Source organism: Streptomyces sp. NBC_01013, assembly GCF_045162765.1.
Taxonomy (GTDB): domain Bacteria; phylum Actinomycetota; class Actinomycetes; order Streptomycetales; family Streptomycetaceae; genus Streptomyces.
In genome coordinates, this window is record NZ_CP108687.1 from 2,520,294 (window position 1) to 2,635,636 (window position 115,343).

Here is a 115,343-nt window from a genome sequence, read left to right on the forward strand (position 1 = left end):
GACAGATCGGCGAGCAGCCCCGCCGAGGTGACGTCCCGGGCACGGGGCGGGCCGACGAGTCCGCCCAGCGGCAGCCGCCCGATACCGGCCCACCGCAGCCGGCCGTCGCCGTCTATGTAGCTGCGGGCCCGGCCGTGATTGTCGGGGTGGAGGCAGTAGGGGATGTCCAGAGCCCCCTGCCTGAAGGCGAGTTCGAAGGCGTGCCCAATGTCGGAGGACAGCTCGAGTACACCCTCGATCAGGGCTCTGGCCTCCAGGTATGTCTGCGAGTCGGCGTCGGCGGGGGCCGGCTCGCCGAGCCGCGCCGTCCTCGCGGTCCTGGCCGCCGACTCCAGTGCGGCTACGTTCTCCGCGACGGTCGGGATCCGACGGGATTCCGCCACCGTCTTCACGATGAGCCTCTCCGAACCGGAGTCGACCGCCAGGCGCGTCGCCTGGTCGAGCAGCAGATAGGCGCCTTCGTCCGTGGTCGGGTAGACGCCCATGTAGGCGTAGATGACCACGTGCCAGTTGGCCGTCGGAAGCAATTCCTCGCAGAGCCGCCGCAGCGCCGCGACCGCTTCCCGGTCCTGCTCCGGGTGGGTCTGCTGGGCATAACTGAGTGACACGCTGCGTATTCCGTGCTGGCAGAAGAAAAGGGCTTCGAGCACACTGATCGCCACCAGTTGGCTCGGTGGACACAATTGCCCGAGCATGCAGCCGCCGAACGTCTCCAGATGCGGTTCCATTCCCGATTCCCGCAGCTGTGCGAAATCCTCGGTGCAGCGGACCCAGTTCCGTACGGACTCGTCCAGCGGGGTGCGTCCGTAGGGGAGGCAGTAGGAGACGGGGCCGCCCTCGGTGGCGTTGATCAGCGTCCTGCGCAGCGCGGCGAAGATGTCCCCGGGGACGGCCGATCCGTGCCGGACCTGGACCGGGAACGCCTCGTCCCTGATCCCCGCGAGAACCTGCCCGGTCACGGCCGGGTCGTAGCTGACGATGGGGTAGCCGTTGAGCCCGGCCCCGGCGCGCAAGGCGCTCTCCACCGAGGCGAGTTCGCCGACCCTCGTATAGCTGTCGAGAGTGACGGTGCCGACCGTCGCGGCGTCGGCGGCGCGGGTGGCGGCCAGCCCGGCGCGCATGGTGGCGGGGTCGCTGAACCCCATGCGGGGCTGCACCACCAGATCACCGGCACGGCTTCTCGCTCGGACGAAGGCTCCGAAGTCAACCGGGCGCGCCCCCTCGGCCGTCCGCCGGAGCGGGTGCGCGCCCGGTCTCACGCGTCAACCTCGGTGCGCTCCAGGGAGCGGGGGGCGGTGGAGAGGGTGCCGACGAACCGGCTGAACTCACGTGCGGCGGTGGAGGCGTCGTCGAAGACGGCATCGAACCCGGCGGAGATCAGCTCACCGATCGCCGCGTCGCTCTGATGCCCGGCGACGCCGAGCTTCCCGCCGATGACCACCGGAGTCGAGGCCAGCTCACCGCAGGCGCGCAGCGCTTCGATGACGCGCAGCCCGTCCTGGTGCCCGTGCCCGTTGACACTGCTGATCACCACGAGGTCGGGGGCCGTCTCGCGGCAGGCTTCCACGAGGATCCGGTCCGGTACGCAGGGGCCCAGGTTGATCACCTCGTAGCCCAGCTCCTCGATGAGGAGCTGGAGGAAGACGAGGTTCCAGGTGTGCGAGTCGGAGGCCACGGTCGTGACGACGACCGTGCCGCGCCGGGCGCCCGCCGGGCTCACGGTGCCCGTGGCGCCGCGCATGAGGCCGGTGCTCATACGTTTTCTCCCTCAGCGGTGTTCGTGGACGGATCACCCAGGGGCGCGTAGGAACGGCTGTGCTCGATCCGGGAGACGGACAGCACCCTGTCCCCCCGCACGATCACCTCGGTGGGGGCCGGACGGCCGAGGAACATCAGCAGGCTGGCGGTCGGCCCGTAAGCCCCTGCGTTGGGGATCGTCACGAGGTCACCGGGCGCGAGCGCGGGCAGGTCGATCTCCCGGCCGAGGATGTCGCCGGGAGTGCACAACGGGCCGACCAGGCTGGCCGATTCGACGCACTCCCCCGATTCGGTCCCGACGGCGACGGGCAGGAGCCGGCCGAGTCCCGACATACCGCCGAAGGTGTTGATGCCCGCGTCGAGGATCACGAACTTGCGGCCACGGCTGACCTTGACGTTGCTGACCGAGGCGACGAGCGTGCCGCTCGCCCCGACGAGGTAGCGGCCCGACTCGCAGGCGAGCTCGGGGCCCTCGGTGCGCCACTGCGGGAAGTGGGTGTCCAGTGCGGCCGCGAGTTCACCGCGCAGCTTGGGGTACGTGCCGCGGCTGCCGGGCACGGCGTACGGCACGGTGAAGCCGCCGCCGATGTCGAGGAAGCGCAGGGGAAGGTCCAGTTCGCGCTGGAGGCGGGCGGCCAGCTCGATGGTGTGCTGGAACTCGCCGACGAGGCTCTCCTCGTCCTTGGCGTTGCTCAGTGGGAAGAAGTGCATCCCGGTGATGCGGACGCCCGCGATCGTCCGCAGTTCGGGGACGACGTCGGTCAGGGTCTCGCTGTCGAAGCCGAACTGCGAGGGGGTGCCGGTCATCCGGATGCTGCTGGTGGCACTGGCCGACGCGCTGTTGACGCGCAGCAGGCAGTCGGCGGTCACACCGTTCGCCAGGGCGGCATCGGCCACATGGCGGACGTCGGAGACCGAGTCGGTGGAGAAGACGCGGACACCCAGGCGGATCGCCTCGTCCAGCTCGCCCGGGGTCTTGCCGGGGCCGGTGTAGAGGCAGTCCTCGCCGCGGAAGCCGGCGGCGAGGGCGGCCTCCAGCTCGCCGGTGGAGCTGATCTCGGGCCGGCAGTGGCGGCCTTCGCCCTCACGCAGGGCCCGGACCAGTCCCGGGTGGGGGTTGGCCTTGAGGGCGTAGAAGAGGGTGAACTCCTCGGGCAGGGCGTCGAACAGCTGCTGCCGTGCCGCGTCGAGCTCGTCGAGGTCGTACACGTACAGCGGTGTGCCGAAGCGTTCGGCCAGTGCCTGGTAGCGGCTCATCGCCCTTCCCCGTCGATCATCTCGGTCAGTACCTGCCGGGCGTTCTTCCCGTGCAGGCTCAGCGGTAGTTCGTCCAGGACCCGGCACAGGGCGGGTACCTTGGCCGACTCCAGGCGCTCGGCCAGTTCCTTCAGGACGGTGTGGGGGGCCAGTTCCGTCTCGGCGAAGATCACCAGGTCGCGGGTGTCGGTGGGGGGCAGCGCCGTGGCGGTGCGCACCCCGGGGATGTCCATGGCGGCGGCTTCGATCTCCACCGTGCTCATCCGGATGCCCTTGCGCTTGAACATGTCGTCGCGACGGCCCTCGAAGTAGAGGTAGCCGTCCTCGTCGAGCCGTCCGTAGTCGCCGGTGTGGAGCCGCAGTGCCCCGGTGTCGGGGTCGCGGCGGAAGGTGCGCGCCGAGAGTTCGGGGCGGCGCCAGTAGCCGGGCATGACGTGCGGTCCCACGGCGACGATCTCGCCTGTCTCGCCGGTCGGGAGGGACCGGCCCTCCGCGTCGAGGATGAGGACGGTGGTACCGGGCAGGGGCAGACCCACCGACTGAGGGCGCTCGTACTCCTGGTCCGGCGGCATGATGGTGACGCGCTTGCATTCGGTCTGGCCGAACTGGCGGACCACCTGGACACCGGGGAACGCCTCGCGCAGGGCGGCGACCGCGTGGTCGGGCAGCGCGGCACCGGTGTTGGTGAACATCCGTACCGGGGGCGGGTTCTGGGTGTCACGCCGGGCGAGGGTGCCGATCATCGTGGCCAGCGACGGCACGATGGGGACCACGGTGGCCCCGGTCTCACGCATCCGCCGCAGCAGTACGAGGTCGGACTCGCCGCCGTCCAGGACCAGTTGGGAGCGCCCCAGGCAGGCGAGCAGCACCTTGTAGAGGCCGTAGTCCCAGGAGATCGGGAAGCGGCAGAAGACGACGTCGTCCGGCCGGTACGCCAGCACTTCCTGGATGGCGCGTGAGGCGAAGGTGACCTGGGCGTGGGGGCACACGACCGCTTTGGGCGCGGCGGTGCTGCCGGAGGTGTAGACGAGGAACGCGGTGTCGTCGGCGCTGATGTCGAGGGGCGGGGGCGCCGGGCGCCCGGCGGCCTCCTCGACGTGGGGCCAGATCGTCCGGAGGTCGTGCACGGGGAGTGCTGTGGCACGTCCGAGGATCTCGGTGCTGGCCCCGTCGCCGATGACCAGGGAGGGTTCGGCATCCTCGATGACGGACCGGAGGTGGTACTCCTTCATCGCGGGGTTGAGCGGCACCAGGATCACACCGAGGCGCGACGCCCCGTAGACCATGGCCACCAGCTCGCGCCGGCTGGGGAGCTGCACGACCAGCCGGTCACCGCGGGCCGCACCCTGTTCACCGAGCCATGCGGCGAAACCGTGGCTGAGTTCGGCCATCCGCCGGTATGTCACCTCGCCGGCGGAGTCGTGCAGGCACTGTCCGTCCGGGGTGTCCGCGGTCGCGTCGTCGAGCAGGGAATGGACCGTCCCGCCGCTCCCGTGCGCCGTCGGCGCGTAAGTGGTGTTCGGATTCTCCACGGTTCCAACGTCGCTTTCGGGTGTGGGTGGGCGGGCGCCGGCGCCGTCACGCGACGGGGAGCCGGACGCTTCGGAAATGTGCGGAGGCCCCGGAGCGGCCGGGGCACGGGCCCGGAGGGGAGTGGGTCCGTGCCCCGGCTTCCGGGGGGGGTGGTCGATGCCCGAGAGCGTTCGCCCGCCAGGAAATGCGGGACAGCTCTCAGTCGGCGACGCTCAGCGCCCCGACCGGGCAGACGTTGACGGACTCCAGGACTTCGTCGCGCAGCGTCTCGTCAGGCGTCTGGATCAGCAGCACCACCTTGCCGTCGTCCTCGTTCTGGTCGAAGACGGCGGGCGAGGTGATCACGCAGGACCCCGCCGCGACACAACGCTCTTTGTCGACGATCACACGCATGGAATTCTCCTTTACCAGGTCACCGGCAGCTCGTGGACGCCGTCGATGAGGGCGTTGGCCTTGAAGGGCAGTTCGTCCAGGGCCGCGTCGAGACGCAGTCCGGGGATGCGCCGCAGCAGGGTCGTGAAGACGACCTCCAGCTGCATGCGGACGAGCATCTGGCCCGCGCACTGGTGGCGGCCGAAGCCGAACGCCACGTTGTGGCGCGCCTCGCGGCGGGTCAGGTCCAGGGTGTTGGGGTCCTTGAAGACCGCCGGGTCGTGGTTGGAGGCGGAGAGCGAGCAGATGACGCCCTCGCCCTTGCGGATCAGCTGCCCGCCGATCTCGGCGTCCTCCAGCGCGACGCGGACGGTGCCGTGGTCGGAGATGCTGGAGTAGCGGGAGAGCTCGTCGACGGCCTGTCCCGAGAGCTCGGGGTGCTCGCGGAGCCAGTCGGCCTGCTCGGGGTGCTGGAGGAGGACGAGGGTACCCATGGTGATGCCGTTGACGGTGCTCTCGTGGCCGGCGGCGATCATCGCCCGGACCAGGGCGCTGATGTCGGACGGCTCCAGTTCCTTCTTCTGGTCGTTGCGCTGGAGCAGGCTGCTGATCAGGTCGTCGCCGGGGTTCTTCTGCCGCTCGGCGATCAGCTCGTAGAGCAGCACCTCGACCTCGGCGTTGGCCGAGGCGTGCTCCTCGGCGCTGCCCTGGGTGACGAGGAGGGTGACCCAGCGGTGGAACAGGTCACGCGACTCGTGCGGAACGCCGGTGAGCTCGCACATACCGATGGAGGGGACGGGCATGGACAGCATGGAGACCAGGTCCACCGGGCCGCCCTGGGCCAGCATCGCGTCGATGCACTCGTCGACGATCTCCTGGGTACGCGGCCGCATCGCCTCGACGCGCTTCACGCTGAGCTCCGGCATCAGCATCATGCGGTGAGCGGTGTGCTCCGGCGGGTCCATGTGCAGCAGGGCGGGCTTGACCTTGCCGAGCAGTTCCATGGGGAAGTGGAACTGGAGCGGATAGCCGGGGTCGGCCATGTTGGAGCTGAACCGCGGGTCGACCAGCATCTGCCGGACGTCCTCGTACCGGGTGAGGAGCCAGGCCTCGCGGCCGTTGAACTTGAGCTTGACCCGGGAGACCGGCTCGGTCTCCCGCAGCTCCGCGTACTGCGGGGCGGGGTCGAGGGGGCAGCCGGTGCGCTCCAGGGGGAACGGGCGGGGCTGGGCGTGCGGGCATGCGTCGACGAGATCGGACATGGTTCCTTCTCCAGAGGTCTCTGCGCTCGGTGGGTTACGGCCTCTCCCGCGACGGGGAGTCACTCCCTGTCGCGGGAGAGGCCGTGAGGGGTCGCGCTGTCAGCCGCGGGCCTTCTCGATGGAGGCGCGCACGGCCGCGGCGGTGCGGGCGATGTTCTCGCTGAGCGGCAGGGCGCGCAGATCGGCGGAGAGGACCTCCACCGACGGGGTGAGGTCGACGCCCTTGGCGTCCAGCGTGTGCAGCAGCGCAGTGATGTCGAAGTCGCCCTCGCCGGGCAGCAGACGCCCGCTGAGGACCTCGTTCATGACGTCGGGGGACGGGGTGCGCGGGGCGTCCGCGAACTCGACGGCCGCGATCTGCGCACCCGTGAGCTGGTCGACAGCGCCGAGGCCCGTCGGGTCGCGGAAGAGGTGCCACATGTCGATGAGCAGACCGGCGTTCGGGCGGTCAGCGGCCACGATGATGTCGGAGGCGACCTGGTAGGTGAAGCCGGGCATCACGGCCATGGCTTCGAGGGAGATGTTCAGTCCGCGCGCGGCGGCACGGTCGCACATCGCGCCGAAGCGCTCGGTGAGGACCTCCGTGGGAGGCATCTCCACGCCGGGCGGGTAGACGGCACACGACTTGACGGCGGGAATGCCGGCCAGCACGGCCAGCTCGAAGAGGCGGGTCTCCGACTCCAGGGCAGGGCCGCTCTCCTCCGGACCGGCGTTCCAGCCGAAGTGGACCTCCAGCTCGTGCAGCCGGACCCCGTACTCGGAGAGCAGGCCGCGCAGCTTGTCCGCCGAGTGGTCGGCCAGGAAGGACTCCAGCTCCTCGACGGCCATGCCCATCGAGACACAGTTGTTCTCGGCCAGCGCCGCCAGCCGCTCCTCCAGCGTGTACCGCACCGGCTCCTGCCAGACCGACCCGGTCAGCTGCAGATAGGCGAATCCCAGGTCGGTCCTGGTCAGAAGGGTCATGGTGTACCTCTCGCTCGAAAGTCCGCGGCCGGTCCTGGTGCCGGTGGCAGGACGCGGCGCCGGCCTGGGCGCGTCCGTGGAAACTGCTCGGGTCCGGGGCAACCGGGCCGCGCTCAGGCGGCGAGGCTCCGGGGGACGGGCCGCAGCGCCGTCCGCGGGTCGACGGCCACCACGTCGAAGTTCCTGGTGGTGACGGGGACCCGGCCGAAGAGGCTGTCCGGACCCGCGACGTACAGCTTGCCGACGCCGTGCCGGCGCAGGGATTCGACGACGGCAGGCCATCGAACCGGGCGGACGAAGCCGTCCAGCAGCATGGTGCGGACCTGGTCGCCGGTGGTCAGCAGGGTGCCGTCCTGGTCGGCGACGACCGGGATCCGGGGGTCGTGGAAGGTCAGCGGGGCGAAGAGTTCCTCCTCGGCCCGCTGACGCAGGGGGGCGAAGACGCTCGCGTGCATGGGCGGGCGCATCGTGTACAGGGGCAGACCCCCGACCGAACGCAGCCGCTTGCCGAGCCACTCCAGCACGGTCGCGCGCAGCGACACCATGTAGAAGTCCTCGTCGACGTGGCAGGAGATCTCGTACCACTCGCCGCGCTCGTCGAGTTCGGCGAGCACCCGGTCCAGTTCGGGGCGCGGGACGCGGGTGAAGGAATGGGTGACGACGTCGTGGTGGTTCTCGGCGAACCAGGACTCCAGGAGCCTGGCCCAGCCGGCGGTCAGGCGGACGGCGTCGGCGAAGTCCAGGACGCCGGTGTGGGCCGCCGCGGTCTTTCCGCCGAAGCTGGGTCCGACGCAGAGCGCGGGTTCCGGGTCGAACCGGTCCTGCGCCCAGGTGGCGAGGGCGAGGCAGTTGACGAGGAACGCGACCTGCGCGTACTCGCTGTAGTCGCCGTCGGTCTCGCGGTAGCGGTCGACGAGCGAGTAGCCGAGTGCGTGGTCGGCCTCGGCGACGAGCCGGCGGGCCACCGGGTTGACCAGCATGAACTTGGCCGAGTCCTGGAAGCGCGTGGGGCTCATGCCGGGGAAGACCAGCGCACCTCCGGTACGGAAGTCGTCTCTCATGGGTGTCCTGCCCTTCAGCACGTCGTCCCGGCGCGCTCAGCCCGTCGGGCGCTTCGTTTCCGAACCGGTCGGGCTCCAGGCTGAGGTCTGCCCGCCGCCGCCAAAACCCCTAAGGTTCGCGGGTCCCAATTCCGTTGACGCCCCTCGGCCGTGAAGGCGCGGCGGCCCACCGTACGGACGGCGTAAAGGGACTTCGCTTCCACCCGCCGATGCCCCGTAGAGCCCCTAAGGGTCCCGTGTCCGCGCCGGCCGGGCCGGTGATCGGGCCGGGGCCCGTCCGCAGGTGGTGCGGGGGTTCGGGCTGTCCCGCCAGGGATGACGGGTCGGCCCTTTAGGGGGGTGCCGGACAACTTAGGGGAGGGCACGAGGACCGCGCCGGGTCTTCAATGAGGGACGGTTATCCGGATTCCGGCGCCGGTGCAGCAAGCCACCGCGCACCGTCGAGCCAAGGATGGGTGGGACCATGACAGCGATTCAGGACGCCCCGTCGAACAGTGGTGGCGGCAGCTCTGCGCCGCCCGGGCCTGATCTGCGCTCGCTGGTGGCCCAGGTGGCGGAGCTGAAGAGCGCGGCGCGCGAGGGGATGGGCCCGCGGTCCACCGAACAACAGCACGCCCGGGGCAAGTTGACTGCTCCGGAGCGACTGGAGCTGCTCTTCGACGCGGGTACGTTCCAGGAGGTCGAGTCGCTGCGGCGGCACCGGTCCACCGGCTTCGGCCTGGAGGACCGGCGCCCGAGCGGGGACGGGGTGATCACCGGATGGGGCCAGGTGCACGGTCGCACGGTGTTCGCGTACGCGCACGACTTCCGGGTCTTCGGCGGCTCGCTGGGCGAGGCGCATGCGCAGAAGATCCACAAGGTGATGGATCTGGCGATCTCGTCCGGCGCCCCGCTGGTGGGGCTGAGCGACGGGGCCGGGGCCCGGATCCAGGAGGGTGTGACGGCGCTCGCCGGGTACGGCGGGATCTTCCGCCGCAACGTGCGGGCGTCCGGTGTGATCCCGCAGATCAGTGTGATCCTCGGACCGTGTGCGGGCGGTGCCACCTACTCGCCGGCACTGACCGACTTCGTCTTCATGGTGCGGGACATCTCGCAGATGTACATCACCGGGCCGGACGTGGTCCAGGCCGTCACCAACGAGCGCGTGACGCACGAAGAGCTCGGTGGCGCGGAGGTCCACGGGACGGTCTCCGGCGCGGCCGGTTTCGTGTACGACAACGAGGCGGAGTGTCTGGAGGAGGTCAGGCACCTGCTCTCGCTGCTGCCTGCGAACAACCGCGAACTACCACCCGAGGAACCGACCGACGACCCTGCGGACCGGCGGTGCGAGAGTCTGCTGAGCCTGGTGCCGCACCACGCCAACCAGTCGTACGACATGCGCGCGGTGATCCGGGAGATCGTCGACGACGAGGACTTCTTCGAGGTCCACGCGCAATGGGCCACCAACATCATCTGCGCGCTGGCCCGGCTGGACGGTCACACGGTCGGCATCGTGGCGAACCAGCCCGCCTCCCAGGCCGGAGTGCTGGACATCCACGCCTCGGAGAAGGCGGCGCGGTTCGTCCAGACGTGCGACGCGTTCAGCATCCCCCTGGTCACGCTGGTCGACGTACCGGGCTTCCTGCCCGGCACCGACCAGGAGCACCAGGGCATCATCCGGCACGGCGCCAAGCTGCTCTATGCCTACTGCGACGCGACCGTTCCCCGCGTCCAGGTCATCCTGCGCAAGGCGTACGGCGGTGCGTACATCGTGATGGACTCGCGTTCCATCGGGGCCGACCTGTCCTTCGCCTGGCCGACCAACGAGATCGCGGTAATGGGCGCCGAGGGCGCGGCGAACATCGTCTTCCGCCGCGAGATCGCCGCCGCACCCGATCCCGCTGCTGCCCGTGAACAGCGGATCAAGGAGTACCAGCAGGAGCTGATGCATCCGTACTACGCGGCCGAGCGCGGTCTCGTCGACGACGTGATCGACCCGGCCGAGACCCGCTCGGTCCTGGTGCGTTCCCTCGCGATGCTGCGGACCAAGGACGCACAGGTCCCGGCCCGCAAGCACGGCAACCCCCCGACCTGAGTCCCGAGGAGTGACGAGCCCATGACCTCTGCCCCCTACGCCCCGGCCACCGCATCCGCCGGTCCGGACCGCACCGGTCCGGCGCTGCGTTTCCTCGGCGGCGTGCCGTCCGCCGAGGAGATCGCCGCCGTGACCGCCGCCCTGCTGAGCCTGCGCCACGCCCCGGCGGCCGGCTCGGACGCACGTCCCTGCTCCGCCCCCCGGTGGAGCGCACCCCTTCACTACCGCCCTCCCGGCAGCTGGGCGGCCCGGTGAGGCACCCCGGCAGCGGCGCGGACGAGCCCGGCGCCGTACCGGACCTGGACCGACAGCGACAGCGACAGCGACAGCGACAGCGACAGAAGGATGTAGAGCACTGATGACGGACGACTCACGGGAGACCGGGCCCTGGATCCGGCGTTTCCACCCGGCGCCCGATGCCCCCGCCCGCCTGGTCTGCTTCCCGCACGCGGGCGGATCGGCCACCTACTACTTCCCGGTGTCACGGGCGCTGTCCCCCGCGATCGACGTTTTCGCGATCCAGTACCCGGGCCGCCAGGACCGCAGGAACGAACCCCGCGTGGAGGACATCGAGGATTTGGCCGACCTCGTCGTCGAGGAGCTGCGCCCCTGGGGGGACGTCCCCCTGACCCTGTTCGGCCACAGCATGGGGGCCACGCTCGCTTTCGAGGTGGCCCGGAGGCTGGAGGCTGCGGGAACACCGCCGGCCACGCTCTTCGTCTCCGGCCGGCGGGCACCCTCCCGGGTGCGCGAGGAGACCGTGCACCTGGCGGACGACGACCGCCTCATCGCCGACATCACCCAGCTCAGCGGGACGGATTCCGCGGTGCTGGCCGATCCGGAGATCCTGCGCATGATCCTCCCGGCGGTCCGCAGCGACTACAAGGCCGCGGAGACGTACCGCTACCGGCCGGGACCGCTGCTCGGTATGGACATCGTGGCGCTCGCCGGGGACAACGACCAGCAGGTGACCGTCGACGAGGCGGCATCGTGGGGCGAACACACCACGGCGTCGTTCGAGCTGAAGGTGTTCCCCGGTGGCCACTTCTTCCTCGACTCCCACGTGACCACGATCCTCGGCCTGATCCGCGCCCGCATGAGCGCACTGACCGTGAAGTCGTGAGCGGCCGGCAGCGCCGGGCCGGCCGGCCCGCGCGCACGGCCGCACACAGGTGAGTCCCGAGCGGGGCGCCGGGACCGGCGCCCCGCTCATGAAGCACGCCTGCCCTGGAGTCAACTCCGGGGCAGGCGTGCTTCATGAGCCCGTCCATGCACGCGCCAATGCATTCCGGACAGAGTTGAACTTCTCTCACCAGAATCTAGACGACCGTACTAGACTAACGTCTATCGCGGCATCGGGCAGCCTGCCCTCATGAGCCGATGTGCGAGGCAATGACCCGGCCGGCACCCGTAGACGGACCGGCCTGAAAGACATCGCACCCCCCACCCCGCGTACACGGTCACGCCTCCTCCTCATGGTTGGCCGTCACCAACCGGCTATCGACAACGGAGGCCAGAGTGCCGGTACGACCAGAGCACGGCGTCACCTCACGCGTCACCGAGGACGGATACCTCGAATTCCTCACCGCGCCGGACGGCACCAGCTACCGGTGCAGCCCCGTCGCCGCCGCCATGTGGATCGCTTTGCGCCAGCACAACGGCCAACTCGCCCCGGCGGCCGAGATGCTGGCCGAGCTGTGGTGTACGGACCCCGAGAACACCCGTACCGATATGGACATCTGGGTGAGCGAGCTCCGGGACGCCGGCCTGGTCCGCGACGAGCCCTGAGCGGGCCGCGGCGCGACACCCGCCCGCTCCCGGGTACCCGGCCGGCCCGCCCCCTTCAGGCGGCCGGGCCCGAACCGACGGCGGCACCCTGGTGCAGCACCAGAATGGCCCGCATCGCCTCGGCCAGATCGCGCCCGGAGGGCGCGGTCTCCGGCGAGAACAGCCACAGCGACATCACCCCGTTGAGCAACGCGGCGTAGAACTGGCCGAGGGTGACCGCCATCTGTTCGTCGACCTCGCTCTCGTTCACGCCGTGGAAGAGCGCCACCAGCGCCGACCAGCCGAACGGCTGCGCCCTGGCGAGCCCCTGGCGCATCTGCGGCAGGTTCTCCGCGTGCACGGCGACCTCCACACTCAGCGCCCAGAGGGGTTTGCGCTCCGGAAAGATCTCGACGATACGGTTCCAGACCATCTCGAAGCGCTCGATCGTCGACTCCGCAGATTCGAGGTCGGCCCCGATCGCGGTGTCCGGCCCGAACTCGTCCGCCCACTCCTGCATCGCCTGGACGTAGGCCTGCACCAACAGGGCGTCCTTGGAACCGTAGTGGTAACCGATGGACGCCAGAGCGGTTCCGGACGCCGCCACGATGTCCCGCGCGCTCGTACGGGCGAACCCCTTCTCCAGCAGACAGCGCTTCGCGCCTTCCAGGAGATCTTCACGGTGACCCACAGCACCACCCTTGACTCGAAGCTGTCGGGGCATCTTAGACCGACCGAACTTCCGTGGAACTGCGAAGCGTTGCCCCGACCGCGGAGGCAACAGCGCCGCGCCGGGCGTGCAACTTGTGGCCACTAGAGGATACGCCGAGCGTGCGCCACACTCAGAGGCGTGTGGCGTACGCACACGCGTTCCATATACGCCACACGTGTTCCATCAGGGCATTTCCCAATGCCGGGACAAGTCAATCTTTAGCGTGGGCCTCGGGGGACAGAGTGGAATTTGCTGAAAGAGAGCCAGAAGTCCAGATACTGCGCACCGCGCTCGGCGAGTGCCGGAGCGGTGCGACCCGCATCGTCCTCATCGAGGGCGCTGCGGGATGCGGCAAGAGTGAGCTCATCGACACTCTCACCGAATGGACCGGAACGGGCGAGGACCTGATCCTGCGGGCGTTCGGCTCGCCGACCGAACGGGAACTGCCGCTCGGCCTGATGCGACAGCTGACCGGAGACGCTCCGGCGGGGGCGCTCCCCGAGGTCTCCACCGCGGCGGACGGCCAGCCGCAGGTCAGCGCGATGCGGGAGTTCCAGGCGGCGCTGGAGCGGCTGAGCGCCGCCATGCCCGTCGTCATCTCCATCGACGACGTGCACCACGCGGACAGCGCGTCCCTGCGCTACCTCCAGCACATCGTCCGGCACTGTCGCTCCACCAGGATGCTCCTCGTGCTCACGACGCCCCTGCACCAGGACGGCCAGGACGCCTCCTTCGGTACGGAGTTGCTGCGCAGCCGCAACGTGCGGCGCATCCGGCTACGGCGACTGAGCCCCGAGGGATGCCGACGCGTCGCGGCCGGCTCCCACGGCCCCACTCCTCGCGAGGCGCTCTCGGGCGAACTGCACGCGATCAGCGGGGGCAACCCGTTGCTGCTGCGCGCCCTCCTGGAGGAGTACCGCTCGGCGCCGACCGGCACCGACACCTTCCGGCCCGAGCAGGGCGGGCTGTTCGGGCAGGCCGTCCTGACCTGCCTGCGGCACAACGGCCCGCACATGCTGGACCTCGGGGCGGCACTCGCCGTGCTGGGCGACGCGTACACGCCGGAGCGCGCCGGCAGGCTCCTGGGCGTGCCGGCGTTCGCCGCGGCGCAGTCGGTCGCCTCGCTCTCCGCCTCCGGGATCCTCAACGGTCACCGCTTCCCGCACCCGCACACCGAACGGGCGGTCCTGGACCAGGTGCCGGCGGACGTGCTGGCCGGTCTGCACCTGCGCACCGCCGAACTCCTGCACCTGGAGAACGAATCCGTCACCCGGGTCGCCAGACATCTGCTCGCCGCCGGGCACATGGGCGGATCGCTCGACGCCGCTCCCTGGGCCGTGGACGTACTGCGGGAGGCCGCCGAGGACCTGCTGACGCGCAGCGACCCCGCCCGGGCCACGGAAGCACTCGAACTCGCCCACGAACTGAGCCATGACGAGCAGCAGCGGGCCGACATCAAGACCCGGCTCGCGGCCGTCACCTGGCGGGTCAATCCGGGACGGGCGGAGAAGCACCTGTCCGTCCCGCTCGCGGTGCTGCGCTCCGGCCGGCTGGCCGTCGAGCGCCTGGCACCGCTGGCCGGCCTCCTCACCTCCCAGGGCCGGATCGCCGAGGCCGCCGAAGTGATGTCCATGATCCTCCGGGAGACCATGGCGAGCGGCGCCGGCAGTCACGAGGGCCCCGGCCACGGAGCCCGCCCGGACGAGGCTCCGGGCGCGCCCGGCATCCGGATCGAGAATCCGCGGGGACCCGGCGAGGGAAGACCCTCGCCCGGCACCGAGAGCAGCGCGGAGGCCACCGTCGCCGAACGCTTCCTGCGCACGACCGTCCTCACCGACGAGACGCTGGAACCGGTCATGCGCGCCCTCCGGTCCCTCTCCTACTTCGGCCACCCCGAACGGGCGGCCGCCTGCTGCCGGGAGCTGATCGCCGAAGCCGAGCGGCAGAACGCTCCCGCCTGGCAGGCCCTGTTCTCCTCGGCGCTCGCGGCGGTGCTTCTGCGGCTGAGCGATCTGCACGCCGCCGAGGAGTACGCGCGCCGGGCACTGGACTGCCTGCCCGAGCAGAGCAGCAGCGCGTTCATCGGGAGCCCGACAGCCACCCTGATCCGGGCGCGCACCCTCATGGGCGACCACGCGGCGGTGGCCCGCCAGCTCCACCAGCCCGTCTCGGACACCCTGTTCAAGAGCACCCACGGCCTGGCCTACCTGCGCGCCCGGGGGCTGTACCTCCTGGCGACACATCAACTCCAGGCCGCGCTGGGCGACTTCCTGGAAGCGGGCCGGCTCGCCAAGAGCTGGGGCGTGGACCGCCCGGCCATGCTGCCGTGGCGCACGGACGCGGCCGACGTGCTGTTCCGGCTCGGTGAGACGCAGCGGGCCAAGGCGCTCGTGGAGCAGCAGTTCGCCGACCCGGACGCGCGCAGACCGTGGGTACGCGGCATCAGCTTGCGTCTACGCGCGGTGACCTCGGACCCGCGCCAGCAACTCGCCCTGCTCAATCAGTCGGTCGACGAGCTGAGCCGCTCCGGCGACCGGGTGGAGCTGGCCCGTTCGCTCGCCGCCCTGGGCCGTTCCCTGCGGGCCGTCTCCGAGCCCGCCCGTGCGGACGCGGTGCTCCGCAGGGCCTGGAACCTGGCCCGGGAGTGCGGCGCCGAGTCGCTGTGCGAGGAGATCTCCCCGGAGCTCGGTCCGGAGGACCGGATGCACCGGCCCAGCGTCCCGGAGGAATGCCGCTCGGATCTCGACACCAAGCTGAGCGACTCCGAGCGCCGGGTTGCCACCCTCGCGGCGAGCGGTTACACCAACCGTGAGGTCTCGCTGAAGCTGCACATCACCGTCAGCACGGTCGAGCAGCACCTCACGCGCGTCTACCGCAAACTCAACATCACGCGTCGGCAGGACCTTCCGGTGGACCTCCACCTCACGGTCGCCACGGCCGAAGCGGTCTGACGAGCCAGGTGCATCCCGAGAGAAGGACTGACCCCGTGACCCACGGAAAGCTGCTCGCGGTCAGTGACCTGCACATCGCGCATCCGGAGAACCGGCGCATCACGGAGTCGCTCCGGCCGGAGTCCGACGAGGACTGGCTGCTCGTCGCCGGGGACGTCGGCGAGAAGTTCGAGGACATCGCCTGGGCGATGAAGCTCCTCTCGGAGCGCTTCTCCCAGGTCGTCTGGGCCCCCGGCAACCACGAGCTGTGGACCCATCCCGCCGATCCTGTCGCTCTGCGTGGCGTGGCCCGCTATGAGGCCCTGGTCGAACTGTGCCGGGGCCTCGGCGTGTTGACCCCTGAGGATCCGTACGCGGTCTGGCGCGGCGGGGAGGCGCCGGTCACCGTCGCCCCCCTGTTCGTCCTGTACGACTACTCCTTCCGCGCACCGGGGACCCACACCAAGGAGGAGTCCCTTCGCGTGGCGCACGAATCGGGGGTGGTGTGCACCGACGAGTACCTGCTCCACCCCGACCCGTACCCCTCGCGGGACGCCTGGTGCCGGGCCAGGGCCGCCCTCACCGAGGAACGGCTCACGGCCGTCGACCCCCGGTACGGCACGGTCCTGGTCGGCCACTATCCGCTGGTGCGGGACCCCACCCGGATCCTCACCCACCCCGAGTTCGCCCAGTGGTGCGGAACGGAGCTGACCGCCGACTGGCACCGGCGCTTCCGGGCGGTGGCCGCCGTCTACGGCCACCTCCACATCCCCCGGGTCACCTGGCACGACGGTGTGCGCTTCGAGGAGGTGTCGATCGGATACCCGCGGGAGTGGCGTGCCCGCCCGCCCCGCCCGCCGCTGCGGCAGATCCTGCCCCGCCACGAACCGGAGCCCCCCGCGTGATCGACATCCTGCTGCCCCCCGAGGTGGCCGCCGTGAGTGTGCTGGGCGATCTGTCACCCACGGATGGCCACGGACTCTTTCCGGCGGAGGCGGAAGCGATCGCCCGCTCGGTGGAGGGCCGCCGCGCCGAGTTCACCACGGTCCGGATGTGCGCACGGCGCGCCATGGACAAGCTCGGTCTGCCGCCGGCCCCACTGGTGCCGGGGAAGCGGGGCGCGATCGACTGGCCGGACGGCGTGACCGGCAGCATGACCCACTGCCTCGGTTTCCGCGCGGCGGCGGTCGCCCGGACCGGGGTCGCCGTGTCACTGGGCATCGACGCGGAGCGGAATCTGCCCCTGCCCGACGGCATCCTCGACGTCGTCTCCCTGCCGCGCGAGAGGGCCGCCCTCACTGCACTCGCCCGGCGCCGCCCGGATGTCCACTGGGACCGGCTGCTGTTCAGCGCCAAGGAATCGGTGTTCAAGACCTGGTATCCGCTGACCCGGCGCGAGCTCGACTTCACCGAGGCGGAGCTCGACTTCGACCCGGAAGCGGGCACGTTCTCGGCACGGCTGCTGGTGCCCGGGCCCGAGGTGGCGGGGCAGCGTCACGGCACGTTCTCGGGGCGCTGGACCGTCAGCCGCGGCTTCGCCCTGACCGCGATCGCGCTGCCGGGGTGAAGTGAACGACCGGCCCGCCGCCGGTCCGACCCCCGCCCGTCCGCCCCGGCCGGTCCGATCCCGGCCGGGGCGGACCGCCGAAATCCTCGGGAAACCCCTTCCCTTCATGCGGCATGCCCAAACGGTGGCACAATCCGAACGCAAGTAAAGGGACAGTAAACGAAGTGCATTAATTGAGTAAATACTGTTGGGTGGACAACCCCCTCGGTTACGCTCGTGATCGACCAAGCCTGCTCGGCTTTTTCCTGCAGGAAATTCCGGGCCAGGCGTTTCCCCCCTGACTCAGCACCACCGAAGCGACCCCCTCGAACCCCCCTTGTGTTAATTTTCTCCAACCTTTCCGACGCCCGCCGTATCCCCTCTCTCCACTGCATGGCCGTACCCTCGGATCACTCGTGAGCGAATTCACGCTCCATTTCTCTTCACGACATCCAGATACCCTAGAGTTGACGCCCAATTACCTGCGGGCAAAAGGGGGAGCAGCGAATGCCGGCAGCCAGAGGGTCCCGCTCGGTCGGGGAATGCACGCCACTGGACCACAGCGCTTCGACGCAGGGATTCAGCGGGGAGGCGGCCCGGCTCGAGCACGAGGCCGTCGCCGAGAGTCTGAGCCTGAGTCCTGAGCAGTCGATCGGCGCGGAACGGGTGCTGCGCCTCCTGGGGCTGATCCGGTCAGGTGCGTCCGACGGCGAACTCATCGCGTCGGTGGACGCCGAGGAGACCGGGGCACAGCTGGCCCGGGCGCTCGGAGCGCGGCTGCGCGACCGTCGTAAGGACCGCTCCCCGGACCACGAGGAGAACCGGCCGGACGCGGCGGGCCCGCCCTCCTCGGCCCCTCCACCTGCGGACGACCACTCCGGCATCACGGCCTTGCACGCGCTGATCAGCGAGATGAGCGCCCGCTGCCAGGAGGAGATCCTCCTCGTCCTGCCGAGTGGCGCCCGCCCCTGCCAGTCCTTCCCGGCCGCCCGGACCATTGCGCTGGATCTGCTCGACCGCGGGGTGCGGGCCCGGCTGATCTACCAGCACGCCATACGCGGCGACCTGGTGACCCGAGCCCTGGTGCGGGAGTTGACGCAGCGCGGCGCCGAGGTCAGGACCAGCGCCGAGCTGATCGATCCGCTCGTCGCCTTCGACCGTGAGGTCCTCGTCCTGCTCCACTCCCCCGGCCACTCCCGGGGAGCCGGCGTGACGACGGCGGCCGCCGTGCGGGATCCGGCGATGGTGGCGTTCGCCTGCGCCGCATTCGAGAATCTGTGGAACTCCGCAAGCCCACTCATTCCCGATGCGAAGGAAACTCCGCACACCATCGATACCCTGAAGAAGTCGATAGTGCGCCTTATGGCGATGGGACACAAGGACGAAATGGTGGCTCGACGGCTCGGTATATCGGTCCGTACCTGCCGTCGCCACATTGCTGAAATCATGGATGACCAGGGAGCCATCAGCCGCTTCCAGGCCGGCGTTCACCTGACCCGGGCGGGCCTGGTCGACGATCCCTTTCCACCGCCCCAGACTTCCGTAACGTGCAGAGAACCCGATCCCCCCGGATAACTCCGTAAACGCGGACGGCGACCCGTTTTCTGCATACCCGCCCGGAACATCACCCACGTGACGAACCGGACCGTCGCACACGTATCGAATACGGGCCGAAATACCGCTGCGCACCGCTCATCGGCCGCCGCTCCCCATGGTGACGTCGGCTCCCGGGACCACTCCGAGGTCCCGGGAGCCGACGCCGGGCAGGGCCGCACGGACGCCGACGGGCCCGGTGACCAACGGAACGTGTCCGTCGGCACCGGGCCCGTGGGAGTCGGTGCGGTGGGTCCTACTTGGTCCACTCCGACCAGCTCATGTTCCAGCCGTTGAGGCCGTTGTCCGGCTGGATCGTGCTGTCGTGGGAGTTCTTGACGATCACGACGTCGCCGATCAGCGAGCTGTTGAAGAACCAGGCCGCCGGGGTGCTCGGGTCACCGGCACCGCGCGCGTCCTGCAGTCCGACGCAGCCGTGACTGGTGTTCGTGGTGCCGAAGATGCCCGAGCCGCCCCAGTAGTTGCCGTGGATGAAGGTGCCCGACGTGGACAGGCGCATCGCGTGCGGCACGTCCTTGATGTCGTACTCACCGCCGAAGCCGACGGTGTCTCCGTTCATCCGGGTCACCCGGAGCTTCTCGCTGATGACCATCTGGCCGTTGTACGTGGTGGTGGCCGGGGCGCCCGCCGAGATCGGAACGTCCTTGATCTGCTTGCCGTCGCGGACGACCTTCATCCGGTGCGAGTCCGCGTCGACGGTGCTGACCTGCCGGCGTCCGACGGTGAAGGACACGGTCTTGGCCTGCTTGCCGTAGACCCCCGGGCGTCCCTCGACGCCGTCGAGGTTGAGCTTCACGGTCACCTTGGTGCCCGCGGCCCAGTAGTCCTCGGGGCGGAAGTCCAGACGGTCGTTGCCGAACCAGTGGCCCTCGATCTCGACGGCGGGATCGGCCGTCACCTCGATGGCCTTCTCGACGGACTCCGGGTCGGTGATGCCCCGGGTGAAGTGGATCGAGACCGGCATGCCGACACCGACCGTGGACCCGTCCTCCGGGGTGTACTGCCCGATGAAGGTGTTCTGCGGGACCAGCGTGGTGAAGGTGGTGTCCTTCGCCGACTCACGGCCCTTCGTGTCCTTGGCGACCGCGTGGACCTTGTACTTGGTCGCCGAGGCGAGGTGCCGGTCAGGCTCCCAGCTCGTGCCGTCGGCCGCGATCTTCCCCGCGACCTCCGCCCCCTTGCTGTCGGAGACCTTGACCGAGGCGAGCTTTCCCTGCTCGGCCGAGATCTTCAGTGCCCCGTTCGTGGCGACGGAGTCGGCCCCGTCCTTCGGCACGATGTTCACGACGGCCTGCGAGGCGCTGGTGTCCGCGGCACCCGCCCCGCCGGTCTTGCCGCCCTTGCCCCCGTCGTCGGTGTCTCCCCCGCCGCATGCCGTCACCAGCAGCAGCAACGCACCCAGCACCAGAGCCAGCAGCCCGGTGGCCCCACGCCCCCGCCTCCTGCTGTCCGCCCCGGCCGATGTCCCCGATATCGGCTGCCCGTTCAAAGTGGTCGTCTCCCCTCACACGGCCTGGCCCCGCCAAGGCCCCGGGAGCCCGAAGACTCCCACCCCCGCGCGCTGCACATGCGCGCTCAGCGAAAGATAATCACACCGCCTGCGGGTAGATCGCCCCACGATTGTCACCGTTCAGTCCCAACTCGTACCAGGAGTTCGCCAAGGTCGCGGGCGGTGCGGTCGCCCTCGACCGGGCATGCGGACGGCGCGGCCCCAGGGAGTGCCGCGCCGTCAATGAGGGACCGGGCTACGCCCCGGGGGTCAGCGGAGCGCGGAACCCGCCTTCCACTGCTTCCAGTCCAAGTTCCAGCCGCCCAGGCCGTTGTCCGGAGCGACCTTCTTGTCCTTGGAGTTGACGACCTCGACGACATCCCCGATCAGCGTCCGGTCGAAGAACCAGCCGGCCGGGGTGGAGCCGCTGCCGCCCTGTACGTCACGCAGCCCGATGCACCCGTGGCTGACGTTGGTCGAGCCGAAGATGTCCTCGTCGGACCAGTAGTTGCCGTGCAGGAAGGTGCCGGACTCGGTGAGCCGGATGGCGTGCGGGACGTCCTTGATGTCGTACTCACCGCCGAAGCCGACGGTCCGCCCGTCCATCCGCGTCACTTCGTGCATCTCGCTGACGACCATCCTGCCGTTGTACGTGGTCGTCGTCGGGGAGCCCGCGGTGATCGGGACGGTGGAGACGAGCTGCCCGTCGCGGCGCACCTCCATCGTGTGCGCGGCCGAGTCCACCCGGGACACCTGCTCCCGGCCGATGGTGAACCGGACGGTCTTGCGCTGGCTGCCGTACACCCCCGGCGCCCCCTCCACATCGCGCAGCCCCACCTCGACGGTCACTTCGGTGCCCGGCTGCCAGTAGGCGGCGGGGCGGAAGTCCAGGCGTTTGTCGCCGAACCAGTGCCCCGCGATCCCGACCGCCGGGTCGGCGGTCACCCGGATGGCCCGCTGCACGGCCGCGCGGCGGGTCACCGGACGGTTGAACTGGAAGGAGACGATCATGCCGGTGCCGACCGTCGACCGGTTCTCCGGTTTGAAGTACCCGATGAAGCGGTGTTCGGGGACCGCCGTCGTAAAGGTGGTGTGGCGGGCCGACCGGTGCCCCGCACCGTCCACGGCCACCGCGTCGACGCTGTACTTGGCGGCGAGCCCGAGCCGGGCGGCCACCCCCTGCGGGGACCAGGAGCGCCCGTCCTCGGCGATCAGGCCCCGCACCTTCTGCTCCTGGGCGTCCTCGATCCGGGTCACCTCGACGCTCTCCAGCCGCCCGTCGGGGACCTTCACCTCGACCCGGCTGTCCGGCGCGACGTCCTCGGCCCCGTCCCGCGGGGTGATCCGGATGGCTTCCTGCGGCGAGCGGGGTTTCCCGCCGATGATCGAATCCGTACCCGAGCAGCCGGTCAGAACCGCCAGTACGGCCAGTACGGCGAGCAGTCCCGACCGGGCCGTCACGGTCGCCGGGCTCGCCCCTGCCTTCTTCGCTACGTGGTTCACGTCCCCCCAACGACGCGGGCGGTCCGGGGGAAACGTGAGTGCGGGCCCCGTCGTGGGCAGAACAGAGGGGACGACCCCACTCGGGGAGCCGCGGCCGGGACGCCGCGCACTCCCTCACGGTGCCGGTCCCCACGAGCCGCGGGAGGCGAGCAGGTGTCGAGCGCAGCCGAGCAGGAGGCAGTGCCGAGGACGGGTACCGGCCCGCCCGGGCCGGCGGTGGAGCGGGCGCCCGCGACCGGATCCGGGCGGGCCGTCGAGCCCGCCCTGTCGCCGCCCGCCGTGTGGCCCGGGGCGCCGACGCCCCTGGGAGCCCGCTTCAGAGTGGGCCCCGACGGGGTCGCGGGGACCAACTTCGCCCTCTGGGCCGGCGGGGCGGAGGCCGTCGAGCTCTGCCTCTTCGACGAGGACGGCACCGAGAGCCGCCTCCCCCTGACCGAGCTGACCCACGAGATCTGGCACGGCTTCGTGCCCGGCGTGCGGCCCGGCCACCGCTACGGCTACCGGGTCCACGGCCGCTGGGACCCGTGGACGGGCGCCCGGTGGAACGCGGCGAAACTACTGCTCGATCCGTACGCCCGGGCGGTGGACGGCGATTTCACCCTTCCGGCGGAGGTGTACGGCCATGTGAGGGACTGGCCCGAGCAGCAGGTAGCGGACACCGTGCGCGACGAACGGGACTCCGCTCCGCACGTCCCCAAGGGGGTGGTGGTCCACGATGACGACGACTGGGCCGAGGACCGGCGGCCCAAGACGCCGTGGGCCGACTCCGTCATCTACGAGCTGCACGTCCGCGGCTTCACCGCGCGCCACCCCGGCATCCCCGAGGAGCTGCGGGGCACCTACGCCGGTCTCGCGCACCCGGCGGCCATCGGTCATCTGCGGCGCCTGGGGGTGACGGCTGTGGAGCTGCTGCCGGTGCACCAGTTCGCCCACGAGGACCATCTCCTGCGGCGCGGGCTGCGCAACTACTGGGGCTACAACTCGATCGGCTACTTCGCCCCGCACGCCGGATACTCCGCGAGCGGCACGGCGGGAGAGCAGGTCGGCGAGTTCAAGCGGATGGTCCGCGCCCTGCACGACGCCGGGATCGAGGTGATCCTCGACGTCGTCTACAACCACACGGCCGAGGCGGGCGAACTGGGCCCGATGCTGTCGCTGCGCGGCATCGACAACCGCGGCTACTACCGGCTCCAGTCCGACGCGCGCAGATACGCGGACTACACGGGGTGCGGCAACACCCTGCACGTCGTACAGCCGAACGTGCTGCGGCTGATCACCGACTCACTGCGGTACTGGGTGACGGAGATGGGCGTCGACGGTTTCCGCTTCGACCTGGCGGCGGCACTGGCCCGCTCGATGCACGACGTCGACATGCTGTCGCCGTTCCTCGCGGTGATCGCCCAGGACCCGGTGCTGCGCCGGGTGAAACTGATCGCCGAGCCGTGGGACGTCGGCAACGGCGGCTACCAGGTGGGAGCCTTCCCACCGCTGTGGACCGAGTGGAACGACCGGTACCGGGACGCCGTGCGCGATTTCTGGCGTGGCGCCCTCCCCGACGTACGCGATCTCGGATACCGGCTGACGGGGTCGAGCGACCTGTACGCGTGGGGCGGCCGGCGGCCGTACGCCTCGGTCAACTTCGTCACCGCGCACGACGGTTTCACCCTGCGCGACCTGGTGAGCTACGAGCACAAGCACAACGAGGCCAACGGCGAGGGCAACCGGGACGGAACATCGGACAACCGCTCCTGGAACTGCGGGGCCGAGGGGGAGACCGACGACGACGACGTCAACGCGCTGCGCCGCCGCCAGTTGCGCAACCTCCTCACCACGCTGCTGCTGTCGACCGGGGTGCCGATGCTCGTCGCGGGCGACGAGATGGGCCGCACCCAGGGCGGCAACAACAACGCCTACTGCCAGGACAACGAGATCGGCTGGGTGGACTGGTCGCTGCTGGAGCAGCCGCAGTGGCGGGAACTGACCGAGCTGACGGCCCGGGTGCTCGCGCTGCGCCACACCCATCCGGTGCTGCGCCGCCGGGCGTTCTTCGCCGGCCGGGCCCAGGCCCCGGACGGGCTCCGGGACCTGGCGTGGTTCACCCGGCAGGGGGCGGAGATGACGGAGGAGGACTGGTACGCACCGGCCGCCACGGTCGGGCTCTACCTTTCCGGCCGTGACATCCCCGGCCGTGACGCCCGGGGCGAACAGGTCACGGACGACAGCTTCCTGGCGGTCCTGCACGCCGGGCACCGGCCCGCCGACTTCCTGCTGCCGGGGCCACCGTGGGCGGACGCGTACGAGCTGGTCCTGGACACCTCGCGGGAGGACCAGTCCGCCGCGCCCGGCACGGTCCACCGGGGCGGTACGGTCTTCACGGTGCCGGCGAGGGCGGTGCTGCTGCTACGGGTGAGGTCGTAACGGGGAGGTCAGCCGAGGATGCCGCGCTCGTAGGCGACCGCGACGGCCTCGGCGCGGTCCTTGGCGCCCAGTTTGGCGAAGACATGGGTGAGATGGGTCTTCACGGTCGCCTCGCTGATGAACAGCTCCGCGGCGATCTCGCGGTTCGACGTCCCCCGGGCGACGAGTCCGACGACCTCGCGCTCGCGCGCGGACAGCGCCTCGTGGCCGGGCGCGACGGGGGTGCGCACCCGTGAGATCAGCCGGGAGGCGACGGCGGGCGAGAGGACCGTGCGGCCGTCGGCGGCGGCGCGGACGGCGGTGAACAGCTCGTCGCGCGGCGCGTCCTTGAGCAGATAGCCGGTGGCGCCCGCCTCGATGGCGGGCAGGGTGTCGGAGTCGGTGTCGTACGTGGTGAGGACCAGGACCTTGGAACGTACGCCGCGTCTGGTCAGTTCGGTGATCGCCGCGACTCCGCCGCCGCCCGGCATCCGCAGGTCCATGAGGACGACGTCGGGGTCGAGCCGGACGGCCATGCCGACGCCCTCGACTCCGTCGGCCGCTTCACCGAGCACCCGGAAATCCGTCGACGACTCGAACATGCCGCGCAGCCCGTCCCGTACGACGGGGTGGTCGTCGACGACGATCAGCGTGATGACGCGTGCGGATTCCCGGTCCATGGCGCTCCACCGTACTGTGCCGGCGCGGGCGGTGCCTCAGTCGTGCCTGACCATCGGCACGCGGGCGCAGACTGCGGTGCCGAGGCCCGGGCCGGTCTCCACCTCGACCGTGCCCGCGATGCGTTCGGCCCGGGCCCGCATGCCGCCGAGCCCGAATCCGCCGGCGCCGCGGTACGACGGCAGCGCGGCCGGGTCGAAGCCGCGGCCGTCGTCACGTACGTCCAGCGATATCTCGTCGCCCATGTACGACAGGGTGATGCCGGCCCGGGACGCCCCGGCGTGGCGCGCCGCGTTGGCGAGGGCCTCCTCTGCGATGCGCAGCAGCGTGGCTCCGACCTCGTCGTGCAGGGGCTCGGCGGTGCCGGTGACGGTGAACTCCGCCCGCACGCCGCTTTGTTCGGCCCATCTCGTGACCGTCTTGTGCAGGGCGCCGGGCAGGTCGTCGTGCTCCAGTGCGGACGGAACGAGATCGTGCACCGAGCGGCGCGCCTCGCCGAGGCTGTGCCGGGCGAGGGCTGCGGCCCGGGCGAGGTGCTCGCCGGCGAGCACGGGATCGCTCTCCCTCGTGGAGGTCACGACCTGGAGCTGGGCGATGATGCCGGTGAGTCCCTGGGCGATGGTGTCGTGGATCTCGGCGGCCAGCCGGCGCCGCTCGTCGGCCACCCCCGCCTCGCGTGCCTGCACGAGGAGTTGGGCGTGCAGGCCGGCGTTCTCCGCGAGGGCCTGTTCGAGGCGGGCGTTGGCCGATTCGAGTGCGGTGATGGTCTCGGTCCGGGTACGCGCCTGCTCCGCCTCCCGGTTGCCGATCTGGGCGAAGACCATGGTGAGACTCACGTGCACGGCCAGCACGATGGCGAAGACGACCCAGTTCATGAGGGTGGTCGGCGGCAGGCCGCTGCCGGACTGCGACCCCGCCATGATGAGGGCGGTGGCCAGCAGCCCGGCCCGCATGCCCCGTGGCGGAAGCACCCGCCCGGCGTCGAAGTAGCCGAGCACCGCGTAGATCGAGAAGAACGGGTTGCACCAGGTCAGCCCGAAGGCCAGCAGGGTGCGGGCGGCGAAGTAGCCCACCGCGACCCGCGCTCGCCGGTCCGCCGGGGTGCGGCTCCACCAGAGCTGCAGGAGGAAGGCGGCGGGGAGCAGCGCCGCGGCGGCGTACACATCCGCGCGGGACATGATGAGCCCGCTGGTCACGGCCGAGACCACGGTGGCCAGACCGAGCAGTCCGTACGGTCCGTGCCGGAAGAACCGCTCCCACCACTGCTCGGCCGTCGCCACACCGCTCATGGCCGCCGTCTCCCCCGGGTTCATGGGGGAAGTCTCCCCCGTACCGGCTACTCCCACCGGAAGGTACGGATCGCGGCGGCCGCGGCCAGTACCGTCCACAGCGCCACCACCCCGAGATGGACCCAGCTCGGCCAGGCCCCGGTGGCCGCGCGGTCCAGCGCCTGGGAGGCCGCGCCGAACGGCGTGACCTGGACGATGCGGCGCAGGGTGTCGGGCATGGTCTGCACCGGCACCCAGACACCTGCCGTGAACATCGTCACGAAGAAGACGACCGAGCCGAGGGCGGCCGCGATCTTGGTGGTGCGCGAGAGTGCGCAGACCAGCGCCCCCAGCCCCAGCACGCAGGTGACGGCCAGCAGCAGCGAGAGCAGATAGCCGAACGGCTGCCCGGGCAGCCGCACTCCGAAGGCGATCCGGCCGACGGCCATCACGAGGAGGGTGGAGCCGAGTGCGGCGGCCCCGTGCAGGGTGATCTGCGCGCCGAGCAGGGCGGCGGGACGTACGGGGGTGGTGGACATCCGGCGCAGGATGCCCCGTTCGCGGTAGCCGGTGAGGACGGGCGGCATCGCCTGGAGGCCGGCCATGATCATGGCGAGCAGTACGGACACGGGTACGTACAGGTCGATGACGCGACGGCCGCCGAGCGCGTCGTCGTGCTCCCGGAAGGACGGGATCAGGCCGAGGACCGTCATGAGGAGCGTGGGGAAGGCGAGGATCCAGAACAGGCTGCCGGGTTCGCGGAGAAAGAGCCGGGCCTCGGACCTCAGGACCGCGAGCGAGGCGCGCGAGGAGGCGGTGCGGGGCGCGGGGACGGGGTTCGCCGTGGTCATCTCAGGCTGCCTGTCCTGTCAGGCCGCGCTCGTCCGCGGCGCCGGGGTGCTCGGTCAGGTCGAGGAAGGCGTCGTCGAGTGTGGCTTCGCAGACGCGGAGCTGGTGCGCGGTGACGCGGAGCCGGGCCAGGAGCGAGATGACGGCGTTGACGGTCTCGTCGGTGCCGTTGATGACGATCCGTCCGTTCCGGTTCTCGTACGAGGCGGTGCCGGGCAGCCCGGCCAGTTCACCGTCGGGGAGCGGCTCGGACGGGGTGAAGGAGATGGCGGTGGAGCTGCCTGCCCGGGCGATCAGCCCGGACGGGGTGTCGAGGGCGGCGAGCCTGCCCCTGTCGATCACGGCGACGCGGTCGCAGAGGCGTTGGGCCTCCTCCATGAAGTGGGTGACCAGCAGGACCGTGACCCCGCCTGCGCGTATCTCTTCGATCAGTTGCCAGGTGTCGCGCCGCGCGCGTGGGTCCAGTCCGGTGGTCAGCTCGTCGAGGACCACGACCCGGGGGCTGCCGACGAGCGCCAGCGCGATGGACAGGCGTTGCTTCTGACCGCCGGAGAGCCTGGCGAACCGGGTGGTGAGCCGGGTGTGCAGCCCGAGGCGTTCGGCGAGGGGACGCCAGTCGGCCGGGTGCGGGTAGAAGGCGCTGTACAGCTCCAGCGCCTCGCCCACGGTGATCTTCGGCTGCAGTTCGCTCTCCTGGAGCTGCGCGCCGAGCAGGAGCGTCACACGGCCGTGGTCGGCGACGGGGTCGAGCCCGGCGACCCGGACCGTGCCGGCGTCGGGGACGCGGAGGCCCTCGACGCATTCGACGGTGGTGGTCTTGCCCGCACCGTTGGGGCCGAGAATCCCGAAGATCTCCCCCTCGTCCACGGAGAAGCTCACCCCGTCGACCACGGGGCGGCCCGCGTAGGTCTTGCGCACCCCGTTCACTTCGATGATTGCCATGCCTGTGAGCATCGCGGTGGCAGGGCTTCTCGCGGCATCCGTCAACGCGCTCGAACCGGCATCCGCCGATCGGTTGATGCCGGGGTACGACCCCGCCCGGCCCGGCCTCCCCGAGCAAGGAAAACCGGATGAGCGATGTCAGTGGTGAAACGTAGGCTCGCCCCTGATGCCCAAAGAACATGCAGAGCCCAAGGACCGGTCCGCCGCGCAGACCCTGCTGCGTCTGTGGCCGTATGTGAAGCCGGTACGGAACCGTCTGGCCGGTGCCGCACTGATCGCGATCGTCGCCTCGTGTCTCGGGCTGGTGATCCCCCTCGTACTGAAGTGGATCGTCGACGGACCGGTGGCCCACCAGGACCCGGGCGGGGTCTGGCTCGGGGCGCTGTTCCTGCTGCTGCTGGGCATCGCGGAGGCGGTGCTGTTCGGCGTACGGCGATGGCTGGTGGCGCGGCCGCTGGCCGGTGTCGAGGCGTCGATGCGGGCCGACCTCTACCGGCATCTGCAGCGTCTTCCGGTGGCCTTCCACGACCGGTGGTCCTCGGGTCAGCTGCTTTCGCGCGGCACCACGGACCTGATGCTGCTGCGGATGTTCCTGGCCTTCCCCCTGACCTTCCTGCTCGTCAACGCCACCACCATCCTGGTCGGATTCGTGATCCTGCTGCTCCAGGAGTGGACGCTCGGCCTGGTGCTGCTCGCCCCTGTCGTGCCCCTGGTGATCATCTGCTCGGTCTTCGAGACGAAGTACTCGGTGGTGGCGCGCACGGCCCAGGACCAGGTGGGGGATCTGACGACGGTGGTCGAGGAGAGCGTGCTCGGCATCCGCATCATCAAGGGTTTCGGGCGGCACCGCAGTCAGGCCGACGCCTTCCGGGCGCTCTCCCAGCGGCTGCGCACCACGGAGCTCGGCAAGGCGCGGCTGCTCGCGGGCATCTGGGCACTCATCACGACGATTCCCGAACTCGCGATCGGGGCGGCGCTGGTGCTCGGCACGATCGAGGTCGCGGACGGGGGCCTCTCGGCGGGCACCCTGGTCGCGTTCCTCTCCACGGCTCTGGCGCTGCGGTGGCCGGTCGAGTCGATCGGTTTCCTGGTGGCGATGAGCCAGGAGTCGGCGACGGCGACGGAGCGGTTCTTCGAGGTGATGGACGTGGCGGAGGAGCAGGAGACCGCCGCGCCCGGGAGCGCCGCCCCTGACACGCCCGCCGAGGCCGGCGGGATGGTGTTCGAGGGCGTGGGGTTCAGGTACCCGGACGCGGAGGAGGATTCCGTGCCCGTCCTGGAGCGGATCGATCTGCGGATCCGGCCCGGCGAGACGATGGCCCTGGTGGGCGCCACGGGTTCCGGCAAGACGACGCTCACCGCGCTCGTCCCCCGGCTGCATGACGCCACGTCGGGCCGGATCACGCTGGACGGCGAGGACATCACGGCCATGCCGCGTGAGCGGCTGCGGGAGCTGGTGTCGGTGGCGTTCGAGGAGCCGACGCTGTTCTCGGCGAGCGTCGGGGAAAACGTGCTGATGGGCGCGGGCGGCGCGGGCGGAGAGGAGTTGCTGCGGGCCCTGTCGGTCGCCCAGGCCGACTTCGTCCACGATCTGCCGCACGGCATCGACACCCAGGTCGGCGAGCAGGGTCTCAGTCTCTCCGGCGGCCAGCGCCAGCGTCTCGCACTGGCCAGGGCCGTCGTCGGCCGGCCGCGCTTCCTGGTGCTCGACGACCCGCTCTCCGCCCTGGACGTGCACACGGAGACGCTGGTCGAGGCTGCGCTGCGGCGCGTGCTGGAGGAGACGACGGCGATCGTGGTCGCGCACCGCCCCTCCACCGTGATGCTCGCCGACCGGGTGGCCCTGCTGTCGGAGGGCCGGATCAGCGCGGTCGGTACGCACCAGGAACTGCTGCGCAGCAACGCCGAGTACGCCTGGCTGATGTCCGGGGCCGGCGTATCGGGCGGCGGGGAACCCGCTGACGTGCCCCCGCCGGCCATGACGGCCGATGACCTTACGGGCGTGCACGCCCCTGCCGAGGAGAGCAGCACCCGATGACGAGCACCACGACCGGGCGTCCCACCGAGCCGGGCGACAGCGACAGGGCCGGGGACGGCCGTCCCGGGGCCCCGGAACCAGCGAACAGCGGGCCGCCCGAGCGCGCCGGGGACCCCTTCGACCGCGACGACCTGCCCACCCCGCGCGGCGCCACGCGAGCGCTGCTCGTCTCGCTGCTGCGGCCGCTGCGGGGCCGGGTCGTGGTCGCCGCGCTGTTCCTGCTGATCCAGCAGGTGGCGGTCCAGGCCGGGCCGTTGCTCGTGGCGTACGCCATCGACAGCGGGGTGCCCGCGTTCCGGGACGAGGACTACGGGCCGCTGATCGCGGTGGCGCTCGGCTACGCGCTCTGCTCGGCCGGCGCGGGCGCCATGCAGTACGCCTTCATCCGGGCCTCGGCGCGGGTCAACCAGGACGTGCTGCTCGATCTGCGCGGCCGGATCTTCCGCCATGCGCAGGCGCTGAGCGTGGACTTCCACGAGCGGTACACCTCGGGGCGGCTGATCTCCCGTTCCACCACTGACGTGGAGTCGCTGCGGGAACTGCTCAGCGAGGGCCTGCAGGAGCTGATCGGTGTCGTCCTCTCCTTCGTCTCCATCTCCCTGATGCTGCTCTGGCTGGACTTCGGCACGGGCGCCGTCGCCGTGCTGTCCTTCGTGCCGCTGTACCTGCTGGTGCGGCTCTACCAGCAGCGGGCCGCGGTGATCTTCGCGTCACGGTCGACGGCCATCGCCGCGGTCATCGTGAAGTTCGCCGAGACGATGAACGGGATCCGTCCCGTCCAGGCCTTCCGCCGCGAGCCCGTCAACGACGGGGTCTTCCGTGAGCTCAACCACGAGCACCGGCGCACGAACGGCGACGCGATGCTGGAGAACGCGCGTTACGTTGTCGGGTCCCGGCTGGTGGCCAACACCGCCGTGGCCGGAATCGTGCTGTGGGGTGCCTACCGCGTGGCTTCCGGAAGCCTGGCGCTGGGCGTGCTGGCCGCGGTGGTCCTGTATCTGCGACGGCTCTACGACCCGATCGACCGGCTCAGCATGTTCCTCAACTCCTATCAGTCGGCCGCGGCGTCGCTGGAGAAGATCGCGGGCCTGCTGGCCCAGACGCCGACGGTCCCCGAGGCTCCGGAGCCTCGGAAGCTGCCGGCTGCGGAGGACGAACACCCGGGCCGTGAGGTGGTCTTCGAATCGGTGCGTTTTGCCTACCGCACCGGCGGCGAGGTGCTGCCGCGTTTCGATCTGACCGTTCCGGCGGGTCAGACGGTGGCCGTGGTCGGTTCGACGGGGGCGGGCAAGTCGACGCTGGCCAAGCTGCTGGCCCGCTTCTACGACCCGACCGAGGGCCGGGTCCTGCTGGACGGCGTCGACCTGCGCGACCTCGCCGTTCCCGAGCTCCGGCGCGGGGTCGTCATGGTGACGCAGGAGGCCTTCCTGTTCTCCGGCACGGTCGCGGAGAACATCGCGATCGGCAGCCCGGACGCGACCCGCGAGGAGATCGAGCAGGCCGCCAAGGCGATCGGCGCCCATGACTTCATCGCCGGTCTGCCCGACGGGTACGACACGGACGTACGCAAGCGGGGCGGGCGGATCTCCGCCGGTCAGCGCCAGTTGGTCGCGTTCGCCCGGGCCTTGCTCGCCAATCCCGCGGTCCTGATCCTCGACGAGGCGACGAGCTCTCTGGACATCCCGGGCGAGCGGGCGGTGCAGCGGGCGATGGACACCGTGCTGCACGGCCGCACCGCGGTGGTCATCGCTCACCGGCTGTCGACGGTGGAGATCGCGGACCGGGTCCTGGTGATGGAGCACGGCCGCATCGTGGAGGACGGAGCCCCGGACGAGCTCATCGGTGGCACGGGCCGGTTCGCCGGCCTGCACCGCGCCTGGCGGGAGAGCCTGGTCTGAGGGGCCGCCGGCGCCCGGCCGCGGCCTCCGGCCGGGCGCCTTCGCGATGACCCGCACGGCCGCCGACGGGGCGTGCGAGGGCGCGGAACGCGCCACAGTGCGAATCCGTCTCGACAGGTGGGACCTTCCCACTTCCCCCTCGTCCGTTCGAACACGCCGCCTCCGGGCTCAACCTCAACGCCCTCTGCGCTTTCGGGCTTCCGGGACTCCCGGTGACATCTCGGTGATGATCGGCGAAACGTCCGCTTAACGAACATGACCATTCCGGCAACGGACGAATTCCGGCCAACTTGTTGACGCGGTCCTGACAGCCGCCTCCTTCAGCTGACACTCTTCACCCCGTTCTGCGCACTGCTTGCTCTGCCCGGACGGCTCACCCAGCCGCCGGTACCCCCCTCGCAGAAGGAGTCCGCGTGAGATCCACGCTCAGCCGTCGTACCACCGCGACCGGCGCTCTGATAGCCGCAGCAGCCCTCCTCGCCGTAGGAGTCCAGACCGGAACAGCCACCGCCACACCGGGCGGTGCCGCACAGGCCGCCCCCTCGGCCTCGCAGGCCGATCCCGGCGCGCTGCCCAAGCAGCTCTCGCCCTCGCAGCGGGCCGAACTGATCCGCGAGGCCACCGCGAGCAGGGCGGCCACAGCCAAGGACCTCGGTCTCGGCTCGCAGGAGAAGCTCGTCGTCAAGGACGTCATCCAGGACAACGACGGCACCACGCACACGCGTTACGAGCGCACCTTCGACGGACTCCCCGTGCTCGGCGGCGACCTGGTCGTCCAGGAGTCGAAGGCCGGCGCGACCAAGAGCGTCACCAAGGCGTCCAAGGCCACCTCGGCTCAGCTCAAGGCCGTCGACATGACCGCGGACGTGGCCCCGGCGGCTGCCGAGAAGCAGGCCGTCGGCCTGGCCAAGGCGGACGGCTCCTCGAAGACCGCGGCCGACACCGCACCCCGCAAGGTCGTCTGGATGGCCTCGGGCACGCCGCAGCTCGCCTACGAGACCGTGGTCGGCGGACTGCAGGACGACGGCACCCCGAACGCCCTCCACGTCATCACCGATGCCACCTCCGGCGCGAAGCTCTACGAGTGGCAGGCCATCGAGAACGGCGTCGGCAACACGGAGTACAGCGGCCAGGTCACGCTGGGCACCTCGGGGTCGTACAACCTGACCGACACCACCCGCGGCAACCACAAGACGTACAACCTGAACCACGGTACGTCCGGCACGGGCACCCTCTTCTCCGGCTCCGACGACGTCTGGGGCAACGGCCTCGCCTCGAACGCGGAGACCGCGGCGGCGGACGCCCACTACGGTGCGGCCGAGACCTGGGACTACTACAAGAACGTCCACGGCCGGACCGGCATCAAGGGCGACGGCGTCGGCGCGTACTCCCGCGTCCACTACGGCAACAACTACGTCAACGCCTTCTGGGACGACAGCTGCTTCTGCATGACGTACGGCGACGGCAGCGGCAACGCCTCACCGCTGACCGCACTGGACGTGGCCGCGCACGAGATGACGCACGGCGTCACCTCGAACACCGCGGACCTGAACTACAGCGGTGAGTCCGGTGGCCTCAACGAGGCGACCAGTGACATCTTCGCCAGCGCCGTCGAGTTCTACGCCAACAACGCCACCGACAAGGGCGACTACCTCATCGGCGAGAAGATCGACATCAACGGCGACGGCACCCCGCTGCGCTACCAGGACAAGCCGAGCAAGGACGGCGCGTCCAAGGACGCCTGGTACTCCGGCATCGGAAACGTCGACGTGCACTACTCGTCGGGCCCGGCCAACCACTTCTTCTACCTCCTCTCGGAGGGAAGCGGCGCCAAGACCATCAACGGCGTCTCCTACGACTCCCCGACCTCCGACGGCCTGCCGGTGACCGGCATCGGCCGCGACAAGGCCGCGCTGATCTGGTTCAAGGCGCTCACCACCAAGTTCACCTCCACGACCAACTACGCGGCCGCCCGTACGGGCACGCTCGCCGCGGCCGGTGAGCTGTACGGCACGACCAGCGCCGAGTACGCCGCCGTCGCCAACGCCTGGGCCGGCATCAACGTCGGTACCCGTCCCGGTGGCGGCACCGACCCCGGCGGCAAGGTCTTCCAGAACACCACCGTCGTCTCCATCCCGGACGCCGGCTCGGCCGTCACCAGCTCGGTCAGCGTCACCGGCGTCACCGGCAACGCGCCCAGCACCCTCAAGGTCGGGGTGGACATCACCCACACCTGGCGTGGTGACCTGGTCATCGACCTCGTCGCGCCGGACGGAACGGCCTACCGCCTGAAGAACTCCTCGTCGAGCGACTCCGCGGACAACGTCCAGACGACGTACACCGTCAACGCCTCCTCCGAGGTGGCGAACGGCACCTGGAAGCTGAAGGTCCAGGACGTCTACTCGGGCGACACCGGCAAGATCAACAGCGTCAAGCTGACCTTCTGAACCGGAAGCACCGCATGACCCGCACCACCTGCACCTGACGCACAGCCGCCCGGAAGGAGATCCCTCCTCCGGGCGGCTGTGCGCTGTCAGTTCGGGTTGTCCGCGTGGGTCAGGGTCTCCCAGGCGACGAACAGGTTGTTGGACCCGGCGGGGCGCTGCTGCTCGGTGAGGGCCTGGGTGTTGGTCATCGCGATGCCCATCCGGTTGTGCAGCGCGTTGAAGCCGACCTCCGTGACCGGCCCGAGCTTGTCCTTGAGCGATCCGCCGCACAGCGACGACGGCACGGCCGTGCCCAGCTGGTACTTGGCGTGCAGACCGAGGGCATGGCGCAGGCGGTCGGCGATCTCCGGGTAGAGGTCCTGCCCCTGGATCCGGCTCGTCTCGGCGATGTGCGAGATGGCGGAGAGCCCGTAACCGGTATGGGTCAGGTCGCGGCAGGTCTCCTGCGAGAGACCGTCCATGAAGGTCGACTGCCCCTGCCAGTAGTTGATGATCTTGTCGCGGGTGTCCAGACCGCTACCCGGCGCGACCTTCGGCAGGGAACCGTCCGCGGTCACGTAGATGTACGCGGGGACACGTCCACGGAATTTCGTCACGGCCTTGTCGTACGAGGTGCGGTCCTCCAGGAAGACCGAGATGCCGATCGCGGCCTCGGTCATGCTGAGTTCCCAGTTGCCGTTGCTGTTAGAGCCGTTGATGACCTTCGGCAGGTAGACGTCGCGCAGCATGGTGGCGAACCGGCCCGCGTTCGGCCAGCTGCCGTAGGTGTACTTGATGATCTCGGCGGCCCGCGGCCAGGAGGAGCCGGCCCAGCCGGTCTGGAGGGGGGCGTTGCTGTTGGTGTGGTCCTGGATCACGGCCGACCAGGCGTCCATGATCTCGACGGCTTTGGCGGCGTAGCGGCCGTCCTGGGTGATGTACCAGGCCAGCGAGAGCGTGTAGGCGGCTATCGCGTCCTCACGCTCGTCGGTACAGCCGTAGTTGGGGTTGGAGTACGAGCCGCACTCCACGACGGCGCGGGGTTTGGCCGTCCGGCTCAGCGAGGCGTACGCGCTCGCCATCATCCGGTCGTACGCGCCCTTCCAGGGCTGCGCCCCGGCCTGCACCTTGGCGCGCACGAAGTCGAGCTGGGGGCGGCTCACGAGGACGCCGGGGTGGGTGAAGGCCGCGGGGGCAGCGGCCGGCACGGCCCGGCCGGCCGCGGCCGGGGCCATGGAGATGCCGGTGATCAGTGCCGCGAGGGCGGTGGCGAGGCCGAAGCCGCGCCCGATGGTTCCGGTGCGCATGTGGGGGTGCCTTCCGGTGCGGAGGAGGCCCACAACTCGACTTCCTGCACACCGAGTTCACATCCATGAACGTCGGGTCGAGTTGTGAACGCTGCAGTGAGTGAGGAACCTAAAGGCATCGCATGGACACGTCAAGGTGTGCGTTCAGAAGACGAAGGACCCGCACCTGGGCAGCCGAAGGGCCCGGCACCCCGGGACGGTTTCCCGGGTGCCGGGCCCTCGGTGGCACGGACCGTCAGCGCATCAGCACGCCCGCGCCCTCACCCGTCGCCTCCGTCGGCTGTGCCACCAGGCCGAGTTCGGCGCCGGTGGCCATCAACCGGTGGGCCGGAAGCACCCGCACGGTGTAGCCGTAGGGCCCGGTCCGGTCGAGGGCGAGCGGACCGTCGTAAAGCCAGCGGCCCTCCAGGTCCTGGCCGCCCGCCGGCTTCAGCGGAAAGACCTGGGCGTCCGAGATCGCGTCCGCGGAGTCGACACGGCCGGCCACCGCCTGCACCTCGACGTCGTCCGGCCCCAGCGCCCCGAGGGTGATCCGGACCCGCAGCGCCAGGGTGGAGCCCAGTTCGGCCGAGCCGCCGGCCTCGGTGGGCGTCACGGCCTCGACGTGGTCGACGGCCACCCGTGGCCAGGCCGCCCGGACCCTGGCCTTCCAGCCGGCCAGCTCCCGTGCCGCGGCGGGGTCCATGGATCGCCGGGCCTGGGCTGCGGGGGCGTACAGCCGCTCCACGTACTCACGGACCATCCGGTCGGCGAGCACCTTGGGGCCCAGTGTGCCCAGAGTGCTGCGGACCATCTCGATCCAGCGCCCGGGGAGCCCCTCGTCGCTCCGGTCGTAGAAGCGGGGCGCGATCCGGTCCTCGATCAGCTCGTAGAGGGCGCCCGCCTCCAGATCGTCGCGCCGGTCCTCGTCCAGCGCGGAGCCGTCGGCGGTGGGAATGGCCCAGCCGAAGTCCGGCTCGAACCACTCGTCCCACCAGCCGTCGAGAACGGACAGGTTGAGACAGCCGTTGAGCGCCGCCTTCATCCCGCTCGTACCGCACGCCTCCAGCGGGCGCAGCGGGTTGTTCAGCCAGACGTCGCAGCCCGGGTAGAGCTTCTGGGCCATCGCCATCCCGTAGTCGGGCAGGAAGACGATGCGGTGGCGCACCCTGGCGTCGTCGGCGAACCGGACCAGCTCCTGGACCAGGCGTTTCCCGCTGTCGTCGGCGGGGTGCGCCTTGCCCGCCACGACGATCTGGACCGGGCGCTCGGGATGCAGGAGCAGCCCCCGCAGCCGGTCCCGGTCGCGCAGCATCAGCGTGAGGCGTTTGTACGAGGGCACCCTGCGGGCGAAGCCGATCGTCAGCACGCCGGGGTCCAGCACGCCGTCGATCCAGCCGAGTTCGGCGGGGTCCGCACCCCGGGTGCGCCAGGAGTCGTGCAACCGCCGGCGCACCTCGGTGACCAGTTGTTCGCGCAGGGTGCGGCGCAGGTCCCAGAGCTGCCGGTCGGGGATCTGCGCGACGGAGTCCCATCGGCCCGGGGTCCCACCGGAGCCGGTGCGCAGCCGGTAGACCTCGGGCGCGACCCAGGTGGGTGCGTGGACCCCGTTGGTCACGGAGGTGATCGGCACCTCGGGCGGGTCGAAGCCCGGCCAGAGACCGGCGAACATCTCCCGGCTGACGGCGCCGTGCAGGGTGGAGACGCCGTTGGCCCGCTGGGCCAGCCGCAGCCCCATGACCGCCATGTTGAAGACGCCCGGATCGCCGCCGGCGTACGTCTCCGTGCCCAGGTGCAGGATGCGGTCGGCCGGTACGCCGGGCAGTTCGCCGTCGTCGCCGAAGTGGCGCGCGACCAGCTCGCGGTCGAACCGGTCGATGCCGGCCGGAACCGGTGTGTGGGTCGTGAAGACGGTGCCGGCACGGACGGACTCGACCGCGGAGTCGAAGTCGAGGCCCGTTCCGGAGAGCTCGCGGATGCGTTCGAGCCCGAGGAAGCCGGCGTGGCCCTCGTTGGTGTGGAAGACCTCGGGGTCCGGATGACCGGTGAGCCGGCAGTAGGTCCGCACCGCACGCACGCCGCCGATGCCCAGCAGTATCTCCTGGAGCAGCCGGTGTTCGCTGCCGCCGCCGTAGAGCCGGTCGGTGACCTCGCGTTCGACGGGGGCGTTGTCCTCGACGTCGGAGTCGAGCATCAGCAGCGGCACCCGGCCCACCTGGGCCTGCCAGATCTGGGCGTGCAGCGAGCGGCCGCCGGGGAGGGCCAGGACGACCTGGCTGGGCGTCCCGTCGGCCTCGCGCACCAGCGTGAGGGGGAGTTCGTTCGGGTCGAGGACGGGATAGCGCTCCTGTTGCCAGCCGTCGCGCGAGAGGCTCTGGCGGAAGTAGCCGTGGCGGTAGAGCAGACCGACGCCGACGAGGGGCACGCCCAGGTCACTGGCGGCCTTCAGATGGTCTCCGGCGAGGATGCCGAGTCCGCCGGAGTACTGCGGGAGGGCCGCCGTCACTCCGAACTCGGGCGAGAAGTAGGCGATGGCGGCGGGGAGCCCGTCGGCCCGGGCGCGTTGCTCCTGATACCACCTCGGGCCCTCCAGGTACTCCCGGAGGTCGGCGGACACCTCGGTCAGCCGGTGCAGGAACTGCTCCTCCCTGGCCAGCTCGGCCAGGCGTCCGGCGGACACGCTGCCGAGCAGGCGTACGGGGTCGCACTCCGCCGTCCGGCCGGCCACCGGGTCGACGGCCTGGAAGAGCTCTCGGGTCTCGGTGTGCCAGGACCAGCGCAGGTTGCGCGCGAGGTCGCTGAGCGGTTGAAGGGAGTCGGGGAGGACGGGACGCACGGTGAATCGACGAATGGCCTTCACGTATTCCACCTTTACAGGGGACGTACGAATCCGAGGGGACGCACCGCTGTGTGCGCCGCTCCGTCACCCTTGACGTTAGCGGTGCGCGGCATCCCGCAGCCACGGCGCGCGACCGGGTCGAGGTGTGCGACCCCGGGTGGTCCGGCCGCCCCGTCGTCGGCATCCCGCACGTCCGTCCCGCACCACGCGCAGATCCTGACACATCCGTCACAGGCGTTATGGCCGATTCCCTCACCTCGTGCGGCCTTGTGGGCCTTCGCGCCACAGGGAAAGCTGCCCTGTGGCGCCCGTACCGCCCCGCGTACGTCGGTTCCGCGCAATCCCGCGTGCGCGCGGCGGAGCCCGGCGCATTCGGACCGTCACGGATACGCCCGAGTAGTTAACACACCGCCGGATTGGCCTACCGAGATCCGTGGGAAGGCTTCTCCGGGGTACCCGGAACGCATGCATTCGGATGAGCGCCGAAGGCAACCCGTAACCGGCCCGTGCACGATTCATCCCCTGTCCACCGGCGACCCCCACGTGGTTCGTATGCAATCGGTACGGACGCCGTACGCATTCGGTCCACACCGTCCACCGCACCACACACCTCATCCATTCGAGTGCCATTCGAGTGAACGCGGACAGGAGCGGCCATGCCCACACCCCATCAGTCATCGACAGAGCAGCTAGAAAGGACCGAACCCCACCATCGCGGCGCGCGCATTCAGCCCTCCGCGCCCCCTTCGCGCCCTGTCGAGTCCGAGCTCCAGTCCCCAGGTGATTTCATGATCGGTCGCATTCCCGTCCTCGACGTCCGTCCCCTCGTCGACTGCGGAAGAAGGCCCGCCAAGGCCGTCGTCGGTGAAACCTTCCAGGTCACCGCGACCGTCTTCCGCGAGGGCCATGACGCGGTCGCGGCCGACGTCGTGCTGCGGGATCCGAGCGGACGCCCCGGCCCCTGGACGCCGATGCGCGAGCTCGCTCCGGGCACCGACCGCTGGGGCGCCGAGGTGACTCCGGACGCGGAGGGCCGGTGGACGTACACGGTCGAGGCCTGGAGCGACGCGGTCGCCACCTGGCGGCACGCGGCGAAGATCAAGATTCCGGCGGGCATCGACACCGCGCTCGTCCTGGCAGAGGGCGCCGAGCTGTACGAGCGGGCGGCCGAGGGCGTACCGAAGCGCGACGGGCGCGAGGCGGTGCTGGCCGCGGTCGACGCCCTGCGCGACACGTCCCGGCCGGCCGCCGCCAGGCTGGCCGCGGCACTCACCCCCGAGGCGCACGACGCTCTGGCCCGTCACCCCCTGCGCGAGCTGGTCACCGCCTCGCGCCCGCACCCGCTCGTCGTCGAGCGCCGACGCGCGCTGTTCGGCTCCTGGTACGAGCTCTTCCCCCGCTCCGAGGGGGCCAGGGTCGAACCGGCCAAGGCGCCCCGCAAGGGCCGTACGGCCAAGACCGCCGCGGCCCCGAGGCCGCCCCGGATCATCAGCGGCACGTTCCGCACGGCGGCCGAACGGCTGCCCGCGGTCGCAGCCATGGGGTTCGACGTCGTCTACCTCCCGCCCATTCACCCCATCGGCACCACCCATCGCAAGGGCCCCAACAACTCCCTCTCCCCCGCCGCGCACGACGTGGGCGTGCCGTGGGCGATCGGCTCCGCCGAGGGTGGCCATGACGCGGTGCACCCGGATCTCGGCACCCTGGAGGACTTCGACCACTTCGTCGAGACGGCCCGGACCCTGCGCATGGAGATCGCCCTGGACTTCGCGCTCCAGTGCTCGCCCGACCATCCGTGGGTGGAGAAGCACCCCGAGTGGTTCCACCACCGGGCGGACGGCAGCATCGCCTATGCGGAGAATCCTCCGAAGAAGTACCAGGACATCTATCCGATCGCGTTCGACAAGGATCTCCGTGGCCTCGTCACGGAGACCGTGCGCATCCTGCGTTTCTGGATGGATCACGGAGTGCGGATCTTCCGGGTCGACAATCCGCACACCAAGCCGGTGATCTTCTGGGAGAAGGTGATCGCCGAGATCAATCGCACCGATCCCGACGTGATCTTCCTGGCCGAGGCATTCACCCGCCCCGCGATGATGCACACGCTCGCCACCGTCGGATTCCAGCAGTCGTACACCTACTTCACGTGGCGCAACACCCGGCAGGAAATCACGGAGTACGTGACCGAGCTGTCCGGCGAATCAGCCTCCGTCATGAGGCCCAATTTCTTCGTGAACACCCCCGATATCCTTCCCGGTTATCTCCAGGAGGGCGGCAGGCCGGCCTTCGAGGCGCGGGCGGTGCTCGCGGCGACCCTCTCCCCGTCCTGGGGGGTGTACGCGGGGTACGAACTGTGCGAGAACACCCCGGTCCGCAACGGCAGTGAGGAGTACCTCGACTCGGAGAAGTACGAGATCCGGCCCAGGGACTGGGAAGCCGCCGAGCGCGAGGGCCGGTCACTGGCTCCGCTCATCACCACACTGAACCGGATCAGGCGCCGCCATCCGGCGCTGCAGCAGCTGCGTGACGTGCACTTCCACTCGTCCGACAACGACGCCCTGATCGTGTACAGCAAGCGCTCCGGTTCGAACATCGTTCTGACGGTCGTCAACCTCGACCCGCACCACACCCAGGAGGCGACCGTCTCGTTGGACATGCCGCAACTCGGCCTCGACCGGCACGAGAGCGTGCCGGTGCGCGACGAGCTCACCGGCCATTCCTATCACTGGGGCAGGACCTTCTATGTGCGTCTGGAACCGGGCGTGACGCCCGCGCACATCGCGGTCCTGCGACCGTCCCCGCCGACCGGAGGGTCACCCACACCATGATCGTCAACGAGCCCGTCCACGACACCTTCGAGGACACCCCGGCCAAGGACCGCGATCCCGACTGGTTCAAGCGTGCCGTCTTCTACGAGGTCCTTGTCCGGTCCTTCCAGGACTCCAACGGCGACGGCATCGGAGACCTGAAGGGGATCACAGCCAAGCTGGACTACCTGCAGTGGCTGGGCGTCGACTGCCTCTGGCTGCCGCCGTTCTTCAAGTCGCCGCTGCGCGACGGTGGTTACGACGTCTCCGACTACACCGCCGTGCTGCCGGAGTTCGGGGACCTCGCCGACTTCGTCGAGTTCGTCGACGCCGCGCACCAGCGCGGCATGCGCGTGATCATCGACTTCGTCATGAACCACACCAGCGACCAGCACGACTGGTTCCAGCAGTCCCGCACCGACCCCGACGGTCCGTACGGCGACTACTACGTCTGGGCCGACGACGACAAGCAGTTCCAGGACGCCCGGATCATCTTCGTCGACACGGAGACGTCCAACTGGACCTTCGACCCGGTGCGCAAGCAGTACTACTGGCACCGGTTCTTCTCGCACCAGCCCGACCTGAACTACGAGAACCCGGCGGTGCAGGAGGAAATCATCTCCGCGCTCCGCTTCTGGCTGGACCTCGGCATCGACGGCTTCCGCGTCGACGCCGTGCCCTACCTCTACCAGCGCGAGGGCACCAACTGCGAGAACCTCCCGGAGACCCACGGCTTCCTCAAGCGGGTCCGCAAGGAGATCGACGCCAACTACCCCGACACCGTGCTGCTCGCCGAGGCCAACCAGTGGCCCGAGGACGTCGTCGACTACTTCGGCGACTACCAGGCCGGCGGCGACGAGTGCCACATGGCGTTCCACTTCCCGGTGATGCCCCGGATCTTCATGGCCGTCCGGCGCGAGAGCCGCTACCCGGTCTCGGAAATCCTGGCCAAGACACCGGCGATCCCCAAGAACTGCCAGTGGGGCATCTTCCTGCGCAACCACGACGAGCTGACGCTCGAAATGGTCACGGACGAAGAACGCGACTACATGTACGCGGAGTACGCCAAGGATCCCCGGATGCGGGCCAACATCGGCATCCGCCGCCGGCTGGCGCCCCTCCTGGACAACGACCGCAACCAGATCGAGCTGTTCACCGCTCTGCTGCTGTCCCTGCCCGGCTCCCCGATCCTCTACTACGGGGACGAGATCGGGATGGGCGACAACATCTGGCTGGGCGACCGGGATGCCGTACGCACCCCCATGCAGTGGACGCCCGACCGCAACGCGGGCTTCTCCTCCAGCGATCCGGGGCGGCTGTACCTCCCCACGATCATGGATCCGGTCTACGGCTACCAGGTCACCAACGTCGAGGCGTCGATGGCCTCGCCCTCCTCGCTCCTGCACTGGACGCGACGGATGATCGAAATCCGCAAGCAGAACCCGGCCTTCGGCCTCGGCTCGTACAACGAACTGCCGTCCTCCAACCCCGCCGTGCTCGCCTTCACCCGTGAGCACGGGGACGACCTCGTGCTGTGCGTGCACAACTTCTCGCGGTTCGCTCAGCCGACGGAGCTCGATCTGAGGTCCTTCAACGGGCGTCATCCGGTGGAGCTGATCGGTGGGGTGCGCTTCCCCGCCGTCGGTCAGTGGCCCTACCTGCTGACTCTCGCGGGACACGGCTTCTACTGGTTCCGGCTGCGAAAGGACGCACCCCCGAGCTGAGACCGGGTGGCCCGTGCGGGGCGGTTTCCGCCGCCCCGCACGGGGCACTCTTCCTCCCATATCGAGCACTTCCAGAACCTTCCTGGACGCTCCTGGCGTTTCGATCACCCCGAGTCGAGTCCGTACGGACCATCCTGACCCGACACGTCCCGCACAGCCGGACAGCCAAAGCCGCAATCCGGGACACTCTTCGCATCCTGTGGTGTGCCCGGGGAAAGGACGCGATGCCATGTCGGAGGCTGCATCCGCTCAGGTCACCCTGGCGAACAGCACAGCCCTGCTCCCGTCTCTCGGACCGCTGCTGCATGAATGGCTGCCCCGGCAGCGGTGGTTCGCGGGCAAGGGGCGGCCCATCACCGCCTTCTCGCTCGTCTCGGCGACCGAGATACTGCCGGTCGACCCAGCGACCGCCGATGCGGGCCCGGGGCTCCTGCACCTTCTGGTGAGAGCCCACCAGCCCACCATGCCGGCCCAGCCGCCCCCGGACTGCTACCAGTTGCTCCTCGGGGTGCGGCCCACGCTGCCCCCGCTCCTGGCTCCCGCGCTCATCGGCCACGTGACGGACGGACCGCTGGCCGGCCGCACCGTCTACGACGGGCTGCACGACCCGCGCGTCGCCTCGCTGCTGCTGGAGCGGCTGCGCACACCCGGCGGTCTCGGTGCCCTGCGCTTCGGCCGGGGGGCGGAACCGATCCCCGCCGGGCTGACTCCCCGGGTGCTGGACACCGAGCAGTCCAACTCCTCGCTCGTGTACGGCAACTCCTACATCCTGAAGATCTTCCGCCGGGTCTTCCCGGGCACCAATCCGGATCTGGAACTGCCGCTCGCGCTCTCCCGCGAGGGGTGCGGACGCGTCCCCGCGCCGGTCGCGTGGTTCGAGGCGGCCGCGGAGGAACACCTGACGCTCGGTGTGCTCCAGCCGTTCCTGCGGGGCGCCCAGGACGGCTGGCAGCTGGCGCTGCGCGCACTGGCGGCGGGGCACGACTTCACGCGGGAGGCCCACGCCCTGGGCCGGGCCACCGCCGAGGTGCACACCGCGCTCGCCGCCGCGCTGCCCACCCCGCCCCTGCGTCGCTCCCAGACCGACGAGCTGGCCGCCGCCATGGTGCAGCGGCTGGAGGCGGCCGCCCACGCGGTGCCCGCGCTGGTGCCCTACGTCCCCGGACTGCGCGCCGCCTTCGACGCCGTGGCGGCCCTCGGCCACCGGGGTCATGCCTGGGCCGCGCAGCGGGTGCACGGCGATCTCCACCTCGGCCAGACTCTGCGCGGCACCGACGGTTTCTGGTCACTGATCGACTTCGAGGGCGAACCGGCCCGCCCCCTTCCGGAGCGCCGCAGCCCGCAGCCACCGGTCCGCGACGTCGCCGGCATGCTCCGCTCCTTCGACTACGCGGCCCGCTCACACCGGCCCTGGAACGCCGCATGGGCCGCGCGCTGCCGGACCGCCTACTGCGACGGCTACGCCCGGGCGGCCGGCGTCGACCCCCGCGACGAGCCGGAGCTGCTGCGCGCCCACGAGACCGACAAGGCGGTCTACGAGGTGCTGTACGAGGCCCGGCACCGGCCCGACTGGCTGCCGGTCCCGATGGCCGCGATCCACCGCCTGGCGGCCGACGCCGACTGAAGCGGCACGCTCACCGGGCCCGCCGGGTCCCCTTTCCGCCCGCCCCATCCCACTCACACCCTTCGAGGAGGCTGTCCCTGTGACCGCCCGCAAGCCGTCCCGCAACGCGCCCGATCCCTCCCAGCCCCCCATCGAGGCCACCCTCTCCGCGGCCCCCGCCGAGCTCGCGGACGCCGCCGGCCCGGCCACCGGGACCCTCGCACCGGTGGAGACGAGCGCACCGCCCGCCGAGCCCAAGGCCGCACCGGCCAAGCGGGCGAAGCGGGCCGCCCCGCCGCGCCCCCGCCGCGCGGGCGGGCAGGGGGTCCGCCCGGCCGGGGCCCTCGATGACGGGGACCGGGCGCGGCTCCTGTCAGGTGAGCACCACGCCCCGCACGACCTGCTCGGCGCGCACCAGAACCGCGGGGGGATCACCTTCCGGGTGCTGCGCCCCTTCGCCCGCTCGGTCACCGTGCTCGCCAAGGGGCTGCGGGCCCAGCTGATCGACGACGGCGACGGGTTCTTCTCCGGGCTCCTGCCGATGCCCGCGGTCCCCGACTACCGGCTCCTGGTGGCCTACGACGACAACGAGATCGAGATCCACGATCCGTACCGCTTCCTGCCGGCGCTCGGCGATCTCGATCTGCATCTGATCGGCGAGGGCCGGCACGAGGAGCTGTGGACGGCGCTCGGAGCCCGGACGATGGAACACCAGGGCGTCACCGGCACCCGGTTCACGGTGTGGGCGCCCAACGCCCGCGGGGTACGGGTCAGCGGGGACTTCAACTACTGGGACGGCACCGGGTTCCCGATGCGCTCGCTCGGCTCCAGCGGGGTGTGGGAGCTGTTCCTGCCGGCGATCGGCGAGGGCGCGCTGTACAAGTTCGACATCTGCCGCCCGGACGGCTCGCACACGCTGCGCGCCGATCCGATGGCCCGCCATGCCGAGGTCCCGCCGTCCAACGCCTCGGTCGTGACGGCCTCGCACCACGTCTGGCAGGACCAGGAGTGGATGGCCCACCGCGGGGACGTGCCCGTGCACGAGGCGCCGCTCTCGGTCTACGAGGTGCACCTGCCGTCCTGGCGCCCCGGTCTCACCTATCGCCAGCTGGCGGAGCAACTCCCCGCATACGTACGTGATCTGGGTTTCACGCACGTGGAGCTGATGCCGGTCTCCGAGCACCCCTTCGGCGGCTCGTGGGGCTATCAGGTCACCGGCTTCTACGCCCCGACGTCCCGGATGGGCTCACCCGACGAGTTCCGCTTCCTCATCGACGCACTGCACGGGGCGGGGATCGGCGTCATCGTGGACTGGGTGCCCGCGCACTTCCCGCGCGACGAATGGGCGCTCGCCGAGTTCGACGGCCGCCCGCTCTACGAGCACTCCGACCCGCAGCGGGCCGCGCACCCGGACTGGGGCACCCTCGAATTCGACTACGGCCGCACCGAGGTGCGCAACTTCCTCGTGTCCAACGCCACTTACTGGTGCGAGGAGTTCCACATCGACGGACTGCGGGTCGACGCGGTCGCCTCGATGCTCTATCTCGACTACTCGCGCGAGGACGGCGAGTGGTCCGCGAACGAACACGGCGGCCGGGAGAACCTGGACGCCGTGGCCTTCCTCCAGGAGATGAACGCCACCGTCTACCGGCGCAACCCCGGCGTCGTGACGATCGCCGAGGAGTCCACCGCCTGGGACGGCGTCACCCGCGCCACCCATCACGTCGGCCCGGGAGGGTTCGGCGGTCTCGGCTTCGGGCTGAAGTGGAACATGGGCTGGATGCACGACTCGCTCGAGTACGTGTCGAAGGAGCCGGTGCACCGCAAGTACCACCACAACGAGATGACCTTCTCGATGGTGTACGCGTACAGCGAGAACTACGTCCTGCCGATCTCGCACGACGAGGTCGTGCACGGCAAGCGGTCGCTGGTCAGCAAGATGCCCGGCGACTGGTGGCAGCAGCGCGCCAACCATCGCGCCTATCTCGGCTTCATGTGGTCCCACCCCGGCAAACAACTCCTCTTCATGGGGCAGGAGTTCGCCCAGGGAGCGGAGTGGTCCGAGGGGCACGGCCCGGACTGGTGGCTGCTCGACCCGTCGTACGCGGCGGAGAGCGACCACCGCGGCGTACGGACCCTGGTCAGCGATCTGAACAAGGTCTACGGGGCGACGCCCGCTCTCTGGCAGCGTGACACCGTCCCCGAGGGCTTCAGCTGGATCGAAGGGGGCGCCGCGGAGGACAACGCCTTCGCGTTCGTACGGTACGACGCGGACGGATCGCCGCTGATCGCCGTCTGCCACTTCTCCCCGGTGGTGCGGCACGACTACCGCATCGGTGTGCCGGACGGAGCTCAGGCGTGGGTGGAGGTCCTGAACACGGACGCGCTGCAGTACGGCGGCAGCGACGTGCGCAACGAGGAGCCGCTGAAGCCCGAGGCGGTGGCCGCGCACGGCAGGGACACCAGCATCACGCTGACGCTCCCGCCGCTGGCGACGGTGTGGCTGCGGCCGGCCTGAGCGGGCGGCGTCGGACCGGGCCGGCGGGGCGGAACGCGCCCCCGCCGGCCGCGCCGCGGTGAAACGGCTTTGCGCTCCGTGAGACCGGCGTGGATGCTGGTTCGACGGAGGTGGGGAAGATGACCGACGTCGTGCTGAGGCTGTCGGCCCGCGATCTGGTGCACGCGGACCTGGCCTCGTGCGGATGGTCCGGGTCCGCCCAGCATCTGGCCAACGTGGCGCGGCAGTTGGAGCGCGTCCGGGCCGGCGAGGTCGACTACCTCGCGGTCTGCCCGCCGACCGGCATCCCCGTGGCGAAGGGCGGCGTCGACTACCGGGCCAAGGAGGGCGCCGGCACCCTGTGGCAGCTGGCGGTCCACCCCGCGTTGCAGTCGTGCGGAATCGGCACGTTCCTCGTCCGAGCCGCGGAACGGCGGATCTTGAACCGCGGGCTGCGCCACGCCGAACTGGCCGTGGAGGAGAGCAACCCGCGGGCACGTGCGCTGTACGAACGACTGGGTTACACCGCGTACGAGCAGCAGCCGGACTCGTGGGACGAGCAGGGCCCCGACGGGTCGTCGCGCCGGTACGAGACGGTGTGCACGCTGATGCGGAAGGAGCTCTCCTAAGGGCCGCCCCTCCCGCCGGCGCGGTGTGCGGCCGCCTCAGACCGCCGCCGGGAGCACGTCCTCCAGTTCCTGGAGCAGTCGGCGCTTGGGGCGGGCGCCCACCATCGACTTCACCGGTTCGCCGTCCTGGAAGACCATCAGGGTCGGCATCGACAGCACCGCGTAGCGGGCGGTGATCTCCGGGTTGTGGTCCACGTCGATCTGCACCACCTTGAGCCGGCCGGTCTCCTCCTGGGCGATCGCACTGAGCACCGGTGCCAGCTGGCGGCAGGGGCCGCACCAGTCGGCGGTGAATTCGACCAGGACCGGCAGACCGGCTGCCAGGACCTCCGCGTCGAACGTCGTGTCGGTGATCTCGGCGACACCTTCTGCGTGGATCATCTCTCGTCCTCCCAGTTCCGGCCGACCGGCAATCGAGGGGCGGTCGGCCCCAGTTCACATCGTGGTTCGGGGCCGCCCGGCAGCTCGGCGGACGCCTCGAGTTCGGCGCGGGCCAGCTGGGCGCCCACTTCCGTGCGGACCGACTGCAGCTGGCCGATGAGCGCGTCCAGCTCGCCGAGCTTGCGCCGGTAGACGGCCAGCGAGGCCGGGCAGGAGTCGCCCGCCGGATGGCCGGCGCGCAGGCACTCGACGAAGGGGCGGGTCTCCTCCAGGTCGAATCCGAAGTCCTGAAGGGTCCGGATCTGCTGGATCAGCCGCAGGTCGCCCTCGTCGTAGGTGCGGTAGCCGTTCTCCGCGCGGCGTGCCGGCAACAGGCCCCGTGACTCGTAGTACCGCAGCGTCCGTGTCGTCGTCCCGGCGCGTTCGGCCAGTTCCCCGATTCGCATGTCCCCGACGGTAATCCTTGACGTCGGCGTCAAGGCAAGGGCGTCGGGAACCTTCGGGAAGTAGAGCGGCCGAAGCCATTGACGACCGGTCCGGGTGCAACTAAATAACCTGAGAGCGCTCTCATCGACAACCTTCCCGGCACCGCCCCCCACCGGAGGTTCCTTTGCGTACGAGCCGCATCACCCCCCACAGACGCACCACCGTCCTCCCCGCCCTCATGGCCTTCGCCCTGGCCCTGGCCGGGGCGCTGACCGTCGTCGGCTCCGGGCCCGCCCGCGGCGACGTACCGGTCACGCCCGGCTGGAACCTGCAGTGGAGCGATGACTTCAACGGCGCGAACCGCAATCTGCCGTCCTCCGCGAACTGGCAGATCGACACGGGTCACGGCTACTCCGGCGGCCCGGGCAACTGGGGCACCGGAGAGATCCAGAACTACACCGCCAGTCCCGACAACGTCAGCCTCGACGGCAGCGGCAACCTCCGCATCACCCCGCTCCGCGACAGCGCGGGCAACTGGACCTCGGGCCGCATCGAGACCAAGCGGTCCGACTTCAAGGCCCCGGCCGGCGGCACCCTGCGCATCGAGGGCCGCGTACAGATGCCGAACGTCACCGGCAACGCGGCCCTCGGCTACTGGCCGGCCTTCTGGGCGCTCGGCTCCCCCTACCGGGGCAACTACTGGAACTGGCCGGGCATCGGAGAGTTCGACATCATGGAGAACGTCAACGGGATCAACTCCGTCTGGGGCGTCCTGCACTGCGGGGTCAACCCCGGCGGCCCCTGCAACGAGACCACCGGCCTCGGCAACAGCCGCACCTGCCCGGGGGCGAGCTGCCAGTCCGCGTTCCACACCTACGGCTTCGAGTGGGACCGCGCCGTCACCCCGAACGCCCTGCGCTGGTACGTCGACGGCCAGCTGTTCCACAGCGTTACCCAGAACCAGCTGGACGCCGCGACGTGGGCGAACATGACGGACCACGCCGGGTACTTCCTCCTGCTGAACCTCGCGATCGGCGGCGCGTTCCCCAACGCGCTCGGAGGCTCCACCCCGACCGCCGAGACCGTCCCGGGCCGGCCCATGCTGGTCGACTACGTCGGCGTCTGGACCAAGGGCGGCGGCGGAACGACCGAGCCGCCCACCGACCCGCCCACGGACCCGCCGTCCGGCTCCTCGACGCTCGCCCTGCGCAGCGGCGGGGGCCTCGGGGCCACCCAGTCCGCCGCCTCGTCGGTGACGGTCGCCTCGGCCGGGGGCGGCAACTACGACGGCGCCCCGCACAGTCCGCAGGCCTTCACGGCCACCGGCATCACCCGGGCGTACGACGGCGGCTCGACCCAGTTCGACGTCTTCGCCGACTCGGGCACCACCGTCGCCAACGGCCAGCAGGTGCGGGTGAGTTACGACCGGACGGGCGACGGGACCTGGGACCGCACGGAGACGTACCAGTACTTCGCGACCGACCCGGTCAACGGGTACGAGCACTACACGCAGGCCAAGGGGCTCAAGTCATCCACCGGGAGCCACGGCAACCTGGTCAACGGCACGGTGAAGGTCGAGATCTGGAATGCCATCGGCAACGGCGCGAGCACGGTGGGCGTCGGCAACCAGTCCGTCCTGCACATCCCCTACGGCTGAGGCGCACAAGCCGCCGGACGTGGACGGCCCCGCACACACGGATGCGGCCGGTACGGGAGCCCCTCCCGTACCGGCCGCATCGCCGTGCCGTGTCAGACCTTCGCGAGCGAGGGCTGCTCCTCGCCGCCGTCCCTGGCCTCGGGGACGTGCGGTTCGGCGGGGCCCTCGTCCGTGATCATGCTCTCGTCGAACGGGAGCGATCCGGACAGGACCTGGCCCACCCGCTCCTTGTCGATCTCCTTGGTCCAGGTGCCGACGAGAACCGTGGCCACCGCGTTGCCCGCGAAGTTCGTGAGGGCGCGGGCCTCGCTCATGAAGCGGTCGATGCCGACGATCAGGCCGACACCGTCCACCAGCTCGGGGCGGTGCGACTGGAGACCGCCCGCGAGGGTGGCCAGTCCGGCGCCGGTGACGCCCGCCGCGCCCTTGGACGCGATCACCATGAAGACCAGCAGCGAGATCTGCTCGCCAATGCTCAGCGGGTCACCCGTCGCGTTGGCGATGAAGAGCGAGGCCATCGTGAGGTAGATCGCGGTGCCGTCGAGGTTGAAGGAGTAGCCGGTCGGCACGGTGATGCCGACGACGGGCTTGCTGACGCCCATGTGCTCCATCTTCGCGATCAGCCGCGGCAGGGCCGACTCGGAGGAGGAGGTGGAGAGGATGAGCAGGAACTCCCGGCCCAGGTACTTCAGCAGGGAGAAGATGTTGACCCCGGCCACCAGGCGCAGGATCGTGCCCAGGATCACGAACACGAAGAGCGCGCAGGTGATGTAGAAGCCGATCATGATGACCGCGAGGGATTTCAGCGCGTCCACGCCGGTCTCGCCGACCACCGCCGCCATCGCGCCGAACGCGCCGACCGGGGCCATCCACATGATCATGGCGAGGACGCGGAAGACGAGACGCTGGATGTGGCCGATGCCGCGCAGGACCGGCTCGCCGGCCGAGCCGAGCGCCTGGAGTGCGAAGCCCGCGAGCAGCGCGATCAGCAGGGTCTGCAGGACCTCGCCCTCGGTGAAGGCCGACACCATGGTCGTGGGGATAATGCCGAGCAGGAAGTCCGCAGTCGACTCGCTGGCACCCGAGGCCTGCTTCTCACCGGCGGCGCGGACCGCCTCGGTGAGGTGGAGGCTGGAGCCGGGCTCCAGGATGTTGCCGACGACCAGGCCGATGGCCAGGGCCACGGTCGACATCACCAGGAAGTAGCCGAGGGCCAGGCCGCCGACGGCGCCGACCTTGGCGGCCTTGCGTACGGAACCGACCCCCAGCACGATCGTGCAGAAGATGATCGGCGAGATCATCATCTTGATGAGATTGACGAAGCCGGTCCCGATCGGCTTGAGCTCGACAGCGGCGTCCGGCGCGACGAGGCCGACCAGGATGCCGAGCCCCACCGCCGCGATCACGGCGAGATACAGATATTTCGTACGGTCCCGCTTGGCGGCGGCCACTCCCACGGGGGTCTCCTCGGCTCGTTCTTGTCCCTCCCCCGTCCCTGGGGGCCCCGGTGACTATCCCGTCCCCTGTGACGCCGGTCACCCTTACGTGCATTTCGTTCATATGTTTTCGGCCAAGGCCTGTCCGGCGGGTCAAGGACCCCGCCCGCGACCTGCCGGACAGGCCCCAGGGCAGACTGGAGCCATGTCCCTCCGCCTCCCCCGCACCCGCCCGCGCAGCCTCGCGGGTCAGCTCTTCGCCATGCAGGTGGTGCTGGTCGCGGCCGTGGTGGCGGGGTGCGCCTTCTTCGCGTACGTCTCCGGCAGCAGTCAGGCCAAGGAGACCGCGACCCGGCAGGTACGGACGGCCGCGCTGGCGATCGCCGGCTCGCCGTCGGTACGGGAGGCGATCCGCACCCCGGACCCGTCGGCCGTGCTCCAGCCGTACGCGGAGCAGGTCCGCAAGGACACCGGGATCGCCTTCGTCACCATCATGGATCCGCACCGGGTCCGCTGGACGCACCCGAACGCCGAGCGGATCGGCGAGGTCTTCCTCGGGCACACCGCCCGCGCCCTGCGCGGCGAGACCTTCTCGGAGACGTACACCGGCACGCTCGGCCCCTCGATACGGGTCGTCACGCCGGTCCGGGACGGCGGCAGGATCGTCGGCCTCGTCAGTGCGGGCATCACGGTCGAGCGGGTGTCCTCGCAGGTACGGGCCCAGCTGGGCGCGCTGGGGCTCGCGGCGGGCGCGGCGCTCGCACTCGGCGGCCTCGGCACGTACGTGATCAACGCGCGGCTGCGGCGGCACACCCACGGGATGAACGCCGCCGAGCTGAGCCGGCTGCACGACTACCACGAGGCCACCCTGCACGCGGTGCGCGAGGGCCTGCTGATGCTCGACGGGCAGCGCAGGATCGCGCTGATCAACGACGCCGGCCGCGAGCTCCTGGGACTGGCGCCAGGAACGGTCGGACGCCGGGTCGCGGAACTCGATCTGCCCGCACCGCTGACCGGGGCCCTGCTCGCCTCCGAGGAGCGGGTCGACGAGGTGCACCTGACGGCGGACCGGGTGATCGTGGTGAACACCCGCCCGGTGGTGGGCGGGGAGCGGCGCGGCACCGTCATCACCCTGCGCGACCACACGGAACTTCAGGCGCTGTCCGGCGAGCTGGACTCCGAGCGGGGGTTCACCCAGGCCCTGCGCTCGCAGGCGCACGAGGCGGCGAACCGGCTGCACACGGTGGTCTCGCTGATCGAGCTGGGCCGGGAGCAGGAGGCGGTCGGCTTCGCCACGGCCGAACTGGAGCTGGCCCAGACCCTCACCGACCGGGTCGTCGGGGCGGTCGCCGAACCGGTGCTGGCGGCGCTGCTGCTCGGCAAGGCCGCGCAGGCGAACGAGCGCGGGGTGGAGCTGGTGCTGGCGGACGACAGCCTGATCGACGACGGCGCCCTGCCCGCGACCCTGCCGCACCGCGACCTGGTGACCATCCTCGGCAATCTGATCGACAACGCGGTGGACGCGGCGTCGGAGGCGGTCGCCCCCGGCGCGGCCGGCGGCGTCCCGGTCCAGCGCACGGGCCCGCACCCGGCCCGGGCCCGGGTCACGGTCACCGCACTCGCCGGGGAGGGGGAGCTCCTGCTGCGCGTCGCCGACAACGGTGCGGGCGTCGGACCTGCCGACGCCGCCGAGGTGTTCCGCAGCGGCTGGTCGACGCACGGAGCGGGCCGCGGGCTGGGCCTGGCGCTCGTCCGGCAGGCCGCACATCGCAACGGCGGGGCCGTGGTGCTGGAGCAGGGACCGGACGGCGGCGCGGAGTTCACGGTACGACTGCCGCTGCCGCGGGACAGCGGCGCACGGAAGGAGACGACGCTGTGACCCCCGGCCCTGTGACCCCCGAGATCCAGGTGCTGGTCGTCGAGGACGACCCCGTCGCCGCCGACGCCCATCAGCTGTACGTGGACCGCGTCCCGGGATTCGCCGTGGCGGCGGTCGCGCACACCCGGGCCGAGGCCGTGCGGGCGCTGGACCGGGTCCGGGTCGACCTCCTGCTCCTCGACCTGTACCTGCCCGACGGGCATGGTCTGCAACTCCTGCGTTCGCTGCGCGCGGCCGGACACGGGGCCGACGTGATCGCGGTGACCTCGGCCCGCGATCTGGCCGTGGTCCGCGAGGGGGTCTCGCTCGGCGTCGTCCAGTACGTGCTGAAGCCCTTCACGTTCGCCACCCTGCGCGACCGGCTCGTCCGCTACGCCGAGTTCCGTTCCACGGCCGGCGAGGCGAGCGGCCAGGACGAGGTGGACCGCGCGCTGGCCACCCTGCGCACCCCCCAGCCCACTCGACTGCCCAAGGGCCTCAGCAGCCCCACCCTGGAGGCGGTGACCCGCGTGCTGCGGGCGGCCCCGGACGGCGTGACGGCGGCGGCGACCGGCCTGGAGCTGGGCATCTCCCGCATCACGGCGCGCCGCTATCTGGAACACCTGGTGACGGTGGGCCGCGCCGTCCGCAGTCCGCAGTACGGACAGATCGGGCGCCCGGAGCTGCACTACCGGTGGCTGGCGGAGGCGCGGTGAACGGGGCCGCGGCGCCCCCGGGAGGGGCCGCCGGGTCGCCTGGACGTTCCTACGAGCCGTGGTCCGGTGTGAACACACCGTAGTCAGACCGCCTCTGACCTCCTACGGTGGGGCCGTGCATCCCACCCCGCCTTTCAACGCCCCCGCCGCGCGCAGACTGCGCGAGGCCCTGGGGATGGCCCCCGGCCATGTCGCCTACGGTCTCGGCGCCCAGTACGGGCTGCGGATCACCGCCGAGACGGTGGCGGCCTGGGAGCGCGGGCTCGCCCACCCGACGGAGTATGAACTCACGGCGCTGGCGGGCGTGTTGTGGTGCGCCCCGGGCGAACTCCTCACCGCGGCCCGCACCCTGCGCGAGCACCGGGTGGCCCGGGAGCTGACCCCGGAGGAGCTGGCGGGACAGCTCGGGATGTCGGCGTCCGCGTATCTGCGGATGGAGGAGACGGGCCGGTGGCGGGGCAACGAGCGCCAGTCCTCCGCACTCAGCGAGGCGCTGGCGCTCGGGGCGGCCGCGTTCGTGACGGTGTCCGGACGGGACGAGGACCTGGCGGAGCTGCTGCGCAGCGCGGTGACGACCCGCTGGCAGGCGTACGTCCGTCCGTTGGCGAAGCTGGCACCGCTGGACCGCCCGCTGATCCAGGGCGCGCTGGAGCGGCTGCACTCCGACTACCAGGCGCTGATGGTCTCCACGCTCAGCTGGAACAGCACGGGCACGGACCGGGAGGGCTCCAACGGGGACGCCGGCCGGGCGTTCCTCGCGGGGATCGTGGACCGGTTCTGGGAGACGGCGGAGGCCTGAGGCCGACCGGACCCGTCAGACGCGGCTCCAGCCTGGCCCCACTGCCCCGGGGCGCGAGCGCGACCGGTGCCGGAGGACCGCGAAGCAAGGACGAGCCGGCCGTGGAACAGCGAGCGGCCCCGGCCCTCCACGTGGGACTGCCGGGGCCGTTGGCCTGCCCACCGCGCCGGTACCGGGTCAGAAGACCGATTCGGCCTCGTGCATCCGGTCCAGGGGCACCGTCTTGAGCTGGGTGACCGCGTGGGCCAGGGGCACCATCTCGATGTCGTTGCCGCGCAGGGCCGTCATCCGCCCGAAGTCGCCCCGGTGCGCCGCTTCCACCGCGTGCCAGCCGAAGCGGGTGGCGAGGACCCGGTCGTAAGCGGTCGGCGTGCCGCCGCGCTGGACGTGGCCGAGGATGACCGGGCGGGCCTCCTTGCCCAGCCGGGTCTCCAGCTCGACCGCGAGGCGGTTGCCGATGCCCTGGAAGCGCTCGTGGCCGAACTGGTCGATCGCGCCCTTGGCGTACGGCATGGAGCCCTCGGCCGGGTGCGCGCCCTCGGCGACGCAGATGACCGCGAACTTCTTGCCGCGCGCGAAGCGCTCCTCGACCATCTTGACCAGGTCCTCGACCTGGAACCTCCGCTCGGGCAGACAGATGCCGTGCGCACCGCCGGCCATGCCGGACTCCAGCGCGATCCAGCCCGCGTGGCGGCCCATCACCTCGACGACCATGACGCGCTGGTGGGACTCGGCGGTGGTCTTCAGCCGGTCTATGGCCTCGGTGGCGACGCCCACCGCGGTGTCGAAGCCGAAGGTGCGGTCGGTGGCCGAGATGTCGTTGTCGATGGTCTTCGGGACACCGACGACGGGCATTCCGGCGTCGGACAGCATCCGGGCGGCCGTGAGGGTGCCCTCGCCGCCGATCGGGATCAGCGCGTCCATGCCGTAACGGCGGCTCAGTTCGGCGCAGTTCTCCGCGGCTTCGCGCAGCCGGTCGCGCTCCAGGCGGGCGGAGCCGAGGATGGTGCCGCCGCGGGCGAGGATGCCGCTGACCGCGTTGAGGTCGAGGGGGCGGAAGTGCCCGTCGAGGAGGCCCTTGAAGCCGTCCTCGAACCCGATGACCTCGTCGCCGTGCCCCACTACGGCACGGTGCACGACTGAGCGGATCACTGCGTTCAGGCCTGGGCAGTCGCCGCCTGCGGTGAGAACTCCGATGCGCATCCTGCTGTATCTCCTGTCCGCAGGGCAGGCCCTGGGGACCGTCCTGCTGCCGTGCGGGCCGGGGTAACGGCGTCATCCCCCGTACCGTGAGTCACGACGATTGTCCCACGTCAGGTCCGTACCTCGCGCTTTCGGCTGCTCCACGGGCGGCCGGAGGGGCTGCGGCGGCGGGCCCGACGGCTGCGACCAGGGGCTTTCGTCCGGCGGGCGACCTCTCGGTCCCCGCAGGTATCGTCAAACAGGCGATACCCCTCGAACCGGACACCATGCCGGACAAGAGATGACGGGAGAGCACGCGTGACGCGCAGCGTGTACGTGACCGGGATCGACCGGGGAGACGGCCGCCAGGTCGTCGATCTGGGAGTCATGGAGCTCCTGACGCGCCAGGTGGACCGGGTCGGGGTCTTCCGGCCCCTGGTCCACGACGACCCCGACCGGCTCTTCGAACTGCTGCGGGCCCGCTACCGGCTCTCCCAGGACCCGGGGACCGTCTACGGCCTCGACTATCACCAGGCCTCCGCGATCCAGGCGGAGCAGGGCACGGACGAACTGGTCTCCCGGCTCGTCGAGCGCTTCCACCGGGTGGCCGCCGCGTACGAGGTGGTCCTGGTCCTCGGCACCGACTTCCACGCCACACAGCTCCCCGACGAGCTGGCCCTGAACGCCCGCCTCGCCAACGAGTTCGGCGCCTCGGTGATCGCGGTGGTCGGCGGCCAGGAGCAGGACGCGGAGTCGGTGCGGGCCGAGACGCGCAACGCGTACCGCGCGTACGCGGGTCTCGGCTGCGACGTCCTCGCGATGATCGTGAACCGGGTGGCGTCCGCGGACCGCGACGGCATCGCCGAGCGGCTCTCGTCCACACTGCCGGTCCCCTGCTCGGTGCTGCCCGACGATCCGGCCCTCTCGGCGCCGACGGTCGCGCAGATCACCGCGGCACTGGACGGCACCGTGCTGCTCGGCGACGACGCGGGGCTGGCCCGGGACGCGCTGGACTTCGTGTTCGGCGGCGCGATGCTGCCGAACCTGCTGAAGGCGCTGACGCCGGGCTGCATGGTGGTGACGCCCGGGGACCGTTCGGACCTGGTGGTCGGCTCGCTCGCCGCGCACAGCGCCGGGACGCCGCCCATCGCGGGCGTGCTGCTGACGCTGAACGAGCGGCCGGGCGAGGAGATACTCAAGCTGGCCGCGCGCCTCGCGCCCGGCACCCCGGTCGTCTCGGTGGCCGGCGGCTCCTTCCCCACAGCCGCGGAGCTCTTCTCCCTGGAGGGCAAGCTGAACGCGGCGACGCCGCGCAAGGCCGAGACGGCCCTGGGACTCTTCGAGCGGCATGTCGACACGGCCGCGCTCCTCGACCGGATCTCGGTCGCCCGCAGCAGCCGGGTCACGCCGATGATGTTCGAGCACGAACTGCTGGAGCAGGCCCGCGCGGACCGGCGCCGGGTGGTGCTGCCGGAGGGCACCGAGGAACGGGTGCTGCGCGCCGCCGACGTACTGATGCGGCGCGACGTCTGCGACCTCACCCTGCTGGGCGATCCCGACGTGATCCGCAAGAAGGCCGCCGACCTCGGCATCGACCTGGCAAGCACCCAGCTGATCGACCCGCAGACCTCCGAGCTGCGCCAGACCTTCGCGGAGCGGTACGCGCAGCTGCGCGCGCACCGCGGGGTGACGGTCGAGCTCGCGCACGACGTCGTCTCGGACGTGAACTACTTCGGCACCCTGATGGTCCAGGAGGGGCTCGCGGACGGCATGGTCTCCGGGGCCGTGCACTCCACGGCGGCGACCATCCGCCCGGCCTTCGAGATCATCAAGACCCGCGCGGACGCCTCGATCGTCTCGTCGGTCTTCTTCATGTGCCTCGCCGACAAGGTGCTGGTGTACGGCGACTGCGCGGTCAACCCGGACCCGAACGCGGAACAGCTCGCGGACATCGCCGTGCAGTCCGCGGTCACCGCCGCCCGCTTCGGCGTGGAACCCCGTATCGCTATGCTCTCCTACTCGACCGGGACCTCGGGGTCGGGCGCCGACGTCGACAAGGTCCGCGAGGCGACGGAGAAGGTGCGGGCGAGCCACCCGGACCTGATGATCGAGGGCCCGATCCAGTACGACGCCGCGGTGGAGCCGAGCGTCGCCGCGACGAAGCTGCCCGGGTCCGAGGTGGCGGGCCAGGCAACGGTCCTGATCTTCCCGGACCTCAACACCGGCAACAACACCTACAAGGCGGTGCAGCGCTCGGCGGGCGCCGTGGCCGTCGGCCCGGTCCTCCAGGGGCTGCGCAAGCCCGTCAACGACCTGTCCCGGGGCGCACTCGTCCAGGACATCGTCAATACCGTGGCCATTACGGCGATCCAGGCACAGGGCGAGGAGTGACCCGCGACATGACCACCACCGAAGGTGCCGCAGCGAGCAGGGGGGCGAGCCGGGTACTCGTCCTCAACTCCGGCTCCTCCTCCTTGAAGTACCAGCTCCTCGACATGCGGGACCGCACCCGGCTCGCGTCCGGCCTGGTGGAGCGGATCGGCGAGGAGACATCCCGGCTCGTCCACACACCACAGGCCGGCGGCGGTGGCGAGAGCCGGGAGCGCAACGGCCGGATCCCCGACCACGACGCGGCGCTCAGGGCGGCCGCCGAGGAGCTCGCGGCCGACGGCCTCGGACTGGACTCCCCCGAACTCGCCGCGATAGGTCACCGGGTGGTGCACGGCGGGCTGCGGTTCACCGAGCCGACCGTGATCACCGACGAGGTACTGAAGGAGATCGAGCGCCTGGTGCCGGTGGCGCCGCTGCACAACCCGGCGAACATCACCGGCATCCGCACCGCCCAGGCGCTGCGTCCCGACCTGCCGCAGGTGGCGGTGTTCGACACCGCGTTCCACACGACGATGCCGGAGTACGCGGCGCGGTACGCCATCGACGTGGAGACGGCCGACGCCCACCGGATCCGCCGTTACGGATTCCACGGCACCTCGCACGCCTACGTCTCCCGCAGGACGGCCGAGCTGCTGGACAAGGCCCCCGAGGACGTCAACGTCATCGTGCTGCACCTGGGCAACGGCGCCTCGGCCTCGGCGGTGGCGGGTGGCCGGTGCGTGGAGACCTCGATGGGACTGACCCCCTTGGAGGGTCTGGTCATGGGTACGCGTTCCGGAGACATCGATCCGGCGGTCACCTTCCACCTCAAGCGGGTGGCGGGCATGTCGGCGGACGAGATCGACGTACTGCTGAACAAGAAGAGCGGACTGGTCGGCCTGTGCGGCGACAACGACATGCGGGAGATCCGGCGCCGGATCGACGAGGGCGACGAGCGGGCCGCCCTCGCCTTCGACATCTACGTCCACCGGCTGAAGAAGTACATCGGCGCCTATTCGGCCGTCCTCGGGCGGGTGGACGCGGTCGTGTTCACGGCCGGGGTCGGGGAGAACTCGGCGCCGGTGCGGGAGGCTGCCATCGCGGGTCTGGAGGAGCTCGGCCTGGCGGTGGACGCGGATCTCAACGCCGTACGGTCCGGCGAACCCCGGCTGATCTCGCCGAATTACGCCCGGGTCGCGGTCGCCGTGGTGCCGACGGACGAGGAGCTGGAGATCGCCGGCCAGACCTTCGCACTGGTCGACAACTGAGCACCCCCGCGCCCCTTTGTATCTTCCACCAGACGGAATATTCCGCAGCGAAACAAACCGATAGGATCCGCCTCATGCGCCGTTCCAAAATCGTCTGCACCCTCGGCCCCGCCGTCGACTCCCATGAGCAGCTCGTCGCTCTGATCGAGGCCGGCATGAGCGTGGCCCGATTCAACTTCAGTCACGGTTCCCACGCGGAGCACCAGGGTCGTTACGACCGGGTCCGCAAGGCCGCCGCCGAGACCGGCCGGGCGGTCGGCGTACTCGCCGACCTCCAGGGGCCGAAGATCCGCCTGGCGAAGTTCGCCGAGGGCCCGGTGGAACTGGTCCGCGGGGACGAGTTCGTCATCACCGCCGAGGACGTCCCCGGGGACAAGTCGATCTGCGGCACGACCTACAAGGGTCTGCCCGGCGACGTCACCAAGGGCGATCCGATCCTGATCAACGACGGCAACGTGGAGCTGAAGGTCGTCTCCGTGGACGGCCCCCGTGTCCACACCATCGTCATCGAGGGCGGGGTGATCTCCGACCACAAGGGGATCAACCTGCCGGGTGCGGCGGTCAACGTCCCGGCCCTGTCCGAGAAGGACATCGACGACCTGCGCTTCGCCCTGAAGATGGGCTGCGACCTGGTCGCGCTCTCCTTCGTGCGCGACGCGAGCGACGTCAAGGACGTCCACAAGATCATGGACGAGGAGGGCCGCCGGGTCCCCGTCATCGCCAAGGTCGAGAAGCCGCAGGCCGTCGAGAACATGGAGGGCGTCGTCGCGGCGTTCGACGGTGTGATGGTCGCCCGTGGCGACCTCGCCGTCGAATACCCGCTGGAGAAGGTCCCGATGGTGCAGAAGCGCCTGGTGGAGCTCTGCCGGCGCAACGCCAAGCCGGTGATCGTGGCGACCCAGATGATGGAGTCGATGATCACCAACTCCCGTCCGACCCGCGCCGAGGCGTCCGACGTCGCCAACGCGATCCTGGACGGCGCGGACGCGGTCATGCTCTCCGCCGAGTCCTCGGTGGGCGCCTACCCGATCGAGACGGTCAAGACGATGTCGAAGATCGTCGTCGCCGCCGAGGAGGAGCTGCTCTCCAAGGGCCTCCAGCCGCTGGTGCCGGGCAAGAAGCCCCGCACCCAGGGCGGTTCCGTGGCCCGCGCGGCCTGCGAGATCGCGGACTTCCTGAACGGTGAGGCGCTGGTCGCCTTCACCAAGTCCGGCGACACCGCCCGCCGCCTCTCCCGCTACCGCGCGTCCCAGCCCATCCTGGCCTTCACCACGGACGAGTCGACCCGCAACCAGCTGGCACTCAGCTGGGGTGTCGAGGCCTATGTGGTCCCGCACGTGGACAACACGGACGCGATGGTGGAGCTGGTCGACGGCGAGCTGCTGAAGCTGAACCGCTACAGCAACGGCGACACGATGGTCATCACGGCCGGCTCGCCTCCCGGCATCCCCGGCACGACCAACATGGTGCGCGTGCACCAGGTGGGCGGCCAGAGCCGCGACTGACGGCGTCCGCCGCAGACATGACTGTGGGCCGCACCCCGGAGGGTGCGGCCCACAGCCGTTGTGCGGCTCCCGGACGGGTCGGTCGGTCAGCTGTCCTGGCTGAAGTAGTTCTGCAGGCCCGGCACCGTCAGCGTCCCGCCGAACTGGCCCGCCTGCTTCAGCTTCACATTGGTGAAGAAGGCGAAGGGCACGTTCAGCGGCGGCGGGGTCTCCGGGCTGAAGGTGATCGGGATGAGGCCGAAGAGGTTCCCCTTCAGCTCATCCGTGTACATCGTCACCTCGCCGTCGCGGATGGTGGACGTGGAGCCCTTCCGCGCCTTCACATGGCCCGTCACGCCCGGCACCGGGCCGACGGTCAGCTGGTGGAGGTCCTTGATGTCGATGGAGGAGGCGGTGAACTTCAGCACCTTCTTCGTGCTGCCGTCGCCCTTCTCCACCTCGACGATGCCCTTGTAGTCGAGCCCCCTCAGGGTGAGCAGCGAACTCTCCAGGACCCACGGCTCGTTCGGCAGGCGCGGGATGCCCTGCTCCAGCTTGGCCGCGGCCAGGGCCTCCGGGTCGGCGGTCGGGCACGGGAAGGGCTGCTTGGCGCCGTCCGGGATGTCCTCGTCCGCCTTCGGGTCGAGTCCCTTGACGTCCTCGTCGAGCTCCTCGACCGGCTTGCCGGCCTTGTCCGCAGCGTCACGGATGGCGTCGGTGGTCTTGTCGACCGTGTCCTTCGCCGCGTCCGTGGCCTTCTCGACGACCTTCTCGACCGGCTTGTCGGCGGCCTTGTCCGCGGTCTCCGCCGTGGCGGAGTCCGAGGGCTCCGGAGTCGCCGTGGTGGCGTCGGGGGCCGGGCTCGCCGTCTTCTCGTCCGGTCCGTCGAAGAGGTCCTTGAGCGCGTCGCCGACTCCCAGCGGGTCGAGCGGGTTCGTCGACTCCGTGGGGGTGGGGCTCGGGCTCGCCGTGGCAGCCGGGGCGTCGGCGCTCTTCTGGGCCGCGGCACCGGCCGCGTCGCCCGTGGCGTCGGCCGTCGGCTCTGCCTTCGCCTCGTCCGTGGCGCTCGCCGACGGGGTGGCCGTGGGCTCCGGAGTCGCCTCTTCGCTCGTGTCCGGCGCGGGCTTGCTGCTCTCGGTGGCCGACGGGGAGGGCGTCGTCGATGCCGAGGGCGACGGATCCGCCGACTCGCTCGGCTCGTCGGAGCGGGTCACGCAGGGGCCGGGCGCGAACGGGATGTCACCGGCGTCGTCGGCCATCGCGAGCTTGGGGGTGAGCCCCATCCCGACGAAGACGGCCGTCGGCATCGCGGCGAGCGCGAACGCCTTCTTGCCGGCGGGCATGTGCAGCTTCGTCAGGAGCGACTTCCTGGGGGCGGCGTGGCGCGGCCCTCTTCGCTCCTCGAGCCCGCCCTCGCCCAGGGCGTTCACCTGCCTGTCGTCACCCCGCACGATGCCTCCCGCCGTCGACCTCAACTGTCGTGTCGTAATTCGCCGACTGCTGCTGCTCGGGGTAACCCATCCCGTGGAGCGCGCCCTCGGAGTGGGCCGGGGCCTGGGGGTCCTTCGCGAAGGAGAGGGCGCCCGGCGCTTCCGCGCCGAGGAGTTCCGGCTCCTCCTCCTCGCCGAGAAGGCCCTGGGCCGGTACGGCTGCTTCCTGCGCCTTCGGGTCGCCCGGGACCCAGGACACGGAGAGCGCGCCACCGATCAGGGCGAGCAGGAAGCCGATGACGAAGCCGCCGATGTTGGCGACGGGTATGGAGATCAGCGCCAGCAGGATCGCAGCGACTCCGGCGAAGACCCTGACGATGCTGTGGAACCACATCGTCAGGCCCAGCGTGACCAGCAGGACTCCGATGATGAGCGACCCGGCGCCCGCGGTGGTGGACATGGCCAGCGTCATGTTGCCGAGGTGCATGTTCGCGTACGGGAAGTACGCGATGGGTACGCCGCCCAGCATGGTGAAGACGCCCGCCCAGAACGGCCGGTTACCCCGCCAGGTGCGGAAGGTCCGCCGGAAGTCGCTGAGGTAGTGCTCGTTCTGCCCTTGGGATTCGGGGCTCATGGAAAACAGCTCCCTGGAACCGGTACTGCTGTGAGAAAGAGAAGGGTGGGTGGCCGGGGGGCCGCCGTGAGGCGTACCCCGGCCACCCGGGCGAGTGCTTAGTAGCACTCCTTGACGCCCTTGTGCAGCTTCAGCGACAGGCCGGGAAGCTTGAACGTTCCTGCCGTGGTGGCCCACGCCTGCTGGTGAACACCCTTCAGCTTGGCCTTCTCGGCCCGCTGCGAGAACCCGTAGGGGTTGGCCTGGGTGCCAGGCTGGATGCCTATGCTCCCGGGCTTGTCCGTCTTCAACGAACCGGCGGCCACACCGATGTCGATGTTCTTGAACTCGGCGTCCGCGTCGAGCTGCGAGACGTCGAGGTACAGGTCCTTGGCGTAGACCGGGTCGTCACCCTTCTTCGGGTCACCCGCGTTGAGCTGCAGCGTGATGCTGCCGAGCCCGAACGGCAGGTCGGGCGTGACGACCGACTGGCACATGTTGGTGATGGTGGCCTCGCTGAACCCGGACACTGCGACGGGAGCCGCCTGGTCCTTGCCCTTGAGGTCCTTACCCGTCGCCACACTGCCGTACTGGACGAAGTTCTCGCCGTTCAGCTCATCCGCGCTGACCTTGAACTCCTGGCCGGACACGCTGAACGACGCGGCGAGCGCGCCCTGTGCCAGACCCACACCGACTGCGGCGGTGGCTATGACGCTCGGCACCATGACGACAGCGAAACGCTTCCATCTCGTGCCACCGCGAACCTGGGAACTCATACTTTTCCTCCTTCTCGGACGTACATCTCCGGTCTGGCATCCTGCCCGACCTGGGATGGGAGAAGTGCTACGTCCTCGGAAAGGAGAGCGCCTGCAAACGGGGGCTTGAACCGCGCCCGAATCACCGGCGATCACCCCCGAGCGACAACCACTGGCCACGCGTTCGCGCAACCTGTTTCGGACAGGCCCTGCCGGTCAGCAGGAACCCCCCTGTCCGGAGTCGGCGCCACTGCCGCCGACCCGCTCGGTGGGGACCCAACAGAGCCGCCGCACCGACTGGCAGCCGGACTGGCGTTATTGGACCGAGCGTGGCCGATCGTGGTCCATTCGCGGCCGTGACACAAGGGGGTTCGTTACTCGCTAGTAACGGCCCGATAACCGACCCACGACGGGGTGGCATCACGCGGCCACACAGGGTTGCCTCGACCCGGCAGACGAAAGCCACCATTCAGGAGTGAAGCCGGACAGAACCCGATGATCGATTTACTGCGAGTAACAGGCCGCGCTTTTATCAAGATTTGGTAAAGCCGAGGGTTCTCTTAGCGCCAGAACGCGAAAACGGCCGTGACCCCCACCCGGGGGCCACGGCCGTGTTGTCAGATCAGAACAAGACGCGCGCCAGTGCGGTGCGCGCGGCACCGACGCGCGGGTCGTCGGGGCCGATCACCTCGAAGAGCTCCAGCAGACGCACTCGCACCCGGTCCCGGTCGTCGCCGAAATTGCGGCGGACCGTCTCGACGAGACGCCCGAACGCGTCCTCGACGTGACCGCCGACCAGATCGAGGTCGGCCGCGGCGATCTGCGCGTCCACGTCCCCCGGATTCGCGGCGGCGTCGGTGCGGACCTGCTGCGGGTCCATCTTCTGGACCCGGCCCAGGAGTTCGGCCTGCGCGAGGCCGAGCTTGGCCTCGCTGTTGGCCGGGTCGTCGGAGAGCACGTTCTTGTACGCCTGGACGGCGCCGGCGAAGTCATTGGCGTCCAGCGCCTGCGCGGCCGCCTCCAGGAGTGCGTCGTACGGCCCCGCGGGCGCCTCGGGGGCCTGGGCGGCCGCATCCGCGTCCGCCGCACCCTGGTCGACCGCGATGCCGGTGAGTCCGAACCGCTCCTCGCCGACCTGGATCAGCTGGTCCAGCGTCTCCCGGATCTGCGACTCGGGGGCCGCACCCTGGAAGAGGGGCAGCGCCTGTCCGGCCACGACGGCGAAGACGGCCGGGATGCCCTGGATCCCGAACTGCTGCATCAGCATCTGGTTGGCGTCGACATCGACCTTGGCCAGCAGGAAGCGGCCGTTGTACTCGAGGGCCAGGCGCTCCAGGAGCGGACCCAGTTGCTTGCACGGCTCGCACCACTCGGCCCAGAAGTCGATGACGACCGGGACTTCGGCGGAGCGCTGGAGGACGTCGCTCTCGAAGCCCGCCTCATCGACATCGATCACGAGGGAGGACGGGGGCACGGCTGCGGGGCCACCCTGCCGGGCGGACTCGGCGCGGGCCTGCTCCGCCTTCACCTTGGCCTCACCGGCCGCCTTCACCGCGGCGAGGTCGACGACGCCGCTCATGGACATGTTCCTAGGCTGCATACGTACATCCTCCCCCCTCGGCACGCTGTTCCGGAAAGCGATACGGGAACCGCATCCGCCCGCCGCCCCCGCCGGTGTGCGAGGTGCACGGACAGACACGGCCCGAGGGCCCCTGAAAGGCCCGGTTCGGCGCCCGGTCCCCACCCGGCGCCTTGTGGCTGTCGCTCGTTCGTGGCGCAACGACGGCTGGCCATCGTTCTTACGCTACGACCCGTAGCGTAACTGGCCACCACCCTCGATGCACAAGTGTGTTCGGTGATCTGTCTCACGGCGAACGAGGTCGGCCGAAACTAGCTACCGGCGGGTATGGTCGCGGGATGCTGAGCCACAGCCACCCCAAACCCTCACGAACGGGACGTCCACGCAGTGTCGCCGCCGACGAGGCGATCCTCGAAGCCACCAGAGCCTCGCTGGTCGACCTCGGCTGGTCGAAGCTGACGATGGGTGATGTGGCGACGCGCGCCGGGGTCGCCAAGACGACGCTCTACCGGCGGTGGGCGGGCAAGAACGAACTGGTCGTGGACGCCGTGGCGGTGCTCTTCGACGAGCTGGAACTGCCGGACCTGGGCAGCCTGTCCGCCGATGTCCAGGCGGTGGTGCTGCAGTTCGCCGCCCTGCTGGCGCGGCCGGAGACCCAGACGGCGCTGATGGCGGTGGTCGCGGAGTCGACGCGCGACGAGGCCTTGCGGGCCCGGATCCGCGACTCGATCGTGGACCGGCAGAAGCGCCTCGTCCTCCAGGGCCGGCGACGGGCGCAGGAGCGCGGGGAGTTGCCCGTCGAGGCGGACGAGGCCACGGCGGCACTGACCGCCGACCTGATCTTCGACGTGATCGCCGGTGCGGTCGTGCACCGGGCGCTGGTGAGCGCCGAGCCCGTCGATGCCGACTGGGCCCGGCGCTTCACCCTGCTGCTGCTCACGGGCCTGGGCGCTGCCGCCGCGGGATAGCGGGCACCAGGGGCTCGGGAGGGCGTCAGAAGCCGGGCGGCTCCGTGTAGGTGCCCCACTCCTCGCGCAGCACCCCGCAGATCTCGCCGAGGGTCGCCTCCGCGCGTACGGCGTCGAGCATCGGCGCGATCATGTTGGAGCCGTCGCGGGCGGCGGCCAGCATCGCGTCCAGCGTGGCGGTCACCCGGGCGTCGTCGCGGCCCTCCTTGCGGCCGGCGAGCTCACGGACCTGCTCGCGCTCGACCTCGTGGCTGACCCGCAGGATCTCCAGGTCGCCGGTGACCGAGCCGTGGGCGACGTTGACGCCGACGACCCGCTTGTCACCCTTCTCCAGTGACTGCTGGTACTGGAAGGCCGATTCGGCGATCTCGCCGGTGAACCAGCCGTCCTCGATACCGCGCAGGATGCCGGAGGTCATCGGTCCCACGGGGTGCTGCCCGTCCGGGTGGGCGCGGGTGCCGCGTTCCTTGATCTGGTCGAAGATCTTCTCGGCCTCCGCCTCGATCCGGTCGGTGAGCTGCTCCACGTACCAGGAACCGCCCAGCGGGTCGGCCACGTTGGCGACGCCGGTCTCCTCCATCAGCACCTGCTGGGTGCGCAGCGCGATCTCGGCCGCCTGCGCGGAGGGGAGCGCGAGGGTCTCGTCGAGGGCGTTGGTGTGCAGGGAGTTGGTGCCGCCGAGGACCGCGGAGAGCGCCTCGACCGCGGTCCGCACGACGTTGTTGTACGGCTGCTGAGCGGTGAGCGAGACGCCGGCGGTCTGGGTGTGGAAGCGGAGCCACTGCGCCTTGTCGGTCTTGGCGCCGTACGTCTCCTTCATCCAGCGGGCCCAGATCCGGCGGGCCGCGCGGAACTTGGCGATCTCCTCGAAGAAGTCGAGGTGCGCGTCGAAGAAGAAGGAGAGGCCGGGGGCGAAGGTGTCGACGTCCAGGCCGCGGGACAGGCCCAGCTCCACGTAACCGAAGCCGTCGGCGAGGGTGTACGCGAGCTCCTGCGCGGCCGTGGCCCCGGCCTCGCGGATGTGGTAGCCGGAGACGGAGAGCGGCTTGTAGGCGGGGATGTCGCGGGCGCAGTGCTCCATCAGGTCGCCGATGAGGCGCAGGTGGGGCTCGGGCTGGAAGAGCCACTCCTTCTGCGCGATGTACTCCTTGAAGATGTCCGTCTGCAGCGTGCCGTTGAGCACGGACGGGTCGACGCCCTGGCGCTCGGCGGCGACCAGGTACATGCAGAAGACGGGCACGGCCGGGCCGCTGATCGTCATCGACGTCGTGACGTCGCCGAGCGGGATGTCCTTGAAGAGGACCTCCATGTCCGCGGCGGAGTCGATGGCCACACCGCAGTGCCCGACCTCACCCAGCGCGCGGGGGTCGTCCGAGTCGCGGCCCATGAGCGTCGGCATGTCGAAGGCCACGCTCAGCCCGCCGCCGCCCGCGGCCAGGATCATCTTGTAGCGCTCGTTGGTCTGCTCGGCGTTGCCGAAGCCGGCGAACTGGCGGATGGTCCAGGTGCGGCCGCGGTAGCCGGTCGCGTGCAGGCCCCGGGTGAAGGGGTACTCGCCGGGCCAGCCGATCCGCTCGAAGCCCTCGTACGCATCCCCGGGCCGGGGGCCGTACACGGGCTCGACCGGGTCCCCGGAGAGCGTGGTGAAGTCCGCGTCACGCTTGCGGGCCTTGTCGTAACGGGCCTGCCAGCGGCGGCGGCCCTCCTCGATCGCGTCAGCGTCCATACCCATCAATTTACTAGGACGTCCTAGTAAATGTCGATGACAAACCGCCCGGCGCTTCGCGCGGGGCGGTCGGGGTCAGGCGTTCGCAGGTGCCGGGGCCGCGTCCGCGATCAGCGGCTCGACCTCGCGGACGACCTTGCGCTCCACGAAGAACGCGGCCGTCGGAATGGTGCCGGAGAGCAGCACCCAGGCCAGCTTGCCCATCGGCCACTTCGCCTTGGAGCCGAGGTCGAAGGCGAAGATCAGGTAGATGATGTACAGCACGCCGTGGATCTGGGAGACGACGAGGGTCAGCCCCTCACCCTTGTCGAAGCCGTACTTGAAGATCATGCACGCGCAGAGGATCAGCAACATGACGGCGGTGACGTAAGCCATCACCCGATAGCGGGTCAGCACACTGCGTTTCATGCCATCGAGCGTAACCGGACGTCCGGGGCGATCTTGCAGCGGGCCCGGGGCGGAACGGCCCCTCTCAGATCTCCTCGAAATCCTGGGCCGCGATCCGCAGCGGCCGCAGCAACGCGAAGATCTCGCCGCATTCCTCGGCGTCGTACACCCCGAGGCCGAACTCCATCGCGACCAGGTCGCGGGTGGCGGACTCGACGACCTCGCGGCCCTTGTCGGTGATGGAGGCGAGCGTTCCGCGGCCGTCGTTCGGGTTGGGGCGTTTGCCGACCAGGCCGGAGCGCACCAGCCGGTCCACGGTGTTCGTGACCGAGGTGGGGTGGACCATCAGCCGCTCGCCGATCTTGGACATCGGCAGCTCGCCGGCCTTGGAGAAGGTGAGCAGCACCAGCGCCTCGTACCGCGCGAAGGTCAGTCCGTACGGTTTGACCACCGCGTCGACCTCGGCGAGCAGGATCTGCTGCGCACGCATGATCGAGGTGATCGCCCCCATGGAGGGCACCGGACCCCAGCGCTGCTGCCAGAGCTCGTCGGCGCGGGCGATGGGGTCGAAGGGGAGACTGAGCGGCTTCGGCACGGCATCGACCTTACCTACTGGTCACATGCCGGTCGTCCCCGTCTCGAACTTCGGTCCGAATGCGGTGAGCGGGTGCGGTTCTGCGGACCTCGGCGACGAGCAGCAGCAGGCACAGGGTGCCCAGCACCCCGGATCCGGCGACCACCCGGTGTACGGGGAAGAACTCGGCGGCCAGGCCGGCCAGAGCCATACCGACGCCCTGGAGCGTCATCAGTCCGGCCGTCAGCAAGGTCATCGCCCGGCCGCGCAGCTCGACGGGGACGGCCTCGACGAACCACCGGTCGAGGCCGATGACGTACGCCGATCCCGCACCGGCCAGCACCAGCGCGACCGCTGCCAGGGCCACACCGGGACGGAGCCCGTACAACAAGAGGGGCAGCAGCCCGGCCGCGGCGAGCGGCAGCACGACCAGCGAACGGGCCCGGGGGCTGAGCCCGGCGCCTGCGTACAGCTCCGCGGCGATGCAGCCGACCGGCATCGCACACATCAGCAGCCCGAGCGCGGCGCTGCCCGCCCCGATCTCGTCGGCGTACGGGGCGGCCAGGGCCTCCGGCGCGACGGCGAACATCGGGGGCATCCAGAAGAGCAGCATCAGCCCCCGGATCCTGCGATGGCCGAGCACCTGCCGGGCCCCGGAGAGCGACTCCTTCAACAGCGTGCGGCCCGGCCCGTCGCCGGTGCGCGCGGGCCGGTCGCGGGTGCCGAGGCGGAGCACGGCCGCCGAGGAGAGGAAGGTGGCGACCGTGATCGTGATCGCGCCGCGCGGAGAGACAACGGCGAGCAGCAGCCCGCCCGCGCCGAAGCCGGCGAGCAGAGCGCTCTGCGAGACGATGCGTAGCAACGAACGCCCGAGGACGAACAGGTCCCCCTCACCGAGGATGTCGGTGAGCGCGGCCATCCTGGTCCCGGTGAAGACGGGCGAGACGGCGGCGACGAGGCAGCGCAGCACGAGGAGTCCGGCGACCGGAGTGCCCGGCAGCACCATCACCGCCACGCAGCCGGCGCAGATCAGGTCGCATGTGACCAGCACCCGGCGGGCGGGGTAGCGGTCGGCGATCCCGGCGAGGAGCGTGCCGCCCACGAGGTAGGGGAGCATGCCGAGCGCGAAGGTCAGCGCGCTGAGCAGGGGGGAGGCGGTGAGGTCGTACACGAGGACGGTGAGGGCGAGTTCGCTGACGACGACGCCGAGCAGCGAGAGCAGATGCGCGGCGAAGACAGCGCGGAACTCGCGTAGGGCGAAGACGGCCCGGTAGCCGCGCGGGGCGGCCGGTGCGCGCTCCGCCGGGCCCCGGAGTGCGAGCGGTTCGCTCGGGTCCGGGGGACCGTCGCGCTCCGGGGCCGTAGCCGGGAGAGGAGCCGGTCCGGCGGGGGCGGGGTGCGCGGCACTCGGGGCGGGCGGCGCGGTCCGGGGCGGTCCCGGCCGGTCGCGGGGTGTGTCCGTCGCGTCGCGGGGGCCGCCGGCGCTGGGATCGGTCTCTCTCGGCATGGGCGCAGCGTGCGGGAGAGCCGGCCGTTTCCGTAGACTTTCGGCCCCAGCCGAATCTTCCGGAGCCCGAGCATGCCCGTCCAGATGCATTTCGACGAGAGCGACCTGCTGCGCTGCCGGTTCGCGATCTCGCCGCTCTGGGAGACCCAGGCCGCCGTGCGGGTGCTCGGGCGGCCCGAACGGCAGGGGTACCACCTGCCCTGGCTGCGCAGGATCCGGGGCGAGGCCGTCGGGCTCGACCTGGAGCCGTTGTGGCTGCTGATGAGGGAGGGCGGTCACAGTCCGGACTTCTTCTGCCCGCCGCCGATCGGCCCCCTCGCCTCGTTCGAGGAGGAGATCGCGCGGGTGCGAGCCGTCGATCCCCACCTGGCGGGCCAGGACATGGCCTGGTCGCTGGCGGGCCGGCCTGAGCTGCTGCACTCCCCCGCCGGGCAGGCGCTGCTGGCCGATCCCACGCGGGCCGTGCAGCAGCTGGCCGACCTTCTGGAAGGGGCCTGGCGGGTCCTGATCGAACCGCACTGGCCCCGGCTCCGCGCCCTGCTGGAGGCCGATGTCGCCTACCACTCGCGAAGACTGGCCGCGGTGGGCTTCGAACGGCTGCTGGGCGAGCTGAGCCCGCAGCTGAGGTGGGCGGACTCCACGCTCACCATCACCCGCACACGGGCCCGTCACTCCCGGGTGCTCGGTGGGCAGGGCCTCGTCCTGATGCCGTCCGTCTTCGCCTGGCCGGACGCGGTCGGCGGCATCGAGGACCCCTGGCAGCCCGCGGTCATCTACCCGGCCCGCGGCATCGGCGGACTGTGGACGGAGCCGGGCAGCACCACCCCGGACGTGCTGGCGCGGCTGCTCGGCCGGGTCCGGGCCGACATCCTGTGCGCGCTCGACGAGCCCGCCGGCACCAGCGCACTCGCCCACCGCCTGGGCCGCGCCCCGTCGTCCGTGTCCGAGCACCTGTCGGTGCTGCGGGCCGCCGGGCTGCTGACGTCACGCCGGTACGGCCACCAGGTGCTGTACGAACGGACGCCGCTCGGCATCGCCCTGGCCGTGCCGCAGTGAGCGGAGCCCCCGGCCGGGTGTGCGGCTGGGGGCTCCGGGGGACGTACGGCGGCACTCGGCGTCAGTCCGCCAGGTAGCGCTCCACCGTCTCGACCTTCGAGGTCAGACCGTCCGTGACGCCCGGGCGGATGTCGGCCTTGAGTACGAGGGAGACCCGTCCGGCGCGCGCCTCGACGGCCGCGACGGCGCGCTTGACGACGTCCATGACCTCGTCCCACTCACCTTCGATGGAGGTGAACATGGCGTCCGTGCGGTTGGGCAGACCGGACTCGCGGACGACCCGGACGGCATCGGCGACATACTCGCCGACGTCCTCGCCGACACCCAGCGGACTGACGGAGAAGGCGACGATCATGCGCTGACCGTGCCTTCCCGGCGGGCCCGGGCGGCGATGACGCCGTCGGCCTCGTAGCGCTTCAGCACCTTGTCGCCGTACAGGCCGCCGAAGGGCAGCACACAGAGCAGGAAGAAGAACGCGACGCGCTTGAGCGGCCACTTGGTCTTCCCCCAGACGTCCAGCAGCAGCACCACGTAGATCACGAAGAGCACGCCGTGCAGCATGCCGAGCGGCATCATCAGGAAGTCGATGTCGGAGACCCGGCTGAGGACCGAACCGAAGAGGATCAGCGCGGGGAAGGACAGTGCCTCGGGAATCGAGATGAGGCGCAGCCGGTGCAGGGCGGTAGCGGTCTTGATGTCCACGGGGGCACCTTCGGTGGGAGGACGGTGACAGCTTGTGAACGCAGGCACAAGCGGTCCCCATTGTGGCATCGCCGCTCGCACCGCCCGGCGGCGGGGGCGGTCCCGCACCGCCCGCTCCGTAAGGCATACGTCCCGATTGCGTCCGCATCCCGTACCGGATGCGTATCAGGGCCGGTCCAGGGGGCTGGATCGCGTCACAGGCCCTGTTCCGGCGGAGGTCCCTGCCGTTACCTTCGCCGGGTGGCGATGTTCCGACTCCAAGGCAGCAAGACGCTCGCCGTCGACCTGACCGGCGACGCAGTCAAGGCGAAGAACGGCTCGATGGTCGCGTACGACGGCCGGATGACGTTCAAGAAGATGACCGGCGGAGGTGAAGGTCTGCGCGGCATGGTGACGCGCCGGCTGACCGGTGAACAGATGACCGTGATGGAGGTGACCGGGCAGGGCACCTGCTACTTCGCCGACCGCGCGAGCGAGATCAATCTGGTCTCGCTGCGCGGCGAGAAGCTGTACGTCGAGGCGAGCAATCTGCTCTGCACCGACGCCGGGCTGCGCACCGGCACCACCTTTACCGGGCTCCGCGGCGGCGCGACGGGCAACGGCCTGTTCACCACCACGATCGAGGGAACCGGCCAGGCGGCGATCATGTCGGACGGCTCGGCGGTGGTCCTGCGGGTGTCCGCCCAGTACCCGCTCTCCGTCGACCCGGGCGCCTACATCGCCCACCAGGGCAACCTCCAGCAGCACTTCCAGTCCGGGGTGAACTTCCGGACGCTGATGGGCGAGGGGTCCGGCGAGTCCTTCCAGATCCGGTTCGAGGGTGAGGGGCTGGTCTACGTACAGCCCAGCGAGCGGAACACGATCGGGGGCGATGTCTGATGCCGTTCCGCGAGATCAACTCGAAGATGGTCGAGGCGACGGTGATCCCCGGCCAGAAGATGTTCAGCCAGCGCGGCGCGATGCTGGCCTACCGGGGCGAGGTGTCGTTCACGCCGAACATCCAGGGCGGCCAGGGCGGGGTGATGTCGATGATCGGCCGCCGGATGGCGAACGAGGCGACTCCGCTGATGACGGTCGAGGGGAGCGGCACCGTGATGTTCGGCCACGGCGGCCACCACATCCAGGTGATCAACCTGGCCGGGGACACCCTCTACGTGGAGGCCGACCGGCTGCTCGCCTTCGACGGAACGCTCCAGCAGGGCACGATGTTCATGGGCTCGCAGGGCGGCGTGATGGGCATGGTGCGCGGCCAGGTGACCGGGCAGGGCCTGTTCACCACCACGCTCAAGGGCCATGGCGCCGTGGCGGTGATGGCGCACGGCGGGGTGATCGAGCTGCCGATCGCACCGGGCCGCGACGTGCACGTGGATCCGCAGGCGTACGTCGCGCACCACGGCGACGTACGCAACAAGCTCTCCACCGCGCTCGGCTGGCGCGACATGGTGGGGCGGGGCTCCGGCGAGGCGTTCCAGCTGGAGCTCAGTGGCAGTGGTGCGGTGTACGTCCAGGCGTCGGAGGAGAAGCTGTGAGTGGGCCCGTGGTCTTCGACCCGATGACGCTGCCGTCGGACGACAACGTCAACGCGTACACCTTCTGCGTGGAGCTCAAGGGGAGCCAGTGGTTCCTGCAGAAGGGCAAGATGATCGCCTACTACGGGCGGATGGAGTTCAACGGCATCGGTCACGGCCGCTTCGAGCGGCTGATCCGTACGAGCTTCCACTCGCCGTTGCACGCGAGCGACTGGGTGGTGGCCGAGGGCACCGGCAAGATGCTGCTCGCGGACCGGGCCTTCGATGTGAACTCGTACGACCTGGACAACGGGAATCTGACGATCCGGTCCGGCAACCTGCTCGCCTACCAGCCGACGCTGGCGTTGAAGCAGTCGATCGTGCCGGGGTTCCTGACACTGATCGGTACGGGGAAGTTCGTCGCCGCGTCCAACGGCCCGGTGGTCTTCATGGAGCCGCCGTTGCGGGTCGACCCGCAGGCGCTGGTGGGCTGGGCGGACTGCCCCTCCCCGTGCCATCACTACGACCACGGCTACATGACGGGCCTGATGGGCGGGCTGCGGGCGTTCACCGGGATCGGGGGCGCCTCGGGCGAGGAGCACCAGTTCGAGTTCGTGGGTGCCGGTACGGTGCTGCTCCAGTCCACCGAGGTACTGATGGCCGAGCAGCCGACGGGCGCCGTACCGCAGCAGGCGGGGGTCCCGGGCGGGGGCGGGGGTCAACCTGGGTCCGCACCCCGCATGCCAGGTCAGCTCGGGGACCTCCAGCGTCGCTTCGGTTTGTGAGCGGTAGTCTGCGGAGTGTGACGTCGAACGTCTGCGCCTAGCGTCCCTTCCGGCGAGCCCCGGCCCGTCGCGGCGCGGTCCGCGCGCGCGTGCCGGGTGTCACACTCCTTCACTTCGTCCGGCTTTCAACTTCTTAGGTAGAATCCATATATGGAGACCGAGACGGCCACCCGCTGGCTGAGCGACACGGAGCAGTGCGCCTGGCGCACCCACCTGGACGTCGGCAGGCTGCTGACGCACCAACTGGAGAAGGACCTCCAACCGTTCGGCCTGACCATGAACGACTACGAGATCCTCGTCAATCTCTCGGAGTCGGACGACCAGCGCATGCGGATGAGCGACCTCGCCGGCGCCACGCTGCAGTCCAAGAGCAGACTCTCCCACCAGATCACCCGCATGGAGAGCGCGGGTCTGGTCCGCCGGGAGAACTGCGAGTCCGACCGCCGGGGGCTGTACGCCGTGCTCACCGAGGCCGGCGCCGAGACGATGCGCAAGGTCGCGCCGCACCACGTGGCATCGGTCCGCAAGCACTTCATGGATCTGCTGACGCCGGAGGCCCTGGAGCAGCTGCACGCGGCCCTCACCCCGGTCGCCGACCACCTGCGCGGGCGACGCGGCAAGCACTGATCCGGCGGCGTCCTCAGCGGGGTGTCCGGCAGCCGTCGTGCGAGCCGGGTGCCCCGCTCCCCCACGCCCCTCATCCGCCCTGCCGCCCCCGCGCCGCACGTGCGGGCGACGACGACGCCCGTGCCCGCCCCGCTTTCATCGCGGTGCGGGCATCGTCGAGGCGGACGAAGCGCGGGGACCGGCGCCGGTCGGCCTACCCGGTGAGGCCCGGGAGGTCGGTCAGGCCTCCCCGGTGAGCCCTGCCACCAGTTCGTCGGCCGCCGCGTACGGATCGAGGCGGCCGGCCACGATGCGTTCGGCGAGGGCGTCCAGGCGGCGGTCGCCGTGCAGGTCGCCGATGCGTTCGCGGAGGCGGGTGACGGCGATCGTCTCGACCTCGCGGGCCGCACGGGCCGCGCGCCGCTCGGCAAGGACGCCGTGCTCCTCCATCCACGCCCGGTGCTTCTCCAGGGCCTCGACGACCTCGTCGATGCCCTCCCCCCGGGCGGCGACGGTCTTCACGATCGGCGGCCGCCAGGCGCCGGGACCGCGGGACTCCCCGAGGCCGAGCATGTGGTTGAGCTCGCGGGCGGTGGCGTCGGCGCCGTCCCGGTCGGCCTTGTTCACCACGTACACGTCGCCGATCTCCAGGATTCCGGCCTTCGCCGCCTGGATGCCGTCGCCCATGCCCGGGGCGAGGAGGACGACGGAGGTGTCGGCCTGGGAGGCGATCTCCACCTCCGACTGACCGACGCCGACCGTCTCCACCAGGATGACGTCGAAGCCCGCCGCGTCCAGCACCCGGATCGCCTGCGGTGCCGACCAGGCGAGACCGCCCAGATGGCCGCGGGTGGCCATCGAACGGATGTAGACGCCCGGGTCCGAGGCATGGTCCGACATCCGGACCCGGTCCCCGAGGAGCGCACCGCCGGAGAACGGCGACGACGGGTCGACGGCGAGCACCGCGACCCGCCTGCCCTGCCGCCGGTACGCCGTGACCAGAGCCGACGTCGATGTCGACTTGCCGACACCGGGTGACCCGGTCAGACCGACGACACAGGCGTTGCCCGCCAGGGGCGCCAGCGCAGCCATCACCTCGCGCAGCTGCGGCGACGCCCCCTCCACCAGGGAGATGAGCCGGGCCACGGCCCGTGGCCTGCCCTCGCGGGCCTGCTCCACCAGGGTGGGGACGTCCACCATCACCGCTCCGTTCACTCGCTCACTCGCTGCCGGGTTCTCCGTGTACTACCGCGTACTACTTTCCCGGAACGCGGAGGATCAGGGCGTCGCCCTGGCCGCCGCCGCCGCACAGCGCCGCCGCACCGGTGCCGCCGCCGCGCCGCTTGAGCTCCAGAGCCAGGTGCAGCACCACGCGGGCGCCGGACATCCCGATGGGGTGGCCGAGCGCGATGGCGCCGCCGTTGACGTTGACCTTGTCCGAGGTGACACCGAGGTCCTTCATGGACTGGACGGCGACGGCCGCGAAGGCCTCGTTGATCTCGATCAGGTCGAGGTCCTCGACGCCGATGCCCTCCTTCTTGAGGGCGTGGCGGATGGCGTTGGACGGCTGCGACTGCAGCGAGTTGTCCGGACCGGCCACGTTGCCGTGGGCGCCGATCTCGGCGATCCAGTCCAGGCCCAGCGCCTCGGCCTTGGCCTTGCTCATGACGACGACGGCGGCCGCACCGTCGGAGATCTGCGAGGAGGTGCCGGCCGTGATCGTGCCGTCCTTGGCGAAGGCGGGGCGCAGCTTGCCGAGGGACTCGACGGTCGTCTCGGCGCGGATGCCCTCGTCCTTGGAGAAGAGGATCGGGTCGCCCTTGCGCTGCGGGATCTCGACCGGGGTGATCTCGGCCTCGAACAGGCCGTTCTTCTGCGCCGCGGCGGCGCGCTGGTGGGACAGGGCACCGATCTCGTCCTGGGCCGCACGCGCCAGGCCGAGACGGGCGTTGTGCTTCTCGGTGGACTCACCCATCGGGATGTTCTCGTAGGCGTCGGTCAGACCGTCGTACGCCATCGAGTCGAGCATCTCGATCGCACCGTACTTGTGGCCCTCGCGGGACTTCGGGAGCAGGTGAGGGGCGTTCGTCATGGACTCCTGGCCGCCGGCCACGACCACGTCGAACTCGCCGGCGCGGATCAGCTGGTCGGCCAGGGCGATGGCGTCGAGCCCGGAGAGGCACACCTTGTTGACGGTGAGCGCCGGTACGTTCATCGGGATGCCGGCCTTGACCGCTGCCTGGCGTGCCGGGATCTGCCCTGCCCCGGCCTGCAGCACCTGGCCCATGATCACGTACTCGACCTGGTCGCCGCCGATGCCGGCCCGGTCCAGCGCCGCCTTGATGGCGAAGCCGCCGAGGTCGGCTCCGGAGAAGCTCTTCAGGGAGCCGAGGAGGCGACCCATGGGCGTACGGGCGCCCGCGACGATCACTGAGGTGGTTCCGGTCGTTCCTGACATGAGGCGCAGCCCCTTGGGATCGATTGTGAACGAGGGTTTACATGAATGTACTGAGCAGTACCGCGCCCGTCATCCGGCAACGGGTGTGATCGCGCGCACGTTGCGTAACCATCCGCCGAGCGCTGCACTGGTTCCATGCTGACGCGAATCGACCACATCGGGATCGCCTGTTTCGACCTCGACAAGACCGTCGAGTTCTACCGCTCGACCTACGGGTTCGAGGTGTTCCACTCGGAGATCAACGAGGAGCAGGGCGTGAGGGAGGCCATGCTCAAGATCAACGAGACGTCCGACGGCGGCGCCTCGTACCTCCAGCTGCTGGAACCGACCCGCGAGGACTCCGCCGTGGGTAAATGGCTGGCCAAGAACGGCGAGGGCGTGCACCACATCGCCTTCGGTACGGCGGACGTGGACGCGGACGCCGCGGACATCCGGGAAAAGGGTGTCCGGGTGCTGTACGAGGAGCCCAGGACGGGTTCTATGGGCTCCAGGATCACCTTCCTCCACCCCAAGGACTGCCACGGTGTGCTGACCGAGCTGGTCACCTCCCGGGCCGAGCACTGACGCGAGGGCCCCTTACCCGCTCCCGCCGTACCGGCTCGGGCGTCGGTGCGGTCGGTCCCGAGGTTGTCGGGGTGCCCTCACAGCGGAGCTGTGCGGGCATTCCGGCAACGTCGCGAGCGGCCGTGCCGGGCGCCCCGCGCCCAGCGGGAGGCGGACAACCGCTTCTCAGGGATACCCGGCCCGGTAGAGTGGGCGGTTCCGGGCCGGGGCCGGGTCGGGGCCGCGCCGCGTCCTCAGCCGTTGATCTGTCACCATTCCCCCGGGGGGACCGTTCGCCCGCGAGCGGTACTCGTATGGAGTTCGCGATCAGGGTTGGGGTCTCCCCTGCTCGAACGAAGTTGAGAGCTCGGGGAAGGATGGGACCGCGCAGTGCGGGGCTACGAACGCCAGGAGAGCCACCGAGCTGAAGACGACCATCTCTCGCGGTTCGAAGCCGAGATGGACCGGCTGAAGACCGACCGGGAGAAGGCCGTCCAGCACGCCGAGGACCTCGGTTACCAGGTCGAGGTCTTGCGTGCCAAGCTGCACGAGGCCCGGCGCAGTCTGGCGACCCGTCCCGCCTACGACAGCGCGGACATCGGTTACCAGGCGGAGCAGCTGCTCCGTAATGCCCAGATCCAGGCCGAGCAGCTGCGCACCGACGCCGAGCGCGAGCTCCGCGACGCCCGTGCGCAGACGCAGCGGATCCTTCAGGAGCACGCCGAGCATCAGGCGCGGCTCCAGGCCGAACTGCACAACGAGGCCGTGCAGCGCCGCCAGCAGCTCGACCAGGAGCTGGCGGAGCGCCGGCAGACCGTCGAGTCCCACGTCAACGAGAACGTGGCCTGGGCCGAGCAGTTGCGCGCCCGGACCGAGTCCCAGGCCCGCCGTCTCCTTGAGGAGTCGCGGGCCGAGGCCGAGCAGGCCCTGAGCGCCGCCCGTGCCGAGACCGCCCGGCTGGCCGACGAGACGCGCCGACGTCTGGGCTCCGAGGCCGAGGCCGCCCGCTCCGAGGCCGAGTCGATCCTGCTGCGCGCACGCAAGGACGCCGAGCGGCTGCTCAACGCCGCGTCCAGCCAGGCGCAGGAGGCCACCACCCACGCCGAGCAGCTGCGGACGTCGACGACGGCCGAGACCGAGCAGACGCGGCAGCAGACCACGGAGCTGAACCGGGCCGCCGAGCAGCGCATGCAGGAGGCCGAGACGCAGCTTCGCGAGGCGCGGGTCGAGGCCGAGAAGGTGCTGTCCGAGGCGAAGGAGGCCGCGGTCAAGCGGCTGGCCGGCGCCGAGTCGCAGAACGAGCAGCGCACCCGCACCGCCAAGTCGGAGATCGCCCGGCTGGTCGGCGAGGCCACCAAGGACGCCGAGTCCCTCAAGGCGGAGGCCGAACAGGCGCTCGCCGATGCCCGTGCCGAGGCGGACCGGCTCCGTTCCGAGGCGGCCGACAGCGCGCGCACCGCCGCGGCGGAGGACGCCGCGGCCCAGCTCGCCAAGGCTGCCCGGGCCGCCGAGGAGGTGCTGACCAAGGCGTCCGACGACGCGAAGTCGACCACCCGGGCGGCGAGCGAGGAGGCCGACCGGATCCGCCGCGAGGCGGAGGCCGAGGCGGACCGGCTGCGCGGCGAGGCCGCCGAGCAGGCCGACCAGCTCAAGGGCGCGGCCAAGGACGACACCAAGGAGTACCGGGCCAAGACGGTCGAGCTCCAGGAAGAGGCGCGCCGGCTGCGCGGCGAGGCCGAGCAGCTGCGTTCCGAAGCGGTCGCCGAGGGCGAGCGGATCCGCGGCGAGGCCCGTCGCGAGGCCCTCCAGCAGATCGAGGAGGGCGCGAAGACCGCCGAGGAGCTTCTGGCCAAGGCGAAGGCGGACGCGGAGGAGCTGCGGGGCGCCGCGAGCGCCGAGAGCGAGCGGGTCCGTACCGAGGCCACCGAGCGGGCGGCAGCGCTGCGCAAGCAGGCGGAGGAGGCCCTGGAGCGGGCCCGTGCCGAGGCCGAACAGCTGCGCACCGAGTCCGAGGAGCAGGCCGAGTCGGTCACGGCCGCGGCCGAGCGGGCGGCGGCCGAGCTGCGCGAGGAGACCGAGCGGGCGATCGCGGTCCGGCAGACGGAGGCGGCCGAGGAGCTGACCCGGCTGCACACCGAGGCCGAGAGCCGGGTCGCCACCGCCGAGCAGACACTGGGCGAGGCACGGTCCGACGCGGAGCGCATCCGGCGCGAGACGAACGAGGAGTCGGAGCGGCTGCGCACGGAGGCCGCCGAGCGGCTGCGCACGCTCCAGGAGCAGTCCGAGGCCGAGGCCCAGCGGCTGCGCGACGAGGCCGCCGCCGATGCCTCGCAGTCCCGTGCGGAGGGCGAGGCCGTCGCCGTACGGCTGCGCAGCGAGGCGGCCGTCGAGGCCGAGCGGCTGAAGACCGAGGCGCAGGAGAGTGCCGACCGGGTCCGGTCGGAGGCGGCGGCCGCCGCCGAACGCGTGGGCACGGAGGCCGCCGAGGCGCTCGCCGCAGCCCAGGAGGAGGCGAACCGGCGCCGCCGCGAGGCCGAGGAGACCCTCGACGCGGCACGCACCGAGGCCAACCAGGAGCGCGAGCGGGCCCGCGAGCAGAGCGAGGAGCTCCTGGCGTCCGCCCGCAAGCGGGTGGAGGAGGCGCAGGCCGAGGCCCAGCGTCTGGTCGAGGAGGCGGACGCGCGGGCGACCGAGATGGTCACCGCGGCCGAGCAGACCGCACAGCAGGTACGGGATTCGGTCAACGGCCTCCAGGAGCAGGCCGAGGCGGAGATCGCCGGGCTGCGCTCCACCGCCGAGCACGTCGCGGAGCGGACGAAGTCCGAGGCGCAGGACGAGGCGGACCGGGTCCGCTCCGACGCCTACGCGGAGCGGGAACGGGCCGGCGAGGACGCGGCCCGGGTCCGCCGGGTGGCACAGGAGGAGACCGACGCCGCGAAGGCGATGGCCGAGCGGACCGTCTCCGAGGCGATCACGGAGTCGGAGCGGCTGCGCGCTGACACCGCGGAGTACAGCCAGCGGATGCGTACCGAGGCGTCCGACGCCCTGGCGTCCGCCGAGCAGGACGCGGCGCGCAGCCGGGCCGAGGCCCGTGAGGACGCCAACCGGATGCGGTCCCAGGCGGCGGAGCAGGCCGACAGCCTGATGTCCGAGGCCACGGCCGAGGCGGAGCGGATCCGCAACGAGGCGACGCAGCAGGCGGCCCGGCTCGGTGACGAGGCGGCGGGCGAGGCGGAGCGGCTGCGGGCCGAGGCGGCGGCGACCGTCGGTTCGGCGCAGGAGCACGCGGCCCGTACCCGCGAGGAGTCGGAGCGGCTGCGCGGCGAGGCCGAGGCAGCGGCCGAACAGATGCGCGCCGAGGCCCGCCAGGAGGCGGACCGGCTGCTGGACGAGGCACGCGAGTCCGCCTCGAAGCGCCGTGCCGACGCCGCCGAGCAGGCCGACCAGCTCATCAACAAGGCCCAGGAGGAGGCGCTTCGCGCCGCCACCGAGGCCGAGGAGCAGGCTGACACGATGGTCGGGGCGGCCCGCAAGGAGGCCGTGCGGATCACCTCCGAGGCGACCGTCGAGGGCAACACCCTGGTGGAGCGGGCCCGTACGGACGCGGACGAGCTGCTGGTCGGCGCCCGCCGGGACGCCACCCAGATCCGGGAGCGCGCCGAGGAGCTCAGGACGCGCCTGGAGAGCGAGATCCAGGAGCTGCACGACCGGGCCCGCCGGGAGACGTCCGAGCAGATGAAGACGGCCGGCGAGCGCGTCGACAATCTGATGAAGGCGGCGACCGAGCAGCGCGAGGAAGCCGCGGCGAAGGCCAAGGAACTCCTGTCCGACGCCAACTCGGAGGCGAGCAAGGTCCGGATCGCCGCCGTGAAGCGGGCCGAGTCGCTGCTCAAGGAGGCCGAGCAGAAGAAGGCCAGCCTGGTGCGCGAGGCCGAGAAGCTGCGGGCCGACGCCGAGGCCGAGGCCAAGCGGACGGTGGACGAGGGACGGCGCGAGCTCGATGTCCTGGTGCGCCGGCGTGCGGACATCAACACGGAGATCTCCCGTGTCCAGGACGTCCTGGAGGCGTTGGAGTCTTTCGAGACCCCGGGGGCGGGCGGTAAGGGCGCGGGCGCCGGTCCGCCCGGCAGCGTCAAGGCCACGGCAGCAGCGGGCACTCGTGCGGGTGGCAAGCAGTCGGATGGGTAGCCATCCGGCGCTCTGCCGTGGTTCGGCAAGGACGTTCAGCCCTCCGAGTGGCAAGGGTTACGGGGGTTAGCCACTCAAAAGGGGTGTCATTCTCCAGATCAAACGGGCATCTGCTCGATGACACGCCGTTCTGGCCCCTAGGATTCCCTCTATCACCTCACCGGTCTCACTTCGACAGGAACCCCATGAGTGACCCTTCCTCCCCATTCGGCTTCGAGCTCGTGCGGCGTGGTTACGACCGCGGTCAGGTGGATGACCGCATTACCAAGCTCGTCGCCGACCGTGATAGTGCTCTCGCCCGCATCACGTCTCTGGAAAAGCGCATCGAGGAGCTCCACCTCGAAACGCAGAACGCCCAGGCTCAGGTGAACGACGCGGAACCGTCGTACGCGGGTCTCGGCGCGCGCGTGGAGAAGATTCTCCGCCTTGCGGAGGAGGAGGCCAAGGACCTGCGTGAGGAGGCCCGTCGCGCCGCCGAGCAGCACCGCGAGCTCGCCGAGTCCGCCGCCCAGCAGGTGCGCAACGACGCCGAGACCTTCGCTGCCGAGCGCAAGGCCAAGGCCGAGGACGACGGCGTCCGCATCGTCGAGAAGGCCCAGGGTGAGGCCACCACGCTGCGCTCGGACGCGCAGAAGGACGCGGCCCAGAAGCGCGAGGAGGCCGACGCCCTCTTCGAGGAGACCCGCGCCAAGGCCGCCCAGGCCGCCGCGGACTTCGAGACCAACCTGGCCAAGCGCCGCGACCAGTCGGAGCGCGACCTCGCGTCCCGTCAGGCCAAGGCCGAGAAGCGTCTGGCCGAGATCGAGCACCGCGCCGAGCAGCTCCGTCTGGAGGCCGAGAAGCTCCGCACGGACGCCGAGCGCCGCGCCCGCCAGACGGTGGAGACCGCTCAGCGCCAGGCCGAGGACATCGTGGCCGACGCCAACGCGAAGGCCGACCGGATCCGCAGCGAGTCGGAGCGCGAGCTGGCGGCGCTCACCAACCGCCGCGACTCGATCAACGCGCAGCTGACCAACGTCCGCGAGATGCTGGCGACGCTGACGGGTGCCGCGGTGGCCGCCGCCGGTTCCCCCGCCGACGAGGAGCCCGCCTCCCGCGGCGTCCCGGCGCAGCAGACCCGCTGATCACCCGGCCGGTCCAACCCTTGCGCGCCCGGTTCCGCCCTTGTGGTGGCGCCGGGCGCGCGGCCGTTCTAGCGTGATCGCATGATCGAGCTCGATGGCCTCACCAAGCGCTTCGGCAACAAGGTTGCCGTTGACCAGTTGTCGTGCCGGATCAGACCGGGGATGGTGACGGGTTTTCTGGGACCCAACGGGGCGGGCAAGTCCACCACGATGCGGATGATGCTCGATCTCGACAACCCCACCAGCGGATCGGTGCGCATCGACGGCAAGCACTACCGCGAGCTGTCTGAGCCACTGAAGTACATCGGCGCGCTGCTGGACGCCAAGTCGATGCACGGCGGCCGCAGCGCCTACAACAACCTGCTCTGTCTCGCCCAGAGCAACCGGATCCCGGAGAGCCGGGTGGCGGAGGTTCTCGACACCGTCGGCCTGACCGCGGTGGCGAAGAAGAAGTCCAAGGGTTTCTCCCTCGGTATGGGTCAGCGGCTGGGAATCGCGTCGGCACTGCTCGGTGATCCCGAGATCCTGATGTTCGACGAACCCGTCAATGGTCTGGACCCCGAGGGAATTCACTGGATCCGCAATCTGATGAAGGCGCTCGCCGCGGAAGGCCGGACGATCTTCGTCTCGTCTCATCTGATGAGTGAAATGGCGCTGACCGCGGACCATTTGATCGTGATCGGGCAGGGCCGGCTGCTCGCCGACACCTCGATGGCCGACTTCATCCATCAGAACTCCCGCAGTTACGTACGGCTGCGCTCCCCGCAGCAGGAGCGGCTGCGGGACATCCTGCACGCGGAGGGAATCGTCGCGGTGGAGTCGGGCAACGGCACGCTGGAGATCGACGGCGCGACCACCGAGGCGCTGGGCGAGCTCGCCGCCCGGCACACGATCGTGCTGCACGAGCTGAGTTCCCAGCGGGCCTCTCTCGAGGAGGCGTTCATGCAGATGACGGCGGACTCGGTGGAGTACCACGCGCACTCCGAGCAGGGGGCCGCGGTACCGCCGGTGGGGCCTCACTGGGGTGACCAGTGGGACCGGCCGCCCCGTGACGCCCCGGGGGCTCCCGGCGGTTCCGGCACCGGAACGGGGGTGTGACGACGATGGCATCGGTACCCGCGGTCCTGACCTCCGAGTGGACCAAGATCCGTACGGTCTCCTCGACGACGTGGACGCTGATCTGCGCCTTCGCCGTCACCGTCGCGATGGGCGCCGCGCTCTGTGCGGTGATGAACTCCCAGTTCGACGACCTCTCCGATGCGGAGAGGGCCACCTTCGACCCCACGTTCATCAGCTTCTCCGGGATGATTCTCGGTCAGCTGGCGATGGTGGTCTTCGGTGTCCTGGTGGTCGGTACGGAGTACAGCTCCGGCATGATCCGCACCTCCCTGGCGGCGGTGCCCCAGCGCGCCACCTTCCTCTTCAGCAAGATGCTGGTCGCCGGAGTGCTGGCCCTGGCGGTCGGGCTGGTCACCAGCTTCGTGGCCTTCTTCCTCGGCCAGGCCCTGCTCGGTGACCACAGCATCGGCATCGGCGCGGACAACGTGCTGCGGGCGGTCTTCGGCGCCGGTCTCTACATGGGGCTGATCGCGGTCTTCTCCATGGGGGTGGCGGCGATGCTGCGCAGCTCCATGCTGTCGCTCGGCATCCTGATGCCGTTCTTCTTCCTGGTCTCCCAGATCCTGTCGGCCGTGCCGGGGGCGAAGAACGTCGCCCGGTACTTCCCCGACCAGGCCGGTTCCAAGATCATGCAGGTGGTGCCCGACGCGATGGACAGCGATCCGGGCCCGTACGGGCCGTGGACCGGGCTGCTGATCATGGTGGCGTGGGTGGCGGCCGCGGTGCTCGGCGGTTTCCTCGTCCTGAAGAAGCGCGACGCCTGACCGGTGTGCGGGCCTCACCGGGAAGCGCGACGCCTGACCCGGTGCGGGCCCGACCCGGGTACGGCACGCCCGACGGGGCCATGGTCCACCGCCCACCGGCCACCGCCCACGGCACCGTGAGCGAGACGTGACCGGACTCGCCCGGTTACGACTTGGCCGGAACCGTCAAGGGCTGGATATCCTCCTAACTCTTACGGGGGGCGTGCGGCCGATGGCCTGTGCCCCGACGACAGATAAGTCGATGGGGCTGGAGCATGATCGAGGCAGTCGGCCTGACGAAGCGCTACGGCGCGAAGACGGCCGTGTACAACCTTTCCTTCCAGGTGCGGCCCGGCGCCGTCACCGGATTCCTCGGTCCCAACGGGTCGGGCAAATCGACCACGATGCGGATGATTCTCGGCCTGGACCGGCCGACGGCGGGCCGGGTGACCATCGGCGGCCACGAGTTCCGCAATCTGCCGAACGCGCCGCGTCAGGTCGGCGCCCTGCTCGACGCCAAGGCCGTGCACGGCGGGCGCAGCGCACGCAACCATCTGCTCTCGCTCGCTCAGCTCGCCGGTATCCCGGCCGCCCGGGTCGACGAGGTTCTGGGCGTCGTCGGCCTCCAGCAGGTCGCGTCGAAGCGGTCCAAGGGCTTCTCGCTGGGCATGGGACAGCGCCTGGGCATCGCGGCCGCGCTGCTGGGCGACCCGCAGGTGCTGCTCTTCGACGAGCCGGTCAACGGTCTCGACCCGGAGGGCATCCTCTGGGTCCGTAACCTGATGAAGATGCTGGCGTCCGAGGGTCGTACGGTCTTCGTCTCCAGCCACCTGATGAGCGAGATGGCTCTCACCGCCGACCACCTCATCGTGATCGGCCGCGGTCAACTGATGGCCGACATGAGCATCACGGACTTCATCTCGGCCAACTCGGCCGATTTCGCCCGGGTGCGGGTCCCGGACGACGGGCCCGAGCAGCGCGAGAAGCTCACCGCCACCCTCACCGAGGCGGGCGGCCAGGTCATGTCGGAGCCGGACGGAGCCCTGCGGATCACGGGCTTGCGACTGCCCCGCATCAGCGATCTGGCCCATGAGGCCGACGTCCGGCTGTGGGAGCTCTCGCCGCACCAGGCCTCGCTGGAGGAGGCGTACATGCGCATGACGCAGGGCGCCGTGGACTACCGCTCGACGGCCGACCAGGTCGCCCATCTGCAGGCGCCGCCGCCCGGCGGATACGGACCGCAGCAGGGATACGCCCCGCCCCAGCCGCACGTTCCCGAGGTGCCGCAGCAGGGCTGGTACGCCCCGCCGCCGCCCGGACAGAACCCGTACGCGGCCGCTCCGGCACCCGCTGTCCCGGCAGTGGCCCCGGCCGCTCCCGCGGCTCCCGCCGCCGCCCCCGCTCCGGCAGCGCCTGCCGGGCCCCCCGCCGCCCCGACCAAGAGCGACACCAGCGAGGACTCCCGATGACAACGCCGTCCACGCCGCCGACGCCGCAGGCGCCGTACCAGCAGCAGGCGTACCAGCAGCCCCCCTCCGCCCAGCAGTACGGGCAGGGCATGCAGGCCGGCTACTACACCTCGCCGATCCCGGTGCGTCCCGCCACCCTCAGCGACGCGATCGCCTCCGAGTGGACCAAGATCCGTTCCGTGCGCTCCACGATGTGGACGCTCGGCGTCATGATCGTGCTGCTGCTCGCCATCGGGGTGCTCTCGGCGGTGGTGGTCAACACCTCCGACGCCGACCTCGGCAGCACCCCGGTGCTCAGCCTCGGCTTCTTCGGGGTGCTCCTGGGATCGATCTGCGTGATCACGCTCGGCGTGATGACCATCGCGTCCGAGTACGGGACCGGCATGATCCGTACGACGCTGACGGCGTGCCCGAGCCGGGCCCGGGTGCTGAGCGCCAAGGCCATCGTCTTCTTCCTGCTCACGTTCGTCCTGACGACCGTCATGACCACGATCGTCGCCCTGCTCCAGACATCCATCCTGGACGCCCAGGCGCCCACAGGTGACGAGTGGCTGCGCGGTACGGTCGGCGTGGGTCTCTACATGGCGTCGCTGGGGCTGCTCTCGCTGGGTGTCGGCGCGCTGATCCGCCACTCGGCCGGCGCCATCACCATCATGATCGGCCTCGTTCTGCTGCCGCTCGTGCTGGCCATCTTCATGTTCACCGAGTCCCTGAAGTCGCTCCAGGAGTGGCTCCTGGAGTACTCCATCCCCAACCAGCTCAGCATCTTCTACAACAACTCGGTGACGTCGTCCGGCGGGCCCTCCGGCTGGGACCCGCTCTGGATCATGCTCGGCGTGACCGCCGTTGCCCTGGGCGGCGCCTACCTGACGATGAACAACCGCGACGTCTGACGACCGCCCCCGCCGTTCAGTAGCGAGGGGCGTTCCTGGACCGCTGCACCCGTGTGGTGCGGCGGTCCTTCGCGTTCCAGCACGCCTTGTGCCAGTGCCTGCGGTCGTCGATCCCGCCGTACTCGGACCAGGCGACCAGGTGCGGGATGCCCGAGGGGATCTCCTGGTCGCAGCCGGGGCACCGGTAGCGCTTGCCCATCGCGCTCGCGCCGCTCACCGGACGGACCGACCACTCCTCGCCCTGCCACTCCTCCGAGCGCCCTCCGCCGCCGTACCGGTCCCCCGCCGCGCTCGCGCTGTCGGTGGAGCTCTCGCCGCCTCGGGGGCGGTTGCGGCGCGGGGACACGTGACACCTCACGGGGCAGGCTGGCAGTTCCCGTCCAGCGTAGGGCCATTCGGCGGGGGCAGGCGTACCGCACCGCCCTCGACGGGACGGGTTACCGGAAAATCGCAACAACTTCCCGTCGGACCGTGCCTTTGGCACGTGTCAGACGTTGTTGCCAGTAGGGGAGAGCCGCGGCGGCCGCAAGGAGGTATGAAGCGATGCGTGTGGGAACGTTCGTACTGGCAGCCCAGTTTCCGGGGCAGGGACCGGGTGAAGCGCTGCATCGCGCGATCCGGTCCGCCGAGGTCGCGGAGGAGTCCGGCCTCGACTCGGTCTGGCTGGCCGAACATCATTTCGTACCGTACGGAGTCTGCCCGTCCGCCGTGACGCTGGCCGCGCTGCTGCTCGGCCGCACGCGCAGGATCCGCGTCGGCACGGCGGTGAGCGTGCTGCCGACCCAGCACCCGGTCGCACTCGGCGAGCAGGCCGCGCTGTTGCACCTCACCAGCGGAGGCAGGTTCACCCTCGGGGTGGGCCGGGGCGGTCCCTGGATCGATCTGGAGGTGTTCGGCGGCGGCCTGGAGGCGTACGAGCACGGCTTCCCCGAGTCCCTGGGGCTGCTGCTCGACTGGCTGCGCGAGGCGCGGGTCGCGGGCCGCGGGGAGCGCTACGGCTTCCGCGAGGTGGCGGTGGTCCCCCGGGCCGACGAGCTGCTCGACGAGGAGAGCGGCGAGAGCCCCGGGGGTCTGGAGGTGATCGTCGCGTGCACCTCGCCGAAGAGCGTGAAACTCGCCGCTGAGAACGGCTTGCCGATGCTGCTCGGGATGCACTGCGGGGACGAGGAGAAGGCCGAGATGGTCGCCCTCTGGCGCTCCTGCGCACTCGCTGCCGGCCGTTCGCCGGAGAGCGTACGGGAGGCGGGGCACGTATCCGCGGGCGTGGCCCAGATCGCGGACCGTGCCGACGACGCCCGGGAGACGCTCGTGAAGGCGATGCCCGGATGGCTGCGGCAGGGTCTCGACGCCCATGTCACGGTCGACGGCCGGCACCGGGTGATGCGCGACCCGGTCGGCTACACGGAGCTGCTCTGCGGGCTTCATCCGGTGGGCCCGCCCCGGCTCGCGGCCGACCGCCTCGCGGCCACGGCGGAGCGCACCGGCATCACCCGCTTCGCACTCCTGGTGGAGGGTTCCGGAGATCTGGTGGCCACGGAGGAGAACGTAGCGCGGCTGGGCACCGAGGTACTGCCACTCCTCGAATGACCCACACGCATGGGTTGCACGGTGTACGTACGGGAGCTGCCGCCCCGGACCAGTTGCACCTCCCGCGGCCCAGGGCGGCAGCAGAAGCGTTCAGCAGTCCCGAAGTTCGGGCGACTGGTTGAGCAACTGGCCCCTCACCGAGGTGAATCGGGCCAGTCGGTCGTCGACCGAGGCGTCCAGCGGGAACACCGCGACGCGGTGGCAGTTCTGGAATGCCAGGCGCACCCCGAAGTGCCGCTGCAGCGCGCCGCGTATCGCATCACTCGCGAGCGCACGCAGCAGCTGACCACGTGCCTGCTCATTGGGCGGCGGCGTCTGGTTGTCGGCGAACTGCCCGCCGTCGACCTTCAGCTGAGCCACCAACGAGCTGATCATCTCCCATGCGTAGGGCAGGGAGGTCCGGACGCAGTCGACGAAGTCGGCTTCGTCGACCTCGCCTCGCTCGGCCTGTTCCAACAGCGCCGGTGAGACGTCGAGCGACATGGGTTCTCCTCTCGCGACCCCGGCAGAGGGCCGGGGCCTTACGGGCAGGGAAGGGGGCCGGCGACGCAGCGTGCACGTACGGCGACCTCCTGCATCCACGGTAAGGGCGCAGTCCGGGCCGCACCAGGAGATTGGGAACACAACCGGCCAATAACGAAGGGGTTCAAAGAGGGGCAAGCCAGAAAGCGTCACTCTGCGGCGGGAGTGGAGTGACGGGTGGGTGAATCGCGTCGAGCACCTGTCGTCGAGTAGCGTTGCCGACCATGCGTCTCGTCATCGCCCGCTGCTCCGTGGACTACGCGGGCCGGCTCACGGCCCACCTGCCCTCCGCTCCCCGTCTGATCCTGGTGAAGGCGGACGGGAGCGTGTCGATCCATGCCGACGACAGGGCGTACAAACCGCTCAACTGGATGTCGCCGCCCTGCACCCTGAAGGAGGGCGCCGACGACACCGCGGGCGTCTGGACCGTGGTGAACAAGGCGGGCGAAAAACTGATCATCACGATGGAGGAAATCCTCCACGACTCGTCCCACGAGCTGGGTGTCGACCCCGGCCTGATCAAGGACGGCGTCGAGGCTCACCTCCAGGAACTGCTTGCCGACCGCATCGAGACGCTCGGCGAGGGCTACACCCTCATCCGCCGCGAGTACTTCACCGCGATCGGCCCCGTCGACATCCTGTGCCGTGACGCGGACGGGCAGACCGTGGCGGTCGAGCTCAAGCGGCGCGGCGACATCGACGGCGTGGAGCAGCTGACCCGCTATCTGGAGCTGCTCAACCGCGATCCCCACCTGGCGCCGGTGAAGGGCATCTTCGCCGCCCAGGAGATCAAGCCCCAGGCCCGCGTCCTGGCGACGGACCGCGGCATCGGGTGCGTGGTCCTCGACTACGACGCGATGCGCGGCATCGAGGACGACAAGCTCAGGCTCTTCTGACCCGTCGCCCGCCGCCCCGGCCTTCGCACCGCCCCCACGCCCGCCGGGCCCTTCGGGCCCACGCGGCGTTCGAGGGCGGAAACCTCTGGGGGGAAGCCGGACACCTCGCCGGACGAGCACCGGGCCCGTCCGGCCCTTCCAGCCCGTCCGGCCGAGGACGCGGCACCACCGGGACGCCCCGGCTCAGAACACCGAAGGACTCTCACTCGGCCCCGAGGGGCCGCTCGCCGAGTCCGACGAACCGGGCACGGTCGGCTCCGTCGTCTCCGACTCCGTGGGCGTCGGCTCCCCCGTGGGGGACGACGACTCAGTGGCCTCCGGAGGAGTGGACGTAGAACCCGTGGGCGAAGTCGTCGTCTTCGTCGGCCTCGGCCCCCCTGTCGTACGCGTGGGCGAGGGCTTGTCCGGCGTCGAGTCGCCCGTCGACGACGGGGAGGACTCCGAGGCCGTAGCGCCGGGGGACGACATCTCGCTCCCTCCCGCCGGCACGGACTCGCTCCCCGCAGGGCCCGGGGTGGCGGACGACGACGCGGAGCCCGATGTCCTGGCGGACGGGGTCGTGCCGTCCGTGGGCTCCTCGGCCGGCAGCTCCTCCTCCGTGTCGCCGCCCTCGGTCACCGACTGCTCGGTCGAGGCTCCGGGGTCACCCTCCGGGTCACTGTTCGAGGTGAGCCCGAGGGTCACCACCGTGCCGAGCACTCCGGCCAGCAGGACGCCCGCTCCGGCAGCGACGAGATTGCGCCGGGCCCCGCCGAGAATCGCGAAGCGTCCGCCGCTCCCCTGCCCGTCGGTGGTCGGCGGCGCGCTGTGCCGGGAGACGACGACGGTCTCGTCCGGGCGCGTCCGCGGCATCGAGACGGGTATCACGGCCGGCAGCCCACGGGGCGGCGACGCGTCGAAGCGGTTGGCCGGTATCTCCTCGGTCGCCGGGACACCGCCCGCGGCCGTTCCACCGGCACGGTCCTCGACCAGGGCGAGCGCCCGCCGCCCGGCCACCGCACCGGACTTGTCGGCGAGCGCACCGCGCATGCTGATGGACGTCTCCAGCTCGGCCCTGGCCCGGTCCAGGTTGCCGGTGCAGAGGGCGAGTACGCCCAACTCGTGGTGGAAGTAAGCCTCTTCGGCGACCTCGCCGGCGATCCGGCCCGCCTCCTGGCCGATCCGCAGGGCCCTCTCCCAGGCGCTCCAGTGCAGCCCGGCTGCCAAGGCGGGCGAGGCGCTGCGGGCCAGCAGTACGGCGACGCTGGTCTGCCCGGCCCCGTCCCCCGGCACCAGCTGGGCCATCGCCGCGACGATCGCGTCGGCCTCCGCCACCACTCGCGCGGGGGTGACGGAGGGGTGACCGGCCCACCATGCGTAGTGCTGGGCCACCGTCCGGGCCCGGTCGGTGACGCCGTCCCCGTATCCGGCGGCCTCCAACTGGGCGAGGACTCCGGCCGCCAGCCGGTAGCGGGAACCGGCCGGGGACAGCAGTCCGCAGCCGGCCAGCTCACTGAGGGCCGCGTCCGCGTGGGTGTCCCCCACGAGCGCCGGCAGGTGTGCCTGGTGCGGCACCTCGCCGCCGAGCGCCACCGCGAAGCGCAGGGTGTCGCGCGCGGCCGCGCTCAGCCGGGAGCCGAGCAGGGCGGCGGGTGCGGCGCCCTCACCCAGGCTGGGCAGCGCCACCTCGGCGGCCTCCGCCTCGACGGCCGCCCCGGGCGCGGGCGGCTCCTCGACGGGCCGGTTCTCCAGGTAGCCGTATTCGTCGTACGCGGTCGGGTCGGTGCTCAACAGGTCGCGCTGGCGCAGCAGCGCGCCCGCCTGGACGAAGCGCAGCGGGAGGCCCTCGGACTCGAACCAGAGGTCGCCCGCCCAGTTGGCCTCCTCCTCGGTGAGCTTCCGCTCGACCACCCGCTCCATCAGGTCCACCGACGTGGCGCGGTCGAGGCCGGCGAGGAAGACCTCTTCGATGTGGGAGTCGGAGCCGGGCGCGGCCACATCGGGGGTCGCCGCCATCAGGAAGGCGCACTCGGGCGTCGCGTCGAGCAGTTCGTCCAGCGCGGCGCCCCCGAACTCCAGGTCGTCGAGGATGACGACTGCGCCGGTCGACCGCAGCTTCTCCCGCAGCAGCCCCGGGGCCGGGCGGTGCAGCGGCGCGTCGTGGACGGCCTCGAAGAGTCCGTGGAGGAGGTCGGCGACCGTGCGCTTGTGGCCGTTGAGCCGGACGACTCCGTCGGGGGCGAGTTCCGCACAGTCGGCGGCTACGGCGTTCAGCAGGGCAGTTCGGCCGGAACCGGCCGGTCCGGTGAGCCGTACGGAGCGGCCGCGGGTCAGCAGACGCATCAGCCGTTCGCGTTCGTCCTCGCGCTGCAGCAGGGGAAGCCGGAGGACGGGCGGGCCGGGCGGTACGGGCGGCGCTGCGGCCCGCTCACGGTCGGCTCGCTCGGCGGGGGTGCGCCGGACGGGTTCGGCGGGCTGCTCCCCGGGCGGGCACGGCTCGACCTCACTGCCGTCGACGGGGTTGACGGTGAGCAGGAGATCGCCGGCCACGAGGGGGACGATGCGCACCTGTTGCGGTGTTTGCTGACCGAAATCAGGAGTCAGCGGATCACGGGAAGGACGGCGCCTGCCGGCTTCCTCGGCGAAGCCGTTGCCGTCGTGACCGAACTCTTCCGGCCCCCGGTGTATCGGGTCCATCGCCAAAGCTCCCAAGACGCGTCGAGCACGGTTGTCCCTCCCGGCCTCGCACGTCCAGCTGTCGCTTCCGGCCCGGTGCCCGCCAGGTGGGTCCGTCAATCGGCAGACGGCCGAACCCTAAACCTTCGCACAGTATCTACGAACATCCGGGGTGCCGCGCCGCCCCACAGATCACGGTCTCGTGAGGATTGTGTGGCTTCGGCCGTGACCTCACGACGCCGCCTCCGTGCGCCGGCCGGCCCTGGGCCGTGCACCCGGAAGGGCCTTCACCGCCGGGCGCTCTCAGACGCGCGGCAGCGATTCTGCGGCGATTCCACCCTCGATGGCCAGGATGCGGTGCAGCCTGGTGGCCACCAGCAGGCGTTGCATCTGCGGCGGTACACCGCGGAGCACCAGCCGGCGCCCGGCGCGCCCGGCCCGCCGGTGCGCTCCCATGATGACGCCCAGCCCGGTCGCGTCCCACGAATCCAGCTCGGTCAGGTCGAGCACCAGATCGCCGACTCCGTCGTCGAGGGCCGAGTGCAGGACCGTACGGGCGTCCGCCGCGCTTCGGACGTCGAGGCGGCCCCCGACGACCAGCTCGGCGTGGTCGCCCCTGATGTGCATATGCGCTCCCCTGCAATGCTCCGTGGCATGGTCGGTCTGTCTGAAACTGTCCCTGCCCCAACTGACTGCGGCAACGACAGGGAGGTTGCCGTCTGTAAGCGAACCGATACCGAATTCACTCCGTGGAGTGACTGAGGCCCGCCGTGGATCCCCTGCGGATCCACCGGCTCCGAAAGACGGCCCCCGGAATCCCGGGCCTGATTGACGGCAGATCAGGCAACCGGGGACCGAAAACGATCAGTAGGTGTAAAAGCCCTGCCCGCTCTTGCGCCCGATGTCACCCGCATCGACCATCCGGCGCATCAGCTCCGGGGCGGCGAACTTCTCGTCCTGGGACTCGGTGTAGATGTTGCCGGTGGCGTGCAGCAGGATGTCGACGCCGGTGAGGTCCGCGGTGGCGAGGGGCCCCATCGCGTGGCCGAAACCGAGCTTGCAGGCGATGTCGATGTCCTCGGCCGAGGCGACGCCCGACTCGTACAGCTTGGCGGCCTCGACGACGAGCGCCGAGATCAGCCGGGTGGTGACGAAGCCGGCCACGTCGCGGTTGACCACGATGCAGGTCTTGCCGACCGACTCCGCGAACTCCCGTGCGGCGGCGAGTGCTTCGTCGCTGGTCTTGTAGCCGCGTACGAGTTCGCAGAGCTGCATCATCGGAACGGGCGAGAAGAAGTGCACACCGACGACGCGCTCCGGGCGCTCCGTCACGGCCGCGATCTTGGTGATCGGGATGGCGGAGGTGTTGGAGGCGAGCACGGCGTCGTCCCGGACGATCTTGTCGAGGGCCCGGAAGATCTCGTGCTTCACCTCCAGCTTCTCGAAGACGGCCTCGACCACGATGTCCGCGTCGGCGACCGCGTCGAGGTCGGTGGTCGTGGTGATACGGGCGAGCGCGGCCTCGGCGTCGGCCTCCGCGAGCTTGCCCTTGGAGACGAACCTGTCGTAGGAGGCCTTGATGCCGTCACGGCCACGGGTCAGGGCCGCGTCGGTCACATCACGCAGCACGACGTCCCAGCCCGCCTGGGCGGAAACCTGCGCGATACCGGACCCCATGAGTCCGGCGCCGATGACGGCGAGCTTCCTGGCCACGTTGGCACCCCTATGCATTCTCGACGGTTCTTGTTCCTTGCTCTCCGGCGGAGGTTAGTACCCGTGAGGGGCGCTGGGGCAGCGAAGAGATGCGCGTCACGTCTCAAATGACGGACATCACACCGGGACACGTCATTCGGCGGTGCGCCGGGCGTAGTTGAGCACCCTTTCACCCAGCAGGTCCTCGATGTCGTCGAGCAGGCCGAGGGCGTCCCGGGACACCTCGGCGGCCTTGCGGCCCGCCATCATCTCGCCACCGATGTACGCCATGAGCGTCCCGTGCACCCAGGAGAGCTGGCCGGCCACCAGGACCGCGGTCCGGTCCCCCGGCTCGGGCCGGCACTCCTCCCGGAGGGTCGTCTCCAGGTGCTGGAGGGCCTCCTGTTGCACGTGCCAGAGGCGGGCCTTGAGGCTGTCCGCACCCTCGATGACCCGCATGAACCGCTCGTAGCCCTCCATCAGACCGACGGTGGGTGACACGCCCTCGACCTGGATGCGCAGTTCACGCAGGACGGCGTCGGCTGCGGACTCCCCTTCGGCGCGGCCCCGGACGTACCGCGAGAGGCGGTCGACGATGCCGCTGCTGCGGTCGAGGAAGAGGTCCTCCTTGGCCGGGAAGTAGTTGTAGACCGTATTGACCGAGACGTCGGCCGCCCGTGCGATCTCGGCGATGGTGACCGCGTCGAAGCCCCGCTCCAGGAAGAGGCCGGTGGCCACGTCCGAGAGGTGCTGCCTGGTCTGGCGCTTCTTGCGCTCCCTGAGTCCCTCAGCCATGCCCCCATCGTAGGGCGCTCTGGGGTTCATCAATATTTGGTGTCATTGCAATTTTTCAGTGACTCTGTTTTTGTGGTCACTATGCCAATCATCAGCACGGCCGGGCTCGCCCGGACCTTCGACACCAAGGCCGGCCCGGTGGAGGCCGTCCGCTCGATCGATCTGACCGTGGCGGCCGGCGAGGTCGTCGGCCTCCTCGGCCCCAACGGGGCGGGCAAGACCACCACCCTGCGCATGCTCACGACCCTGCTCGCCCCCACCGCCGGCGCGGCCACCGTCGCGGGCTGCGACCTGATCGCGGACCCGGCGGGCGTCCGGAAGAAGTGCGGGTACGTCGCCCAGTCCGGCGGTGTGGACCCCCACATCACCGTGCGGGAGGAGCTCGTCACCCAGGGGCGGATGTACCGGCTCGGCAGGGCCGAGGCGGTCGCCCGGGCCGGAGAGCTGGCCGGGGACCTGGGTCTGTCCGACCTGCTCGACCGGAAGACGGGCACGCTCTCCGGGGGACAGCGACGGCGGCTCGACATCGCGATGGGGCTCACCCACCGCCCGCCCCTGCTCTTCCTCGACGAGCCGACCACGGGGCTCGACCCCGGCAGCCGCAACAATCTGTGGGACCTGGTGCGCGGGCTGCGCGACACGTACGGCACGACCGTCGTGCTCACCACCCACTACCTCGACGAGGCCGACGCACTGGCCGACCGGCTGGTCGTGGTCGACGGCGGCCTGGTCGTGGCCGAGGGCACCCCGGCCGCACTGAAGACCCATTACGCGGGCTCGCCCGCCGCCTCGCTCCAGGACGCCTTCCTGGCGATCACCGGCCGCGCCCCCGCCCCCGCCGATGCCACTCCCGTCGCCGTCTAGGAAACGAGTCCCGTGCTTCTCCACGACACCGCGCTCATCTTCGGGCGGTACGTCCGACAGACCCTGCGCTCAAAGTTCCAGATCCTCTTCGGCGTCCTCATGCCGCTGCTGTACCTGCTCTTCTTCGGCCCGCTGCTCACCGGGCTGCCGCTCGGCCCGTCCGGTGATTCCTGGCAGATCCTGGTCCCCGGACTGCTGCTCCAGCTCGGCCTGTTCGGCGCCTCGTTCGCCGGGTTCGCCCTCATCATCGACAAGTCGACCGGCGTCGTGGACCGGATGCGGGTGACGCCGGTCAGCCGGCCCGCGCTGCTGCTGGGACGGGTGCTGCGGGACACGCTGCTGTTCATGTTCCAGGCGGTGCTGCTGGTCCTCGCCGCCCTGGTCATGGGGTTGCGCGCCCCGCTGCCCGGAGTCCTGATCGGCTTCGCCTTCGTGGGTCTGCTGACGGTCTCGCTGGCCTCACTGTCGTACGCCCTGGCCATGAAGGTCAGCACGCCGCAGGGGTTCGGCCCCCTGATCAACTCGGTCACCATGCCGGCGATGCTGCTCTCGGGTCTGATGCTGCCGATGACCCTGGGCCCGGGGTGGCTGGACGTGCTGTCGCACCTCACGCCGTTCCGCTACCTCGTCGACGCGGTCCGGGACGCGTACGTGGGCTCGTACGCCACCGCGCACATGCTGTACGGCGTTCTGGTCGCCCTCGGATTCGCGGCGCTCGCCGTGACGGTGGGCACACGCGTCGTCCGCAGGGCCGGCGCCTGACCGGGGGCTGTCCCGCGATTCCTGGCGGAGCAGCGCGCGGCGTCGGACGCGGTGGATCGCAGGGCGCGGGGACCGTCCGCCCGCCGGATGCATCGGGCGTTGCGGCGACGCGGCGAGGTGCCGTGGCCGGCGTCTTGCGCCCGCCGGGGATCACGGGGCAGCCCTTAGGCTGACCCCATGGTCAACCTGACGCGTATCTACACCCGCACCGGCGACACGGGCACCACCGCCCTCGGCGACATGAGCCGGACCGCCAAGACCGATCTGCGGATCTCCGCGTACGCCGACGCCAACGAGGCCAACGCGGTCATCGGCACGGCGATCGCGCTCGGGCAGTTGAGCGAGGACGTCGTCACGGTCCTCGTCCGCGTGCAGAACGATCTGTTCGATGTGGGCGCGGACCTGTCGACGCCGGTCGTCGAGTCGCCGAAGTACCCGCCGCTGCGGGTCGAGCAGTCCTACGTCGACAAGCTGGAGGCGGACTGCGACCACTTCCTGGAGCAGACGGAGAAGCTGCGCAGCTTCATCCTGCCCGGCGGCACCCCGGGTGCCGCGCTGCTGCATCAGGCGTGCACGGTGGTCCGGCGCGCCGAGCGGTCCACCTGGGCGGCGCTGGAGGTGCACGGAGAGGCGATGAACGCGTTGACGGCGACGTACCTCAACCGGCTCTCGGACCTCCTGTTCATTCTCGCCCGGGTGGCGAACAAGGAGGTCGGCGACGTGCTGTGGGTGCCGGGCGGCGAGCGGTAGCACCGAGCCCGGCCGGCACCTTTCGCGCCCGTCCGGCCGTTGGGGTCACCACCTCACCCGGGCGGGCCCTGCACATGCTTCGCGCCCTTGTCGGGCTCCCGCTTCGGGAACAGCGTGTAGCTTCCCGCAATCACCAGGTTGATCCCGATCAGGAACAGCATCGTCTCCTGCCACGCCCGCAGCGACGCCGTGTCCCCGTCGCCCCCCACGTACCAGACCGCTGCCTGCAGCAGAGCCAGCGCCGTCACCGAGGCCACTGTCCAGCGGCCGGCCACCCGCCACTCGTGCGCGGCCCGTGTCATGCCGTACTTGGGCGGCTTGACCGGTGGCGGGCCTCCGGCGAAGCGGTGCGCGACCCGGGCGTCGATCCACTTGATGGTGGAGTGACCGAGGCCCAGCGTGAAGCCGATGTAGACGGCTGCCAGACCGTGCTTCCAGTCCGGATCGGCGCCGTTCTTCAGGTCGACGGCCGTCACCACCAGCAGGACGACCTCCAGCAGCGGCTCGCACAGCAGCACGGCGGCGCCCAGCCTCGGCATCTTCGCCGCGTAGCGCAGCGCGAGCCCGGCTGCGAGCAGCACCCAGAAGCCGATCTCGCAGAGCGCGATCAGTGTGACGATCACGTCGGTCTCCTTCCCCTCCCTCCCAGCCTCGCGGCACCGCCGCCCCGGATCATCGCCCCCGGTGACGAAAGAGCACTGCATCCTTCGATGTAGTGGCGGCTCGCTCCCGGTGCTGAGGTGCGCCGCGGGCCGGACGTGTTGGATGGGAGGGTGTTCTCTCCGGCCCGCCTCCGACGCCCGGTGCTCCCCCGGCGCCCGGCCCTTCGCCGCCGCTTGGCCCCACCCCACCGAAGCGACGTCCTCATCGCCGTCGTCGGACTGCTCGGCGGTGCGGTCCTGTCACTGCTCGGTCTGCACATGCAGAACGGCCGCCTGCTCGACGCACCCTGGCCGGCGCTCATCCCGCTCACCGTGATGTCGGGAGTGGAACTGCTGCGCAGAAGCGCACCGCAGACCGCTCTGGTCATCGGTACGTCGGCCCTGGTGGCGGACCAGTTCACCCGCGGGAACCTGGCGACCGTGCTGATGTTCACCGACATCATGTACGCGGCCGTGCTGTACGGGACCCCGGCCGCCGCCCGCCGGATCCCGGTGACCACCTTCCTGATCACGGTCGCCACCACGATCGGCTTCCTGGCCTGGTTCCGCGATGCCGAGGCACTGCTCATCGGCATCGTCACCGGTCTGGTCGCGTTCGTGCCCGCGCTCACCGGCGTCAGTGTGCGCAACCACCGCGACGCGGCCGAGACCGCCCGGCTGCGCGCCGATCAGACCGCCCTGCTGGCCGAGATGGACCGCACGCAGGCCGTGACCGCCGAACGCGCCCGGATGGCGCGCGAACTGCACGACATGGTCGCCAACCACCTCTCCGCCATCGCCATCCACTCCACCGCCGCGCTCTCCATCGACGATCCGGCGACCTCCCGCGACGCCCTCGGAGTCATCCGTGAGAACAGCGTCGACGGTCTGGCCGAAATGCGCCGTCTGATCGGGCTGTTGCGCACCGGTGGCGCGGACCTGGAGCCGAGCAGCTCGCCGACCCTCGGCTCGTTGGACGCCCTCATCGAGCAGCACCGCACGAACGCCGCCTCCAGCGGGCTGACCTGCACCCTCGACGACGCCCGCAGAGACGTCGGCCGGCTGCCCGCCCCGGTCGAACTGGCCGCGTACCGCATCGTCCAGGAGTCCCTGACGAACGCGCTCAAGCACGCCGCTCCGGGTCCGGTCACCGTACGGCTCGGGCAGAGCGGCGAGCACCTGACGGTGGATGTGACCAGCGTCCTCGGAGACCGGCCGGGGCCGCGCGCCCCTGGGTCGGGTGCCGGTCTGGTCGGGATGCGGGAGCGGGTGGCACTGCTCGACGGGGAGTTCGAGGCGGGGCCGGTGTCCACCGGGCACGGGTCGATCTGGCAGGTACGGGCACAACTGCCCGTGGGGGAAGGGAACGTGAAGAGATGAACATCCGGGTTCTGGTCGCCGAGGACCAGGCGGCGGTACGGGCGGGGCTGGTCCTCATCCTGGGCAGCGCACCCGACATCGAGGTCGTCGCAGAGGCCGGGGACGGCGAGGAGGCCGTCCGCCTGACCCGCGAACTGCGCCCGGATCTGGTGCTGATGGACATCCAGATGCCCCGGCTGGACGGAGTGTCCGCGACGAAGCAGGTGGTCGCGGAGCAGTTGGCGGACGTGCTGGTGCTGACTACGTTCGACCTCGACGCGTACGTGTTCGGCGCGCTGCGGGCCGGAGCGTCGGGCTTCCTGCTGAAGGACACCGAGGCGCGCGGGCTGCTCGACGCGGTCCGCACCGTGGCGCGCGGCGAGGGGTTGATCGCCCCCTCGGTGACGCGCCGGCTGATCGCGGAGTTCGCGGGGACGACGCCGCCGCAGGCGCCGGAAGGTCCCGACCGGGCGGTCCTGGACGCGCTCACCCGGCGCGAGCGGGAGGTGCTCGGCTGTCTCGGGGAGGGGATGTCGAACGCGGAGATCGCGGTGCGGCTGACGATGGCCGAGGCGACGGTGAAGACGCACGTCAGCCGGTTGCTGGGGAAGCTGGAGCTGCGCAGCCGGGTCCAGGCGGCTGTCCTGGCCCAGGAGTTGGGCCTCTGAGGTTTATCCGCACCCGGCCCCGAACTTTGGTCTGGACCTCTTGACGATTGGTCCAGACCTTCCTAATCTCACCGAACACACTGCGGTGAGCCCGCCATGACAAGGCGGGCTCAGGGCGGCGCAGGGTTTGCAGTCTCCGAACCACCCCCGTTCGGCCGGACCCCACCCGAGGAGCACCGTTGAGCACTGAGACCCCCCGCCGGACCCGATTCAGATTCGGGGCCGGAAAAGCCACCAGATCCAGAGCAGTCGCGGGCCTCACCGCGCTGCTGCTTCCGCTCGCCGCGCTGGTCGGCATGGCCTCCCCCGCCGAGGCCGCCACGTCGGCGACGGCCACGTACGTCAAGAAGTCCGACTGGGGCACCGGCTTCGAGGGACAGTGGACGGTGAAGAACACCGGCACCACTGCCCTCTCCTCCTGGACCATCGAGTGGGACTTCCCCTCCGGCACCGCGGTCGGCTCCGCCTGGGACGCCACCGTCACCAGTTCCGGAACCCACTGGACCGCCAAGAACCTCGGCTGGAACGGCTCGGTCGCACCGGGCGCCAGCGTCTCGTTCGGCTTCAACGGCACCGGCTCGGGCGCCCCCGCCGGCTGCAAGCTGAACGGCGCCTCGTGTGACGGCGGCAGCGTCCCCGGCGACAACGCCCCCTCGGCACCTGGCACCCCCACCGCGAGTGCCATCACCGACACCTCGGCGAAGATCAGCTGGAGCGCCGCCACCGACGACCACGGCATCAAGAACTACGACGTCCTGCGGGACGGCGCGGTCGTCGCCACGGTCACCGGCACCACGTACACGAACAGCGGCCTCACCGCGGGTACCGACTACTCGTACTCCGTGAAGGCCCGGGACACCGCCGACCAGACCGGCCCGGCCAGCGGCGCGGTCAAGGTGCACACCACCGGCGGCGGGGGCACCGACCCCGGCACGGGCACCGGCGACAAGGTCAACCTCGGCTACTTCGCCGAGTGGGGCGTCTACGGCCGGAACTACCACGTCAAGAACCTGGACACCTCCGGCTCGGCCGCCAAGATCACGCACATCAACTACGCCTTCGGCAACGTCCAGGGCGGCAAGTGCACCATCGGTGACTCCTACGCCGACTACGACAAGGCGTACACCGCCGACCAGTCCGTCGACGGCGTCGCCGACACCTGGGACCAGCCCCTGCGCGGCAGCTTCAACCAGTTGCGCAAGCTCAAGGCGAAGTACCCGCACATCAAGGTGCTGTGGTCGTTCGGCGGCTGGACCTGGTCCGGCGGCTTCGGCCAGGCCGCGCAGAACCCGGCCGCGTTCGCCCAGTCCTGCTACGACCTGGTCGAGGACCCCCGCTGGGCCGATGTCTTCGACGGCATCGACATCGACTGGGAGTACCCCAACGCCTGCGGTCTGACCTGCGACACCAGCGGCCCGGCATCCCTCAAGGCCCTCACCTCCGCGCTGCGTACCAAGTTCGGCAGCAGCAACCTGGTGACCGCCGCGATCACGGCTGACGGCTCCGCGGGCGGAAAGATCGACCTGGCCGACTACGCGGGCGCCGCCCAGTCGCTGAACTGGTACAACGTGATGACGTACGACTTCTTCGGCGCCTGGGACGCAAAGGGCCCGACGGCCCCGCACTCCCCGCTCACGTCGTACAGCGGCATCCCGAAGGCCGGCTTCACCGCCGCCGAAGCCATCGCCAAGCTGAAGGCGCAGGGCGTGCCCGCCTCGAAGCTGCTGCTCGGCATCGGCTTCTACGGCCGCGGCTGGACCGGCGTCACCCAGGACGCACCCGGCGGCACCGCGACCGGCGCGGCCCCCGGTACGTACGAGGCGGGGATCGAGGACTACAAGGTCCTCAAGAACAGCTGCCCCGCGACCGGCACCATCGCCGGAACGGCGTACGCGCACTGCGGCACCAACTGGTGGAGCTACGACACCCCCGCCACCATCGGCACCAAGATGGCCTGGGCGAAGAACCAGGGCCTGGGAGGCGCGTTCTTCTGGGAGTTCAGCGGGGACACCAGCAACGGTGAGCTCGTGAGCGCCATGAACAGCGGTCTCAAGTAGTCCCCAGCGCACAGCTCGTCGCGTAGCCCCCGAAATACGCCGGGGAGACAGGTCCGTCCCCTGTCTCCCCGGTTTGCGTATGCCGTGCTCGTGGCCTCAGGCCACGTTCACCCTCTGGCCGGGCGGCGCCGCCTCCAGCCAGGCAAGGAATCCGGTGAGGGCGTCCTCGCTCATCGCCAGCTCCAGGCGGGTCTCCCGGTGGAGACAGCCGAGCACGACGGCGTCGGAGAGCAGCGCGAGCTCCTCCTCGCCCTCGGGCAGCCGGCGGGCGACCACCTCGATCGAGGAGCGCTCCAGCACCCGGCGCGGGCGCGGGGAGTAGCTGAAGACCCGGAACCAGTCGACCTTGTCGCCGTGGTAGCGGGCGACCCCGTACACCCAGCCCTTGCCCGAGAGATCGGGCTCCTCGGGCACGTTCCATCGCAGGCTGCAGTCGAAGGTCCCGCCGGAGCGCTGAATCAGCCGCCGGCGCAGACCGAAGACGAAGAGACCCATCAGGACCAGTGCGACGACGAGTCCGCCCACCCACAGCGCGAGGACCATCTCCACCGACCTCCTCGCGTCATCGAGTAAACGGATACCGCCCGAACTTCACCTGCACCTGCATCGCCTCAGCCGCGACACGGTCTGGAGGGGTCTCCAGCTCGGGCCGCGGCTGAGGGTAAAGCCGTTTCGCGGGGTGACTAGTGCACCGCCACCGCACGCAGTCGCACATCGGCGCGGCGCTCGGCGGCGCTGTCCGTGTCCGACTTCGCACGCTCGAACGCACGCTCCGCGCGCTCGACATCGATCTCGTCCGCCAGTTCGGCAATCTCCGCCAGCAGCGAGAGCTTGTCGTCGGCGAAGGAGATGAAACCGCCGTGCACCGCGGCGACGACAGTGCCGCCGTCGCTCGTACGGATCGTCACCGGGCCCGATTCCAGCACACCCAGGAGCGGCTGGTGACCGGGCATGACGCCGATGTCGCCGGACGTGGTACGTGCGACAACGAGGGTGGCCTCGCCGGACCAGACACTGCGGTCCGCGGCGACCAGCTCGACATGCAGCTCAGCAGCCAAGGGTGGCTCCTCGGGTCACCACCCGGCGGTCGTGCCGGGTGTTGGGTCAATTCTACGGGGCGTGGTGAGGGGGGCGGGACACACCCACCCCCCTCGGTGAGCCGGAGGCTCAGGAGACGCCGAGCTCCTTGGCGTTGGCCTTGAGGTCCTCGATGCCACCGCACATGAAGAACGCCTGCTCCGGGAAGTGGTCGTACTCACCGTCGCAGATCGAGTTGAACGCGGCGATCGACTCGTCGAGCGGCACGTCCGAACCGTCCAGGCCGGTGAACTGCTTGGCGGCGTGGGTGTTCTGCGACAGGAAGCGCTCGACGCGACGGGCACGGTGGACAACGAGCTTGTCCTCCTCGCCCAGCTCGTCGATACCGAGGATCGCGATGATGTCCTGGAGGTCCTTGTACTTCTGCAGGATCCCCTTGACACGGCTGGCCGTCTCGTAGTGCTCCTGCGTGATGTAGCGCGGGTCCAGGATGCGGGACGTCGAGTCCAGCGGGTCGATCGCCGGGTAGATGCCCTTCTCCGAGATCGGCCGGGAGAGCACCGTCGTCGCGTCGAGGTGCGCGAAGGTGGTCGCCGGAGCCGGGTCGGTCAGGTCGTCCGCCGGCACGTAGATCGCCTGCATCGAGGTGATCGAGTGACCACGCGTCGAGGTGATGCGCTCCTGGAGCACACCCATCTCGTCGGCCAGGGTCGGCTGGTAACCCACCGCGGACGGCATACGGCCGAGCAGCGTGGAGACCTCGGAACCGGCCTGCGTGAAGCGGAAGATGTTGTCGATGAAGAGCAGCACGTCCTGCTTCTGCACATCGCGGAAGTACTCCGCCATGGTCAGGGCGGACAGGGCCACGCGAAGACGCGTGCCCGGCGGCTCGTCCATCTGGCCGAAGACCAGCGCGGTCTTCTCCAGGACGCCCGACTCGGTCATCTCGTCGATGAGGTCGTTGCCCTCACGGGTGCGCTCGCCGACACCGGCGAACACCGACACACCGTCGTGCAGCTTCGCCACACGCATGATCATTTCCTGGATGAGCACCGTCTTGCCGACGCCCGCACCACCGAACAGACCGATCTTGCCGCCCTTGACGTACGGGGTCAGCAGGTCGACACACTTCAGGCCGGTCTCGAACATCTCGGTCTTGGACTCGAGCTGGTCGAAGGCAGGGGCCTTGCGGTGGATCGGCCAGCGCTCGGTGATCTGCGCCTCGGCCTCCGGCTCGTTCAGGATCTGACCGAGGGTGTTGAACACCTTGCCCTTGGTGATGTCACCGACCGGGACGGTGATGCCCGCACCCGTGTCGGTCACCGGGGCCTGGCGGACCAGACCGTCGGTGGGCTGCATCGAGATCGCGCGGACCACGCCGTCACCCAGGTGCTGGGCGACTTCGAGGGTCAGCGTCTTACGAGCGCCGGCCTCGGCCGGGTCGTCGACCTCGACGTGCAGGGCGTTGTAGATCTCCGGCATCGCGTCGACGGGGAACTCCACGTCGACGACCGGGCCGATGACCCGGGCGACGCGGCCCGTGGCAGCGGCCGTCTCAACTGTCGTCGTCATTACTTGTCACTCCCCGCGGACGCGTCGGCCAGCGCACCTGCACCGCCGACGATCTCGCTGATTTCCTGGGTGATTTCGGCCTGGCGGGCCGCGTTGGCAAGCCGGGAGAGGCTCTTGATCAGATCCCCGGCATTGTCGGTCGCCGACTTCATCGCGCGGCGGCGGGCGGCGTGCTCGGAAGCGGCAGCCTGCAGCAGTGCGTTGTAGATGCGGCTCTCGACGTAGCGCGGCAGAAGGGCGTCCAGGACGTCCTCCGCCGACGGCTCGAAGTCGAACAGGGGAAGGATCTCGTCCTTCTCCGTGCTCTCCTTCGCGACCTCGTCGATCGAGAGCGGCAGCATCCGGCCGTCGACCGCGTTCTGCGTCATCATCGACACGAACTCGGTGAAGACGATGTGCAGCTCGTCGACGCCACCCTCGGCCGTGTCCTTGGTGATGGACTCGATCAGGGGCGCGGCGATCTTCTTGGCGTCCGCGTACTCCGGGCTGTCGGTGAAGCCGGTCCACGACTCCACGACCTTGCGCTCGCGGAACCCGTAGTAGGCGACACCCTTGCGGCCGACGATGTAGGTGTCGACCTCCTTGCCCTCGGCCGCCAGCCGCTCCCGCAGCCGCTCCGCGGCCTTGATGGCGTTGGAGGAGTAGCCGCCGGCCAGACCACGGTCGCTCGTGAGGAGCAGGACCGCGGCCCGGACCGGGGACTCGGCCTCGGTGGTGAGCGGGTGCTTGGTGTTGGAGCCGGTCGCCACCGCGGTCACCGCGCGGGTGAGCTCGGTCGCGTACGGCATCGACGCCGTCACCTTGCGCTGCGCCTTGACGATGCGCGAGGCGGCGATCATCTCCATCGCCTTGGTGATCTTCTTGGTCGCGGTGACGGCTTGGATGCGGCGCTTGTAAACGCGAAGCTGAGCGCCCATCGATCAGCCCTCGCCCAGGAGCTTGCCGTCCGAGGTCTCGAACTGCTGCTTGAAGGCGGCGATCGCGTCGGCGATCGACTGCAGCGTGTCGTCGGACATCTTGCCGCCCTCGGCGATGCTGGTCAGGAGGTCCTTGCGCTCGCGGCGCAGGTACTCCAGCAGCTCGCTCTCGAAGCGGCGGATGTCCTCGACCGGGACGTCGTCCATCTTGCCCGTGGTACCGGCCCAGACGGAGACGACCTGCTCCTCCATCGGGAACGGGGCGTACTGCGGCTGCTTCAGCAGCTCGACCATGCGCTTACCGCGCTCCAGCGACGCCTTGGAGGCCGCGTCCAGGTCGGAACCGAAGGCGGCGAACGCCTCCAGCTCACGGAACTGGGCGAGGTCCACGCGCAGACGTCCGGAGACCTGCTTCATGGCCTTGTGCTGGGCGGAGCCACCGACTCGGGAGACCGAGATACCGACGTTGAGCGCCGGACGCTGACCCGCGTTGAACAGGTCGGACTCCAGGAAGCACTGGCCGTCGGTGATGGAGATGACGTTGGTCGGAATGAACGCCGACACGTCGTTCGCCTTGGTCTCGACGATCGGGAGGCCCGTCATCGAACCCGCGCCCATGTCGTCGGAGAGCTTGGCGCAGCGCTCCAGCAGACGCGAGTGCAGGTAGAAGACGTCGCCCGGGTAGGCCTCACGGCCCGGCGGACGGCGCAGCAGAAGCGACACGGCGCGGTAGGCGTCGGCCTGCTTCGAGAGGTCGTCGAAGATGATCAGGACGTGCTTGCCGTCGTACATCCAGTGCTGGCCGATGGCCGAGCCGGTGTACGGCGCCAGGTACTTGAAGCCGGCCGGGTCGGACGCCGGGGCGGCGACGATGGTCGTGTACTCCAGCGCGCCGGCCTCTTCCAGGGCACCTCGCACGGAGGCGATGGTGGAGCCCTTCTGACCGATGGCGACGTAGATGCAGCGCACCTGCTTGTTCACGTCGCCCGAGCGCCAGTTGTCGCGCTGGTTGATGATCGTGTCGACGGCCAGCGCGGTCTTACCCGTCTGACGGTCGCCGATGATCAGCTGACGCTGGCCGCGGCCGATCGGCACCATGGCGTCGACAGCCTTGTAGCCGGTCTGCATCGGCTCGTGCACCGACTTGCGGACCATGACGCCAGGGGCCTGCAGTTCGAGGGCGCGACGACCTTCGGTCGCGATCTCGCCGAGGCCGTCGATCGGGTTGCCGAGCGGGTCGACGACGCGGCCGAGGTAACCCTCGCCGACGCCGACGGAGAGCACCTCACCGGTGCGCTGCACCGGCTGGCCCTCCTCGATCCCGCTGAACTCGCCGAGGACGATCGCACCGATCTCGCGCTCTTCGAGGTTGAGGGCGAGACCGAGGGTTCCGTCCTCGAACTTCAGCAGTTCGTTCGCCATGGCGGAGGGCAGGCCCTCCACCTTCGCGATGCCGTCGCCGGCAACGCTGACCGTTCCGACCTCCTCGCGCGAGGCCGCGTCCGGCTGGTACGACTGGACAAAGTTATCCAGTGCGTCCCGGATCTCCTCCGGCCGGATCGTGAGCTCCGCCATCTGGGTTCCCTGCTCTCCTTGTTGGGCCCGAAGTTTCTTAAGGGGGTCTGGGGGCCGACCCCCAGGAATCTTCTGCAATTTCTGCACGGCCCAACCGGGCCGCTGGTCTTGCTCTGTTCTGTTTGGTACGTCGCGCTGCGTCAGCCGGCCATGCGACGGGTCGCCTCGTCGAGGCGCTCCGCGATGCTGCCGTTGATGACCTCGTCGCCGACCCGCACCACGATCCCGCCGAGGACCTCGGGGTCCACGTCCAGGCTCAGGTGCATCTGCCGGCCGTAGATCTTCGCCAGGGCGGCGCCGAGACGCTGCTTCTGCCGGTCACTGAGCGGCACGGCCGAGGTGACGACCGCGACCACACGGTCCCGGCGCTCCGCGGCGAGCTTGGAGAGGGACTCGAGTCCCGCTTCCAGGCTACGTCCCCGGGGCTGGGTGACGAGCCGCACGACGAGGCGCTCCGTGGTGGGCCGCGTCTTGCCGCCGAGCAGGCTGCGCAGCAGCTCGCCCTTGGCGGCGGGGGTCGCGGTCCGGCTGGTCAGCGCGGAGCGCAGCCCGGTGTCCGAGGCCACGATCCGGCCGAACCGGAAGAGCTCGTCCTCGACGTCGTCGAGGTCACCGCTTCGCTGGGCGGCGGTGAGGTCGGCGGTGTTCGCCAGCTCCTCGGTCGAGTCGACCAGGTCGCGCGACTGCGACCAGCGCGAGCGGACCATGCCGGAGACCAGGTCGAGGGCTTCGCCGCCCACCTGGCCGCCCAGCAGCCGTCCGGCCAGCTCGGCCCGCGCCTCGCCGGCCTGCGCCGGGTCGGTCAGGACCCGGCGCAGCGACACCTCGCGGTGCAGCAGCGATGTGACGCCGGCCAGGTCCTCGGCGAGCTTCGCCGCGTCGACCGACGTGTTGTCGGTCAGTGCGTCGAGGCGCTCGCGTGCGGCAGCCAGTGCCTCGCGGCTCGCGCTGTTCATCGGACTGCCTCGGCCTTCGCCTCGAGCTCGTCGAGGAACCGGTCGACGGTGCCGCTCTGCCGGGCGTGGTCCTCGAGGGACTCGCCGACGAGCTTGCCGGCCAGGGCGGTGGCGAGCTTGCCCACGTCCTGACGCAGTGCCGAAGCCGCGGCCTTGCGGTCGGCCTCGATCTGGGCGTGGCCGGCAGCGACGATCTCCTCGCGCTGCCGCTGGCCTTCCGCCCTCATTTCCTGCAGGATCACGGCGCCCTGCTCCTGCGCCTCCTGGCGCAGACGAGCGGCTTCGTGGCGGGCCTCGGCGAGCTGAGCCTTGTACTGCTCAAGAACGCTCTGGGCCTCGGTCTGGGCCGCATCGGCCTTTTCGATGCCGCCTTCGATGGCCTCGCGGCGCTCTACCAGAACCTTGTTGATGTTCGGGAGGAGCTTCTTGGCGAGGAAGCCGAAGACGATGACGAAAGCGATGAGGCCAATGACGAGCTCAGGGATCGGCGGGATGAGCGGGTTTTCCGCTTCCTCCGCCGCGAGCTGAACCAGGGGGTTCACGTCAGTGCCTTCCGTCGAATGGGCTGTTCGCGACCGGTCAGGAGGTCGGGTAGACGAACGGCATGACCAGACCGATCAGGGCGAGCGCCTCACAGAAGGCGAAGCCGAGAATCTGGTTGGCGCGGATGAGACCGGCAGCCTCGGGCTGACGGGCGAGCGCCTGGGTGCCGTTACCGAAGATGATGCCGATGCCGACGCCGGGGCCGATCGCGGCGAGGCCGTAACCGATCGAGCCGAGGTTGCCCTTGATTTCGACGCCGGCGGCGAGGGTCTGGAGAGCGGACATGCCGGTTCTTCCTTCTCTTTCAATGTCCGGTGGGGGTTGGCCACCGGGTGCTTCAGGAGGTGGGTGCTCAGTGGCCCTTGGCGAGAGCGCCCTGGACGTAGCTGCAGGCCAGCAGCACGAACACATAGGCCTGGACAGCCTGGATGAAGAGCTCGAAGGCGGTCATCACGATGACCATCACGAACGACACGCCTGCGTAGGCGAAGCCGATGCCGTTGAGCAGGTACCAGCTGGCGATCGTGAAGAGCAGCAGGAGCGTGTGTCCCGCGAACATGTTCGCGAACAGTCGGACCGCGTGCGTGAACGGCCGGACCAGCAGGTTCGAGAAGAACTCGATGGTCATCGAGAGCGGCAGGACCCCGCCGAGGCTCTTGTCGTAGCCCGTGAAGTTCTTGAACGCTCCGACGAAACCGTGCTTCTTGAAGGTCAGGACGACCCACAGGATGTAGACGATCCCGGCGAGAGCCGCCGGATACGAAATGATCGCCGTCACGGGGAACTGGGCAACCGGAATGATGGACCAGAGGTTCATCATCCAGATGACGAAGAACAGGGAGACCATCAGCGGGACGTACTTCTCGCCGTCCTTCTTGCCGATCGTCTCGTAGACGATGCCGCGGCGGACGAAGTCGTATCCCGCCTCGGCCACCATCTGAAGCTTGCCGGGCACCAACTTCGGCTTACGGAAGGCGGCCCAGAAGAAGCCAACGATGATGACCGAGCCGAGCAGGGCCAGCAGCATCGTCTTGTTGAAGTACAAGTTGCTGTCCGCATCGCCCCAGAGGGGCTCGAACAGGAACGAGTGCAGGCCGGGTGCCGGGAAACCACAACCGTCGAAGATGTGGCAATCGGTCTCGAAGGCGAGCACCTGTGTCGGGTCAGCACTCACCGCGGGCTCCTTCAGCGTGGCGCATAGGTACGGCAACCTCGTTGTGTCGGCGCGGCGCGCAGCCGCGGTTCGGCACTGGACTGGTGTTTCGGATGTGTGAGCGGCAGTCAGGCATGTCAGCCTCGCGATCGAGCAGGCGTCAGCTCACATGCCCGCGCCCGCAGTGCCGCAGTTGGAACCGGACGATAGCAGGGTCGCGAACCTGCACTTATTCCGCCCCTACCCTTCACGCTGCGGACCCCGGCTTCTTGGGCTTTTCGTCCTTGTCGGACTCGGGTTCCACGTAAAGGATCTTGGCCTTCATGTGCGCACGCGCCTGTGCGCCGATCCACACGAGAGTCGTCACGACCAGAGTGATCGCGAAGGCCTTCGGGTTGAACAGCGAGGTGTTCTTGAATACGGCGACGAAGATGAACAGCAGCAGGAGTTGCGCCGTGTACAGCGCGAGCCCCATCGCCTGGAAAAGGTGAGGCATGGACCGGGCGGTCCGTTGCAGGACCACCAGTCCGATCCCCATGAAGAGGACGACCACGATCGTCGCAACGATCGCGCCCAGGGCTCCCTTGCCGCCGGCAACGCCAGCACTGATCGCGGCGGCGACTGCGCCGGCGACAGCGGTGGGTACGGCGGTCTGGAGGAGAGTCCGGACGTCGTTGGACGGCATGGCGGCAGCTCCGCTTGCTGGGGGTGGGCAGTGTGTCGTCATGGACGAGCGTAGGCCCGGTCCGAGTCGATGCCTCGGGCCAATGGACCGTGCTACTCAGGTCCTTCGGCTCTGTCACCGGGCTTCGTGAACGGTATCACAAACTATTTGATGAGGTCTTTACCTAGAAAGTGTGCTTGCTATCACACGTGAGAGCTAACCGGCGCGTGTGAGCAAGACAACTCAACGACTTGTCTGGTATTGCCCCTTGATGCCCGAATCATCGACGCGTTGAATCAGCCTTGCGCCGGTCCGAGAAGCGCGAACGGGGGCCGATCGCGGTCGCTCCGTTGACGCCGGACACCCCGGCGGCGATCGGGGGCCGCGGTCCGGGCTCGTGCCCGTCCTGCCCCATCTGATCATCCAGGGGCCCCTGTTGGCTCTCCAGCGCCTGCGACGGCTCCGCCCCGGTCTCCGTCCCCCGGCGCCGTCGACGGCGATAGCGAGGCGGTACGACGCGTTCCGCCCAGCGCGGGGCGCGCGGGGTGAAGCGGGGCATCAGCAGCAGGATCAGGCCGAGCGCGCTCAGTCCCACGATCAGCAGCACGATCCACATCGAGGTCGAGTGCACCGAGTAGCCGACCGCGCCGAAGGCGATCAGGGCCGACCAGAAGTACATGATCAGCACCGACCGGCTGTGCGAATGGCCGATCTCCAGCAAACGGTGGTGCAGATGGCCGCGGTCCGCGGCGAACGGTGACTGGCCGTTCCACGTACGCCGCACGATCGCCAGCACCAGGTCGGCCGCCGGGATGGCGATGATCGTCAGCGGCAGGAGCAGCGGGATGAAGACCGGCAGCATCGCGTGGGTGGCCTGCCGTTCGCTTCCCGCGAAGAGCTTCATCGCGTCCGGGTCGACCTGTCCCGTGACGGAGATCGCGCCGGCCGCGAGGACCAGGCCGATCAGCATCGACCCCGAGTCCCCCATGAAGATCCGCGCGGGATGCATGTTGTGCGGCAGGAAACCCAGGCACATGCCCATCAGGATCGCGGTGAAGAGCGTCGCGGGGGCGGCCGCCTCGATCCCGTACCCGTACCAGAGCCGGTAGGTGTAGAGGAAGAGTGCGGCCGCGGCGATGCACACCATCCCGGCCGCCAGGCCGTCCAGGCCGTCGACGAAGTTCACCGCGTTGATGGTGATGACGACGAGCGCGACCGTCAGCAGCGTGCCCTGCCACTGGGTGAGGGGGACCGTGCCGACACCCGGGATCGGCAGCCACAGGATGGTGAGGCCCTGGAGCACCATGACGGCCGCGGCGATCATCTGACCGCCGAGCTTGATCAGGGCGTCGATCTCGAACTTGTCGTCCAGGACCCCGATCAGCCAGATCAGGGCCGCTCCCGAGAGCAGCGCCCGCGGTTCGTTGGAGAGCTCGAAGACCCCGTCGAGGTTGGAGAGGTGATCGGCGACGATCAACCCGGCGCACAGCCCGCCGAACATGGCGATGCCACCGAGCCTCGGTGTCGGTTCGCGGTGGACGTCACGCGCACGGATCGCGGGCATCGCCCCGACCGCGATGGCGAACTTACGCACCGGGCCGGTGAGCAGATACGTCACCGCGGCCGTGACACAGAGCGTCAGCAAGTAATCACGCACGGGCTGCCCCATAAATGTCGCCGGCCATCTCAGCCCACACCTTAACTAGGCCGGGCTCATGGTTGAGGACACAGAGGCCCCCGCGATGGTTGCACAGGCAGTCACTTTTGCCGACATACGTGTCATTTCACCCCGGAGTACGGGGGATGCGCCGCCGCCATTTCCCGCACCTCCGCAAGGGGGTCGCCCTCCTCGCGCACCGCGGACCCCATCAGCACCGCGAGACGGGCCATGTCGGAGTCGTCCATGCCCTGGGTCGTGACGGCCGCGGTTCCGAGCCTGATGCCCCGGGCGTCGCCGTACGGAAGCGCGCAGGTGTCCAGCACCACGCCGGCGGCGGCCAGCCTGGCACGGGCGGTGGGGCCGTCGACGCCGAGGGGGCCCGGGTCGGCGACGATCAGGTGGGTGTCGGTGCCGCCGGTGGTGACGTCGAAGCCCTCGGCCTCGAGGCCGGCCGCCAGCACCCGGGCGTGGTTGACCACCTGGTGGGCGTACGCGGCGAAGGCGGGCGCTGCGGCCTCCCCGAACGCGACGGCCTTCGCGGCCACCGTGTGCATCTGGGCGCCGCCCTGCGTGAAGGGGAACACCGCCCGGTCGATCCGCTCCGCCAGCTCCGAGCCGCACAGGATCATGCCCCCGCGCGGGCCCCGCAGCACCTTGTGCGTGGTGGCGCAGACCACGTCCGCGTACGGCACCGGGTTCGGCGCCGCTCCCCCGGCGATCAGGCCCATCGGGTGCGCGGAGTCGGCGATGAGGTAGGCGCCCACCTCGTCGCAGATCTCCCGGAACAGCTCGTGGTCCGGATGGCGGGGGTAGGAGATCGATCCGCTGACGATGGCCTTCGGCCGGTGCGTGCGGGCCAGGGTGCGGACCTGGTCGTAGTCGATCAGACCGCTCTCGGAGTCCACCCCGTAACCGATGAACTCGAACCAGCGGCCGGAGAAGTTGGCGGGTGAGCCGTGCGTGAGATGGCCGCCGTACGGAAGTCCCATCGCGAGCACCGTGTCCCCGGGCCGCAGCAGCGCCGCGTACGCCGCGAGCACGGCCGAGGATCCGGAGTGGGGCTGCACGTTGGCGTGCTCGGCCCCGAAGAGCGAGGTGGCGCGGCGGACAGCGATGCGCTCGGCCGCGTCCGCCTGCTCGCAGCCGCCGTGGTGGCGGGCGCCGGGATATCCCTCGGCGTACTTGTTGGCGAGCGGGGAGCCGAGGGCGGCCAGGACCGCGGGCGAGGTGAAGTTCTCCGCCGCGGTCAGCTGGAGGGTCTCGGACTGCCGGCGGAGCTCCCCCACCAGCACATCGGCGATCTCCGGGTCCTCGCGGAGCAGGGCGCCGAAGTCCTGCGGCAGGGCGGCGACGGCGGAGGGTGCGGCAGCGGTGGTGACCGACATCGGGGACTCCGGGCCTGGGGAGGGGGGACGCCCGGGGAGGGGTGGCGTCAGCTCCAATGTAGGCCTGTGGCGGAGCCGCTGCCTGCTGTCGTGGGCCGTGGCGCACCCGCCCGGCCCACAGGGAGTCCCGGCTCCGCCGTACGGCCGTCAGTGCGGCGAGGACGGCCTCCCGGGGTGACCTCAGCGAGCCGCCGATACGCCCGTCAGCGCGGTGACGACCGGGTCCAGGGCCTGGTTGATCTCGTCGCCGATGGACCGGAAGAACGTGATGGGGGCGCCGTACGGGTCGTAGACCTCGTCGGCCTCGGCGGTCGGGGCGAGCAGCCAGCCGCGCAGCGCGGCCGCCGCGCGGACCAGGGCGCGGGCGCGCTCGACCACGCCCTCGTCACTCGCGTCCGGCAGTGTGGCGGGGTCTATCGCCCGCACCAGCCGGGTGAATTCCTTGAGCGTGAAGGTCCGCAGTCCGGCCGAGTGACCCATCGAGATCACCTGGGCCCGGTGGTCGCGGGTGGCGGTGAGCACGAGGTCGGCGCGGATCACGTGCTCGTCGAGCAGTTCGCGGCCGACGAAGCCGGTGGCGTCCGCGCCGAAGTCGGCGAG

Annotated in this window: 98 protein-coding genes (2 of these 98 cut by a window edge); 45 read left to right on the top strand and 53 right to left on the bottom strand. The window is 70.4% G+C overall.

Annotated features, from left to right (window positions below):
• The 8 genes from OG538_RS10495 to OG538_RS10530 all read right to left on the bottom strand — a co-directional run.
• Positions 1-1,259: the 5' portion of a methylaspartate mutase gene (locus OG538_RS10495; protein WP_406092355.1), read on the bottom strand. The gene continues 127 nt to the left of window position 1, outside the view; 1,259 of the gene's 1,386 nt are visible here — the first part of the coding sequence; the start codon lies at positions 1,257-1,259; its stop codon lies off the left edge, out of view.
• The gene (locus OG538_RS10500; protein ID WP_406092357.1) at positions 1,256-1,756 is read right to left on the bottom strand and encodes a cobalamin B12-binding domain-containing protein; all 501 of its coding nucleotides are present in this window, start codon (positions 1,754-1,756) and stop codon (positions 1,256-1,258) included. Before OG538_RS10500 ends, OG538_RS10495 begins: the two co-directional genes overlap by 4 nt.
• Complete coding sequence (locus tag OG538_RS10505) at positions 1,753-3,015, bottom strand: type III PLP-dependent enzyme (protein ID WP_406092359.1); 1,263 nt, start codon at positions 3,013-3,015, stop codon at positions 1,753-1,755. The genes OG538_RS10500 and OG538_RS10505 overlap by 4 nt, the downstream gene beginning before the upstream one ends.
• Positions 3,012-4,547 (bottom strand): AMP-binding protein, encoded by a 1,536-nt coding sequence (locus OG538_RS10510; RefSeq protein ID WP_406092360.1) that lies wholly within the window; start codon positions 4,545-4,547, stop codon positions 3,012-3,014. The genes OG538_RS10505 and OG538_RS10510 overlap by 4 nt, the downstream gene beginning before the upstream one ends.
• Before the next feature lie 199 nt (positions 4,548-4,746).
• Positions 4,747-4,941, bottom strand: coding sequence for a ferredoxin (locus OG538_RS10515; protein ID WP_406092362.1), 195 nt, complete (start codon positions 4,939-4,941; stop codon positions 4,747-4,749).
• Between the two features lie 11 nt (positions 4,942-4,952).
• Complete coding sequence (locus OG538_RS10520) at positions 4,953-6,182, bottom strand: cytochrome P450 (protein ID WP_406092364.1); 1,230 nt, start codon at positions 6,180-6,182, stop codon at positions 4,953-4,955.
• A gap of 99 nt (positions 6,183-6,281) precedes the next feature.
• Entirely contained in the window at positions 6,282-7,145 is an 864-nt protein-coding gene (locus tag OG538_RS10525; protein ID WP_406092366.1) for a sugar phosphate isomerase/epimerase family protein, read from the bottom strand.
• 113 nt (positions 7,146-7,258) lie between these two features.
• The gene (locus tag OG538_RS10530; protein ID WP_406100053.1) at positions 7,259-8,125 is read right to left on the bottom strand and encodes an ACP S-malonyltransferase; all 867 of its coding nucleotides are present in this window, start codon (positions 8,123-8,125) and stop codon (positions 7,259-7,261) included.
• A 544-nt stretch (positions 8,126-8,669) separates the two neighbouring features.
• Here OG538_RS10530 and OG538_RS10535 point away from each other — a divergent pair.
• The 4 genes from OG538_RS10535 to OG538_RS10550 all read left to right on the top strand — a co-directional run bounded on the left by OG538_RS10535 (position 8,670) and on the right by OG538_RS10550 (position 12,068).
• Entirely contained in the window at positions 8,670-10,280 is a 1,611-nt protein-coding gene (locus OG538_RS10535; protein WP_406092368.1) for an acyl-CoA carboxylase subunit beta, read from the top strand.
• 21 nt (positions 10,281-10,301) lie between these two features.
• Entirely contained in the window at positions 10,302-10,535 is a 234-nt protein-coding gene (locus OG538_RS10540; protein ID WP_406092370.1) for an acyl-CoA carboxylase epsilon subunit, read from the top strand.
• Positions 10,536-10,638: 103 nt separating this feature from the next.
• Positions 10,639-11,403 (top strand): thioesterase II family protein, encoded by a 765-nt coding sequence (locus OG538_RS10545; protein WP_406092372.1) that lies wholly within the window; start codon positions 10,639-10,641, stop codon positions 11,401-11,403.
• Positions 11,404-11,798: 395 nt separating this feature from the next.
• Positions 11,799-12,068, top strand: a complete 270-nt coding sequence (locus OG538_RS10550) for a PqqD family protein (protein ID WP_406092374.1) — start codon at positions 11,799-11,801, stop codon at positions 12,066-12,068.
• Positions 12,069-12,123: 55 nt separating this feature from the next.
• On the opposite strand, the gene OG538_RS10555 is transcribed toward OG538_RS10550, so the two are convergent.
• Positions 12,124-12,738, bottom strand: a complete 615-nt coding sequence (locus tag OG538_RS10555; protein WP_406092376.1) for a TetR/AcrR family transcriptional regulator — start codon at positions 12,736-12,738, stop codon at positions 12,124-12,126.
• A 263-nt stretch (positions 12,739-13,001) separates the two neighbouring features.
• Here OG538_RS10555 and OG538_RS10560 point away from each other — a divergent pair, with 263 nt between their 5' ends.
• From OG538_RS10560 to OG538_RS10575, 4 genes are all read left to right on the top strand, one after another.
• Positions 13,002-15,710, top strand: coding sequence for an AAA family ATPase (locus tag OG538_RS10560; protein ID WP_406092378.1), 2,709 nt, complete (start codon positions 13,002-13,004; stop codon positions 15,708-15,710).
• Positions 15,711-15,745: 35 nt separating this feature from the next.
• On the top strand, positions 15,746-16,594 hold the full coding sequence (locus OG538_RS10565; RefSeq protein WP_406092380.1) for a metallophosphoesterase family protein: 849 nt from the start codon (positions 15,746-15,748) through the stop codon (positions 16,592-16,594).
• The gene (locus OG538_RS10570) at positions 16,591-17,256 is read left to right on the top strand and encodes a 4'-phosphopantetheinyl transferase (protein ID WP_406092382.1); all 666 of its coding nucleotides are present in this window, start codon (positions 16,591-16,593) and stop codon (positions 17,254-17,256) included. Before OG538_RS10565 ends, OG538_RS10570 begins: the two co-directional genes overlap by 4 nt.
• Before the next feature lie 486 nt (positions 17,257-17,742).
• Complete coding sequence (locus OG538_RS10575) at positions 17,743-18,810, top strand: hypothetical protein (RefSeq protein ID WP_406092384.1); 1,068 nt, start codon at positions 17,743-17,745, stop codon at positions 18,808-18,810.
• 274 nt (positions 18,811-19,084) lie between these two features.
• On the opposite strand, the gene OG538_RS10580 is transcribed toward OG538_RS10575, so the two are convergent.
• Both OG538_RS10580 and OG538_RS10585 read right to left on the bottom strand, forming a co-directional pair.
• Positions 19,085-20,338, bottom strand: a complete 1,254-nt coding sequence (locus tag OG538_RS10580) for an Ig-like domain-containing protein (RefSeq protein ID WP_406092386.1) — start codon at positions 20,336-20,338, stop codon at positions 19,085-19,087.
• A 270-nt stretch (positions 20,339-20,608) separates the two neighbouring features.
• A complete protein-coding gene (locus OG538_RS10585; RefSeq protein WP_406092388.1) occupies positions 20,609-21,841 on the bottom strand; it encodes an Ig-like domain-containing protein in 1,233 nt (410 codons plus the stop codon).
• A 153-nt stretch (positions 21,842-21,994) separates the two neighbouring features.
• On the opposite strand from OG538_RS10585, the gene glgX reads away from it, so the two are divergent.
• On the top strand, positions 21,995-24,259 hold the full coding sequence (glgX, locus tag OG538_RS10590) for a glycogen debranching protein GlgX (RefSeq protein WP_406092390.1): 2,265 nt from the start codon (positions 21,995-21,997) through the stop codon (positions 24,257-24,259).
• 8 nt (positions 24,260-24,267) lie between these two features.
• Here glgX and OG538_RS10595 read toward each other — a convergent pair whose 3' ends face one another.
• The 4 genes from OG538_RS10595 to OG538_RS10610 are packed head-to-tail and all read right to left on the bottom strand — an operon-like array spanning position 24,268 to position 27,975.
• Positions 24,268-24,918, bottom strand: coding sequence for a response regulator (locus OG538_RS10595; protein ID WP_406092392.1), 651 nt, complete (start codon positions 24,916-24,918; stop codon positions 24,268-24,270).
• Between the two features lie 36 nt (positions 24,919-24,954).
• Positions 24,955-26,229 carry a sensor histidine kinase gene (locus OG538_RS10600; RefSeq protein WP_406092394.1) on the bottom strand — a complete coding sequence of 425 codons (1,275 nt, stop codon included), beginning with the start codon at positions 26,227-26,229 and terminating at the stop codon, positions 24,955-24,957.
• A 23-nt stretch (positions 26,230-26,252) separates the two neighbouring features.
• On the bottom strand, positions 26,253-27,035 hold the full coding sequence (locus tag OG538_RS10605; protein ID WP_406092396.1) for an ABC transporter permease: 783 nt from the start codon (positions 27,033-27,035) through the stop codon (positions 26,253-26,255).
• A gap of 1 nt (position 27,036) precedes the next feature.
• Positions 27,037-27,975 (bottom strand): ABC transporter ATP-binding protein, encoded by a 939-nt coding sequence (locus OG538_RS10610; protein ID WP_406092398.1) that lies wholly within the window; start codon positions 27,973-27,975, stop codon positions 27,037-27,039.
• 166 nt (positions 27,976-28,141) lie between these two features.
• Between OG538_RS10610 and OG538_RS10615 the strand changes: the two genes are divergently transcribed.
• From OG538_RS10615 to OG538_RS10625, 3 genes are all read left to right on the top strand, one after another.
• Positions 28,142-30,013: an ABC transporter ATP-binding protein gene (locus tag OG538_RS10615; protein ID WP_406092400.1), complete on the top strand. Its 1,872-nt coding sequence runs from the start codon at positions 28,142-28,144 to the stop codon at positions 30,011-30,013.
• Positions 30,010-31,911: an ABC transporter ATP-binding protein gene (locus tag OG538_RS10620; protein ID WP_406092402.1), complete on the top strand. Its 1,902-nt coding sequence runs from the start codon at positions 30,010-30,012 to the stop codon at positions 31,909-31,911. The genes OG538_RS10615 and OG538_RS10620 overlap by 4 nt, the downstream gene beginning before the upstream one ends.
• Before the next feature lie 413 nt (positions 31,912-32,324).
• A complete protein-coding gene (locus OG538_RS10625; protein ID WP_406092404.1) occupies positions 32,325-34,358 on the top strand; it encodes a M4 family metallopeptidase in 2,034 nt (677 codons plus the stop codon).
• Positions 34,359-34,444: 86 nt separating this feature from the next.
• On the opposite strand, the gene OG538_RS10630 is transcribed toward OG538_RS10625, so the two are convergent.
• Together OG538_RS10630 and glgP are read right to left on the bottom strand one after the other, a co-directional pair.
• Positions 34,445-35,644, bottom strand: coding sequence for an alginate lyase family protein (locus OG538_RS10630; RefSeq protein ID WP_406092406.1), 1,200 nt, complete (start codon positions 35,642-35,644; stop codon positions 34,445-34,447).
• Between the two features lie 235 nt (positions 35,645-35,879).
• Positions 35,880-38,483: an alpha-glucan family phosphorylase gene (gene glgP, locus OG538_RS10635; protein ID WP_406092408.1), complete on the bottom strand. Its 2,604-nt coding sequence runs from the start codon at positions 38,481-38,483 to the stop codon at positions 35,880-35,882.
• 767 nt (positions 38,484-39,250) lie between these two features.
• Between glgP and OG538_RS10640 the strand changes: the two genes are divergently transcribed.
• The 5 genes from OG538_RS10640 (at position 39,251) to OG538_RS10660 (ending at position 47,722) form a co-directional block, all read left to right on the top strand.
• Entirely contained in the window at positions 39,251-41,290 is a 2,040-nt protein-coding gene (locus OG538_RS10640; RefSeq protein WP_406092410.1) for an alpha-1,4-glucan--maltose-1-phosphate maltosyltransferase, read from the top strand.
• Entirely contained in the window at positions 41,287-42,993 is a 1,707-nt protein-coding gene (gene treS, locus OG538_RS10645) for a maltose alpha-D-glucosyltransferase (protein ID WP_406092411.1), read from the top strand. The genes OG538_RS10640 and treS overlap by 4 nt, the downstream gene beginning before the upstream one ends.
• A 229-nt stretch (positions 42,994-43,222) precedes the next feature.
• Positions 43,223-44,617, top strand: coding sequence for a maltokinase N-terminal cap-like domain-containing protein (locus OG538_RS10650; protein ID WP_406092413.1), 1,395 nt, complete (start codon positions 43,223-43,225; stop codon positions 44,615-44,617).
• A gap of 79 nt (positions 44,618-44,696) precedes the next feature.
• A complete protein-coding gene (glgB, locus tag OG538_RS10655) occupies positions 44,697-47,114 on the top strand; it encodes a 1,4-alpha-glucan branching enzyme (protein ID WP_406092415.1) in 2,418 nt (805 codons plus the stop codon).
• A 119-nt stretch (positions 47,115-47,233) separates the two neighbouring features.
• Complete coding sequence (locus OG538_RS10660; RefSeq protein ID WP_406092416.1) at positions 47,234-47,722, top strand: GNAT family N-acetyltransferase; 489 nt, start codon at positions 47,234-47,236, stop codon at positions 47,720-47,722.
• 36 nt (positions 47,723-47,758) lie between these two features.
• On the opposite strand, the gene trxA is transcribed toward OG538_RS10660, so the two are convergent.
• Positions 47,759-48,103, bottom strand: a complete 345-nt coding sequence (trxA, locus tag OG538_RS10665; protein WP_406092418.1) for a thioredoxin — start codon at positions 48,101-48,103, stop codon at positions 47,759-47,761.
• Positions 48,100-48,549: a MerR family transcriptional regulator gene (locus OG538_RS10670; protein ID WP_406092420.1), complete on the bottom strand. Its 450-nt coding sequence runs from the start codon at positions 48,547-48,549 to the stop codon at positions 48,100-48,102. The genes trxA and OG538_RS10670 overlap by 4 nt, the downstream gene beginning before the upstream one ends.
• A gap of 218 nt (positions 48,550-48,767) precedes the next feature.
• Here OG538_RS10670 and OG538_RS10675 point away from each other — a divergent pair, with 218 nt between their 5' ends.
• Complete coding sequence (locus OG538_RS10675; protein ID WP_406100055.1) at positions 48,768-50,186, top strand: glycoside hydrolase family 16 protein; 1,419 nt, start codon at positions 48,768-48,770, stop codon at positions 50,184-50,186.
• A gap of 92 nt (positions 50,187-50,278) precedes the next feature.
• On the opposite strand, the gene OG538_RS10680 is transcribed toward OG538_RS10675, so the two are convergent.
• Positions 50,279-51,643 carry a cation:dicarboxylate symporter family transporter gene (locus OG538_RS10680; protein ID WP_406092422.1) on the bottom strand — a complete coding sequence of 455 codons (1,365 nt, stop codon included), beginning with the start codon at positions 51,641-51,643 and terminating at the stop codon, positions 50,279-50,281.
• A 184-nt stretch (positions 51,644-51,827) separates the two neighbouring features.
• On the opposite strand from OG538_RS10680, the gene OG538_RS10685 reads away from it, so the two are divergent.
• From OG538_RS10685 to OG538_RS10695, 3 genes are all read left to right on the top strand, one after another.
• Positions 51,828-53,501, top strand: coding sequence for an ATP-binding protein (locus OG538_RS10685; RefSeq protein ID WP_406092424.1), 1,674 nt, complete (start codon positions 51,828-51,830; stop codon positions 53,499-53,501).
• Positions 53,498-54,196, top strand: a complete 699-nt coding sequence (locus tag OG538_RS10690; RefSeq protein WP_406092426.1) for a response regulator — start codon at positions 53,498-53,500, stop codon at positions 54,194-54,196. The genes OG538_RS10685 and OG538_RS10690 overlap by 4 nt, the downstream gene beginning before the upstream one ends.
• A gap of 175 nt (positions 54,197-54,371) precedes the next feature.
• Positions 54,372-54,995: a helix-turn-helix domain-containing protein gene (locus OG538_RS10695; RefSeq protein WP_406100057.1), complete on the top strand. Its 624-nt coding sequence runs from the start codon at positions 54,372-54,374 to the stop codon at positions 54,993-54,995.
• A gap of 177 nt (positions 54,996-55,172) precedes the next feature.
• Here the strand turns inward: OG538_RS10695 and OG538_RS10700 are convergent, their stop codons facing one another.
• A complete protein-coding gene (locus tag OG538_RS10700) occupies positions 55,173-56,198 on the bottom strand; it encodes an ATP-dependent 6-phosphofructokinase (RefSeq protein ID WP_406092428.1) in 1,026 nt (341 codons plus the stop codon).
• A 297-nt stretch (positions 56,199-56,495) separates the two neighbouring features.
• Between OG538_RS10700 and pta the strand changes: the two genes are divergently transcribed.
• The 3 genes from pta (at position 56,496) to pyk (ending at position 61,320) form a co-directional block, all read left to right on the top strand.
• On the top strand, positions 56,496-58,568 hold the full coding sequence (pta, locus tag OG538_RS10705) for a phosphate acetyltransferase (protein WP_406092430.1): 2,073 nt from the start codon (positions 56,496-56,498) through the stop codon (positions 58,566-58,568).
• Positions 58,569-58,576: 8 nt separating this feature from the next.
• Entirely contained in the window at positions 58,577-59,815 is a 1,239-nt protein-coding gene (locus OG538_RS10710; RefSeq protein ID WP_406092432.1) for an acetate kinase, read from the top strand.
• A 74-nt stretch (positions 59,816-59,889) separates the two neighbouring features.
• Positions 59,890-61,320: a pyruvate kinase gene (gene pyk / locus OG538_RS10715; RefSeq protein ID WP_406092434.1), complete on the top strand. Its 1,431-nt coding sequence runs from the start codon at positions 59,890-59,892 to the stop codon at positions 61,318-61,320.
• A gap of 86 nt (positions 61,321-61,406) precedes the next feature.
• Here pyk and OG538_RS10720 read toward each other — a convergent pair whose 3' ends face one another.
• From OG538_RS10720 to OG538_RS10735, 4 genes are all read right to left on the bottom strand, one after another.
• Positions 61,407-62,750 carry a hypothetical protein gene (locus OG538_RS10720; RefSeq protein WP_406092436.1) on the bottom strand — a complete coding sequence of 448 codons (1,344 nt, stop codon included), beginning with the start codon at positions 62,748-62,750 and terminating at the stop codon, positions 61,407-61,409.
• Positions 62,740-63,363 (bottom strand): DUF6114 domain-containing protein, encoded by a 624-nt coding sequence (locus tag OG538_RS10725; RefSeq protein WP_406092438.1) that lies wholly within the window; start codon positions 63,361-63,363, stop codon positions 62,740-62,742. Before OG538_RS10725 ends, OG538_RS10720 begins: the two co-directional genes overlap by 11 nt.
• 98 nt (positions 63,364-63,461) lie before the next feature.
• The gene (locus tag OG538_RS10730) at positions 63,462-64,118 is read right to left on the bottom strand and encodes a DUF6230 family protein (RefSeq protein WP_406092440.1); all 657 of its coding nucleotides are present in this window, start codon (positions 64,116-64,118) and stop codon (positions 63,462-63,464) included.
• 601 nt (positions 64,119-64,719) lie between these two features.
• A complete protein-coding gene (locus OG538_RS10735; RefSeq protein WP_406092441.1) occupies positions 64,720-65,697 on the bottom strand; it encodes a tetratricopeptide repeat protein in 978 nt (325 codons plus the stop codon).
• A 317-nt stretch (positions 65,698-66,014) separates the two neighbouring features.
• On the opposite strand from OG538_RS10735, the gene OG538_RS10740 reads away from it, so the two are divergent.
• Positions 66,015-66,644: a TetR/AcrR family transcriptional regulator gene (locus OG538_RS10740; RefSeq protein WP_406092443.1), complete on the top strand. Its 630-nt coding sequence runs from the start codon at positions 66,015-66,017 to the stop codon at positions 66,642-66,644.
• Positions 66,645-66,669: 25 nt separating this feature from the next.
• On the opposite strand, the gene OG538_RS10745 is transcribed toward OG538_RS10740, so the two are convergent.
• The 4 genes from OG538_RS10745 to OG538_RS10760 all read right to left on the bottom strand — a co-directional run bounded on the left by OG538_RS10745 (position 66,670) and on the right by OG538_RS10760 (position 70,838).
• Positions 66,670-68,370 (bottom strand): methylmalonyl-CoA mutase, encoded by a 1,701-nt coding sequence (locus OG538_RS10745; RefSeq protein ID WP_406092445.1) that lies wholly within the window; start codon positions 68,368-68,370, stop codon positions 66,670-66,672.
• Between the two features lie 75 nt (positions 68,371-68,445).
• On the bottom strand, positions 68,446-68,778 hold the full coding sequence (locus tag OG538_RS10750) for a DUF3817 domain-containing protein (protein ID WP_406092447.1): 333 nt from the start codon (positions 68,776-68,778) through the stop codon (positions 68,446-68,448).
• A gap of 64 nt (positions 68,779-68,842) precedes the next feature.
• Entirely contained in the window at positions 68,843-69,352 is a 510-nt protein-coding gene (locus tag OG538_RS10755) for a MarR family winged helix-turn-helix transcriptional regulator (protein ID WP_406092449.1), read from the bottom strand.
• Between the two features lie 10 nt (positions 69,353-69,362).
• A complete protein-coding gene (locus OG538_RS10760; RefSeq protein WP_406092451.1) occupies positions 69,363-70,838 on the bottom strand; it encodes an MFS transporter in 1,476 nt (491 codons plus the stop codon).
• A 72-nt stretch (positions 70,839-70,910) separates the two neighbouring features.
• On the opposite strand from OG538_RS10760, the gene OG538_RS10765 reads away from it, so the two are divergent.
• On the top strand, positions 70,911-71,894 hold the full coding sequence (locus OG538_RS10765; RefSeq protein ID WP_406092453.1) for a DUF5937 family protein: 984 nt from the start codon (positions 70,911-70,913) through the stop codon (positions 71,892-71,894).
• Between the two features lie 61 nt (positions 71,895-71,955).
• On the opposite strand, the gene OG538_RS10770 is transcribed toward OG538_RS10765, so the two are convergent.
• A complete protein-coding gene (locus tag OG538_RS10770) occupies positions 71,956-72,249 on the bottom strand; it encodes an MTH1187 family thiamine-binding protein (RefSeq protein ID WP_030971479.1) in 294 nt (97 codons plus the stop codon).
• Positions 72,246-72,596, bottom strand: a complete 351-nt coding sequence (locus OG538_RS10775) for a DUF3817 domain-containing protein (RefSeq protein WP_326657908.1) — start codon at positions 72,594-72,596, stop codon at positions 72,246-72,248. The genes OG538_RS10770 and OG538_RS10775 overlap by 4 nt, the downstream gene beginning before the upstream one ends.
• Before the next feature lie 246 nt (positions 72,597-72,842).
• On the opposite strand from OG538_RS10775, the gene OG538_RS10780 reads away from it, so the two are divergent.
• The 4 genes from OG538_RS10780 (at position 72,843) to OG538_RS10795 (ending at position 75,516) form a co-directional block, all read left to right on the top strand.
• Complete coding sequence (locus tag OG538_RS10780; protein ID WP_406100059.1) at positions 72,843-73,475, top strand: AIM24 family protein; 633 nt, start codon at positions 72,843-72,845, stop codon at positions 73,473-73,475.
• On the top strand, positions 73,475-74,125 hold the full coding sequence (locus OG538_RS10785) for an AIM24 family protein (RefSeq protein WP_359077253.1): 651 nt from the start codon (positions 73,475-73,477) through the stop codon (positions 74,123-74,125). Before OG538_RS10780 ends, OG538_RS10785 begins: the two co-directional genes overlap by 1 nt.
• The gene (locus tag OG538_RS10790; RefSeq protein WP_406092456.1) at positions 74,122-74,889 is read left to right on the top strand and encodes an AIM24 family protein; all 768 of its coding nucleotides are present in this window, start codon (positions 74,122-74,124) and stop codon (positions 74,887-74,889) included. Before OG538_RS10785 ends, OG538_RS10790 begins: the two co-directional genes overlap by 4 nt.
• Positions 74,890-75,039: 150 nt before the next feature.
• Complete coding sequence (locus OG538_RS10795; protein ID WP_406092458.1) at positions 75,040-75,516, top strand: MarR family winged helix-turn-helix transcriptional regulator; 477 nt, start codon at positions 75,040-75,042, stop codon at positions 75,514-75,516.
• Positions 75,517-75,735: 219 nt separating this feature from the next.
• Here the strand turns inward: OG538_RS10795 and meaB are convergent, their stop codons facing one another.
• Positions 75,736-76,695 (bottom strand): methylmalonyl Co-A mutase-associated GTPase MeaB, encoded by a 960-nt coding sequence (gene meaB, locus OG538_RS10800; RefSeq protein WP_406092460.1) that lies wholly within the window; start codon positions 76,693-76,695, stop codon positions 75,736-75,738.
• Positions 76,696-76,750: 55 nt separating this feature from the next.
• The gene (locus OG538_RS10805; protein WP_406092461.1) at positions 76,751-77,953 is read right to left on the bottom strand and encodes an acetyl-CoA C-acetyltransferase; all 1,203 of its coding nucleotides are present in this window, start codon (positions 77,951-77,953) and stop codon (positions 76,751-76,753) included.
• Between the two features lie 135 nt (positions 77,954-78,088).
• On the opposite strand from OG538_RS10805, the gene mce reads away from it, so the two are divergent.
• The 7 genes from mce (at position 78,089) to OG538_RS10840 (ending at position 88,032) form a co-directional block, all read left to right on the top strand.
• Entirely contained in the window at positions 78,089-78,517 is a 429-nt protein-coding gene (mce, locus tag OG538_RS10810) for a methylmalonyl-CoA epimerase (protein WP_406092463.1), read from the top strand.
• A 369-nt stretch (positions 78,518-78,886) separates the two neighbouring features.
• Positions 78,887-82,684 (top strand): polarized growth protein Scy, encoded by a 3,798-nt coding sequence (gene scy / locus OG538_RS10815; protein WP_406092465.1) that lies wholly within the window; start codon positions 78,887-78,889, stop codon positions 82,682-82,684.
• Between the two features lie 185 nt (positions 82,685-82,869).
• Positions 82,870-83,808, top strand: a complete 939-nt coding sequence (locus OG538_RS10820; RefSeq protein ID WP_406092467.1) for a cellulose-binding protein — start codon at positions 82,870-82,872, stop codon at positions 83,806-83,808.
• An 81-nt stretch (positions 83,809-83,889) separates the two neighbouring features.
• On the top strand, positions 83,890-84,906 hold the full coding sequence (locus OG538_RS10825; protein WP_406092469.1) for an ATP-binding cassette domain-containing protein: 1,017 nt from the start codon (positions 83,890-83,892) through the stop codon (positions 84,904-84,906).
• 5 nt (positions 84,907-84,911) lie between these two features.
• Positions 84,912-85,691, top strand: coding sequence for an ABC transporter permease subunit (locus tag OG538_RS10830; RefSeq protein WP_406092471.1), 780 nt, complete (start codon positions 84,912-84,914; stop codon positions 85,689-85,691).
• Between the two features lie 254 nt (positions 85,692-85,945).
• Positions 85,946-87,139, top strand: coding sequence for an ATP-binding cassette domain-containing protein (locus OG538_RS10835; RefSeq protein WP_406092473.1), 1,194 nt, complete (start codon positions 85,946-85,948; stop codon positions 87,137-87,139).
• A complete protein-coding gene (locus tag OG538_RS10840; protein ID WP_406092475.1) occupies positions 87,136-88,032 on the top strand; it encodes an ABC transporter permease in 897 nt (298 codons plus the stop codon). Before OG538_RS10835 ends, OG538_RS10840 begins: the two co-directional genes overlap by 4 nt.
• A 16-nt stretch (positions 88,033-88,048) precedes the next feature.
• On the opposite strand, the gene OG538_RS10845 is transcribed toward OG538_RS10840, so the two are convergent.
• Positions 88,049-88,378 (bottom strand): ATP/GTP-binding protein, encoded by a 330-nt coding sequence (locus OG538_RS10845; protein WP_406092477.1) that lies wholly within the window; start codon positions 88,376-88,378, stop codon positions 88,049-88,051.
• Positions 88,379-88,575: 197 nt separating this feature from the next.
• Between OG538_RS10845 and OG538_RS10850 the strand changes: the two genes are divergently transcribed.
• On the top strand, positions 88,576-89,619 hold the full coding sequence (locus OG538_RS10850) for an LLM class flavin-dependent oxidoreductase (protein ID WP_406092479.1): 1,044 nt from the start codon (positions 88,576-88,578) through the stop codon (positions 89,617-89,619).
• Positions 89,620-89,709: 90 nt separating this feature from the next.
• Here the strand turns inward: OG538_RS10850 and OG538_RS10855 are convergent, their stop codons facing one another.
• Positions 89,710-90,102 carry an SCO5389 family protein gene (locus tag OG538_RS10855; RefSeq protein ID WP_406092481.1) on the bottom strand — a complete coding sequence of 131 codons (393 nt, stop codon included), beginning with the start codon at positions 90,100-90,102 and terminating at the stop codon, positions 89,710-89,712.
• Between the two features lie 263 nt (positions 90,103-90,365).
• Between OG538_RS10855 and nucS the strand changes: the two genes are divergently transcribed.
• Positions 90,366-91,037, top strand: a complete 672-nt coding sequence (nucS, locus tag OG538_RS10860) for an endonuclease NucS (RefSeq protein WP_326657926.1) — start codon at positions 90,366-90,368, stop codon at positions 91,035-91,037.
• A 183-nt stretch (positions 91,038-91,220) separates the two neighbouring features.
• On the opposite strand, the gene OG538_RS10865 is transcribed toward nucS, so the two are convergent.
• From OG538_RS10865 to OG538_RS10880, 4 genes are all read right to left on the bottom strand, one after another.
• Positions 91,221-93,713, bottom strand: coding sequence for an ATP-binding protein (locus OG538_RS10865; RefSeq protein ID WP_406092483.1), 2,493 nt, complete (start codon positions 93,711-93,713; stop codon positions 91,221-91,223).
• Positions 93,714-93,995: 282 nt separating this feature from the next.
• Positions 93,996-94,319, bottom strand: coding sequence for an STAS domain-containing protein (locus OG538_RS10870; protein WP_018102617.1), 324 nt, complete (start codon positions 94,317-94,319; stop codon positions 93,996-93,998).
• A 237-nt stretch (positions 94,320-94,556) separates the two neighbouring features.
• A complete protein-coding gene (locus OG538_RS10875) occupies positions 94,557-95,405 on the bottom strand; it encodes a 3-hydroxyacyl-CoA dehydrogenase family protein (RefSeq protein WP_406092485.1) in 849 nt (282 codons plus the stop codon).
• A gap of 132 nt (positions 95,406-95,537) precedes the next feature.
• Positions 95,538-96,179 carry a TetR/AcrR family transcriptional regulator gene (locus tag OG538_RS10880; RefSeq protein WP_406092487.1) on the bottom strand — a complete coding sequence of 214 codons (642 nt, stop codon included), beginning with the start codon at positions 96,177-96,179 and terminating at the stop codon, positions 95,538-95,540.
• Between the two features lie 81 nt (positions 96,180-96,260).
• On the opposite strand from OG538_RS10880, the gene OG538_RS10885 reads away from it, so the two are divergent.
• The 3 genes from OG538_RS10885 to OG538_RS10895 all read left to right on the top strand — a co-directional run bounded on the left by OG538_RS10885 (position 96,261) and on the right by OG538_RS10895 (position 98,555).
• Positions 96,261-97,043: an ABC transporter ATP-binding protein gene (locus OG538_RS10885; protein WP_406092489.1), complete on the top strand. Its 783-nt coding sequence runs from the start codon at positions 96,261-96,263 to the stop codon at positions 97,041-97,043.
• Positions 97,044-97,055: 12 nt separating this feature from the next.
• Positions 97,056-97,805, top strand: a complete 750-nt coding sequence (locus OG538_RS10890) for an ABC transporter permease (RefSeq protein WP_406092491.1) — start codon at positions 97,056-97,058, stop codon at positions 97,803-97,805.
• Positions 97,806-97,982: 177 nt separating this feature from the next.
• The gene (locus tag OG538_RS10895) at positions 97,983-98,555 is read left to right on the top strand and encodes a cob(I)yrinic acid a,c-diamide adenosyltransferase (RefSeq protein ID WP_406092493.1); all 573 of its coding nucleotides are present in this window, start codon (positions 97,983-97,985) and stop codon (positions 98,553-98,555) included.
• Positions 98,556-98,608: 53 nt separating this feature from the next.
• Here the strand turns inward: OG538_RS10895 and OG538_RS10900 are convergent, their stop codons facing one another.
• Positions 98,609-99,178: a hypothetical protein gene (locus OG538_RS10900; RefSeq protein WP_406092495.1), complete on the bottom strand. Its 570-nt coding sequence runs from the start codon at positions 99,176-99,178 to the stop codon at positions 98,609-98,611.
• A 213-nt stretch (positions 99,179-99,391) separates the two neighbouring features.
• On the opposite strand from OG538_RS10900, the gene OG538_RS10905 reads away from it, so the two are divergent.
• The 3 genes from OG538_RS10905 (at position 99,392) to OG538_RS10915 (ending at position 103,280) form a co-directional block, all read left to right on the top strand.
• Complete coding sequence (locus OG538_RS10905) at positions 99,392-100,576, top strand: sensor histidine kinase (protein WP_406092497.1); 1,185 nt, start codon at positions 99,392-99,394, stop codon at positions 100,574-100,576.
• Positions 100,573-101,223 carry a response regulator gene (locus OG538_RS10910; RefSeq protein WP_406092499.1) on the top strand — a complete coding sequence of 217 codons (651 nt, stop codon included), beginning with the start codon at positions 100,573-100,575 and terminating at the stop codon, positions 101,221-101,223. Before OG538_RS10905 ends, OG538_RS10910 begins: the two co-directional genes overlap by 4 nt.
• A gap of 179 nt (positions 101,224-101,402) precedes the next feature.
• Positions 101,403-103,280, top strand: coding sequence for a glycosyl hydrolase family 18 protein (locus OG538_RS10915; RefSeq protein WP_406092501.1), 1,878 nt, complete (start codon positions 101,403-101,405; stop codon positions 103,278-103,280).
• Positions 103,281-103,376: 96 nt separating this feature from the next.
• On the opposite strand, the gene OG538_RS10920 is transcribed toward OG538_RS10915, so the two are convergent.
• The 13 genes from OG538_RS10920 to OG538_RS10980 form a co-directional block, all read right to left on the bottom strand.
• The gene (locus OG538_RS10920) at positions 103,377-103,823 is read right to left on the bottom strand and encodes a DUF2550 domain-containing protein (protein WP_406100061.1); all 447 of its coding nucleotides are present in this window, start codon (positions 103,821-103,823) and stop codon (positions 103,377-103,379) included.
• Positions 103,824-103,963: 140 nt separating this feature from the next.
• A complete protein-coding gene (locus OG538_RS10925; RefSeq protein WP_359133483.1) occupies positions 103,964-104,338 on the bottom strand; it encodes a F0F1 ATP synthase subunit epsilon in 375 nt (124 codons plus the stop codon).
• Between the two features lie 109 nt (positions 104,339-104,447).
• On the bottom strand, positions 104,448-105,890 hold the full coding sequence (atpD, locus tag OG538_RS10930; protein WP_406092503.1) for a F0F1 ATP synthase subunit beta: 1,443 nt from the start codon (positions 105,888-105,890) through the stop codon (positions 104,448-104,450).
• Positions 105,890-106,807, bottom strand: coding sequence for a F0F1 ATP synthase subunit gamma (locus tag OG538_RS10935; protein ID WP_406092505.1), 918 nt, complete (start codon positions 106,805-106,807; stop codon positions 105,890-105,892). The genes atpD and OG538_RS10935 overlap by 1 nt, the downstream gene beginning before the upstream one ends.
• A 3-nt stretch (positions 106,808-106,810) precedes the next feature.
• A complete protein-coding gene (gene atpA, locus OG538_RS10940; RefSeq protein WP_356318865.1) occupies positions 106,811-108,382 on the bottom strand; it encodes a F0F1 ATP synthase subunit alpha in 1,572 nt (523 codons plus the stop codon).
• A gap of 140 nt (positions 108,383-108,522) precedes the next feature.
• Positions 108,523-109,338 carry a F0F1 ATP synthase subunit delta gene (locus OG538_RS10945; RefSeq protein ID WP_406092508.1) on the bottom strand — a complete coding sequence of 272 codons (816 nt, stop codon included), beginning with the start codon at positions 109,336-109,338 and terminating at the stop codon, positions 108,523-108,525.
• The gene (locus OG538_RS10950; RefSeq protein ID WP_406092510.1) at positions 109,335-109,880 is read right to left on the bottom strand and encodes a F0F1 ATP synthase subunit B; all 546 of its coding nucleotides are present in this window, start codon (positions 109,878-109,880) and stop codon (positions 109,335-109,337) included. The genes OG538_RS10945 and OG538_RS10950 overlap by 4 nt, the downstream gene beginning before the upstream one ends.
• Before the next feature lie 37 nt (positions 109,881-109,917).
• Positions 109,918-110,166: an ATP synthase F0 subunit C gene (gene atpE, locus OG538_RS10955; protein WP_018102636.1), complete on the bottom strand. Its 249-nt coding sequence runs from the start codon at positions 110,164-110,166 to the stop codon at positions 109,918-109,920.
• A 67-nt stretch (positions 110,167-110,233) separates the two neighbouring features.
• On the bottom strand, positions 110,234-111,055 hold the full coding sequence (gene atpB, locus OG538_RS10960) for a F0F1 ATP synthase subunit A (protein WP_148020738.1): 822 nt from the start codon (positions 111,053-111,055) through the stop codon (positions 110,234-110,236).
• A 226-nt stretch (positions 111,056-111,281) separates the two neighbouring features.
• Positions 111,282-111,719 carry a hypothetical protein gene (locus OG538_RS10965; protein ID WP_406092512.1) on the bottom strand — a complete coding sequence of 146 codons (438 nt, stop codon included), beginning with the start codon at positions 111,717-111,719 and terminating at the stop codon, positions 111,282-111,284.
• A gap of 259 nt (positions 111,720-111,978) precedes the next feature.
• Complete coding sequence (locus OG538_RS10970; RefSeq protein WP_406092514.1) at positions 111,979-113,367, bottom strand: MraY family glycosyltransferase; 1,389 nt, start codon at positions 113,365-113,367, stop codon at positions 111,979-111,981.
• A gap of 110 nt (positions 113,368-113,477) precedes the next feature.
• The gene (glyA, locus tag OG538_RS10975) at positions 113,478-114,743 is read right to left on the bottom strand and encodes a serine hydroxymethyltransferase (protein ID WP_406092516.1); all 1,266 of its coding nucleotides are present in this window, start codon (positions 114,741-114,743) and stop codon (positions 113,478-113,480) included.
• A 180-nt stretch (positions 114,744-114,923) separates the two neighbouring features.
• Positions 114,924-115,343, bottom strand: the 3' portion of a protein-coding gene (locus OG538_RS10980; protein WP_406092518.1) for a protein-tyrosine-phosphatase. 222 nt of this gene lie beyond the right edge of the window; 420 of the gene's 642 nt are visible here — the last part of the coding sequence; the start codon falls outside the window, past its right edge — the gene reads right to left on this strand; its stop codon occupies positions 114,924-114,926.

Excerpts from the sequence above, each read along its gene's own strand:
- OG538_RS10700 (WP_406092428.1), bottom strand. The coding sequence starts at position 56,198 with ATGCGCATCGGAGTTCTCACCGCAGGCGGCGACTGCCCAGGCCTGAAC.
- atpE (WP_018102636.1), bottom strand. The coding sequence starts at position 110,166 with ATGTCCGCTCTCCAGACCCTCGCCGCCGGCGTCGAAATCAAGGGCAAC.
- OG538_RS10545 (WP_406092372.1), top strand. The coding sequence starts at position 10,639 with ATGACGGACGACTCACGGGAGACCGGGCCCTGGATCCGGCGTTTCCAC.
- glyA (WP_406092516.1), bottom strand. The coding sequence starts at position 114,743 with ATGTCGGTCACCACCGCTGCCGCACCCTCCGCCGTCGCCGCCCTGCCG.
- OG538_RS10765 (WP_406092453.1), top strand. The coding sequence starts at position 70,911 with ATGCCCGTCCAGATGCATTTCGACGAGAGCGACCTGCTGCGCTGCCGG.
- OG538_RS10825 (WP_406092469.1), top strand. The coding sequence starts at position 83,890 with ATGATCGAGCTCGATGGCCTCACCAAGCGCTTCGGCAACAAGGTTGCC.
- pyk (WP_406092434.1), top strand. The coding sequence starts at position 59,890 with ATGCGCCGTTCCAAAATCGTCTGCACCCTCGGCCCCGCCGTCGACTCC.
- OG538_RS10670 (WP_406092420.1), bottom strand. The coding sequence starts at position 48,549 with ATGCGAATCGGGGAACTGGCCGAACGCGCCGGGACGACGACACGGACG.
- OG538_RS10695 (WP_406100057.1), top strand. The coding sequence starts at position 54,372 with ATGGCCCCCGGCCATGTCGCCTACGGTCTCGGCGCCCAGTACGGGCTG.
- OG538_RS10515 (WP_406092362.1), bottom strand. The coding sequence starts at position 4,941 with ATGCGTGTGATCGTCGACAAAGAGCGTTGTGTCGCGGCGGGGTCCTGC.
- OG538_RS10970 (WP_406092514.1), bottom strand. The coding sequence starts at position 113,367 with ATGGGGCAGCCCGTGCGTGATTACTTGCTGACGCTCTGTGTCACGGCC.
- OG538_RS10880 (WP_406092487.1), bottom strand. The coding sequence starts at position 96,179 with ATGGCTGAGGGACTCAGGGAGCGCAAGAAGCGCCAGACCAGGCAGCAC.
- OG538_RS10600 (WP_406092394.1), bottom strand. The coding sequence starts at position 26,229 with ATGAACCCGGGGGAGACGGCGGCCATGAGCGGTGTGGCGACGGCCGAG.
- OG538_RS10840 (WP_406092475.1), top strand. The coding sequence starts at position 87,136 with ATGACAACGCCGTCCACGCCGCCGACGCCGCAGGCGCCGTACCAGCAG.
- OG538_RS10540 (WP_406092370.1), top strand. The coding sequence starts at position 10,302 with ATGACCTCTGCCCCCTACGCCCCGGCCACCGCATCCGCCGGTCCGGAC.
- OG538_RS10865 (WP_406092483.1), bottom strand. The coding sequence starts at position 93,713 with ATGGACCCGATACACCGGGGGCCGGAAGAGTTCGGTCACGACGGCAAC.
- atpD (WP_406092503.1), bottom strand. The coding sequence starts at position 105,890 with ATGACGACGACAGTTGAGACGGCCGCTGCCACGGGCCGCGTCGCCCGG.
- OG538_RS10500 (WP_406092357.1), bottom strand. The coding sequence starts at position 1,756 with ATGAGCACCGGCCTCATGCGCGGCGCCACGGGCACCGTGAGCCCGGCG.
- OG538_RS10885 (WP_406092489.1), top strand. The coding sequence starts at position 96,261 with ATGCCAATCATCAGCACGGCCGGGCTCGCCCGGACCTTCGACACCAAG.
- OG538_RS10630 (WP_406092406.1), bottom strand. The coding sequence starts at position 35,644 with ATGCGCACCGGAACCATCGGGCGCGGCTTCGGCCTCGCCACCGCCCTC.
- OG538_RS10685 (WP_406092424.1), top strand. The coding sequence starts at position 51,828 with ATGTCCCTCCGCCTCCCCCGCACCCGCCCGCGCAGCCTCGCGGGTCAG.
- OG538_RS10895 (WP_406092493.1), top strand. The coding sequence starts at position 97,983 with ATGGTCAACCTGACGCGTATCTACACCCGCACCGGCGACACGGGCACC.
- OG538_RS10910 (WP_406092499.1), top strand. The coding sequence starts at position 100,573 with ATGAACATCCGGGTTCTGGTCGCCGAGGACCAGGCGGCGGTACGGGCG.
- trxA (WP_406092418.1), bottom strand. The coding sequence starts at position 48,103 with ATGATCCACGCAGAAGGTGTCGCCGAGATCACCGACACGACGTTCGAC.
- nucS (WP_326657926.1), top strand. The coding sequence starts at position 90,366 with ATGCGTCTCGTCATCGCCCGCTGCTCCGTGGACTACGCGGGCCGGCTC.
- OG538_RS10620 (WP_406092402.1), top strand. The coding sequence starts at position 30,010 with ATGACGAGCACCACGACCGGGCGTCCCACCGAGCCGGGCGACAGCGAC.
- OG538_RS10735 (WP_406092441.1), bottom strand. The coding sequence starts at position 65,697 with ATGCAGCCTAGGAACATGTCCATGAGCGGCGTCGTCGACCTCGCCGCG.
- mce (WP_406092463.1), top strand. The coding sequence starts at position 78,089 with ATGCTGACGCGAATCGACCACATCGGGATCGCCTGTTTCGACCTCGAC.
- OG538_RS10505 (WP_406092359.1), bottom strand. The coding sequence starts at position 3,015 with ATGAGCCGCTACCAGGCACTGGCCGAACGCTTCGGCACACCGCTGTAC.
- OG538_RS10820 (WP_406092467.1), top strand. The coding sequence starts at position 82,870 with ATGAGTGACCCTTCCTCCCCATTCGGCTTCGAGCTCGTGCGGCGTGGT.
- OG538_RS10640 (WP_406092410.1), top strand. The coding sequence starts at position 39,251 with ATGATCGGTCGCATTCCCGTCCTCGACGTCCGTCCCCTCGTCGACTGC.
- OG538_RS10965 (WP_406092512.1), bottom strand. The coding sequence starts at position 111,719 with ATGCCGTCCAACGACGTCCGGACTCTCCTCCAGACCGCCGTACCCACC.
- OG538_RS10920 (WP_406100061.1), bottom strand. The coding sequence starts at position 103,823 with ATGGTCCTCGCGCTGTGGGTGGGCGGACTCGTCGTCGCACTGGTCCTG.
- OG538_RS10615 (WP_406092400.1), top strand. The coding sequence starts at position 28,142 with ATGCCCAAAGAACATGCAGAGCCCAAGGACCGGTCCGCCGCGCAGACC.
- OG538_RS10650 (WP_406092413.1), top strand. The coding sequence starts at position 43,223 with ATGTCGGAGGCTGCATCCGCTCAGGTCACCCTGGCGAACAGCACAGCC.
- OG538_RS10745 (WP_406092445.1), bottom strand. The coding sequence starts at position 68,370 with ATGGACGCTGACGCGATCGAGGAGGGCCGCCGCCGCTGGCAGGCCCGT.
- OG538_RS10870 (WP_018102617.1), bottom strand. The coding sequence starts at position 94,319 with ATGCACATCAGGGGCGACCACGCCGAGCTGGTCGTCGGGGGCCGCCTC.
- OG538_RS10770 (WP_030971479.1), bottom strand. The coding sequence starts at position 72,249 with ATGATCGTCGCCTTCTCCGTCAGTCCGCTGGGTGTCGGCGAGGACGTC.
- OG538_RS10935 (WP_406092505.1), bottom strand. The coding sequence starts at position 106,807 with ATGGGCGCTCAGCTTCGCGTTTACAAGCGCCGCATCCAAGCCGTCACC.
- OG538_RS10795 (WP_406092458.1), top strand. The coding sequence starts at position 75,040 with ATGGAGACCGAGACGGCCACCCGCTGGCTGAGCGACACGGAGCAGTGC.
- OG538_RS10520 (WP_406092364.1), bottom strand. The coding sequence starts at position 6,182 with ATGTCCGATCTCGTCGACGCATGCCCGCACGCCCAGCCCCGCCCGTTC.
- OG538_RS10805 (WP_406092461.1), bottom strand. The coding sequence starts at position 77,953 with ATGTCAGGAACGACCGGAACCACCTCAGTGATCGTCGCGGGCGCCCGT.
- OG538_RS10530 (WP_406100053.1), bottom strand. The coding sequence starts at position 8,125 with ATGCTGGTCAACCCGGTGGCCCGCCGGCTCGTCGCCGAGGCCGACCAC.
- OG538_RS10830 (WP_406092471.1), top strand. The coding sequence starts at position 84,912 with ATGGCATCGGTACCCGCGGTCCTGACCTCCGAGTGGACCAAGATCCGT.
- OG538_RS10535 (WP_406092368.1), top strand. The coding sequence starts at position 8,670 with ATGACAGCGATTCAGGACGCCCCGTCGAACAGTGGTGGCGGCAGCTCT.
- OG538_RS10945 (WP_406092508.1), bottom strand. The coding sequence starts at position 109,338 with ATGAACAGCGCGAGCCGCGAGGCACTGGCTGCCGCACGCGAGCGCCTC.
- OG538_RS10730 (WP_406092440.1), bottom strand. The coding sequence starts at position 64,118 with ATGAGTTCCCAGGTTCGCGGTGGCACGAGATGGAAGCGTTTCGCTGTC.
- OG538_RS10855 (WP_406092481.1), bottom strand. The coding sequence starts at position 90,102 with ATGTCGCTCGACGTCTCACCGGCGCTGTTGGAACAGGCCGAGCGAGGC.
- OG538_RS10740 (WP_406092443.1), top strand. The coding sequence starts at position 66,015 with ATGCTGAGCCACAGCCACCCCAAACCCTCACGAACGGGACGTCCACGC.
- OG538_RS10785 (WP_359077253.1), top strand. The coding sequence starts at position 73,475 with ATGCCGTTCCGCGAGATCAACTCGAAGATGGTCGAGGCGACGGTGATC.
- OG538_RS10575 (WP_406092384.1), top strand. The coding sequence starts at position 17,743 with ATGCCGGCAGCCAGAGGGTCCCGCTCGGTCGGGGAATGCACGCCACTG.
- OG538_RS10605 (WP_406092396.1), bottom strand. The coding sequence starts at position 27,035 with ATGACCACGGCGAACCCCGTCCCCGCGCCCCGCACCGCCTCCTCGCGC.
- OG538_RS10850 (WP_406092479.1), top strand. The coding sequence starts at position 88,576 with ATGCGTGTGGGAACGTTCGTACTGGCAGCCCAGTTTCCGGGGCAGGGA.
- OG538_RS10835 (WP_406092473.1), top strand. The coding sequence starts at position 85,946 with ATGATCGAGGCAGTCGGCCTGACGAAGCGCTACGGCGCGAAGACGGCC.
- OG538_RS10660 (WP_406092416.1), top strand. The coding sequence starts at position 47,234 with ATGACCGACGTCGTGCTGAGGCTGTCGGCCCGCGATCTGGTGCACGCG.
- OG538_RS10725 (WP_406092438.1), bottom strand. The coding sequence starts at position 63,363 with ATGAGCCCCGAATCCCAAGGGCAGAACGAGCACTACCTCAGCGACTTC.
- OG538_RS10710 (WP_406092432.1), top strand. The coding sequence starts at position 58,577 with ATGACCACCACCGAAGGTGCCGCAGCGAGCAGGGGGGCGAGCCGGGTA.
- OG538_RS10760 (WP_406092451.1), bottom strand. The coding sequence starts at position 70,838 with ATGCCGAGAGAGACCGATCCCAGCGCCGGCGGCCCCCGCGACGCGACG.
- OG538_RS10610 (WP_406092398.1), bottom strand. The coding sequence starts at position 27,975 with ATGGCAATCATCGAAGTGAACGGGGTGCGCAAGACCTACGCGGGCCGC.
- OG538_RS10750 (WP_406092447.1), bottom strand. The coding sequence starts at position 68,778 with ATGAAACGCAGTGTGCTGACCCGCTATCGGGTGATGGCTTACGTCACC.
- meaB (WP_406092460.1), bottom strand. The coding sequence starts at position 76,695 with ATGGTGGACGTCCCCACCCTGGTGGAGCAGGCCCGCGAGGGCAGGCCA.
- OG538_RS10525 (WP_406092366.1), bottom strand. The coding sequence starts at position 7,145 with ATGACCCTTCTGACCAGGACCGACCTGGGATTCGCCTATCTGCAGCTG.
- OG538_RS10780 (WP_406100059.1), top strand. The coding sequence starts at position 72,843 with ATGTTCCGACTCCAAGGCAGCAAGACGCTCGCCGTCGACCTGACCGGC.
- OG538_RS10675 (WP_406100055.1), top strand. The coding sequence starts at position 48,768 with ATGGCCTTCGCCCTGGCCCTGGCCGGGGCGCTGACCGTCGTCGGCTCC.
- OG538_RS10595 (WP_406092392.1), bottom strand. The coding sequence starts at position 24,918 with ATGGACCGGGAATCCGCACGCGTCATCACGCTGATCGTCGTCGACGAC.
- treS (WP_406092411.1), top strand. The coding sequence starts at position 41,287 with ATGATCGTCAACGAGCCCGTCCACGACACCTTCGAGGACACCCCGGCC.
- atpA (WP_356318865.1), bottom strand. The coding sequence starts at position 108,382 with ATGGCGGAGCTCACGATCCGGCCGGAGGAGATCCGGGACGCACTGGAT.